96 protein-coding genes and 5 tRNA genes (1 of these 101 running past the window's edge) are annotated in these 115,343 nt (G+C 45.2%); 58 read left to right on the forward strand and 43 right to left on the reverse strand.

The window, feature by feature from the left end:
* Positions 1–138: 138 nt before the first annotated feature.
* The 3 genes from GCU85_RS00005 to GCU85_RS00015 all read right to left on the reverse strand — a co-directional run bounded on the left by GCU85_RS00005 (position 139) and on the right by GCU85_RS00015 (position 1,778).
* Positions 139–369 (reverse strand): hypothetical protein, encoded by a 231-nt coding sequence (locus GCU85_RS00005; protein ID WP_152808069.1) that lies wholly within the window; start codon positions 367–369, stop codon positions 139–141.
* Entirely contained in the window at positions 370–1,248 is an 879-nt protein-coding gene (locus tag GCU85_RS00010; RefSeq protein ID WP_218110433.1) for an SMI1/KNR4 family protein, read from the reverse strand. It abuts the gene before it with no gap.
* A gap of 134 nt (positions 1,249–1,382) precedes the next feature.
* Positions 1,383–1,778: a hypothetical protein gene (locus tag GCU85_RS00015; RefSeq protein WP_152808071.1), complete on the reverse strand. Its 396-nt coding sequence runs from the start codon at positions 1,776–1,778 to the stop codon at positions 1,383–1,385.
* Between the two features lie 178 nt (positions 1,779–1,956).
* Between GCU85_RS00015 and GCU85_RS10210 the strand changes: the two genes are divergently transcribed.
* A complete protein-coding gene (locus tag GCU85_RS10210; RefSeq protein ID WP_268965552.1) occupies positions 1,957–2,088 on the forward strand; it encodes a hypothetical protein in 132 nt (43 codons plus the stop codon).
* On the opposite strand, the gene pssA is transcribed toward GCU85_RS10210, so the two are convergent.
* From pssA to GCU85_RS00035, 4 genes are all read right to left on the reverse strand, one after another.
* The gene (gene pssA, locus GCU85_RS00020) at positions 2,076–2,825 is read right to left on the reverse strand and encodes a CDP-diacylglycerol--serine O-phosphatidyltransferase (protein ID WP_152808073.1); all 750 of its coding nucleotides are present in this window, start codon (positions 2,823–2,825) and stop codon (positions 2,076–2,078) included. The two genes, GCU85_RS10210 and pssA, sit on opposite strands and share 13 nt — an antisense overlap.
* A 1-nt stretch (position 2,826) precedes the next feature.
* Positions 2,827–3,906 (reverse strand): DUF2333 family protein, encoded by a 1,080-nt coding sequence (locus GCU85_RS00025; RefSeq protein ID WP_152808075.1) that lies wholly within the window; start codon positions 3,904–3,906, stop codon positions 2,827–2,829.
* Positions 3,907–3,951: 45 nt separating this feature from the next.
* Positions 3,952–6,753 carry a valine--tRNA ligase gene (locus tag GCU85_RS00030; RefSeq protein ID WP_152808077.1) on the reverse strand — a complete coding sequence of 934 codons (2,802 nt, stop codon included), beginning with the start codon at positions 6,751–6,753 and terminating at the stop codon, positions 3,952–3,954.
* Between the two features lie 63 nt (positions 6,754–6,816).
* Positions 6,817–8,106, reverse strand: coding sequence for a multifunctional CCA addition/repair protein (locus GCU85_RS00035; protein ID WP_152808079.1), 1,290 nt, complete (start codon positions 8,104–8,106; stop codon positions 6,817–6,819).
* 173 nt (positions 8,107–8,279) lie between these two features.
* Here GCU85_RS00035 and GCU85_RS00040 point away from each other — a divergent pair, with 173 nt between their 5' ends.
* From GCU85_RS00040 to GCU85_RS00050, 3 genes are read left to right on the forward strand one after another with little or no spacing between them, the layout of a single operon-like run.
* On the forward strand, positions 8,280–9,248 hold the full coding sequence (locus tag GCU85_RS00040) for an SPFH domain-containing protein (RefSeq protein WP_152808081.1): 969 nt from the start codon (positions 8,280–8,282) through the stop codon (positions 9,246–9,248).
* Between the two features lie 5 nt (positions 9,249–9,253).
* Positions 9,254–9,703 carry an NfeD family protein gene (locus GCU85_RS00045; RefSeq protein WP_152808083.1) on the forward strand — a complete coding sequence of 150 codons (450 nt, stop codon included), beginning with the start codon at positions 9,254–9,256 and terminating at the stop codon, positions 9,701–9,703.
* Positions 9,703–10,665, forward strand: coding sequence for a phosphodiester glycosidase family protein (locus tag GCU85_RS00050; RefSeq protein WP_152808085.1), 963 nt, complete (start codon positions 9,703–9,705; stop codon positions 10,663–10,665). Before GCU85_RS00045 ends, GCU85_RS00050 begins: the two co-directional genes overlap by 1 nt.
* A gap of 188 nt (positions 10,666–10,853) precedes the next feature.
* On the opposite strand, the gene GCU85_RS00055 is transcribed toward GCU85_RS00050, so the two are convergent.
* Complete coding sequence (locus GCU85_RS00055; RefSeq protein WP_152808087.1) at positions 10,854–11,462, reverse strand: YcbK family protein; 609 nt, start codon at positions 11,460–11,462, stop codon at positions 10,854–10,856.
* 247 nt (positions 11,463–11,709) lie between these two features.
* Here GCU85_RS00055 and GCU85_RS00060 point away from each other — a divergent pair, with 247 nt between their 5' ends.
* On the forward strand, positions 11,710–12,633 hold the full coding sequence (locus tag GCU85_RS00060; RefSeq protein WP_152808089.1) for a glutaminase: 924 nt from the start codon (positions 11,710–11,712) through the stop codon (positions 12,631–12,633).
* A 29-nt stretch (positions 12,634–12,662) separates the two neighbouring features.
* Here the strand turns inward: GCU85_RS00060 and GCU85_RS00065 are convergent.
* The 4 genes from GCU85_RS00065 to GCU85_RS00080 form a co-directional block, all read right to left on the reverse strand.
* Positions 12,663–12,738, reverse strand: a tRNA-Glu gene (locus GCU85_RS00065).
* 163 nt (positions 12,739–12,901) lie between these two features.
* Positions 12,902–12,977 (reverse strand) — tRNA-Glu (locus GCU85_RS00070).
* A 28-nt stretch (positions 12,978–13,005) separates the two neighbouring features.
* A tRNA-Ala gene (locus GCU85_RS00075) sits at positions 13,006–13,081 on the reverse strand.
* Positions 13,082–13,205: 124 nt separating this feature from the next.
* Positions 13,206–14,006 (reverse strand): inositol monophosphatase family protein, encoded by an 801-nt coding sequence (locus GCU85_RS00080; protein ID WP_152808091.1) that lies wholly within the window; start codon positions 14,004–14,006, stop codon positions 13,206–13,208.
* 350 nt (positions 14,007–14,356) lie between these two features.
* On the opposite strand from GCU85_RS00080, the gene GCU85_RS00085 reads away from it, so the two are divergent.
* From GCU85_RS00085 to GCU85_RS00130, 10 genes are all read left to right on the forward strand, one after another.
* Complete coding sequence (locus GCU85_RS00085; protein WP_152808092.1) at positions 14,357–15,274, forward strand: AAA family ATPase; 918 nt, start codon at positions 14,357–14,359, stop codon at positions 15,272–15,274.
* Positions 15,275–15,428: 154 nt separating this feature from the next.
* Positions 15,429–16,508: a DUF58 domain-containing protein gene (locus tag GCU85_RS00090; protein ID WP_152808094.1), complete on the forward strand. Its 1,080-nt coding sequence runs from the start codon at positions 15,429–15,431 to the stop codon at positions 16,506–16,508.
* A complete protein-coding gene (locus tag GCU85_RS00095) occupies positions 16,499–18,511 on the forward strand; it encodes a transglutaminase family protein (protein ID WP_152808096.1) in 2,013 nt (670 codons plus the stop codon). Before GCU85_RS00090 ends, GCU85_RS00095 begins: the two co-directional genes overlap by 10 nt.
* A gap of 81 nt (positions 18,512–18,592) precedes the next feature.
* Complete coding sequence (locus GCU85_RS00100) at positions 18,593–19,633, forward strand: ABC transporter permease subunit (protein WP_152808098.1); 1,041 nt, start codon at positions 18,593–18,595, stop codon at positions 19,631–19,633.
* Positions 19,626–21,467, forward strand: a complete 1,842-nt coding sequence (locus tag GCU85_RS00105; RefSeq protein ID WP_152808100.1) for an extracellular solute-binding protein — start codon at positions 19,626–19,628, stop codon at positions 21,465–21,467. The genes GCU85_RS00100 and GCU85_RS00105 overlap by 8 nt, the downstream gene beginning before the upstream one ends.
* A gap of 54 nt (positions 21,468–21,521) precedes the next feature.
* Positions 21,522–22,409, forward strand: coding sequence for an ATP-binding cassette domain-containing protein (locus GCU85_RS00110; protein ID WP_218110434.1), 888 nt, complete (start codon positions 21,522–21,524; stop codon positions 22,407–22,409).
* Between the two features lie 3 nt (positions 22,410–22,412).
* The gene (locus GCU85_RS00115; RefSeq protein WP_152808105.1) at positions 22,413–23,213 is read left to right on the forward strand and encodes an ATP-binding cassette domain-containing protein; all 801 of its coding nucleotides are present in this window, start codon (positions 22,413–22,415) and stop codon (positions 23,211–23,213) included.
* Positions 23,214–23,414: 201 nt separating this feature from the next.
* Positions 23,415–25,526, forward strand: coding sequence for a RelA/SpoT family protein (locus tag GCU85_RS00120; RefSeq protein WP_152808107.1), 2,112 nt, complete (start codon positions 23,415–23,417; stop codon positions 25,524–25,526).
* Positions 25,527–25,689: 163 nt separating this feature from the next.
* Positions 25,690–26,139 carry a hypothetical protein gene (locus tag GCU85_RS00125; RefSeq protein WP_152808109.1) on the forward strand — a complete coding sequence of 150 codons (450 nt, stop codon included), beginning with the start codon at positions 25,690–25,692 and terminating at the stop codon, positions 26,137–26,139.
* Between the two features lie 119 nt (positions 26,140–26,258).
* A complete protein-coding gene (locus GCU85_RS00130; RefSeq protein ID WP_152808652.1) occupies positions 26,259–28,604 on the forward strand; it encodes a YgiQ family radical SAM protein in 2,346 nt (781 codons plus the stop codon).
* 284 nt (positions 28,605–28,888) lie between these two features.
* Here GCU85_RS00130 and GCU85_RS00135 read toward each other — a convergent pair whose 3' ends face one another.
* The 5 genes from GCU85_RS00135 to glmM form a co-directional block, all read right to left on the reverse strand.
* Positions 28,889–29,695, reverse strand: a complete 807-nt coding sequence (locus GCU85_RS00135) for a DUF4852 domain-containing protein (protein WP_152808111.1) — start codon at positions 29,693–29,695, stop codon at positions 28,889–28,891.
* 263 nt (positions 29,696–29,958) lie between these two features.
* A tRNA-Leu gene (locus tag GCU85_RS00140) sits at positions 29,959–30,043 on the reverse strand.
* 85 nt (positions 30,044–30,128) lie between these two features.
* Positions 30,129–30,710 (reverse strand): preprotein translocase subunit SecG, encoded by a 582-nt coding sequence (gene secG, locus GCU85_RS00145; RefSeq protein WP_152808113.1) that lies wholly within the window; start codon positions 30,708–30,710, stop codon positions 30,129–30,131.
* Positions 30,711–30,712: 2 nt separating this feature from the next.
* Complete coding sequence (gene tpiA / locus GCU85_RS00150) at positions 30,713–31,492, reverse strand: triose-phosphate isomerase (protein WP_152808115.1); 780 nt, start codon at positions 31,490–31,492, stop codon at positions 30,713–30,715.
* Positions 31,489–32,841, reverse strand: a complete 1,353-nt coding sequence (glmM, locus tag GCU85_RS00155) for a phosphoglucosamine mutase (RefSeq protein ID WP_152808117.1) — start codon at positions 32,839–32,841, stop codon at positions 31,489–31,491. Before glmM ends, tpiA begins: the two co-directional genes overlap by 4 nt.
* Positions 32,842–33,276: 435 nt before the next feature.
* Here glmM and dapD point away from each other — a divergent pair, with 435 nt between their 5' ends.
* Both dapD and GCU85_RS00165 read left to right on the forward strand, forming a co-directional pair.
* Entirely contained in the window at positions 33,277–34,119 is an 843-nt protein-coding gene (gene dapD / locus GCU85_RS00160) for a 2,3,4,5-tetrahydropyridine-2,6-dicarboxylate N-succinyltransferase (RefSeq protein ID WP_152808119.1), read from the forward strand.
* 104 nt (positions 34,120–34,223) lie between these two features.
* Positions 34,224–34,670: an arsenate reductase family protein gene (locus GCU85_RS00165; protein ID WP_152808121.1), complete on the forward strand. Its 447-nt coding sequence runs from the start codon at positions 34,224–34,226 to the stop codon at positions 34,668–34,670.
* A 12-nt stretch (positions 34,671–34,682) separates the two neighbouring features.
* Here GCU85_RS00165 and leuA read toward each other — a convergent pair whose 3' ends face one another.
* Positions 34,683–36,356, reverse strand: a complete 1,674-nt coding sequence (gene leuA, locus GCU85_RS00170; RefSeq protein WP_152808123.1) for a 2-isopropylmalate synthase — start codon at positions 36,354–36,356, stop codon at positions 34,683–34,685.
* A gap of 211 nt (positions 36,357–36,567) precedes the next feature.
* On the opposite strand from leuA, the gene GCU85_RS00175 reads away from it, so the two are divergent.
* Both GCU85_RS00175 and ppk2 read left to right on the forward strand, forming a co-directional pair.
* Positions 36,568–37,038 (forward strand): Lrp/AsnC family transcriptional regulator, encoded by a 471-nt coding sequence (locus tag GCU85_RS00175; protein WP_152808125.1) that lies wholly within the window; start codon positions 36,568–36,570, stop codon positions 37,036–37,038.
* Between the two features lie 182 nt (positions 37,039–37,220).
* On the forward strand, positions 37,221–38,084 hold the full coding sequence (ppk2, locus tag GCU85_RS00180) for a polyphosphate kinase 2 (RefSeq protein ID WP_152808128.1): 864 nt from the start codon (positions 37,221–37,223) through the stop codon (positions 38,082–38,084).
* Between the two features lie 219 nt (positions 38,085–38,303).
* On the opposite strand, the gene GCU85_RS00185 is transcribed toward ppk2, so the two are convergent.
* From GCU85_RS00185 to GCU85_RS00195, 3 genes are all read right to left on the reverse strand, one after another.
* Positions 38,304–39,668 (reverse strand): S1 family peptidase, encoded by a 1,365-nt coding sequence (locus tag GCU85_RS00185; protein WP_152808129.1) that lies wholly within the window; start codon positions 39,666–39,668, stop codon positions 38,304–38,306.
* Positions 39,669–40,003: 335 nt separating this feature from the next.
* Positions 40,004–41,395 (reverse strand): nicotinate phosphoribosyltransferase, encoded by a 1,392-nt coding sequence (locus GCU85_RS00190; RefSeq protein ID WP_152808131.1) that lies wholly within the window; start codon positions 41,393–41,395, stop codon positions 40,004–40,006.
* Positions 41,392–42,441: a bifunctional nicotinamide-nucleotide adenylyltransferase/Nudix hydroxylase gene (locus tag GCU85_RS00195; RefSeq protein WP_152808133.1), complete on the reverse strand. Its 1,050-nt coding sequence runs from the start codon at positions 42,439–42,441 to the stop codon at positions 41,392–41,394. The genes GCU85_RS00190 and GCU85_RS00195 overlap by 4 nt, the downstream gene beginning before the upstream one ends.
* A 387-nt stretch (positions 42,442–42,828) precedes the next feature.
* Between GCU85_RS00195 and trpD the strand changes: the two genes are divergently transcribed.
* From trpD to trhP, 13 genes are all read left to right on the forward strand, one after another.
* Positions 42,829–43,851, forward strand: coding sequence for an anthranilate phosphoribosyltransferase (gene trpD, locus GCU85_RS00200; protein WP_152808135.1), 1,023 nt, complete (start codon positions 42,829–42,831; stop codon positions 43,849–43,851).
* A 318-nt stretch (positions 43,852–44,169) separates the two neighbouring features.
* Complete coding sequence (gene trpC / locus GCU85_RS00205; protein WP_152808137.1) at positions 44,170–44,997, forward strand: indole-3-glycerol phosphate synthase TrpC; 828 nt, start codon at positions 44,170–44,172, stop codon at positions 44,995–44,997.
* Between the two features lies 1 nt (position 44,998).
* Positions 44,999–45,703, forward strand: a complete 705-nt coding sequence (locus GCU85_RS00210; protein WP_152808139.1) for a hypothetical protein — start codon at positions 44,999–45,001, stop codon at positions 45,701–45,703.
* A 211-nt stretch (positions 45,704–45,914) separates the two neighbouring features.
* Positions 45,915–46,883 carry a glycosyltransferase gene (locus GCU85_RS00215; protein ID WP_152808141.1) on the forward strand — a complete coding sequence of 323 codons (969 nt, stop codon included), beginning with the start codon at positions 45,915–45,917 and terminating at the stop codon, positions 46,881–46,883.
* A gap of 87 nt (positions 46,884–46,970) precedes the next feature.
* The gene (locus tag GCU85_RS00220; RefSeq protein ID WP_152808143.1) at positions 46,971–48,422 is read left to right on the forward strand and encodes a hypothetical protein; all 1,452 of its coding nucleotides are present in this window, start codon (positions 46,971–46,973) and stop codon (positions 48,420–48,422) included.
* A 59-nt stretch (positions 48,423–48,481) separates the two neighbouring features.
* Positions 48,482–50,164, forward strand: coding sequence for an ABC transporter ATP-binding protein (locus GCU85_RS00225; protein WP_218110436.1), 1,683 nt, complete (start codon positions 48,482–48,484; stop codon positions 50,162–50,164).
* A complete protein-coding gene (locus GCU85_RS00230) occupies positions 50,161–51,312 on the forward strand; it encodes an ABC transporter permease (protein WP_218110437.1) in 1,152 nt (383 codons plus the stop codon). Before GCU85_RS00225 ends, GCU85_RS00230 begins: the two co-directional genes overlap by 4 nt.
* 23 nt (positions 51,313–51,335) lie before the next feature.
* On the forward strand, positions 51,336–52,226 hold the full coding sequence (locus tag GCU85_RS00235; protein WP_152808658.1) for an ABC transporter permease: 891 nt from the start codon (positions 51,336–51,338) through the stop codon (positions 52,224–52,226).
* A 44-nt stretch (positions 52,227–52,270) separates the two neighbouring features.
* The gene (locus tag GCU85_RS00240; protein ID WP_152808145.1) at positions 52,271–53,374 is read left to right on the forward strand and encodes a BMP family ABC transporter substrate-binding protein; all 1,104 of its coding nucleotides are present in this window, start codon (positions 52,271–52,273) and stop codon (positions 53,372–53,374) included.
* A gap of 206 nt (positions 53,375–53,580) precedes the next feature.
* A complete protein-coding gene (locus tag GCU85_RS00245) occupies positions 53,581–53,967 on the forward strand; it encodes a DUF6394 family protein (RefSeq protein WP_152808147.1) in 387 nt (128 codons plus the stop codon).
* 54 nt (positions 53,968–54,021) lie between these two features.
* A complete protein-coding gene (locus GCU85_RS00250; RefSeq protein ID WP_152808149.1) occupies positions 54,022–55,773 on the forward strand; it encodes a potassium channel family protein in 1,752 nt (583 codons plus the stop codon).
* A 99-nt stretch (positions 55,774–55,872) separates the two neighbouring features.
* Complete coding sequence (locus tag GCU85_RS00255) at positions 55,873–56,625, forward strand: alpha/beta fold hydrolase (RefSeq protein ID WP_152808151.1); 753 nt, start codon at positions 55,873–55,875, stop codon at positions 56,623–56,625.
* Positions 56,626–56,638: 13 nt separating this feature from the next.
* Positions 56,639–58,048 (forward strand): prephenate-dependent tRNA uridine(34) hydroxylase TrhP, encoded by a 1,410-nt coding sequence (trhP, locus tag GCU85_RS00260; RefSeq protein ID WP_152808153.1) that lies wholly within the window; start codon positions 56,639–56,641, stop codon positions 58,046–58,048.
* Between the two features lie 80 nt (positions 58,049–58,128).
* Here the strand turns inward: trhP and metB are convergent, their stop codons facing one another.
* Positions 58,129–59,304, reverse strand: a complete 1,176-nt coding sequence (gene metB, locus GCU85_RS00265; protein ID WP_152808155.1) for a cystathionine gamma-synthase — start codon at positions 59,302–59,304, stop codon at positions 58,129–58,131.
* Positions 59,305–59,632: 328 nt separating this feature from the next.
* Here metB and GCU85_RS00270 point away from each other — a divergent pair, with 328 nt between their 5' ends.
* The 5 genes from GCU85_RS00270 to lpdA all read left to right on the forward strand — a co-directional run bounded on the left by GCU85_RS00270 (position 59,633) and on the right by lpdA (position 66,450).
* Positions 59,633–60,655 (forward strand): RDD family protein, encoded by a 1,023-nt coding sequence (locus tag GCU85_RS00270; RefSeq protein WP_152808157.1) that lies wholly within the window; start codon positions 59,633–59,635, stop codon positions 60,653–60,655.
* 49 nt (positions 60,656–60,704) lie between these two features.
* Positions 60,705–61,331 carry a DUF4013 domain-containing protein gene (locus tag GCU85_RS00275; protein WP_152808159.1) on the forward strand — a complete coding sequence of 209 codons (627 nt, stop codon included), beginning with the start codon at positions 60,705–60,707 and terminating at the stop codon, positions 61,329–61,331.
* Positions 61,332–61,485: 154 nt separating this feature from the next.
* Positions 61,486–63,612, forward strand: a complete 2,127-nt coding sequence (gene metG, locus GCU85_RS00280; protein ID WP_152808162.1) for a methionine--tRNA ligase — start codon at positions 61,486–61,488, stop codon at positions 63,610–63,612.
* 79 nt (positions 63,613–63,691) lie between these two features.
* A complete protein-coding gene (gene fghA / locus GCU85_RS00285; protein WP_152808164.1) occupies positions 63,692–64,561 on the forward strand; it encodes an S-formylglutathione hydrolase in 870 nt (289 codons plus the stop codon).
* Positions 64,562–64,629: 68 nt separating this feature from the next.
* Complete coding sequence (lpdA, locus tag GCU85_RS00290) at positions 64,630–66,450, forward strand: dihydrolipoyl dehydrogenase (RefSeq protein ID WP_152808166.1); 1,821 nt, start codon at positions 64,630–64,632, stop codon at positions 66,448–66,450.
* 90 nt (positions 66,451–66,540) lie between these two features.
* On the opposite strand, the gene fdx is transcribed toward lpdA, so the two are convergent.
* The 7 genes from fdx to purH all read right to left on the reverse strand — a co-directional run bounded on the left by fdx (position 66,541) and on the right by purH (position 75,254).
* Complete coding sequence (gene fdx, locus GCU85_RS00295; protein WP_152808168.1) at positions 66,541–66,879, reverse strand: ISC system 2Fe-2S type ferredoxin; 339 nt, start codon at positions 66,877–66,879, stop codon at positions 66,541–66,543.
* A 113-nt stretch (positions 66,880–66,992) separates the two neighbouring features.
* Positions 66,993–68,825, reverse strand: coding sequence for a Fe-S protein assembly chaperone HscA (hscA, locus tag GCU85_RS00300; RefSeq protein WP_152808170.1), 1,833 nt, complete (start codon positions 68,823–68,825; stop codon positions 66,993–66,995).
* Positions 68,822–69,433, reverse strand: a complete 612-nt coding sequence (hscB, locus tag GCU85_RS00305; protein WP_152808172.1) for a Fe-S protein assembly co-chaperone HscB — start codon at positions 69,431–69,433, stop codon at positions 68,822–68,824. Before hscB ends, hscA begins: the two co-directional genes overlap by 4 nt.
* 343 nt (positions 69,434–69,776) lie before the next feature.
* Positions 69,777–70,100 (reverse strand): iron-sulfur cluster assembly protein IscA, encoded by a 324-nt coding sequence (iscA, locus tag GCU85_RS00310; RefSeq protein WP_328592775.1) that lies wholly within the window; start codon positions 70,098–70,100, stop codon positions 69,777–69,779.
* Positions 70,101–70,203: 103 nt separating this feature from the next.
* Positions 70,204–71,412 (reverse strand): IscS subfamily cysteine desulfurase, encoded by a 1,209-nt coding sequence (locus GCU85_RS00315; protein WP_152808174.1) that lies wholly within the window; start codon positions 71,410–71,412, stop codon positions 70,204–70,206.
* 149 nt (positions 71,413–71,561) lie between these two features.
* Positions 71,562–73,562: a hydantoinase/oxoprolinase N-terminal domain-containing protein gene (locus GCU85_RS00320; RefSeq protein ID WP_152808175.1), complete on the reverse strand. Its 2,001-nt coding sequence runs from the start codon at positions 73,560–73,562 to the stop codon at positions 71,562–71,564.
* Between the two features lie 105 nt (positions 73,563–73,667).
* Entirely contained in the window at positions 73,668–75,254 is a 1,587-nt protein-coding gene (purH, locus tag GCU85_RS00325) for a bifunctional phosphoribosylaminoimidazolecarboxamide formyltransferase/IMP cyclohydrolase (protein WP_218110439.1), read from the reverse strand.
* Positions 75,255–75,794: 540 nt separating this feature from the next.
* Between purH and GCU85_RS00330 the strand changes: the two genes are divergently transcribed.
* The 12 genes from GCU85_RS00330 to GCU85_RS00385 all read left to right on the forward strand — a co-directional run bounded on the left by GCU85_RS00330 (position 75,795) and on the right by GCU85_RS00385 (position 88,443).
* The gene (locus tag GCU85_RS00330) at positions 75,795–77,996 is read left to right on the forward strand and encodes an LPS-assembly protein LptD (protein WP_218110440.1); all 2,202 of its coding nucleotides are present in this window, start codon (positions 75,795–75,797) and stop codon (positions 77,994–77,996) included.
* Positions 77,997–78,039: 43 nt separating this feature from the next.
* Complete coding sequence (locus GCU85_RS00335) at positions 78,040–79,482, forward strand: peptidylprolyl isomerase (RefSeq protein WP_218110441.1); 1,443 nt, start codon at positions 78,040–78,042, stop codon at positions 79,480–79,482.
* 222 nt (positions 79,483–79,704) lie between these two features.
* On the forward strand, positions 79,705–80,793 hold the full coding sequence (gene pdxA, locus GCU85_RS00340; RefSeq protein ID WP_152808183.1) for a 4-hydroxythreonine-4-phosphate dehydrogenase PdxA: 1,089 nt from the start codon (positions 79,705–79,707) through the stop codon (positions 80,791–80,793).
* Entirely contained in the window at positions 80,793–81,596 is an 804-nt protein-coding gene (gene rsmA, locus GCU85_RS00345; RefSeq protein ID WP_152808186.1) for a 16S rRNA (adenine(1518)-N(6)/adenine(1519)-N(6))-dimethyltransferase RsmA, read from the forward strand. The genes pdxA and rsmA overlap by 1 nt, the downstream gene beginning before the upstream one ends.
* Positions 81,597–81,906: 310 nt before the next feature.
* Positions 81,907–82,398: a TRAP transporter small permease gene (locus GCU85_RS00350; protein ID WP_152808188.1), complete on the forward strand. Its 492-nt coding sequence runs from the start codon at positions 81,907–81,909 to the stop codon at positions 82,396–82,398.
* A complete protein-coding gene (locus GCU85_RS00355) occupies positions 82,391–83,689 on the forward strand; it encodes a TRAP transporter large permease (protein ID WP_152808189.1) in 1,299 nt (432 codons plus the stop codon). The genes GCU85_RS00350 and GCU85_RS00355 overlap by 8 nt, the downstream gene beginning before the upstream one ends.
* A 33-nt stretch (positions 83,690–83,722) precedes the next feature.
* A complete protein-coding gene (gene dctP / locus GCU85_RS00360; protein ID WP_152808191.1) occupies positions 83,723–84,718 on the forward strand; it encodes a TRAP transporter substrate-binding protein DctP in 996 nt (331 codons plus the stop codon).
* A gap of 75 nt (positions 84,719–84,793) precedes the next feature.
* Positions 84,794–85,906 carry an NAD(P)/FAD-dependent oxidoreductase gene (locus GCU85_RS00365; protein ID WP_152808193.1) on the forward strand — a complete coding sequence of 371 codons (1,113 nt, stop codon included), beginning with the start codon at positions 84,794–84,796 and terminating at the stop codon, positions 85,904–85,906.
* Positions 85,872–86,183 (forward strand): (2Fe-2S)-binding protein, encoded by a 312-nt coding sequence (locus GCU85_RS00370; RefSeq protein WP_152808195.1) that lies wholly within the window; start codon positions 85,872–85,874, stop codon positions 86,181–86,183. Before GCU85_RS00365 ends, GCU85_RS00370 begins: the two co-directional genes overlap by 35 nt.
* The gene (locus GCU85_RS00375; RefSeq protein ID WP_152808197.1) at positions 86,180–87,577 is read left to right on the forward strand and encodes an FAD/NAD(P)-dependent oxidoreductase; all 1,398 of its coding nucleotides are present in this window, start codon (positions 86,180–86,182) and stop codon (positions 87,575–87,577) included. Before GCU85_RS00370 ends, GCU85_RS00375 begins: the two co-directional genes overlap by 4 nt.
* A gap of 16 nt (positions 87,578–87,593) precedes the next feature.
* Complete coding sequence (locus GCU85_RS00380) at positions 87,594–87,938, forward strand: RidA family protein (RefSeq protein WP_152808199.1); 345 nt, start codon at positions 87,594–87,596, stop codon at positions 87,936–87,938.
* A 34-nt stretch (positions 87,939–87,972) separates the two neighbouring features.
* Entirely contained in the window at positions 87,973–88,443 is a 471-nt protein-coding gene (locus GCU85_RS00385) for an OsmC family protein (RefSeq protein WP_152808201.1), read from the forward strand.
* A 28-nt stretch (positions 88,444–88,471) separates the two neighbouring features.
* Here the strand turns inward: GCU85_RS00385 and GCU85_RS00390 are convergent, their stop codons facing one another.
* From GCU85_RS00390 to GCU85_RS00410, 5 genes are all read right to left on the reverse strand, one after another.
* Complete coding sequence (locus tag GCU85_RS00390; RefSeq protein ID WP_218110442.1) at positions 88,472–89,635, reverse strand: agmatine deiminase family protein; 1,164 nt, start codon at positions 89,633–89,635, stop codon at positions 88,472–88,474.
* 383 nt (positions 89,636–90,018) lie between these two features.
* Entirely contained in the window at positions 90,019–90,375 is a 357-nt protein-coding gene (locus GCU85_RS00395; protein WP_152808203.1) for a cupin domain-containing protein, read from the reverse strand.
* Between the two features lie 391 nt (positions 90,376–90,766).
* Positions 90,767–91,960 (reverse strand): winged helix-turn-helix domain-containing protein, encoded by a 1,194-nt coding sequence (locus tag GCU85_RS00400; protein WP_152808205.1) that lies wholly within the window; start codon positions 91,958–91,960, stop codon positions 90,767–90,769.
* Positions 91,961–91,965: 5 nt separating this feature from the next.
* Positions 91,966–92,403: a GyrI-like domain-containing protein gene (locus GCU85_RS00405; RefSeq protein WP_152808207.1), complete on the reverse strand. Its 438-nt coding sequence runs from the start codon at positions 92,401–92,403 to the stop codon at positions 91,966–91,968.
* A gap of 386 nt (positions 92,404–92,789) precedes the next feature.
* A complete protein-coding gene (locus tag GCU85_RS00410; protein ID WP_152808208.1) occupies positions 92,790–93,602 on the reverse strand; it encodes a formate/nitrite transporter family protein in 813 nt (270 codons plus the stop codon).
* Positions 93,603–94,121: 519 nt separating this feature from the next.
* Between GCU85_RS00410 and tig the strand changes: the two genes are divergently transcribed.
* From tig to GCU85_RS00440, 6 genes are all read left to right on the forward strand, one after another.
* Positions 94,122–95,432 carry a trigger factor gene (tig, locus tag GCU85_RS00415; protein ID WP_152808210.1) on the forward strand — a complete coding sequence of 437 codons (1,311 nt, stop codon included), beginning with the start codon at positions 94,122–94,124 and terminating at the stop codon, positions 95,430–95,432.
* Positions 95,433–95,631: 199 nt separating this feature from the next.
* The gene (clpP, locus tag GCU85_RS00420) at positions 95,632–96,240 is read left to right on the forward strand and encodes an ATP-dependent Clp endopeptidase proteolytic subunit ClpP (protein WP_152808212.1); all 609 of its coding nucleotides are present in this window, start codon (positions 95,632–95,634) and stop codon (positions 96,238–96,240) included.
* Between the two features lie 182 nt (positions 96,241–96,422).
* Positions 96,423–97,664 (forward strand): ATP-dependent Clp protease ATP-binding subunit ClpX, encoded by a 1,242-nt coding sequence (clpX, locus tag GCU85_RS00425; protein WP_152808214.1) that lies wholly within the window; start codon positions 96,423–96,425, stop codon positions 97,662–97,664.
* A gap of 400 nt (positions 97,665–98,064) precedes the next feature.
* Positions 98,065–100,446, forward strand: coding sequence for an endopeptidase La (lon, locus tag GCU85_RS00430; protein ID WP_152808216.1), 2,382 nt, complete (start codon positions 98,065–98,067; stop codon positions 100,444–100,446).
* Positions 100,447–100,559: 113 nt separating this feature from the next.
* Positions 100,560–100,832 carry an HU family DNA-binding protein gene (locus GCU85_RS00435; protein ID WP_152808218.1) on the forward strand — a complete coding sequence of 91 codons (273 nt, stop codon included), beginning with the start codon at positions 100,560–100,562 and terminating at the stop codon, positions 100,830–100,832.
* 385 nt (positions 100,833–101,217) lie between these two features.
* Positions 101,218–101,294 (forward strand) — tRNA-Asp (locus GCU85_RS00440).
* A 143-nt stretch (positions 101,295–101,437) separates the two neighbouring features.
* On the opposite strand, the gene GCU85_RS00445 is transcribed toward GCU85_RS00440, so the two are convergent.
* Positions 101,438–102,901, reverse strand: a complete 1,464-nt coding sequence (locus tag GCU85_RS00445; protein WP_152808220.1) for an aminotransferase-like domain-containing protein — start codon at positions 102,899–102,901, stop codon at positions 101,438–101,440.
* Positions 102,902–103,089: 188 nt separating this feature from the next.
* Here GCU85_RS00445 and GCU85_RS00450 point away from each other — a divergent pair, with 188 nt between their 5' ends.
* Together GCU85_RS00450 and GCU85_RS00455 are read left to right on the forward strand one after the other, a co-directional pair.
* Positions 103,090–103,650: a LysE family translocator gene (locus tag GCU85_RS00450; protein WP_218110443.1), complete on the forward strand. Its 561-nt coding sequence runs from the start codon at positions 103,090–103,092 to the stop codon at positions 103,648–103,650.
* A 57-nt stretch (positions 103,651–103,707) separates the two neighbouring features.
* On the forward strand, positions 103,708–104,361 hold the full coding sequence (locus GCU85_RS00455; RefSeq protein WP_152808224.1) for a pyridoxamine 5'-phosphate oxidase family protein: 654 nt from the start codon (positions 103,708–103,710) through the stop codon (positions 104,359–104,361).
* Between the two features lie 43 nt (positions 104,362–104,404).
* On the opposite strand, the gene arsB is transcribed toward GCU85_RS00455, so the two are convergent.
* The 8 genes from arsB to GCU85_RS00495 all read right to left on the reverse strand — a co-directional run bounded on the left by arsB (position 104,405) and on the right by GCU85_RS00495 (position 114,281).
* Complete coding sequence (gene arsB / locus GCU85_RS00460) at positions 104,405–105,550, reverse strand: ACR3 family arsenite efflux transporter (protein ID WP_218110468.1); 1,146 nt, start codon at positions 105,548–105,550, stop codon at positions 104,405–104,407.
* Positions 105,551–105,707: 157 nt separating this feature from the next.
* Positions 105,708–106,073, reverse strand: coding sequence for an ArsR/SmtB family transcription factor (locus GCU85_RS00465; protein ID WP_218110444.1), 366 nt, complete (start codon positions 106,071–106,073; stop codon positions 105,708–105,710).
* A 304-nt stretch (positions 106,074–106,377) separates the two neighbouring features.
* The gene (locus tag GCU85_RS00470) at positions 106,378–106,998 is read right to left on the reverse strand and encodes an LPS-assembly lipoprotein LptE (RefSeq protein WP_152808230.1); all 621 of its coding nucleotides are present in this window, start codon (positions 106,996–106,998) and stop codon (positions 106,378–106,380) included.
* Complete coding sequence (gene leuS / locus GCU85_RS00475) at positions 106,995–109,592, reverse strand: leucine--tRNA ligase (protein WP_152808232.1); 2,598 nt, start codon at positions 109,590–109,592, stop codon at positions 106,995–106,997. The genes GCU85_RS00470 and leuS overlap by 4 nt, the downstream gene beginning before the upstream one ends.
* A gap of 104 nt (positions 109,593–109,696) precedes the next feature.
* Positions 109,697–111,310, reverse strand: a complete 1,614-nt coding sequence (gene lnt / locus GCU85_RS00480) for an apolipoprotein N-acyltransferase (protein WP_152808234.1) — start codon at positions 111,308–111,310, stop codon at positions 109,697–109,699.
* The gene (locus GCU85_RS00485; protein WP_152808236.1) at positions 111,289–111,504 is read right to left on the reverse strand and encodes a hypothetical protein; all 216 of its coding nucleotides are present in this window, start codon (positions 111,502–111,504) and stop codon (positions 111,289–111,291) included. Before GCU85_RS00485 ends, lnt begins: the two co-directional genes overlap by 22 nt.
* Positions 111,494–112,390, reverse strand: coding sequence for an HlyC/CorC family transporter (locus GCU85_RS00490; RefSeq protein WP_152808238.1), 897 nt, complete (start codon positions 112,388–112,390; stop codon positions 111,494–111,496). Before GCU85_RS00490 ends, GCU85_RS00485 begins: the two co-directional genes overlap by 11 nt.
* A gap of 100 nt (positions 112,391–112,490) precedes the next feature.
* Positions 112,491–114,281 (reverse strand): chloride channel protein, encoded by a 1,791-nt coding sequence (locus GCU85_RS00495; protein WP_152808240.1) that lies wholly within the window; start codon positions 114,279–114,281, stop codon positions 112,491–112,493.
* 231 nt (positions 114,282–114,512) lie between these two features.
* Between GCU85_RS00495 and GCU85_RS00500 the strand changes: the two genes are divergently transcribed.
* Positions 114,513–115,343: the 5' portion of a DMT family transporter gene (locus tag GCU85_RS00500; RefSeq protein ID WP_152808241.1), read on the forward strand. The gene runs 33 nt beyond the window's last position; only the first 831 of its 864 coding nucleotides appear in the window; its start codon is at positions 114,513–114,515; its stop codon lies off the right edge, out of view.

Consider the following 115,343-nt stretch of genomic DNA (forward strand, 5'->3'; position numbering starts at 1 on the left):
CTTCTAGCTCTTCTTTCATTAAAATAGAAAATCTAACAACATCACTTTAAGTAATAGCAACACATTAAGTAACACAGCATTTAAAATTAAAATTTATATTATTAAATAACAATAGCCTAAATGACAATATCGAATCCCTCACTCTCCGCCATTTTTATGAGGATATAGCATGATAAAATCTATCGTATTTAGCCTTGTAGTCGCCAAAACATTGCCGCTAACGTTTGCCGCTACACGCAGGCGGGGATTTTTAGCACTAAACTTCATTAAATGCACAAAGCTTGAATTAACTACTTCGTTGTTATACAAACAAAAAAACCTTCTTTTCAAGATAGCTGTTACCTGCTGGAATTCTTGTTCGTTTGTCATCTATCGTCCAAATAATTTTGATAAAAGCCCTCTCTTTACTGGCTTTTCAATTCCCCAAATTAATTCGGTTTCGTGTCTTTTTGTTCTGTCAATGTTAGGTCCAAATTTACCCCACGCAAATCCACTTTGATTTGGTTTGTTTCGCAAGCCGGCAACTACAAAATTGTCAGGAAGTGATAATGCAAATTTTTTCAAAGTTGTGTCGTTGGATTGTCTTGCGTTTTCAAGTTCAATAAACCCATTGTCTTTACTCCAAATGTCCATAACCACTTTTTCGTGAATTATGCCAAGGTTTGATTTATTACCGTTTTTTCCAAAGTCATTAACGTGTTCAATAAATTGCGTTAAGTTATCTGAATGTTTTGCAATAACTGCTGGGTCGTGGCAGACATAAAAAACGCCTCCCCAATTTCCGTTTTTGTCAACGTCTAAAATCCAAAAATTTCCAAATCCATCTCCCGCAAGTTCAACTGAATTAGGAAAAAACTCTTCAAATCCAAACGTTCTAACTCCGTCAAATGTTACTTCTTCAAGTCCGAAAAATTTAAAGCCACTTGCAAATGTTAATAATTCTCTTATTTCGGTCGGAACTTGTCCTGTCGGAAGTCTTTTTGCTAATTCGTTTATTTGTTGGTCAGTCAAACCTTCTTTAAGTTCAGCTTTATATTCGTATCCATCTTCGGAAACAAATTTTTCGGTCAAGATAGATTTTAGTTTTTCTGTTGTTGTCATATTTTTTGTTTTGCCGTTAGTCTTGTTGTCTGTCTTGAAGTAGATGGAATGGTTAAGAGTGTCAATGTCTGGATACTTTGTTTTATAATAAGGTTCAGGATTGATATTGTTCCCTTCTTCGTCAGCAAAGTATTTTAGTTCCCCCATAAACAACACCACGAATTGTTTGTCCAACGAATATTTGTCGGCAGTCCTTTTCGTATTTGATATGCTTATTTGATAGTGTCATTTTTTTGTACTTATTATTCTTTTACTGAGCGATTTTTTCATTATTAGAAAATTTAATTTTTTCTCAACTTCTTTTTTACTAAAAATGTAATTACACCTAAAACAATACTTCCTACAAATACAAAAAATCCATAAATAGGGAATGCTATAAATATTAATCCGGTTTCTCTTAATGGGCCATTTACTAAAACTGCAAAACTGATATATAAAAGAGCTAGGATATTACAACTTGAAATTGCAAAAAATGAGAATTTACTTACAAAATCAAAAATATTATTTTTATTAAGCAATAAAGCAAAAATTCCTGAAAAAATTGACCATCCCATAATAAATAAAGGCCCCAAAATAATATCTTTAGAATCTGCTATGTCTAGGTCTTTACTAAGAGATGCCCAGCTTAAAAGTAACTGAACTATTAAAAGTATGATTATCAGTTTTTTTGTTTTCATAAGTATGTTTTATATAATTATTTCCCTGTATTAAAAATCTCTCTGCAAATTATTAAATCGTTTAAAAAAATGATTAGACGCAACATCCGATAAACGAATAGTCGTTTATCGGGGCTATCGGTTATTCGAAAAGGTTCGTTTATTCGTCATCATATATGAGATATGGGTACAAAGCAATATGAGCCGCAATCCTTGTTGTTGGTCAGGGTGCTTGATTGGTGGGGTTGCCATGCACTGCGGTTATGGCGTTGCGGTTATGGCGTTGCGGTTATGGCGTTGCGGTTATGGCGGTAGCGTTTATTTGCGGTAGCGTTTTAGCACACGGTAGCTTTTTCGAATAGGGCCGTGTAGGCTATAAATCAAAAAAATAGAAAACAGTACAGTGGCTGGGTTAATCGAGATTAACGCAAACACTAACACCAGTGCCAAAGCGCCTAAGAAGGGCATTTTGCTTTTTAGGCTAATGTTTTTAAAGCTGTAGTACTTGATTGGTGCGACCATCATGACGGCACAAAATAGGGTGATAATAATGCTCAAAAAGACGACATTACCCCCCAATATTGAAAACTCAGTGCCTAACCAAATAAATCCTGCAACGGTTCCTGCGGCAGATGGGCTAGGTAATCCGATGAAAAAATTGGGGTTAGTCTGGGCAATTTGCGAATTAAAGCGGGCTAAGCGCAGTGCGGTGCAAGCACAGTAAATAAAGGGGATAATCCACGATAGGCGCTCGGGTAACCAGCTGATATGTTCTGTCGTATGCAACGACCACAAATACATGATAATCGCTGGCGCAGCACCAAATGATAGCAAATCAGCTAAGCTATCAAATTGCTCGCCAAAGGCAGATTCTGCACCAATGAGCCGTGCAACCCGACCGTCCAGCCCATCGAGTAACATGGCAACAAAGATACAGATTGCCGCCGTTTCGAACTCGCGATTAATCGCCGATAGAATGCCATAAAACCCTGCCATGAGCGCGGCGGTGGTGATTAGGTTTGGCAGTAAATAGACGCCGTTTTTCTTTTCGCGTGGCGGACGATTCATACTATCCCCGTTCAAGTAGCACGCTCAAGTCAATCATAATCGCATTAGCGCGCGATAAATAAGACGCCATAATCAAGGAATGGTTCGCCATCATGCCAAACCCTTCGCCGTTTAGGATAATCGGGCTCCAGATGGCTTTTTGTGTGCCTTCGAGTTCACGGATAAGCTGTCTGACGAATAACGTGGCGTTTTTATCCTCAAGAACTGATTGAAAATCAATTTCGATGGCTTTTAGTTGGTGGAGTAATGCCCACGCATAACCACGGGCTTCATAAAAGTTATTATCGACTTTAGTCCATGGTGTTTTAGTAAATAGTTGTTCTGGTGTTTGCGTTGACTGTTCGGCATTTTTATCGCCTGCAAGGCTCAAGTCTGAATGCGTCATGCCGACGCTTTCGCTGAGTCGCTGTGAATACGAGCCTAAATTGGGCGCTACCACATTGAAATAACGCGCCAAATTATCAGCGCGGGCATAAAACTGGGCATTGCTGGCGTTGTCGTCGATAATGCGATTTAGATAGCGATTGAGGGCTTGGCTGGCTTTTTTGTATTCTTTTTCGGGGCTGGGGAGCATCCATTTGTCTGAATTAATACTGAGGCGGTTTTCGACTTCGGCTAAATCCTCGTCGAATTTGGTTTGTGTGCCAGAGGTTGAGAAGTTATTCCGATAAATCTTTGATAAATCGCGTAAATTACGCAAAACACCCCATTCCCATTCGGGCATGTTATCCATCAGTAGACCAGGCGGTAAAATATCATTGCTGATATATCCGCCGTTTTTATTGAGTAGCGTATCGATCAAATGAATATTGACCGCTGTCAGCGCCGTGCCAGTTTTTAAGCGAGATTGTCCGTCACCGATGCGTTCTGCGGGCAGATAGCGGGTAAGTGCTTCGTTGGGTGTAATGACATCCGGTTCGCGCGACCAATAAAACATGAGTAGCGCATTAATCAACACATAAGTCCCCACGACTAACGAAATACGCCAGCCCCAGTTTTTTTCTCGCCACGTGCTGGGTTTGTATAGATTGGCGACTTTGTTGGCGCTTTTGGTTGATTTTGAAAATAATTGTTTAAACATGGCGGTTCTCTGTATGGTGGCTCTCTGTATGGCGGTTCTCTGTTGCTATAAAGCTGAAATCTTAGCGTATTGCGTTGTCAGGCTATCGAGTTTGGATTGTTGTTCATCGCGCTGCTGGCGTGTCTGTGTGACGAGTTCGGCGGGTGCGTTAGCGACGTACTTTTCATTGCCAAGCTGCCCATTTAAGCGCGTAATGCTCATGTTGAGCTTATCCATGGCTTTTTGTAGCCGTTCGAGTTCGGCGGTTTTGTCAATGAGTCCAGCGAGTGGAATGTGTAGTTTCATCTCGCCAACCAACGCGATAGCGGATTCTGGCGGTTGGCCTGTCAGCGTTTCAAAGCAGGTAAGCTTGCCCAACGTTTGGATGAGTGGCGCAAAGGTTTGGATAAACTGCTGGTCTGTGGCGCTCGCGTTTTCAATCATCACGGGAATGGATTTGCTGGGCGCAATGTCCATTTCGCTACGAATTTGACGAATACCGATGAGCACTTGTTGCAACCATTCAGTTTTCGTCACTGCTTGCGCATCGGTTGTATCGACTACCGCAGGGTATGCGGTTATCATCAAGCTATCGTCGGTTAAATGCAGCTTGGGTTTGACGGATTGCCAAATTTCTTCGCTGATAAAAGGCATCAGTGGGTGGATTAAGCGTAGCGTTTTCTCAAGCGTGGTCAATAGCGTGAGCTGAGCGCCAGCGATAGCAGCTGAGTCATCGCTGGCTAAAATGGGTTTGGTGAGTTCTAGATACCAATCACAATAATCGTGCCAAATAAATTCATAAATGGTTTTGGCAACGACATCAAATCGGTATTGCTCAAAGGCGGTTTGGATTTTTTGGTTGGCTTGGTTAAACTTGCTATCAATCCATTGGTCAAATACCGAAAACGTGGGGTTAACCGCGTCTAGCTCGAAGGTTTCGGTTTTCATCAAGACAAAGCGTGACGCATTCCACAGTTTATTACAAAAATTACGATAACCCGTTAATCGTTGCATGTCCCAGTTAATATCGCGCCCTGTCGAGGCCAATGCCGCCAGTGTAAAACGTAGCGCATCAGTGCCGTGTGGCGCAATACCATCGGGGAAAGCCTTGCGGGTTGCGTTGTCGATTTTTTCTGCCAACTGCGGCTGCATGAGGTTGTTAGTCCGTTTAGCAGCAAGGCTATCTAAATCAATCCCATCTATCATGTCTAGCGGGTCAAGCACATTGCCTTTAGATTTTGACATTTTATTGCCGTTTTCATCACGGATGAGCCCAGTGACATAGACGGTTTTGAATGGCACTTGGGGTTTACCGTCATCGTCTTTGATAAAGTGCAAGGTCATCATAATCATCCGTGCGACCCAAAAGAAAATAATATCAAAGCCCGTGACTAACGTATTTGTCGGGTGGAATAAGCGTAAATCAGCCGTTTTTTCAGGCCAGCCCATGGTTGAAAATGTCCATAGAGCCGAGCTAAACCACGTGTCGAGTACGTCTTCGTCTTGTTTGAGCGTGATATCTGCGCTTAGGCCGTGTTTGTCACGAACACTGGTCTCGTCACGACCAACATAGACATTGCCTTGGTCATCGTACCATGCCGGTATGCGGTGTCCCCACCAAAGCTGGCGCGAAATACACCAGTCTTGGATATCGCGCATCCAAGCAAAGTACATGTTTTCATACTGCTTGGGCACGAATTGAATCTCACCATTTTCGACTGCTTTGATTGCAGGTTCGGCGAGCGGCGCGGCTTTGACATACCATTGATTGGTTAAATAGGGTTCGATAACGGTACCGCTTCTATCGCCATAGGGGCGCATTAAATCATGGTCTTCGACTTTTTCTAAAAAATCGTTGGCGTCTAAATCGGCGATGATGGCTTTTCGCGCGGTGAAGCGATCCATGCCTTGATAACGCGGTGGTGCATTGTCATTCATGGAGGCGTCATCGTTGAATAAGTTGATGATTTCAATAGACTGGCGTTGCCCAACTTCATAATCATTAAAATCGTGTGCAGGGGTTATTTTGACACACCCTGTGCCAAATTCAGGATCAGGGTAGGGGTCGGTGACAATGGGGATGGTGCGGTCTGTCATGGGGACATGGACGAATTTGCCAATCACCGAAGTGTAGCGTTCATCGTCTGGATGCACCGCTAGGCAGCCATCGGCGAGGATAGTTTCGGGGCGTGTTGTGGCGATATGCATAAAGCCGCCACCAAAGGTTTCGTCTTTATCGACAAACGGATAGCGTACATGGTATAGGTGGCCTTTTTCGGCTTTGTTTTCGACTTCTAAATCTGAAATCGCCGTTTTTAATACGGGATCCCAGTTAACTAGGCGTTTGCCACGGTAGATGAGTCCTTCTTCAAATAGACGGACAAAGACTTCCTGTACGGTATTTGATAGGCCTTCATCCATGGTGAATCGCTCGCGCGTCCAGTCGGCGGATGCACCTAATCGTCTGAGCTGGTTGGATATATTGCCGCCTGATTCGGCTTTCCAGTCCCAAATTTTATCGATAAACGCCTCGCGTCCGAGGTCGTGCTTTGTTTGCCCCGTTTCTTTGTGGAGTTTGCGCTCGACGAGCATTTGTGTGGCAATGCCTGCATGATCCGTGCCAGGTTGCCAGAGCGTATTTTTACCCAACATGCGGTGGTAACGAATCAAACAATCCATGATGGTGTCTTGGAAAGCATGCCCCATGTGCAGGCTGCCGGTTACATTGGGTGGCGGAATGACGATGCTATAATTGTCATCTTTGTGATTATTGCGATTTGCTTCGCTGCGAGGGGAGAAGTAGCCTGCGGCCTCCCATTTGGCGTACCATTTTTGCTCAATGTTTTCAGGTTGGTATGTTTTTTCCATGGATTGTTTGTTTGTGTTGGGTTACAAGTAAAAGGCAATTATAGCATTGCTTGCTTGCCATTGTCATGGCTTACTGGTGTTAGTTTGGTTTTGCGTGCTGGACAAGGCGTGTTTAATAAAGTTGAGTTGCGCTTGGTGAATGCGCTGCCCGATGACGGCGCCACTGAGCGTTGGGTCAACATGCGCGGTGGTATCAAACTGTTGGAATTGATAGGCGAGTTTTAGCGCGGCTTTTTGCTTGGGGTAATCGCTGTCCTCGTAGCCTGATCTGCCGCGAACATCGGCGATGCATGCCTGAATAAATTCTGCAAATTGACGGGTGTCGTGTTGTACGCCAAAGGCTTTGAGCAGGCTTAGTATTGTTTTTGGCGTGAGTTCGTTAAAGCGGTGAATATGCGTGTGGTATTTCGCGGTTTTGACGGCAAGGTCACGAAATTTTTTGGGCACTTTAAGGCGATTGCTCATGGACTTGGCAATGTCTGCACCACGGTCTTCGTGCCCGTGGTGGCGCGGTAATAGGTGGGGGGGCGTGGTTGCTTTGCCCAAGTCATGGCACAGCACGGCATAGCGTGCCAGTACCGATGTGCCACGCTGTGCGGCATCGGCTAAACACAGCATCACGTGTTTGCCCGTGTCAATCTCAGGGTGATATTCGGCACGCTGAGGCACACCAAACAGCGCATCGACCTCGGGGAAGATTGCCGCCAGCGCACCACATTCGCGCAATACCATAAAAAACACGTCAGGGTGGTCGGTGGATAGGGCTTTAAATAGCTCTTTGGTGATGCGTTCTGGGACAAGGTGATGGACCTCGCCTGCGTTTACCATAGACTTCATTAACGCCATTGTTTCATCAGCGACAGTAAAGCCTAGCTCATGAAAACGTGCCGCAAAACGCGCAATACGCAAGATTCTTACTGGGTCTTCAGTAAAGGCGTCGCTGACATGGCGTAGTATTTTTTGTTCAATATCGCGTTGTCCGTTAAATGGATCGATGAGTTGTCCGTGGCTGTCTTCGGCAATCGCATTAATGGTTAAATCACGACGTTGTAAATCCTCGGTTAGGGTGACGTTTTCCGTGTTGACGGCAAAGCCGTGGTAACCTTGGCCTTGTTTGCGCTCAGTCCGTGCTAAGGCGTATTCTTCGTGCGATTCGGGGTGCAGAAATACGGGGAAGTCCTTACCAACGGGCTGAAACCCCGCTGCTAGCATTTGTGCAGGCGTTGCGTTGACAACGACATAATCGTGTTCGGTCAGTGTTGAATCGGTCGTAAGCCCTAGCAGGCGATCTCTGATAGCGCCGCCAACGAGATAGATTTGGGCATGGTCGAGGTCGGGTGAGGCGTGTGGCATAAAAAATCGTATTAGTCAGGCGTTGTTAAAAGATGTTGATAAAAGGCGTTGTTTAAAAGGTGTTGTCAAAAAGGCGTTATTATTCATTTAAATAGGTTCGTTTAAGTATTTGCCGTGTTTGTATTGTATAATGTCATGCGTTATAAACTAAACGATTTAATCAGGAAATGTCAATGCAACAGTTATTTTCTTCGCTGGGTTTAAATGGTGCTGTGGTCTTTAGTGTACTGTTTTTTGTGCTTGTGCTATGGGTAATTAAGCGCGGGGTGTATTTTGTGCCACAAGGATATACCTTTGTTGTGGAACGCTTTGGTAAATATGTACAAACGATGCCACCTGGGCTGCATTTGATTGTCCCGTTTGTCAATCAGGTCAGCGCACGCGTCAATATGAAAGAGCAAGTCCTCGATGTGCCATCACAAGAAATTATCACCAAAGATAACGCCATGGTAACCGTTGATGGTGTCGTATTTTATCAAATAGTCAATTCATCAGAAGCCGTCTACGAAGTCGATAACCTCGAGTATGCCATTCTTAATTTGACTTTGACCAATATTCGTACCGTCATGGGTTCGATGGATTTGGATGAATTGCTATCAAAGCGCGATGAGATTAATGCACGGCTATTGCACGTGGTTGACGAAGCAACCTCGCCGTGGGGTATCAAAGTGACGCGGATAGAAATCAAAGACATCGACCCGCCGACAGATTTAGTCAATGCGATGGCGCGACAAATGAAAGCTGAGCGTGAAAAACGTGCCAATATTCTCGAAGCGCAAGGCCATCGTGAATCAGCGATTTTAAAAGCCTCAGGCGAAAAAGAAGCGGCGATTTTACAAGCAGAGGGCGATAAAGAAGCCGCTTTTAGAGAAGCCGAAGCCAGAGAGCGTCTCGCCGAAGCCGAAGCCAACGCCACGCGAATGCTATCAGAGGCGCTACAAACGGGTAATGACAAAGCGATTAATTACTTTATCGCGCAAAAATATGTCGAGGCGTTGGGGCAATTTGCCAACTCGGAAAATCAAAAGCTGATGGTGCTTCCTATCGAAGTCACGAATTTAATGGGCACGATTGGTGGTATTGCTGAAATTGCCAAACAAGCGACTAACCAAACGCCTTCGTCCGATAAACACACAGGGTAAGCCTTATGGACTGGTTGATTGATCCGTTTTTTTATAATTGGTTAATTTTGGCGATTATTTTGTTGATTGTCGAGGTAGCCACCTTTACTTTGCTCTTTTTATGGCTAGGCATTGCTGCGTTAATAATGGTTGTCATTACGTGGACATTTCCTGATTTATCTATGCCGTTACAACTGCTGTTGTTTGCAATATTGTCGCTATTATCGGTGGTTATGTGGTCTTTGTTATTCAAAAAACGCCAAGCCAAATCGGGTAGCTTAATCATGAATAATCGTGCGCAGCGCTATGTCGGGCGAACCACCGTATTGATAGAACCCATTGACAATGGGCGTGGCAAGGTACAATTAGACGATAGCTATTGGCGAGTTGAGTCGTCTGTGGATTTGCCGATTGATACGAAAATCCGTGTGGTTGGTTGCCGAGGCACAACGTTGTTGGTTGAGGCCGCTGATTAATGCAAAAATCGATATGCAGTGCGCCGCCATCAATAACAGCACGCTGCCTATTTATCGTTTTATCGGTACTGAGTGTTCAATCGGCGTATGCGGCTTGCGAAGTGATCAGTGATGAGGTGGCTAATGGTCAAGTAGTCAATGGTGGAGTCAGCGATAAAAAACAAGTCGCTGGCATGTCATCTGGTGATAATTCGCAGGCGGTTTGTTCGGTTTTTCAGTGGCGCATTAAAGAGAAAGCGAGCAAAGGGGAAGCGGGTAAAGGGGAAGCGGGTAAAGGGGAAACGAGCAAAAATGGCGCGACTGATAATAAAACCAGTGAAAAAAAAACAATAACCGCTGTCAGAGTTAATCCTAAGCACGTCACGCTGCATTGGCAGGACGCATCAAATCAGCCTTATACTCGACTTTCCCCGTTACAATCCGCGCTAGCGTCCGCGGGAAAAACGGTGTTGGTCCTCATGAATGCAGGGATTTATTCGGCAAACCAACAGCCTGCTGGGCTGCATATCGAACAAGGGCAGCAATTAAAATCACTCAATACACAGTCGGGCAAAGGTAATTTTCATTTGATGCCCAATGGCGTTTTTTTGATTAATGAAAAAAACCAACCGAGTATAACTACCACGGCGGCGTATCAGCGCTATCATGCCAGCGGCTCCATTCGTTTGGCGACACAATCAGGACCGATGCTGGTGATTGATGGCAAGGTTAACGCGCAGTTTATCCGAAATAGTCAGTCTCTCTACATGCGTAATGCGGTTTGTATAACATCAGCGCAGCAGTTGTATTTTGTGGCGACTCAGCAACCGATTAATCTGTACGATTTTGCGACGGTGTTGCGGCAAAATGATTGCGACAATGCCTTGTATTTAGACGGTAGTATCTCTAAGCTCTATATTGATGGGGTGAATACACTGTTTCATTTTCATCCGTTTGTGGGTATTTTGGCAGTGACGGTGTGATGAATTAAAGTAATCAATTCATCAACAACCCAATTCGTCAATAACCCACCAATAATGCATCAACAATCAAGCAATCAGTCTATCAAGCATTGTTATTAAAAAACCGCCGATTAAGGCGGTTTTTTTATCTGTCAGTCTGTCTGTCGGTTTAGTGGTAACAGCCTGGCGGCAACAGTCTGGCGGTCAGTCTAGCTGTAAGTCCATGTCCGAACAGGACCAGAGTCAACATGAATGTAATTGGAACCAGGGTAGTAACCGACACCACCTGCTTTGAGTGCAAGCGCAATCTGCCTTAGTTGTTTGGATGAAACGTTTTTGACTTGAAAGTCCATGGCTTTAGCGCGCATATGGTAGCTTTTTTTAGCCACATTTTTTGAACGGCGTGAAAGCATTTGGTTGGTTTTGGGGGAGCGATAGCCACTCATGACCTCTAGTCGTTTGCCTTTGCCGATGTTGAGCATGACCGCATGGACAATGTCCAGCAGTGCAGGGTCAATTGGTTTGACTTGGTTTTGTCTGAAATCACGCATGAATTTGGACACAAGGTCAAGCGACTCGCGGATATAACCGTCAATGGGTGTCCAATAGACGGTGCGGATTTTTTCGCCCGTATGCGGGTTACTCATCATTAACAGGCGGTCACGTTTGCTCGCGGCTTGTGCAAGCTGAGGACCAACCAGTAGCCCTGCGGTGATGACGCTAGTTTTCTGTAAAAAACGGCGTCTATGGCTGTTAACGCAACAGGGGCAATCTGGCCCGTGTGCTTTAACCAACTGAGTTTCTTTTAAAATATACATAAATAGCTTATAATTAGTTTTTTTAGTTTATAGTTTTTAGTGTGCAGACAAACGATGCTAGTGTTAGCTAATTTGAGACAGCATATATGATTTTCTGACTTTTAGCAATTAAATATAATTAATATTTTTTCTGATTATACCACAATTAAGTGTTTATTTAGTGAGGTTTGCAGTGAGGTTTGCACTTTTTTATGGTTGTTGATTGGGTTGTTAATGCATTTTTGTTGGTTTATTTGAGGGGTTACTGATGGTTTATTCGCCTTTGTCTGATGCGGTGATGCAGGCTTATAATACGGTGTTTGAGACGCCTGATTCGGGTTTATTAGCCACCTATATCCCCAAGCTCGCCACCGTCGATCCAAATCAACTGGGTGTAGCGCTAACGGCGGTCGATGGCAGTCAAATGACGGCAGGCGATAGCGATAAATTGTTTTCTATCCAAAGTATCAGCAAGGTCTTATTGCTGTGTTTTGCCTATCGACAGTTAGATGCGAAGACGTGGGAGCGGGTAGGGGTTGAGCCGTCTGGGACGGCGTTTAATTCATTATTACAGCTAGAAAGTGACGCAGGCATTCCACGTAACCCGTTTATTAATGCGGGTGCGCTTGTTGTTTGTGATTTGGTGCTGAGTCTTTATCCGCACGCAGATGCACAATTGCTGGCATTTATCCAATGGCTTGCCGATGATGATACAATCACGTACTCGCCAGAAATTGCCACCTCTGAAAAGCAAGTCGGTCATCGCAATAAAGCATTGTGTTACTTTTTAAAATCGCTAGGCAATCTGCATAATGACCCTGAGGTCGTGTTGGATTTTTATTTTAATCTTTGCTCGATTGAAATGTCATGTAACACGTTGTCACGTACGTTTTTGTTTCTTGCTAATGGTGGTCAACACCCAACGGACAACAAACAAATTTTAACCACAAGCCAAGCCAAACGCATTAATGCCGTGATGCAAACCTGTGGTTTTTATGACGAGTCAGGTGAATTTGCTTTTCGGGTTGGGTTACCTGGGAAAAGTGGCGTGGGTGGCGGCATCGTTGCTGTCTATCCAAAGCGCTATGCCGTGGCAGTTTGGAGCCCTAGGTTGAATGAAAAAGGCAACTCTTATCGTGGAATGCGGTTTTTAGAGACGTTAACCAGTTTGACAGGGCAGTCGGTTTTTTAGCCAACTGTCAGATGAAAATATAGATAAAATGGCGTCCCATAGGGGATTCGAACCCCTGTTGCCGCCGTGAAAGGGCGGTGTCCTAGGCCTCTAGACGAATGGGACATCTAGGTAGTCTGACGATAGTCATAGCGACCTTGCGTCAGGCATCAATCAGTCGACGGTTAATCGATTGCTGTTTAATTGGTTACCGCTTAATTGGTTCTTAATTGGTTGCCGATTAATCGATTGATGCAATGCAGGCTTATTGCAATTGTTCAGCTTTAAATGGCGTCCCATAGGGGATTCGAACCCCTGTTGCCGCCGTGAAAGGGCGGTGTCCTAGGCCTCTAGACGAATGGGACGTCTGTTAATGCTGATACCAAGCAAACTTGGTGGAGCTAAGCGGGATCGAACCGCTGACCTCAACACTGCCAGTGTTGCGCTCTCCCAGCTGAGCTATAGCCCCAGATGCTTGGAAAAGGTATTATAAGAACTGCCCAGCGTTTGTCAAACGAATTCTCGGTTTTTATGTTATCCAAGGAGTGACGAGTGTGCGTGTGGGTAGTAAATTCGGCAGTTGGACGCGAGGCTTAGGCGTGCTGGTGTAGTGTTTTTATTAATTTTTTATAGACTTTGGCGGGGGCTGCAATAATATTACCGCTGTCTAAATAATTAAAGTTACCCTCGATATCACTGACGATGGCGCCTGATTCTTGAGCAATCAGTGCGCCCGCCGCGATATCCCAAGGCGACAACCCGAGTTCAAAATAGCCGTCAACTCGCCCGCTGGCGACATAACAAAGGTCTAATGCGGCTGAGCCTGTGCGCCGAATGTCTGGAAATAGATTAAAAACGGCATTGATATTTTTGATTTGCGGGGCCAGCGCGTCTGGCGTTTTAAAAGGAAGCCCTGTGGCGATGATAGCGTTTTCAGGCGGTGTTTCACTGACGCGGATGCGGTGGCCATTCAGTGTTGCGCCTTGTCCTCGTGCTGCCATAAATAATTCATCGGTAATGGGCTGGTAAACCAGTCCTGCTTCGAGTTTGTTGTTTTTTAGTAGGCCGATAGAAATCGCAAAATGGGGAAAGCCTTTGATGAAGTTGGCTGTTCCGTCGATGGGGTCAATCACCCAGCAGTAAGGTTGTTTGGCGGATGTGGTCGTCGTAATATCGGTGTTTGCAAGGCTTTCTTCTGCCAAAATGGCGTGGTCGGGGAATGATTCACGGATAACGCTGATGATGGCGTGCTCGGCGGCAATATCGACTTCGCTGACAAAGTCGTTGGGCTGTTTGCTGCTAATCTGTATTTTGCCACCTTGGTCGTATTGGCGGGTGATTAATTTGGCGGCTGCGTCGGAGGCGCGTTTGGCAATGGTTAGCATTGGGTGCATAAAGCTCTCCACAAAGGGTTAGGGTTGATTGATGGCGGTCTTGATAAGCGACCAAAGCGTATATTGTAGCGGAATTTTGCGATAGATGTCACGGCAATTGTGCGTTTTGCTTTGTTTTTGAATGCGGTCTAATCTAGCGCACACGCTAAAGCGCAATCATTGCCGTGGCGCATGTTGCAGTAGCGTATGTTGCAGCAGGGGTGCGCTAGGAAATGGATGAAGCAGCGCATGGACGGGGCGCATGGACGGGGCGCAACATGAACAAAAATTTAATTAAAATCCCTCTTAATGTATGGGTTTATCATTTATAATGCGCAACTTGTTGATTAACCATTACAGAGCCATCGTTTATGACAGCGCAATTACGAGAGTTAGAATCTTCCCTGAATCAAATCATCGTGGGTAAACCAGAGCAAGTTCGTTTGGCGTTGGTTTGTTTGCTGGCGCGCGGGCATTTGTTGATAGAGGACTTGCCTGGTGCGGGCAAAACAACGCTAGCCAAAGCATTTGCCGCATTGATGGGGCTGGACAATAACCGCATCCAATTTACGGCGGATTTATTGCCAGCTGATATTACGGGTGCGATGATTTATCAGGTCAATACGCATGAATTCACTTTGCAAAAAGGACCCATTTTTACCAATATCTTATTGGCAGATGAGATCAATCGCGCTTCCCCCAAATGCCAATCGGCATTACTTGAGGCGATGGAAGAGCGACAAATTTCTATCGAAGGACAAACGTTGACGTTAGCGGCCCCATTTTTTGTTATTGCAACCCAAAATCCATCGGATCAATATGGTACGTATCCACTGCCAGAATCACAGTTGGATCGATTTTTGTTTCGCATTTCACTGGGCTATTTGGATGCCAGTGCGGAATTATCCGTGCTGATGGGGCAAGACCGCGCGACGCAATTACAGCAAACGCAACCATTAATGAGCCAATCTGCCTTGTTGGCATTACAAGCACAAGTGGAGACGGTTTTTGTCTCTGAGGCAATTGCCAATTATGTCCGTGCACTGCTGCAAGCCACACGCCACCATGAGCGTTTTTTGCACGGTCTATCAACGCGTGCTGGGCTGGCTTTGATGCGCGCAGCGCAAGCGTATGCGTTTGTTTGTGAGAAAAAATCAGTGTATCCTGAGCATGTGCAGGCGGTTTTTCCTGCGGTGGCTTACCATCGGTTAATTGCTAAAAACAATACGAATTCGGCGCACCATGAACAAGTGATGAAAATCCTCGCAGAGGTCGAGTTGGGGCTTTAGGCTTTGCGTTGATATCGGTTACGTGTTGTATCGGTTCGTGTTGCATCGGCTAACTTTGTGGGTGATTAACGCATCCGCCAAATGCCTGTCAAAACCGTTATTGAAGCGTTATTAAACTACCAGAGAATTTGTTATTTATCGTGAATTATTTATCGTGAATGCATCATTTGTCGTCAAATTAAAGCAATGGATTAATCAGTGGTCAGGGTCGTCTCCAGACAACAAAGCCGCCCAAGGTGATGCCGCTTTGCCCCAGGGAACAACGCCTAACTCCGCAAGCGGCGTGCACAAGCTAGATAAGCACCGTCCTTTTATTAAACGACTCACCACCGTCGTGCCCGCAGGTGAGCGTATCGACCTGTCAATGCGCCGCGCCTATATATTGCCAACACTAAAAGGCGTGTATTTTGCAATAACGGTGGTGATTTTATTTATTTGGTCGACCAACTATGCCTTGTCGCTGGGTTATGCCATTACTTTTTTATTGGCTATTCTGGGCTTAGCGATTGCGGTGCTGACCGTGAAAAATTTAGCAAGCGTTTCATTGAGCGCAATGGGTGATTCGCACTATTTTGCGGGCGAAGCCGCGTTTTTTTATTTACAACTTCATGGTGTGGAAAATACAGGGGCTATCGCCATTAGCGCCCGTCGCAATGGTCTGTTTTCTGCGCCAGTTTGTGTGCAAGCAGGCGAGCAAACTAAACTGGCCGTGCCGTTAGATGATAACACGCGCGGTCGTAAAACGCTGACTCACGTAAGGATTAGTAGTGACTACCCAATCGGAATTTTTTGTAGCTGGGTGTGGCTGCATTTTGATACGCAAATCGTCATCTACCCAAAGCCACAGGGCGGTATTGCGTTAACACAAATACTGCGCCGTGCAGGTGTTGAGGCTGGTGGTCTCAATCGTGATGGTACAGAGGATTTTATGCAGTTAAGCGACTATCAATTGGGCGATAACTTACGGCAGATGGTCTGGAAAAAAGCCGCGTTAGGGGTTTTGCAAATTAAACGATTTCAAGGTGGCAGCGGTGTCGATTGTCTGTTGGATTTTCATGACCCAATACTGGCTGATTTGTCATTAGAAGCCAAACTCTCTCAGTTGTGCCAATGGGCGCTTGATGCTGAAAAACAAGGCGTTCGTTATGGGCTGTTGCTGCCCACGCAAACCATCGCGACTAACCGTGGCGCATCGCATCAACGCCAAGTACTGGAAGCGCTCGCATGTTTTTAAGCCAACTTAAACGTCTAGACATACCGCGTGCCAAAGATTTATCATCATCTCAGTTGTTTCAACTGATGCTCGCTTATGGCTTAATTAGTTTACCGTTAATTCGACTGTTTCCGATGTGGTTGACGGGGGTTGTTTTGCTGACGCTGACGCTAAAAGCCGTATCAATCGCCTTTCGCCTGACGATTAGCAAATGGATTGCATTGGCGATTTTGATTGGCGCGATTGGATTAGTGGTTGTTAATTTTAATCAGTTTGGCAAAGAGTACGCAGGGCTTGCCTTGTTATTTGTGTTTGCGTCGCTAAAACTATTAGAGGCGAAAGAATCCCGCGATGCCTTTTTGCTGATGCTGATTTATTGCTTGTTAATCATGGGTGCGTTAATGGCAAATAAGCATTTTTTTAATTTTATTTATTTAGTGATTTGTCTGCTGTTTGTTGTGCTAATGCAATGGCGGATTGATACACCGCAATCGGCGCGTATGAGCTGGGGTAAACAAAGTGGTGCCTTGTTTAAGCTATTAATCATTAGTTTGCCTTTTGTGGTTGGATTATTTTACTTGTTTCCTCGATTTCAACCGTTGTGGGCGCAGCCCAGCCGACCCACGGCAAACACGGGGCTGTCGGATGAAATGACGCCGAATTCGCTGACACAGTTGGTTCAAGATGGGGGATTGGCTTTTCGTGTGCAATTTGATGGTGATGCCCCGCCTGCTAACCAACAGTATTGGCGCGGGCCTGTGTTGACGCAGTTTGATGGCAAAACGTGGCGGCGTAGCCGTTTTACCAATCAACCGCCACCGACCTTACAAGTCAACCCTGACAGTCAAATACGTTATACGATGGTGCACGACGGAGAAACCAATCGTTGGCTAGTGCCGCTTGATTTGCCAGGTGAGATTCCGTCTGGTGCCGAGATGAATCGTCAATTTGAGATGTTGGCGTCGCGTGATTTAGTGCAGCCTAAACAATTTCCGATGATGTCTTACGCGCGCTATTCACTGACTGATATCAATGCGCGTGAACGCGAATTTCTGACCCAGATTCCGCAAAATATCTACCCCAAAACATTAGCCTTGGCACGCGAATTGCGCCAAGCCAGCGCAACATCAATGGATTTTGTTAACGCAACGTGGCAGTATTTTCGTGATAATGAATTTTATTATGATTTAGAGCCACCGCCAGGCAATGATGATATGGATCGGTTTTTATTTACCAATCGGGTCGGGTATTGCGAACACTATGCGAGCGTTTTTGCCTTTATGATGCGCAGTCAAGGCATTCCCACCCGTGTTGTCACTGGCTATCAAGGTAGTGAATACAATCCGATTGCAAAAGAGTACGAAGTGCGCCAGCTACATGCGCATGCATGGACAGAGGTTTATATCGATGGGCAAGGTTGGATACGCATCGACCCAACCGCAGCCGTTGCCCCCGATCGAATTAGTCGCGCCGATATTGCCAATAGCGTGAGAAATAGCGATGCGTTATCATTTGGCGATCGCTGGCAAAATCAATCGGAAACGGTTAAACGACTGGGGCAATCATTGCGTGCGTTAAATAGTTTTTGGCAAAACTGGGTGATTAACTATGATGAGGACAAGCAAAACTCGTTGTGGCAAAAGCTGGGCTTGGAAAAAATAAAATATGTGGTGTGGTTATTTTTTATTTTGGTGATGCTACCGCTTGTGGGCGGTGTGCTTTTTTGGCTGTCTCGACTGCGTCAACAGCGTCTCAAAGACCCAGTACAAAAAATGTTACAACCCTTTATGCAACGATTGGCAAAGCATGGTATCATCAAGTCGCCGTCTGATTCATTAATGGCTTTGGTGTTAGCGCATGAAGCAGAATTAGGCGATTGTTATTCGGCGGCTTTGGCGGTGGCGTATAGTCATCAGCAGTTACGCTATGAGATGAATATGGGTACTAAATCAGTAGAAAAAGCCAGTTTGGCACGCCTGCAACAACACGTTGATGATTTTATACAAATGAAAATGGCCAAGTAACGAGGTCAAGTAACCAGGTCAAGTGACAGGGCGAAACAACGGGGCGAAACAACGGGGCGAAACAACAGGGTGAATTAACGGATGTCAAGTATTACGGCAGAGCGCATCAAGCGCTTTAAATCGATTAAGCGAGGTTATTATTCGGCATGGGCTTTGTTGGTGTTGTTTTTTTTATCACTCGGTGCCGAGCTGATTGCCAATAACCGTGCGTTACTCGTCAAATACCAAGACCAGTACTATTTTCCGATTTATGGCAAAGTACTCAGTGGCGAGACGTTTGGTTTGCCTTATGCCTATGAAACCAATTACCGTGAGTTGCAACAGCAATTCGCTGAGAACAGCAGCGGCGATTGGGTGCTGATGCCACCGATTCCTTATGGGCCGATTGAGTCGGATTTGCGCCCTGATTTGTTTGTGCCGACCGCCCCTGATTTTGCCGCCAAACACTATTTAGGCACCGATAACGCAGGCCGTGATGTGTTGGCACGTTTGATTTATGGTTTTCGTTTGGCGTTTTTGTTTGCTTTGCTACTCATGGGGTTGCAGTTTTTAATCGGTGTTTTTTTTGGTGCATTGATGGGCTACTGCGGACGTTTGACCGACTTGATTGGCTTGCGGCTGGTTGAAGTCTGGTCAGCGATTCCTTTTTTATATATTATTATGATTATGGCGGCAGTTGTTCCTCAGCGCGGGTTTTGGGTATTGTTAATCATCATGGCATTGTTTAGCTGGATGGGGATGGCAGAGCTTATTCGGACATCGGTTTATCGTGAGAAAAGCCGTGATTATATTCTGGCTGCTCGCGCGATTGGGGCATCGCATGGCCGTATTATTCTCAGTCATATTTTGCCGAATACAATGGCGGTGATTGTGACCCTATTGCCATTTAGCATTGCAGGTGGTATTTCTGCACTAACGGCGTTGGATTATTTGGGGTTTGGTTTGCCGCCGCCTGCGCCTAGCTGGGGCGAGTTGTTACAGCAAGGTGTAGAACGCTTGGATAAACCGTGGATTGTGTTATCGACGGTGTCGGTGCTATCAGTGGTTTTGGTGTTAGTGACATTTGTGGGTGAGGCGATTCGCGAAGCCTTTGACCCGAGGCGGTTTAGTATTTATGAATGATTTGATGCGTCTGATACTGATAGTTTTTCTACTGGGTACGCAGGCCAATGCTCAGACGATTAAAACACGGGCAGAATTACCCAACGATTTGGTTTGGCAAACGAATACAGACACCCCCATTTTTGCCAGTGAAGCGGCCGTTCGCGGCGGTGTTTTTCGCATGATGATGGATGACTTTCCGCCGACTTTTCGCCGTGTCGGGCCTAACGCCAACTCGAGCTTTCGTAGCTATTTAGACCGCAACCAGCTGAGTTTGATTTCGTTGCATCCACAGACACGAGAGATTATTCCTGAGTTAGCGACACATTGGGCCGTGGGTTCGGATAACCAAACGGCGTATTATCGGCTCAATCGCAAAGCGCGTTGGTCAGATGGAGAGCCAGTGACGGCGGATGATTATTTGTTTACGATGACGTTTATGCGTTCACCGCATATTGTGGCGCCTTGGTATAACAACTATTATACAGAGCAAGTTGTTGATGTCAGAAAATACGATGATTATACGATTTCGGTAAAATTTGCTACCGAGCGCCCTATTGAAGACATCCTGTTAAATACGAGTATTTCGCCGACACCCCAGCACTTTCATCAGCTTGACGAAAACTGGGTGCAGTGGGCTAACTGGCGGATTGAGCCCACAACCGGTGCGTATCAGATTGGACATTTTCGCAAAGGGCGATATATTGATTTTGTGCGGGTGAGTGATTGGTGGGGTGATGATGAGCACTATTTCCGTCATCGCTTTAATGTGGATCGTATTCGTCTCAAAGTCGTTAGAAACCTAAACACCGCCTGGATTATGTTTTTAAAAGGTGATTTAGATTCGTTTGGCTTGGTGTTGCCGGAGTATTGGCATGAGCGCGCTAACCATGAAAAATTTGACAACGGCTGGATCCGTCGGTTTTGGTTTTATAATGAAACACCGCAACCATCCATAGGCTTATTTATCAATTTGGCTGATCCCTTGTTTGCTGATAAACGGGTGCGTGATGCCATTGCCTATAGCCTTAATATCGATAAGATGAACCAAACACTGATGCGGGGTGACTATGACCGCTTGCCCAATTTTCACACCGGTTACGGTGAGTATTCAAACCCCGCAATTCAAGCCAAACCGTTTGATTTAGCTACCGCCAGCAAATTACTAGACGCCGCAGGCTGGCAGCAGCGTGGCGATGACGGTATTCGGCTAAAAAACGAGCAACGATTGAGTTTTCGGGTGAGTTACAGTCAAGCAAACCATACTTCACGGTTGGCACTACTCAAAGAAGAAATGAAAAAAGCAGGTATCGATATGCAGTTGCAATTGCTGACGGGGGCATCGGCGTACCGAAATATTATGGAGAAAAAGCACCAAGTGGCTTGGATGGGTTGGGGCGGTGGTTTGCGACCGGCTTATCGGCAGCATTTTCATTCAGACAATGCGCACAAACCACAGACTAACAATATCACCAATACAGACGATGCGCGAATGGATCGGTTGATTGAGGACTATCGTGCCGCAACGACCAAGCCCGAGCGCATCCGTTTAGCCCACGAGATCCAAGAAAAAATCGTTGACATTGGGGCTTATATTCCAACTTATATGGTGCCTTACACAAGAGAAGCGGCGTGGGCCTATGTGCAATTACCCGATTCGATTGCACCGAAAACAGCCGCCACTTTATTTGACCCAATGGGATTGGGCACACTGTGGATAGACGAATCTATTCGCGAAAAAATAAACAACAAGGTCACCTTGCCAGCAGTGACTGTCATTGATGAACGTTATCGGCTGAAAACTGATGACACAATACCTGCAGCGCCAACGAATGACAATAACCGACGACAATAACCGATGACCGCCAGTGATAAAAATGACCAACAATTCAATAACCAGTTTAATCGAATGAATATATTGAGCGTAAAAGGATTAAGCGTTAGCTTTTTAGCCGAAGACACAGGGCAGTATCAGCCAGTTGTGCACGGGATTGATTTTGCGATTGGTCGTGGTGAAGTGCTGGCGCTAGTCGGTGAATCGGGTTCGGGTAAATCAGTCACAGCGATGTCACTGATTCAATTGCTACCTGCAAATAAGGTACGCATTCAGGCCGATGAAATGCACTATGATAGCGGTGATCATAACGATAACAACGATTTCAACGATAATAACGACTTCGACGCGCACGATGTAGCTAACGCGGACAGTAAGGCAGGGATTGCGCTAAATACGTTAACACCTGATGCACTCCGTGCCATTCGTGGGCGTGAAATTGGCGTCATTTTCCAAGACCCCTTGTCGGCGTTAAACCCCGTTCAACGCGTTGGGCATCAAGTCACCGAAGTTTTTGCCTTACATCGCCACGATATTGCGCCCAAAGATTACGAACGTTGCGTCATTGAGCTGTTTGAAAAAGTAGGTATTAAAGATGCCGCTGAAAAAATCAAAGCTTATCCCCATCAATTGTCAGGCGGTATGCGCCAGCGGGTGATGATTGCCATTGCCTTGGCGGCAAGACCGAAACTATTAATTGCAGACGAGCCAACCACGTCGTTGGATGTGACGATTCAGGCCAAAATTTTAGCATTACTACAAGATTTACAAGCAGAGTATGGAATGAGTTTGTTGTTTATTTCGCATGATTTGGCGGTCGTTCGTGCCATATCGCATCGTGTTGCCGTGATGTACCAAGGTCAGATTGTCGAAGTCAATGAGACGGAAAGGCTGATTAATCAGCCGCAACATCCTTATACCCAAAAATTACTGGCCGCTAGCCGTTTAATTCGTGAGGCGTAATCGATGTCGATTTTAAGTTTACAAAACATCAGTAAAAAATACCCCATTCAGCGCGGCATCTTTAAACGGACGGTGGGGTATGCGTCGATACTTCGTGATGTGAGTTTTACGGTAAACGCAGGTGAAATTCTTGCCATTGTGGGTGAATCGGGGTGTGGTAAATCAACGCTAGCACGGCTAATGATGGGGCTTGAAGCGCCTTCGGGCGGGCAAGTGTTTTATGAGGGAAAACGGATTGACAATTTATCGTATCGCCGACAAATGCCGATTAGGCGTGCTATTCAGTTAGTTTTTCAAGACCCTAGTGCGGCATTGAACGAACGATTTTCAGTCGGGAAACTACTACAAGAACCGCTAGATATTCATCGAATTGGCACGAAAGACGAACGCATGGCTGCCGTTCATCACGCACTAACACAGGTTGAATTGCCGCCAGATTTTAGCGAGCGCTACCCACATGAGCTCTCAGGCGGGCAACGCCAGCGGGTGGCGATAGCCCGTTCGATTATTTTACAACCGTCGTTGTTGTTTTTAGACGAGCCTCTGTCGGCACTGGATGTGTCTTTGCAAGGTCAAATGTTAGCGCTTTTTAAAAAGTTGCAGCAAACCATGGAGCTAACCTTGGTGATTATTTCGCATGATTTAGGGTTGGTTGAGCATTTTTCGACCCGTACTTTGGTGTTGCATTACGGAGAAATCGCTGAATTGCGCGATACTGCCGAATTGTTTGCTGCACCAGAACATGACTATACGAAAACCTTGTTGGCCAGTATCCCGAATCAAATGGGTAAAACACGATTTTAGTCGGTGTACTGACGACAACGGGTACTGTTATTTGGTGAATATCGTCTGCCAATAAAGTGCTAATAAAAGTGCCAATAAAGCAGATTTTTATTTACTATTTGATTTACCACGCTACACTTAAGGAAGCGTAGCGTATTCCTTTATGAATGAAGGGCTAGTGCAGGAAAACAAAGGGTGTGATTTTTAAATGAAGCATTTTAAATGAAGCAATTGTTCGATAACGCATTACTCCAGCCATCACCAGATGCACTGTGTCGGGATTTGGCGGTGTTTTATCCAGATGAAGCCTCGCGGCTCTGTGCGGAAGAAACCGCGCAGCTGCTTGCTAATTTGGGAATGGCGGTCGAAGTTATTCGGGTGGGGTATGTCGGTCGATTAAGGCTGCAACCTGAGGGGTTACCAGCCGCTGCGTGGACGGCGTTAAATGCCGTTGAGCAGTCGCTGGTTACAGAGCTAGAAAAGCTTAATTTAATTGATATTCTTCACGAAAATAAAAACCAAGATATTGAGAAGTTGCGTCAAATGCTGATTGCCATGGCAAACGATATTCGCGTGGTGGTGATTAAACTGGCGCTGCAGCTTGTCGCGATGCGACATTTATCGGAATACCCAGAGGCCAAGCGTCTACAGCTTGCGCTACAAACCCGTGACATTCAAGCCCCCTTGGCCAATCGGTTGGGTATCGCAAAAATCAAGTGGGAATTAGAAGATCTCGCGCTAAAAGCACTAGAGCCGACAACGTATCGATTGATTTCTAGCTCATTATCCGAGCAACGCCGTGAGCGCGAAGCGTATGTGGAGTCTGTCATCCAACAACTACAGACCGAATTAGCAGGCGAAGGAATCACACAGGCAAAAATTTACGGGCGCGCCAAGCATATCAATAGCATTTTTTCTAAAATGAAAAAAAAGCATAAACGGCTTGAGGAAATTTATGACCTATTAGCACTGCGTGTTCAAGTCGATAACTTGCGTGATTGTTATACGGTTTTGGGTATCGTGCATAGTCTATGGCAGCATATTCCATCAGAATTTGATGACTATATTGCCAACCCAAAACCCAATGGCTATCAGTCATTGCACACGGCGGTCGTTGGCCCTGAAGGCAAAACCATCGAAATACAAATCAGGACCCATCAAATGCACGAATTTGCAGAACATGGGGTTGCCGCGCACTGGCGCTACAAAGAAAATAACGCAAAATCGACGGTATCAGAGCAACAAATCAACTGGTTACGCTCATTGATTGCCGAGCCCGATGAAGACCTGGTCGAAGAATTTACGGCAGAAATCGCCGAAGACCGCATTTATGTGATTACGCCTCAGGGTAAAGTCATGGATTTGCCGAATGGTGCCACGGCACTGGACTTTGCCTACCACGTGCATACGGATATCGGGCACCGAACCAAAGGCGCGCGTGTCAATGGTCATATTGTGCCGATTTCACAGGCTTTGCAAACGGGTGATACCGTTGAAATTTTGACAGGCCCCAAAAACCAACCTAGCCGAGATTGGCTGAATTCACAGTATTTAAAATCACCCCGTGCTCGCGCAAAAGTCCGTTATTTTTTTAAACAATTAGAGCGTGATAGGGCCATAGAAGAAGGGCGAGATTTGCTCGAAGGACAATTAAGCCGATTGCATTTTTCACCCAAAGCCAGCGTGTTATTAGATGCGGCAAAACGATTTAATTACAAAACCCTAGAAGATTTACATGCTGCGCTAGGATTCGGAGATTTAGGGTTGGTTGCTGTGGTCAATTATATTGAGCAGCAACACACAAATAATAAAATAGATTTTGATGATATCGAAACGCGGTTGTCGCGCATTCCAATCCGTCACCACAAAAAAAAATCAGGTAGTGTGACGATTGCAGGGATTGATGATTTGTTGATTTCGATGGCGACGTGTTGCAACCCTGTACCACCTGAACCAATCACCGGTTATATTACAAAAACCAAAGGTATTCGCATCCATCGCCATGATTGCAAAAATCTACAAGCAATGGCGATAACGCATCCCGACAATACTATTACCGTGGAGTGGGTGCCAGGGTTGTATGGGTTTTCAACATTGTTGCATATCCAAGGACAAGACCGCATTGGCTTGTTGCGTGATATTTCACAGGCCTTGGTCAATGAAGGAGTCACCATTCAAAAAGCAAACTTCGGACGCGATGAGGATTTAAATATTAACTTGCAAATGCAAATTACCGTGCATGACACCGATCATTTGCACCGAGCGCTTGAAAAAATAAAACAAATAAAAAACATACAATCGGCGATTCGTGTCGAAGGTAGCCTGTCTTCGTAGGAGAAAAGTATGCAATGTTATACACATCACGATAATTCAGCCATAGCGATTTGCAAGCATTGTAGCAAAGGGGTTTCTCGTTTTGGCTGGGATTGCGTGGTATCGTCATCGACAGTTAAATTTGTATTGTTAGTGAAATGAATTAGTGAGATGAATTAGTGCGATGAATAAATTTGCCCTTGTTTTTTTGAGTGGTTGGCTGTTACTGACCAGTTTGTTGCTTGCCGCTTGTTCTGACGAACCCGTTTCGCCAGAATCACAATTGCGTGCTTGGTTATTGCAAATGGAGCGTGCCATCGAGGAAAAAGACCTGTCTACCATTCGCCAGCTAGTCAGTGATGACTACCAAGACGATGCGGGTAATACCAAACAGCAAGCGATGCTCAAGCTCATGGCGCTATTTAAGCACTACGAAAACATTGCCATCAGCCCTAGCGTGACAGAAATTGATGTTAAGGAAGGCTTTGCTCGGCTTGTCGTTGATACACAGTTTTCGCAATCTACGGCATTTGCCGAGTTGGGGCTGGCGGGCAATACCTATCAATTTGTTTTGCTCTTTTCGCCCGACGGTGATGATTGGCGGCTAAATCAGTTAAGCTACCAAGCCAAATAGGATAAAGCCCAGTAACGCAAAATCCAGTAACACAGCAAAAGGGAAAATAGGGCAAAAAATAGGGCGGCAAAATACGACAAATTAAGGTATAATAAGTGTTTGCCGTTATTGATGTTATTATGATTAATCCACTTTTTTCACACAAAAAATATTGGGCGCACCGATTCGGGATTGCGCCAACCTTGCCAATGTCACGCGAGGAAATGGATGCGCTAGGGTGGGATAGTTGCGATATTATTCTAATTAATGGTGATGCTTATATTGATCACCCCAGCTTTGGCGTTGGGTTGATTGGTCGGGTTCTAGAAGCACAAGGGTTTCGTGTCGGTGTCATTGCGCAGCCAGACATTAACAACGACGCTGATTTCCAAGCGTTAGGTAAGCCCAATTTGTATTTTGCCATTTCTGCAGGCAATATGGATTCGATGATTAATCACTACACCAGTGATAAGAAAAAACGTCACAACGATGCCTACACCCCCAACGATGCGTATGACAAACGCCCAGATCGTGCGGTCATTAAGTACACCAATGTGGTTAAAAAATGCTACAAAGATGTCCCCGTTATTATTGGTGGCATCGAGGCAAGCCTGAGACGACTGGCACATTATGATTACTGGAGTGACAAAATTCGGCGCTCGGTATTGCTCGATGCAAAGGCAGACTTGCTGGTCTATGGCAGTGCTGAACGCGCAATTGTTGAGATTTCTCACCGTATTGCCAATGGTCAATCGATTAAAGACTTGTTTGATGTTCGGGGTGTGGCATTTGTCCCAACCAAAATTCCAGATGATTTTGCCATTATCGACTCAAGCGATGTCGATAAGCCGGGCACTATTTCAAAGTTACCCAATCCTTACGATACGCCAGAAGCAGCTGATTGTGAAGTGAAAATGGGTGAGCAAGACGCCAGTTTGTCGGATGCGGCAAGCACAGAAATTCCAGTGTTGTTCTCAAAAAAAATAAAACCTAATCAGTTAAATCGACACAAAACTGTGATTAACTTGCCCAGTTACACCGCGGTTGTCAATAATCCGATTTTGTATGCCCACACCAATCGCGTATTTCATTTAGAAACCAATCCAGGCAACGCGCGGCATCTAATGCAACAGCATGACGGCCGGCGGTTGTGGGTGACGCCGCCGCCCATCCCGTTGTCAACGCCTGAAATGGATGCCGTGTTTGGTTTGCCGTATTCTCGTCGGCCACACCCGACCTATGGCGATGCTAAAATCAGCGCCTACGAAATGATTAAAAATTCGGTGATGATTATGCGTGGCTGTTTTGGTGGGTGTACTTTTTGCTCGATTACGGAGCATGAAGGACGCATTATTCAAAGCCGTTCTGAAGAATCAATCCTCGAGGAAATTGAAAATATTCGCGATAAGACCCCAGGTTTTGCGGGTATTATTTCTGATTTGGGTGGACCAACTGCCAATATGTACCGATTAGGGTGTAAATCTCGTGAGATTGAAAAAAACTGTCGCAAATTGTCGTGTGTTTACCCAGGCATTTGTTCTAATTTGGATACTAACCACCAGCCGTTGATTGCACTATACCGCAAAGCACGCCAAATCAAAGGGGTAAAGCGCGTGTTTGTTGCTTCTGGGTTGCGCTATGACTTGGCGGTGGAGTCCCCCGAATATGTGCGTGAATTGGTCGAGCACCATGTCGGTGGCTATCTAAAAATCGCGCCAGAACACACCGAGCGCGGTCCGCTAGATAAAATGATGAAGCCTGGTATGGGGACGTACGACCGATTTAAAAAATTATTCGAAGAAACATCAAAATCCGTTGGTAAAGAGCAATATTTAATTCCGTATTTTATTGCCGCGCACCCAGGTACTCGCGATGAAGATATGCTTAATCTGGCGGTTTGGTTGAAAAGCAATGGCTTTCGTGCCGACCAAGTGCAGGCCTTTTTACCTAGCCCCATGTCGATTGCGACCGCCATGTGGCACACGGGGTTCAATCCGCTCAAAGGCCTACGTCACAAAGACGAAGTGGTTAGCGCCAAAGATGCCCATACGCGAAAGCTACACAAGGCCTTTTTGCGCTACCATGACCCCGACAATTGGCCATTGCTGCGCGACGCGCTCAAGGCCATGGGGCGCGAAGATTTGATTGGCAACGGCAAAAAACACCTAGTGCCAACCCATCAGCCTAAAAATATCGATAAACCATCTGCGATGAATTCGACTGATGCCAACGGCACAAAAAACCGCAACGGCGCAAAAAATCCCAAAGGCCAGAAACATCGAGCAGTAAAAAAATTCACGACTAAAAATGTCTTTGGCGAATCTGTAGCAACTGACACGGTTAAATCCAGAACAATTAAATCGGGCGCGTCGCCCAAAACATCATCCAAAGCGTCGTCCAAAGCGTCATCTAAACCACCAGCTACAAACAAAACACCGTCAGCAAAGGCTAGCCGCGCTAAGCATCGCGTACAGAAAGTTCGCTAATTTGCTAGGGTTGCGCGCTCGGTTAGGCGTAGAGGTTTTACGGTGTTACTGCTTAGGCAGTGTTGGCTATGCGGTTTGAGTTTTATAGTCTAAAAACTGAGAGCTCAGAGCGAGCAAAGCGGCTATAAAATCAGTCATTTTTTCGCTAGCCATCCTGTTGTGAAGGTTTAAAAAACACAGGAGATGCTTGTTTTTTGTCGTTGATATGCCCTCACCAGAGGATTTGATTTTCAGATGATTTAATTTTCTAGTGAGGGATATTGATTTTAACCAATAGGTGATAGTTAAAGGTTTAGCTCAGCAGGTGTTTCTTCTTTGAATATTTTGTTGTCGTTGCCGAGTATTTCAGCGAGTTTCTCGTGATTAATCTTGCGTCCCAGCTCTTTGCCACGGAAATTGCCTCTTCTGCCAAAGGCTCGGCAGGCGACAATTTCATACATGACGACATTGTCGTGGACGTTATATTTTTTGTGCGCTAAGTGAGAAGGAACTGCAAAAACTTCCACGTCAGCGACACGTTCGAGCTCACCTCTGAAGTCTTTTTCTAGGGTATCAAGAAATTCAGTTGCTAGATCGATATCCATAGGAATGTCTTTAATGAAATCATTGTTAACAAACATTCCGAGTACATCATCTTGGAAACCAGGGTCGGATGAGTAAGTGGTTAGGCCTTTTTGGCTGCTGCCAACACCAGTGCGACTATTGAAAGGCTTGAAATCAACAAAGGCATTAAGATCGGTGTCAAATTCTTCAAAGAAGACTCGTGGTTTATAAAATCGCATCACCGTGGTTTTAGGGTTGATTGCATCAACGCGCTGTTTTAGGTGTGCAATAATGTCATCTTTATGCTTTAGAATTTTAAGCTCATTATCTGACCCTAAAACGTCTTTAAAGCTGACGTCATCGGCAAAGTCAAAATAGCGGGTATAATTGACGTAATAATCGTCGTAATCAAAGCCGATGCCTTCGTCTTGCATCATCTTTAATTGGAGTAAATTCATCTGCTGCCAAAGTGGGTTTGGCTCATTAGCTAAAGCATTTGCACTTAGTGTTAGGGAAAGGAATGCAATGCAGGTCTTTAATAATTTCATCGTACCTCCGTTGTGGTCTGTATATGTGGGTTAAATCCAACAGCATCATACCAAAAATTAAACGGACTTACCATCAAAGGATGGCGTTAATCCTATTAAAAAAGATGGGTTGAGGAAAGCTGGATGCCATGATGATATTGAATGATTTCAAGGTCAGTGTCGAGGATTTTGTCGTAATTTTTTAACGGTATTGGCCTAAAATTGCCGTAGACTTAAAAAAAATCCATTTAACCAGCTGTTTTTAAGTTACATTATTCAGTAAGTGGTGCCGTCGGAGGGACTCGAACCCTCACAGCTTTCGCTACTACCCCCTCAAGATAGCGTGTCTACCAATTCCACCACGACGGCATGTTTGTCTAACGTTTTTGTCTAACGTGTTTGTCTAAACTGTTTATTTAAATGGTTTATCTAAATCTAAAGTGTCAATTGACAGTTATGAACCACTGGTACTGGTTGTGTCTGAGGCGCTGTCTTCAGTGGTACTTTCTTCAGTCGTGCTGTCTTCGGCTGAGCTGTCATCTGCCGTATTGGCTTTTGTCTCTTGTGATTCTGGCGCTAATGTGTCGGTGGCTGTATCCACTGGTGCATTTTCTGATGCATCTACTGCTGACTCAATCTCTGATTCAGCCTCTGGGTCAATCCCTGGCTCAACCTCTGGGGTAGGCACAGCTGGTACGGTTTCCTGAGCATCGCCAGCTTCGCCATCGATATCACCGAGTTGCGGTACTTCACTTGCTGCTGGTTGTGTGGTGAGTATGCTACCCGTGATGGCATTATTGCTTCGTGCGACCAAAACGGCAATGGTCAAGGCGAACAGGATGGCAATAATCGCGGTTGTTTTGAAAAAGAAGGTATTGCCCCCTTTGGCACCAAAGACGGTACTTGATGCGCCCGCACCGCCGCCGCCACCGCTAAATGCGCCTAAGCCACCTTCTTTGGGTTGTTGTATCAAAATAATTGAAACCAATGCAATGCCAAGTAGCACCACTAGAATTCGTAAAATGTTTGCATCCATGGTTAATATGCCTTAATAATTTGCTTAAATGAATCGATTTTTAAAGAAGCCCCGCCGACTAGTGCCCCATCAACATTAGGGCATTTAAATATTGCTGACGCATTATCAGGGTTGACGCTTCCACCATATAGTATTCTTAAATCGCGGGCAATTGTATCATTATTTTGGGTGAAAATGCTACGAATCTTTTGATGGATTTTCTCGATGTCGTCGATTGACGGGGTTCGTCCTGTTCCAATCGCCCACACAGGTTCATAAGCGATAATTATTTGCTGTTTTTGATTTTCGCTGAGTTTTTCGATGGCTAAAGCCAATTGCTCGGTCAATACGTCGGTGGTTTTTCCTTGTTGGTTGTCTTGGTCTTGTTCGCCAATGCAAAGAATAGGGGTGATGCCGTGATTGAATGCAGCGGTGATTTTTTCATAAATCACGGCGTTGGTTTCAGCGAAATATTGTCTGCGTTCAGAATGTCCCAAGATGACATGTTGACAGTTCATGTCGCGTAGCATTGCCATCGAAATCTCGCCTGTGTAAGCGCCATTGTCATGTTGACTGGCGTCTTGAGCTGCCAGTGAAAATGGGGTGGCTAAATTGCTGGACTGCTGTGCCAAGTTGGCTTGTGCTAAATCTAAATAGATAGCAGGTGGTGCAAAAACGACTTCTACTGGTTTGGTGCCAGGTGTTTCTGCCGCGAAAGTGGCGAGTGCATTAACAAATTGGGTGACTTCTGTGTGGGTGCCGTTCATTTTCCAGTTGGCTGCGATGATACCTTTGCGCATCATGGGTTCTCCATTCGTTTGATCTGATTGACTAAGACGGCAAGGGTCTCAGTGACGGTTTTTTCTTGGGTAGCCTCGACCATGACGCGAATTTTTTCTTCGGTGCCTGATGCACGAATGAGTACGCGGCCTTCGTTGCCAAGCTGTTGGTTGGTATCGGTAATGGTTTGTTGTAGTGTTTTGTCTGACATAATACGGTGCTTGTCTTTGACGGCGATATTTTCGAGTTTAAGTGGGTAGAGCTGATAATTTGCGAGCAGTTGATTTATCGTTTTTCCTGTGATGAGCAAGGTCTCAAGAACCTGTAGTGCCGCAATAATCCCATCGCCTGTGGTGAGTTTGTCGAGACAGATGATATGTCCTGATGATTCGCCGCCCAGTTGCCAGCCGTTTGCGACCAAGGTTTCCATCACATGACGGTCACCGACATTGGCTCGGGCAAAGGCAATGCCAAGTGCTTTGATGGCATTTTCGGTGCCGATATTGGTCATAACCGTACCCACCACCCCTTCAATGGGTTGTTGTTGGTATTGCCGCCCCACGGCGATAAGGTATAAAATCGCATCACCGTCAAGGAGGTTGCCTTGGCCATCGACCATAATCACGCGATCGCCATCCCCATCAAAAGCAATGCCTACATTTGCTTGATGTTGGCGAACGTGTGCCGATAACTGATTGGGTGATGTCGAGCCGCAGTTTTCATTAATATTAAGCCCATTGGGGTCGACAGACAAAGGGATAACCTGTGCGCCTAATTCACGAAATACACTGGGTGCGACCTGATAAGTTGCGCCATTAGCGCAATCCAGCACAATCGTTAAGTGAGATAAATCAAGTCGAGACGATAGTGTGGATTTGCAAAATTCAATATAACGGCCTTTGGCGTCTTCGACTCGCTTGGCTTTGCCTATGGCGGCTGAATCAACAACGACGATTGGTTTTTCGAGTTGTAATTCGATTTGGGCTTCTAAGTCATCGTCTAATTTACGTCCATGTTCTGAGAAAAACTTAATGCCATTATCGTAATAAGGGTTGTGCGAGGCACTGACCACCACACCCGCGCAAGCATGAAAAGTTCGCGTTAAGTAAGCAATAGCGGGTGTTGGAATAGGGCCGAGTAGCGCCACATCGACACCAGCTGCTGCAAAGCCAGACTCTAGGGCGGATTCAATCAGGTAGCCAGAAATTCGCGTGTCTTTTCCTATGAGCACTTTGGGTTTGGTTGATTTGTTCCAGTGAGATTGAAAGACGCATCCCGCCGCGTAACCGAGTTTGAGGGCGAATTCAGGCGTAATTAGGCTGTCTCCCACTTTTCCACGAATGCCATCAGTACCAAAATAATGTTTGCTCATAAGCTCATAAGGCTAGGTATAGCCGTTTTATCCAAAGGTAGGTTGTTTATGAATTGCGCTTAGTTGACGTGACGACGGCAATGCCGCCAACGTGTGACACTAAGCCAACCAACGACCCATGCATCGAAACTAACAAAAAACTAATAGCGAAACTAATAGCAAAACCAATACACAGGCTAATGTGAGCCGCATTTTACCATAAACGATAAGATTTTTTGATTTTTGTTTTTTGCGAACAGTTTTTGCGAACAACTTTTTGACAACAGCGCTTGGGTGGGGTAAATTGCCTAGAGGATTACCTAAAGATTGCCTAAGCGCTTGCCTAAGCGGTTACTTAAGAAATTACCTAGGCGATCGCTGAGGATATGTCGATACAGGTAATTAATACAGGCAATTAAGTTTAACGTTAATAAGAAAAATCGGTGGATTGATACCATGTTGCAATTAGACAATTTAAAGAATTTAGAAACGACAATCAATGATGCATTTGAGCAGCGTGAAACCATCAGCGCAAACGATACGGCTGTGGTTGAGGCGGTCAATGAAGTCATTGAATTATTGGAGTCAGGGCAGGTCCGTGTCGCATCACCAGCCGCATCACCAGCTGAATCAGGCTGGCAGGTTAATGAGTGGCTTAAAAAAGCGGTTTTGTTATCCTTTCGATTGCAAGACAATCGTTTGATTACAGATGGCTACACCAATTATTATGATAAAGTGGCGTGTAAATATTCGCACTACCGCGAGTCAGACTTTGCGGCCGCTGGTGTGCGCGTTGTGCCACCAGCCAATGCGCGTCGGGGAACCTATATCGCAAAAAATGTCGTCCTCATGCCAAGTTACACCAACATCGGTGCTTACATTGATGAGGGAACTATGGTCGATACTTGGGCAACAGTGGGGTCGTGCGCGCAAATCGGCAAAGGCGTGCATTTGTCAGGTGGTGTCGGCATTGGTGGCGTATTAGAGCCACTACAAGCTGCACCGACGATTATCGAAGACCATTGTTTTATCGGCGCACGATCTGAGATTGTTGAAGGCGTTATTGTTGAAAAAGGCAGTGTCATCTCGATGGGTGTTTATATCGGGCAGTCCACCAAAATTTTTAACCGACAAACGGGCGAGGTCAGCTACGGACGCGTTCCTGCTGGTTCGGTGGTTGTGCCTGGCAGTTTGCCTGCCAAAGACGGCAGCCATAGCCTGTACTGCGCTGTCATTATCAAGCAAGTCGACGAAAAAACGCGTTCCAAAACGGGCATTAACGAATTGTTGCGCGACTAACGCATTGGCTAACGTAATTGCTAATGTATTTATCTGGCGCATTGATACCGCATGTTTGCCCATGCTGGTCTATATTTGCCGCTTATAGGCAGTAGCACGAGATAATGGGTAACCAGCGTCACGAAGAAACGATGCTTTATGGCATTAAAAATTGCGATAGCGTGAAAAAAGCCATCGCATTTTTTGATAGCCATCAAGTCCCCTTTACCTTTATTGATCTGAAATCGACTGCTTTGCCAGCGTCTTTACTGGCTGACTGGCTGCGACAAGCTCCCGATCAACTGATTAATCGGCGCTCGACAACCTATCGGTCGATAAAAGCCGATTGGGCGGCGGCGCTCTTGCATGCTGAGGGAGAGGCGGTGAATAATTCCGCCGATAATGCAGCCGATAATACCGCTGATAACGTTGCCGATAACGCGGCAATTATTGACTTAATCCAAGCAAACCCGACAGTGCTTAAACGACCCATTATTACGCAAGGTAATCGGGTCGTGGCGGTTGGGTTTTCAGCGGTCGAGTATAAGCAACGTTTTCTAGTGCCTAGCTAATAGTTCTAATGCCTAGCTAATAGTCCTAATAGCCGCATTGACGGCTTGTGTCGTTGCTTGTAGCATGGCGGTAACGGTGTCATGATTTTTGGCAGCACCTGCGTGAACGTTGCCGTCAATATTGACTTGAACGTAGGCGATGGCTTCTGCACGTGTCCCTGCAGAGAGTGCGTGTTCGCTGTAATTTAGGATGCGAATGTTTTTATCGGTTAGTGCCTCTAACGCCCGCACATAAGCCGTCAATGTGCCGTTACCTTCACCGTGGATGGTGTGTCGTTTTTCGTTGACGTCAATCGTTGCCTCGATAGCATCGCCGCGATCGGATTGCCGTTTGATATTAAAATCATGTAAGGTATAAGGCTGGTTTTGTTGCATATAGGCTTGTTCAAATAACGCCCAGATTTGCGTGTTGCTGAGCTCGCTTGCGCAATCTTCGGACATTTTTTGTACCGCTTGACTGAAATCAATTTGCATCCAACGGGGTAATTCAATACAGTAGTCGCGCTGCAAAACATAAGCCACGCCGCCCTTGCCAGATTGGCTGTTAATGCGAACGACATCCTGATAGCTGCGCCCAATATCGCGAGGGTCAATCGGCAGGTAGGCGATTTCCCAGCTGTCGGAATGGGTAGCATGGCGTTGGTCTAGGCATTTTTTGATGGCATCTTGGTGAGAGCCTGAAAATGCCGTAAAAACTAACTCACCCGCGTAGGGGTGGCGAGGATGCACGGGTAAATGAGTAAACGCGGTGACAGACTGGACAATTTCAGACATATTTGAAAAATCCAGCGTTGGGTCAATGCCTTGGCTATAAAGGTTCATTGCCATGGTGACAATATCCATATTGCCCGTGCGTTCGCCATTGCCAAATAAGGTGCCTTCGATACGGTCAGCGCCAGCGAGCAGGCCTAATTCAGCTGCGGCGACAGCACAGCCTCTGTCGTTGTGGGTATGTAAACTGACGCTGACGTATTCGCGTGACGGGAATTGATTGCAAAAATATTCGACTTGATCGGCAAATAAATTCGGGGTTGACGCTTCTACGGTGGCGGGCAGATTGATAATGACCGCTTGGCCTGTCTCGGGGCGCCAGACGCGGCACACGGCTTCGCAAACGCTGACAGCATAATCGGTCTCGGTCTGTGAAAAACTCTCTGGAGAATATTGGAAGATCCATTCTGTATCGGGGTATTTTTTGGCGTATTGTTGGACTAGGGTTGCGCCAGCAACGGCGATATCTTGGATTTCTGTTGTGGATTTTTGAAAAACTTTTTCGCGTTGCACGCGAGAAGTTGAGTTATAGACATGCACAATCGCACGTTTTACCCCGACAAGCGATTCAAAAGTTTTTTCAATCAAATGCTCACGCGCCTGTACCAGTACCTGGATGGTAACGTCGTCAGGAATACGGTTTTCTTCGATAAGTTGTCGATGAAAATCAAATTCGGTTTGTGAGGCGGAGGGAAACCCCGTTTCAATTTCCTTAAAACCACAATCAACCAGAATATCAAAATAACGGAGTTTCTGATTGATATTCATGGGGTCAATCAGGGCTTGATTGCCATCGCGTAGGTCAACGCTACACCATGTGGGTGCGGTTTGGATGGCGTTATCGGGCCACTGGCGCGACTGCATAGGTGGTGCAAAGTCAAATGCAGGATATTTGCGAAAATTATAATCAGTCATAGTCGTTTATTGGGTTGTTTCTTGGATTGTTTATTGCGTCGTTAAATTAATGTGTATAGTAAATGTATACTTAAATGTGTATTAGTCTGCCTATTATAATCTAGGTTAGCTGTGTTTTATGACTAAAGTGACAGCTTATTTGTCAATTTATTAGTTTTTTATTATAATAAATCTTATTTAATTAGAATAATTGTTTAATTTTTTAAAACCTATGACCTATTCACTAGATAAGACTGATAAATCCATCCTACGGATTTTGCAAACTCACGGTAAAATCAATACGATTGAACTCGCTGAGCAGGTGGGCTTGTCGGTTACGCCGTGCGCAAGACGATTAAAGCTGCTAGCGTCGAATGGTTATATCGAAACAACTATCGCGGTGTTGAATCCTGAGAAATTGGGGTTAGACCTAACCGTCTATATTGCAATCAGCATGGAGCGACACACGCCAGAGCAGTTTGATGTCTTTGAAGCGGCGGTAAAAACTTTCCCAGAAGTGGTTTCTTGTAGTGTTGTGACGGGGCGCGTTGAGGACTATTTGTTGCGTGTCGTGGTGCGAGATATGAAGCACTATGAAGAGTTTTTATTAGGACGGCTGAATCGTATCAAAGGGGTCGATACCGTTCATTCGAGTTTTGAGCTTCGTCGTGTCATCCGCCATGGGGCGTTGCCGATTTATTAGATTTATTAGCTAGGTCCATAGATAAGCCCATAGATAAGCCCATAGATAAGTTTATAAGTAACGGAATGGATAAACGTATTTGATCGGTTAGTTGGTGGGCAGTAAATGGGTGGCAAATTTGTTAAATATTCCCTATAATGGCATCAATTACACCAAAAAATGAATTGTGATTGAGGTCAATTATGCACGAAAACCACACCGAGTTAGAAACGCTTTTTAATGCCTATACCCAAAAATTAGAACAGCAAGAAAGCCAAGAGCTGCTCAGTGTGAGTGAAAGTCTGGCAATGCTCCATAAAAATGGGCAGTACCCGTACGAAAAGCGATTACCTAAAAAAGCGTACGAAGATGCGTTATTACTATTACAGATTGAGCTGCTCAAGTTGCAGCGCCATATTGTCCAGACAAATCAGCGTGTTGTGGTCGTGTGCGAAGGGCGAGATGCGGCGGGTAAAGGGGGCGCAATTAAACGTTTTACCCAATATTTAAATCCACGCCATGCGCGAGTCGTCGCCCTTGCTAAGCCCAACGAGCAAGAAAGCACACAGTGGTATTTTCAGCGTTATGTCAATCATTTACCTAGCGCAGGTGAAATTATTTTCTTTGACCGCTCTTGGTATAACCGTGCAGGCGTTGAACGCGTGATGGGGTTTTGTACGCAAGCCGAGCTGCAGCAATTTTATCAACAAGCCCCTGAATTCGAATACATGTTGACACAATCGGGGGTTAAATTAATCAAGTATTGGTTTTCCGTATCGCGCTTAGAGCAACTGCGGCGTTTTCACGACCGCATGCGAAATCCACTGAAAAAATGGAAATTAAGCCCAATGGATTTGGAGTCATTAGATAAATGGAATTCCTATACAGAGGCCAAGCAAGCGATGTTTACCCATACGGATCGTCGTGCAACACCGTGGACGGTCGTGCGTTCTAATGACAAAAGACGCGCACGGATTGAGTCGATTCGTTATTTTTTGGCACAGTTTGAATACCCTGGCAAAGATAATGCGTTGATTGCTAAAATTGACCGCCGAGTGATTGATTAACCACAGTTAGCAACAGTAAGTCAGTTAGCAACAGTAAGTCACAGTTAGCCACAGTACGTGATGGACAAAGAAAGGACGCTTGTGAAGGGCGCTTGTGGGGTTAAGTGGTCGTTAAGCCGTGCTTACTTTTTGTCTAAATTTTTTGTCTAAAGAAATGGCCCACCGAAGTGGGCCTATTTTTTTTGGTGCTTTACTGTGTTGAGTAAAGCTTAGTTAAGCCTAGTTAACCTGACACTCGTTGCCAAACTCAAAACCTAATCTCACGAGATTATAAGAGAGTTGACCATCTTCGCCATTGAGTACCGCTGTGGCGCTGTTGCAGCTATTAAATGTGACGGTTGCGTTACCCCAGTCTTGGATGCCTGGTGGGCTGTTAGGTGCTTGGGTGAAGCTTGCACCGTTGCCTGAAAAACCTGTGTACGCTTTGGCGGCATAGGGTTTTGCAACTTGCACGGTGTTGTCGTCCAAATCAATTTCTAGGTAGAACCATTTGGTGTCGCCATTGCCATCAGCAGTGTAGCCATAGTGGTACATAAATAGCTTGTTTGCTGTTGGGCGTGTTGCATTAAAGCCAGATCCGCTGTAATTCGGGTCATACCATAATCCTGAGACGCTAGAAATTCGAGGGCTAGCGCTTTCTTCACCAAGCACAACGGCATTGGGCGCGTGCGTTTTGATAAAGTCGATATACGAACTAACACGGGTGTATCCGCTAGGGTCGCCACCAGCGCAGCCTGCAGCAGAACCAAAGCTGACAATACCCGCTTGTGCATTTTGTCCATTGCGGTTGACATTAAGTGGGCCACCGCTGTCGCCTTGACACGAGTCTTTGCGTGTGCCGTCGCTATAACCTGCGCAAACTAGCGTGTCCCGCCAGAATCCATACACGTTACGGCAGACAGCATCACGTCTAATGGGTAAGTCAACACGCTGTAGACTGTTCGATAAGTCGCCGCCAGTGCTGGTAGTGCCCATGCCAATAACCGTGCCCGTGGTATTGTCTAGGTTAGCCGTGGCGTTGTTGAGTATGGTCTTATTGGCATTGCTAAAGCCTGCAACGGCGGTGTTCAAACGGATAATGGCAATATCGTTGTTGATGAGGTTGGCGTAGCTGGGGTGAACAATCACTGCACTGGCGCTATACGATTCATCGTAAACTAACGCACCATTGTTGCTTCCATTAGGTGAGGTTAACGCAAAGACAATGCCAGCAGGCGCGTTGTCGCCACCGCCGTTAGACACACAGTGTGCAGCAGTGAGGACATGACGAGCATCAAGCAAGGTGCCGCCACAAAGGAATCCGCCGTTTGATGCATTGATAATGACGCTAACAAAATTCGGGGCATCTGATGGGTTGATATTGGTGCCGTTGACAATTTTGGGGATAATGGTGTTGCCGAGTAATTTACGTTGAATCAAATCATCGCTTGAAATTCTACGCACATCGGCCTGTAGGGTAAAGCTTGATGCATCAGCCTCAACATTAGTCTCAGTATTAGTGCCGGTTTCGGCATGGACGCTAAAGGCTGTGCTGAGTGCAATGGCACACAGGGGTAATAGCCCCCATTGGTTTTTGTTTATCATGTTGCTGTCTCCTAGCTAACGGGTTAATGATGTTGTGTAATGTGTATGTAGTGTGTAATTAATATGTACTGATGTAGGTTAATTATAGTTTAATTATCGTGTGATTAGTGAAAAAATCAAGCTGAATAGTCAATAATTAACGGATGTCTATTCATACACCCCTCTGTTTTTTTTTATTATCAGATTGCTATTACTTCATTATTACTTCAGAGGGTAACGTTGCAATTTTTGCATATTTTTTCGGCTATTTGATTCAAATACATGACAACTAATACATGGCAACAAGTAGATGACAGCAAGTAGATGACAGCTAAATAGACGATAGCGTGGTTTGGCTAAAAATCAATGACGCCTTGCGCACGGCGGCGTATCGTTTCCAAAGACCATGCCTTGGTGAGTTGTCCATTCTCGAAAACCACGGTGAGTTCGTCTTGCTGGTCAGGTTTGAGGTCTTCTTGGCGAATGGTGTTGTAGCCAGTTTCGGTTTTGATTAAAGCGAGGCGGCCACGTTTTGAGCGTTTGCCGCTATCGGTCACGGGGTCTTTGAATACATCTCGCCATTGGCCTGCAACGCAGGCATAGCTGGCCTTCATGGCAAATCGCATGGTGTCTCGGTTCATCTTTTGCAGCAACGATCCGCCCATGCCAAAGGCGATGTTTTCTGCAGATATTTTGTTGTTTTTCAAGGTTTTTAAGATATGCCCTAATGATTCAGCGTTAATGCCATCGCCTTGGATAAGGCGGATGTAGTCAGGAAGCTGACGGTAGCCTTTGCTATTGATGTGGTAGCCGAATTTATCCATGAGTCGCTCAATGGCTTCTAATGAGGTGCGTACAGGATCGCCAGAGTCAGGGCGAATGACGATGGTTCCTTGATTATTGGTGACTTTATCGTGCAGTAATTCACCCCAAATATGGTCGATTGCATGCCATAAATCATACGAATCAGAGACAACGGCAACGGCTTTGCCTTTGCCGCCAAAGGTGTCTATCATATTTTCGTAGGCTTCTTTTTCGCGGGATTGCCCCCATGCGGTCATTGTCGAGTGTTCTGCCGCTGGGATGGAGAATCCCGCCATAGATTCGCCGTATATTGATTGCGCCAAAACAAGGGCAGGGACAGTGTCGGTGCCCTTGAAGTTGACCAAATGAGCCAGTCCGCCGATGGCGGCGCTCTCGGTTGAGCTGACACCGCGTGCGCCAAAATCATGGAGCTTGAAGTCAATGCCATCGGTGTTGTCTGCCGTCTCCAGCAGGTATTTGTAAATCACTTGTCGGCAGTGCCAAGAAATCGTGGCAACCGTGGTTGGATACCAGATGGCACGCAATAAAGCCGTCTCGATATAACTGGTTAACCAGCCGCACATTGGATCCGTATTAATGACTTGGCAAAGCACATTCTGCGTTGGGATAATATAGCCTTCGGGGACGGCCTGAATACGTAACGGGAAGTAGCCTTGGTGTTTGTTTAAAATATAGGTCCAGTTTTCGCGACAAAAAGGCAGCCCGTGGGCGGTTAGGATGCTTTCTGCTTCGTCGATGTTTGCTGCTGTAATTGGCTGGCAAAGGTATTGTTTAAGAAATATCTGTAGCCCAAAAAATACGCCATCGGCATATTTCCCACCACGAGATTCTAGGTAACTGGATACATATTCTGTTTGCGGTGGGTATTGCAAATAATGAGAGGCCTTGTAAGAATCAATATTTAAAATAGGGTTGATATTCATGTGGTTGGCTCCGCGGTGTGGGTTCGAGCGAGTAGAAATTGTATAATAAAATAGTGGTCTTCGAAAAACTGGTCGCGCTTTAATGTTGTGATGGGTAGCCAGTGGGTTTCTGCGGCATCGTCATTGGCACAAACGCTGGGTATCGCCTCTAGGTCTGATAAATCAAAATGATAACAGTAGGTAATCGTGCGTCCGCGTACTGAGCGGTTAGGGTCATCGAAAACCGCATGATTTTTTAGGCGTGCGAGTAAGGTTTTTTTATTTAGCGTGATTTGTGTTTCTTCGAAAAGCTCGCGTAAGGCACCGTTAATCAAGGTTTCATCACCATCCAAAAAACCGCCTGGTAAGGCATATAGGCCTTTGCCTGGATGATTTCTGCGGCGGATAAGTAAGGCTTGTCCTTGGTAAGTGACCAGCGCGTCAACGGTGGTGAAAATTACAGGGTAAGGCGTCTGTTGCCATTCGGATTTGAATGCTTGGATAGCATGGTAGGTTGATTGTAGCGATTGGTAGTAGTCTGTTAGGCTAAACTGCTGTAGCCATTGCTGTGTCGTTGCCGAGATAGCTGGGTGGTGAAAGTGTGCGGGGTTTTCACAAGCAAAATAGCGATTTCGCAGGTCGGTGGCGTGGATGTCTTTGAGGTTGCCAACTTCTAAAAAACCCCACTCAGGGAACAGCGCGAGGTAATAGGTGGATTCGTCTTTGTTGTGACCGACCAGTGCCACGTGGTCGGTTGGGTTGGTGCGGGTTTTTATCTGTTGACTGACCGCTTTGGTCCATGCTTTGTCATTATATTTGTAGTCGAGTAATGGCTGAATAATGACACGTTTTGCGAGTTCGGGTGGTAAGCTGTCGTTGATGATTTGTTGGCGCTCTTCAAACGTGAATGGGTTGCGAAGCGAGCGTGCATTGCCCGACGAGCCGACTAAAATAATGAGTTTTTTGGCTTGGCTAAGGGCACGTTGGCAGACAAACGCATGGCCTTGGTGAAACGGCTGAAAACGGCCGATAAAAATAGCATAGTCATAGCGGAAATTTGTCATCATAGGGTTGAATGGCTGGCGACCATTTTGTCAATATGTCTTGTTAGTGGTTTTATTGAGGTGGTTTATGGTTTGTTTTATGGTTTCTTTATGCGTCGTTGTGAATTTTTCGCTATATCGTATCATAAGTTGATAGAAAATAGCGACAGGTGTGCATCAATGTGCATTAATGTGCAAGCCCTAGTGTGCTTAATCCTAATGCGTCTAATTCTAATGCGCCTAATATCCAGATTTAACCATCGAATTAATCCATCGCGTCAATCCAGCGCGTTAGTCGTTAGACACAGTTGGGGCAGTGTTGCGGTAGTGTTGACGTGGCCGTGTTTGTGCTACAATAAATAGTAATCAAATATAAAAAATAAATCATAAAAAACAAACAGGCTGGCGAATATGATACAGAGTCAAATTAGCACATTGGTCAATGGCGATGACCTAACTTATGAAGCAATGCAATCAGTCATGCATGCCATGATGTCAGGGCAGACAAACGACATTGAGAATGCGGCTTTTTTAACGGCGCTGACCATCAAGGGCGAAACCGTGACAGAGATTCAAGCGGGCGCTGAAGTAATGCGTGAGTTTAGTACCAAAGTCCACGTGCGCAGTGACTTGCAAGACTACTTGGTCGACCCCGTAGGCACAGGTGGTACGCACTCAAATGTCTTTAATGTATCGACTGCCTCAAGTATTGTTGCAAGCTGTGCTGGGGTAACGATTGCCAAGCACGGTAATCGTGCAGCCAGCTCAAAGTCAGGTAGTGCTGATTTGCTAGAAGCAGCCGGTGTTAATGTGATGCTGAATCCAGATCAAATGACGCAGTGTATTGAAAAGTTTGGGATTGGGTTTATGTTTGCGCCTCAGTTACACGGCGCTATGAAGCATGTGATTAACACCCGAAAAACGTTAGGGATTCGTACGGTATTCAATTTATTGGGGCCGCTGACTAATCCATCTGGCGCCAAACGCCAAGTGCTAGGTGTGTTTGATGCCGCTTGGTTACAGCCTATGGCTGATGTGTCGAAACGCTTAGGGCAAACACGCGTTATGGTTGTTCACAGCGATGATGGGTTGGATGAAATTTCTATCGCAGCGCCTACGCAAGTAGTTGAACTATCAAACCATTCGATGAATGCCTATCAGATTGACCCCAAAGCGTTAGGCATATCCCACCGTGATATTGATGCCGTGCGAGTGAATAGCCCGCAGCAAAGCCTCGATTTGATTATGGCGGCCTTTTCTGGGCAACCTGGGGCTGCCTATGACATGATTTTATTAAACAGTGCTGCGATTATTCAGGTGGCAGGCTTGTCGGACGACTATCCTAGTGCCATAGAGACGGCACGATCAATTTTGGACGCGGGACAAGCTTTGACAAAGCTAAACGAATATGCGCGGTTTACGCAGGCGGTTTAAATCACAGGCGGTTTAAATTTAATTAGCCGAAACAAACTTGCGAGCGGTCTATCGTATAATAATTTGTCTTGTCCTGCTTGTTGCCTTGTTTGTTGCCCTGCTTGTGCCCTGCTTGTTGTCATGCTTGGCGTGGGTAACCTGCACATTTTGCGGTTATTTGTGGTGATTAATAATACCGCTATTGTGGCGCCGCTGCGGTGACATCGCTGTTGTGGAAAATACGGGCAACTGAATGAATGATAAACAATAATAGCGGACACCGAGGTTTCGTATGCCGTGTGAAATGGCAAGCATTAAAATTAGGAGAATAACATCAACATGAACCAGTCAAACACCGCAGCAGCAATGCCAACCTTGTTGGAAAAAATTGTGGCAGTCAAAAAAGCCGAGGTCGCTGAGCGTTCAGAAAAAATACCGTTGGCGGTTGTTGAGCATATGTTGGCAGAACTAAACGGGCCATCGCGTGGGTTTTATGAGCATTTGCAAAAGCGGGTCGAGCGACATGAAAACGCGGTGATTGCAGAAATAAAAAAAGCCTCCCCCAGCCAAGGTGTGATTCGTGAAAATTTCTCCCCCGTTGAGATTGCACAAAGTTTTGAACGCCACCAAGCGGCTTGTTTATCGGTGTTAACGGACGCGTCATTTTTCCAGGGTAGCGAAGTCTATTTAGAGGAGGCGCGTGAGGCAACGCAACTACCCGTGATTCGTAAAGACTTTATTATCGATGCTTACCAAGTCTATGAATCCAAAGCGATGGGCGCAGACTGTATTCTATTGATTGCCGCGTGTTTGTCGCAAACACAAATGCTGACCTTTACGCGACTAGCGTATGATTTGGGTATGGATGTATTGGTCGAAGTGCATAATTTGGCTGAGTTGGATAAGGTCGCAGGGTTGCCAATCCGTATGGTGGGGATTAATAATCGTGATTTACATACATTTGATGTGAATTTGACGACTACCTTTGAGCTGGCTGCACAAATTCCCAAAGAAATCCTTATTGTCACTGAAAGCGGTATTCATTCACGCGAAGACGTAGAGTTAATGAATACCATGGGTATTTATGCGTTTTTGGTTGGGGAAAGCCTAATGCGCCACGATGATCCAGGTGAAAAATTAGACCAGTTGTTTTTTAATGGGGTTTGATGTGGTTTTTGTAAAAAGCACCATTAAAAAACAAAAGGCTAAAAAATATAAAGCCAAAAAATATTGCTTTGTATTGCCGTTGTTGTTGCTGTCTGCTTGGGCACAGGCGCAGCAATACGATGTGACTGTCAAAGGCGTAAACGCGGGAAAAGCCGCACTGCAGTATGAAATAAATGCGTCGACTTATGCGGTAAGCCTTGCGTTGTACCCTAGCGGGGTGGCAAAGTTATTTGGGGTTGACGATATGCAAGAAAAAGCCGCTGGCGTGATTAAAGCAAACCAGTTTTACCCTGAGTCGTATGGGCGCTACCCATTGTCTAGTGGCGGTGACACAACGGGCGAGCCGCTACTGAGCGTGGCATTTATCGATGATATGCTCGAGGTAAGAGAAGCCGATGGCTATGAACGATTACCATTAATGCAAAGCGGCCAAGATCCCTTGACACAAATATTACAAATTCAACAAGATATAGCGAAAGGACAATTGCGGTCTGAGTATATCTTGGTGACTGATACCAACCAGCGCACTTATGTGGCAACGCTAGACCAGCAAGCCAACACAAACCAAGTCCAGCTAACGCAGGCAGCGGGTGGCGAGCGGGTGATTAAGCTTTGGTTTGATGTGAATAATACGTTATTAAAAATGCAAAAGATTAAACGCGGAAAAATCGATTTTGAAATCATAAAACGAGATGTGTCAGGCTAAAATGAAACGAATGATAGCGATGGTGCGTAATGATGCCTAATGATGCGTGATTCTACGTAATAACGATAAGTGTTGTGGGTAGTAATAAATAGTGATAAGCAGTGATAAGCAGTGATAAGCAGGTAAGTGTTTCGAATGCTATTTGCATTATGCAAAAGTGATTTGTCGAGACGACAGTTAATCAGACGGTTGTAAATTTATATCATAACCAATGAAAACCTTAATTTTAATTAAAGAAGATACCTTTCAGATATACAATGATTTGTATATCGGTTTCCACAAAGCCATCGGTTCGGTGGATATGCGGCGTTTGGATGAACTGGCTGAATCTGATTTGCGCGCTTATTTTGATAGCCATGTAGAGACGGAAAAATATGATCGCATTGTTTTGCATCTTCATTTTGAATATTTGACGTCTCAGTTAAAATTTTTGGCGACCTTGCCAGGGCTTGTTTTTATCGATCGATTAACGTCTTTTGATAGTGTTGAAAGCCATGACCAGCACATGAAATTTTATAAAAAAATTCCTTGGGCGCGTGTTATTTTAACCAGTTATAACTTGATGGAAAAATACCAAGCGCATGGTTTGGACGCGTGGGCGGTCCCCAAAGGCTATAACAGTAGTGTGTTTAATCAAGTGACCCGCAAACGTAAAACTGACATCGGCTTGATTAATAATCGATTTGTTAAAAGCGAAAAATACCCGCATCAGCAGCAACAGGCCCAATTCATCAAAAAATTAATCGCAGATTACCCGAATACCGTCATTGCAGAGGCACTGAGCGAATCAGCGTATGTTAACTTTCTGCATAGCATCCAAATGCTGGTTTGCCCAGACATCGGTGCTGGAGAGTATTTGCATAAAACCTTTGAAGCAATGGCCTGTGGTGTGATGGTCATGGCGTTTGACCAAGGTGAAACGGAGAATGCGGCGATTGGGCTGAGTGATTTAGACAATATTGTGTTATTTAGAGATTACACCGAATTTCAACAAAAACTTGAATTGCTGTCTAACCACAAAGAATTTATTCATAAAATCGCCCAGAATGGTCAGCAGCTCGTACAGACAAAATACCCGTATATTACGGTCGGTGAAAGCATCGCAACACTGGTTGCGGCCGAAATGAGACGCCCTGAAGATTTCCAAACGGGGATTAAAATTTTTGGATTTCGTGTCTAGCCTGTACGAATACCACCAATCGTGCAGATGGTTAAAACGCCCTGCTAAGCCGTTGATGTTTTTCGTTAACGGTTTTTTTGATAGCTAATGCAATATATTCGTCAAACCCTATTGCCAATGATTTACCGCCATCCTATTGCGGTTGGGATGCTGCTGTCTGTCATTTCAGGGGTTTATCTGATTGCTGACTACGGCATCATTAATCGAGCAGCATTATTACCCATGTGGCAGCTGCAACAAATGGAGTTAACGCAACCAGCACAGTCGCCTTATGAAGTATTCGGTATACTGGGTGTTGTTGGTCATTGGTTGCATGATGGCTTGGGGCTGTCTTTAACTGCCTCGGTGTATGGGCTGTTGTTAGTGGTGCATGCAGGAATTATTGGGTTGATTTTATTGATAACACAGCGCCTGCAGTTAGCATTATTGACGCAGTGGATACTGCTTTTTTTGGTGCTTTGCCACCCCAATTACAATGATTTTCGCACCTATCTAATGAATGAACCGATTTATTGGTTAATTTGGTTGGTTGGCGTGTATGTTCTGTTGCGGTTTTATCGCGAGCGTCCTGTGTTCACAGGCATTATCTGGATTGTGCTATTTCTGCTTGCTGGTCAGCTCAGTTTGGCCGCATGGTTTTGGCTGCTGCTCTTTCCATTTGGTGCTTTTTTGATTAAAGACTGGCGCAGTAAAAGTGTCTTTATCGCGTTGGTTTGTTATGCGGCAGTGATGATTTTGTTGATGTTATTTCCGCTTTACCACGGTGAGTCTCCGCTGCACTTTTTTATCGAAATAGCTGGGCAAACCAATCGGTTATCGGATTGGTTGCGGTTAAATAATGCGGCGTGGCTTGACGAAAGTGACCGACTGATTCCTGCGATTTTTGTGTTTTCAGGTGCAACAAGTATTGTGCTTATCCATATGATGATGTCGTTGGGGTTAGTCTGTGGGCTTTTGGCTTTTTATGCTTGGCGAAAAAAACAGTATCAAGTCGTTCATTCTGCGTATTTAAGTTTGCTTATTTATGTATTTATTTTCGACATATTGGTTGCTATTTTATTGTGGGTATTTGCCGCTGAGTATTCAGGGTTGTATTTTTTTGCGAGTGTTTTTTTGATTTTTATTTTGGCAGCATTGGGGCTATCTTATGTGTTTAAAAAACTATTAACGCATCGATATCCAAGGCATTTTTCATTGGTCATTATTTGGTGTTTAGTGGCTTATTTTGCAAGTGGTTATATTATTTTTGGGCCCACAAAAACACATATCAAAGCCGCAGGAAGCTACGCCAAAGCCACATTGACCGACTATCCCATTTATGCAAACGACGAGACTTTTTTATACTACGCGGGGCGTCACCCAGAGCACACCGCTTCGCCAACTTTTGTCACGGAGCTGCAGCAAATCCGCACATTTTATTACGCCTATAATAAAAATAGGAAACGCGCGCTCCCTGAGATACTGGCAAATAAAGAACCCATTTATCAGACAGCCAACTCTCATAATGATATATTATATTTGTATTTATTTTCCAAATAATAGCTAAGGACAGTATTGCTTAGCGCCATAATTAATGCGACGTAAAGTGGCTTTATTCGATGAAAGTTTATGAAATAACTTGCGTGAATATGCGCGAATTTTTGCTATACTATGCGTTGATTTACGGTGAGTTTGATTGCGGTGGATTGATTTCTTTTTTTCTTTTAAACAGACGAATCATTTTGGATAGAACGGATTTATTTGATGGCAAGCAGTTAGTTTCTGCGTCGCTGACCAAGCGATTCGGTTCTTATGTGGCTAATGACGGCGTTGATTTTTCTATACGCCCTGGGGAAATAAAAGCATTGCTCGGTGAGAATGGCGCAGGTAAATCAACCTTTGTCAAAATGTTAAGTGGCGTTATTCGACCAGACAGTGGGCAGCTCTATTGGGATGGAAAGCCCGTCACAATAACCTCGCCGATTGATGCGAAAAAATTAGGCATCGGCATGGTATTTCAGCATTTTTCTTTGTTTGAAGGGATGACCGTGCTAGACAATATTGCGCTAGCGCTAACGCGGCCGTATAATCGTGCGACATTAATTAATGAGATTATTGATATTTCTGGGCATTATAAGTTGCCTGTGCCGCCGCTCGCGTTAGTCTCGTCGGTGTCAGTAGGGGTTAAGCAGCGCATTGAAATTTTACGTTGCCTAATGCAGCGTTCAAAATTATTGATTTTGGATGAGCCCACCTCAGTCTTGACACCACAGGAAGTCGAGAGTTTATTTGTTACCTTGCGTCAGCTAGCCGAAGATGGCTGTGCGATTTTATATATTTCCCATCGGCTCAATGAAGTGCGTGCGCTTTGTCATTCGGCGACGATTATGCGCGCAGGGCGTCACGTTGCCGAAATTAACCCGAGAGAACACAGCAGCCAAGCAATTGCTGAGTTAATGCTCGGTAAAAAAATCTACACCCCATTGCAGGATAACAACCCTAACCAACAACAGCCTGTTTATTCGGTTAATTCGTTAAATTTAGCTGGTCAAGGCACAGCGGTGTCGCTGCGTGATATTAATTTTACGATTAATGCAGGCGAAATTTATGCCATTATTGGGCTGGCAGGCAATGGGCAAAATGAATTAATGTCGGTGTTGTCAGGTGAGATACCGCTACATGACGCTAACACGATTTGTTTTAACGACAAAGGTATCGCGAATTTGCCTATTTCAAGGCGACGAGAAGCAGGCATTGGTATCTCCTATGTGCCAGAAGAGCGTTTGGGTCATGGTGCCGTTTCTGACATGAATTTGGTTGAAAATACGCTACTGACAGCGACGACGACACAGCAACTAGCCAAAGGCGGCTGGCTACTAACGAAAAAAGCAACCACGTTTGCGCACAAAGTCATGGCATCTTATTCGATTAAGGCACAAAGCGAAAAAACACTGGCCAGTGAGTTGTCGGGTGGGAATTTGCAAAAATTTATCGTTGGTCGCGAAATAGAGCAAGCGCCCAAGGTGATTTTAGCCGCGCAACCAACGTGGGGCGTTGATGTAGGGGCGGCATGTCAAATCCAGCAAACCCTAATTGATTTAGCCAAATCGGGGTGTGCCATTTTGGTGATATCGCAAGATTTGGATGAAGTATTTGCGATTGCTAATCGCGTCTCAGTCATATACGATGGGCAGCTTTCACCCAGCTATCCAACCAGTATACTTACCGGTAAGGATATTGGGTTAATGATGCTAGGTAATCCGTTATCTGATGATAAAATTTTAGCGAGTCATATTCAGTGATACAGTTAATTAAGCGCGAACAAAAAAGTCATTTTATCGCCTACTTAGGATCAGTGGTGGCTTCTTTGTTAACGGTGTTGTTTGGCGGCTTGTTATTTTATTTATTAGGGTTGCATCCTGTGAAAACGTTGTTGGTGTTTTTTGTTTCACCGCTTGCGAATTTACAAGGGGTAGCCGAGCTTGCTGTCAAAGCAGCCCCCATTATTTTATGTGCGATTGGGTTGTCTTTTTGCTTTCGCGCCAATCAGTGGAATATCGGCGCTGAGGGCCAATTATTTTGTGGTGCTATGGCAGCAAGTGCTGCGGCACTTTTTTTTAATACAAGCGAAAGCGCTTGGGTGATTTATGTGGTCATTTTGTGCGGGGTGTTTGCTGGTATGCTGTGGGCGGCCATTCCCGCTTTTTTAAAGGTCCATATGCAAACCAACGAAATCTTAACCAGCTTAATGCTGACGTATGTTGCGTATCAATTATTGCAATTTTTAGTCTATGGACCGCTCAAAGATCCGACTGGGTTTGGCTTTCCTGAAAGCGAATTATTCTCTAGTGCAACGACATTACCGCCTTTGATGGCTGGTACTCGGCTGCACTATGGCATGCTTTTAATCCCTGTTATTGTGATACTGGCTAGCTTATTGTTGAATCGACACTTGCTGGGTTACCGCGTGCGCTTGATTGGTATGGCGCCAGCGGCAGTCCGTTATGCAGGCTTTTCTCAGAAAAAAATCATCTGGACTGTTTTCTTAATCTCTGGTGCTTGCGCTGGGTTGGCTGGGGCGTTTGAAGTAACTGGCATTATTGGTCAGCTAGTACCTAGCGTGTCACCGGGTTATGGCTTTACCGCGATTATTGTGGCTTTTTTGGGGCGACTAAACCCTATTGGTATTTTTTTTGCAGGCTTTGCCATCGCTTTGACTTATCTGGGCGGAGAAGTGTTGCAAATTGTTGATACACAGGAATTGGCACTATCCAATAGCGGTGATGACATTGTTATTTCAAGGGCGATTGGTGATGTGTTGCAAGCCAGCGTGCTGTTGTTTTTGTTGATGACAGAAGTGCTAACACGGTATCGGCTTGCTTGGGTGTCAGGTTATCAGAGTAACTCAAGCAACCAAAGTAACCAAAATAATCAGGCGGCGTCATCGTGATACTGGCAGAGTGGCTGACCATTATGAATGCCTCCACGCCTTTGTTATTGGCGGCGCTTGGAGTGTTGGTGGTTGAGCGTGCGGGTGTGTTAAATTTGGGCGTTGAAGGCATGATGCTAATGGGTGCTGTGGTCGGCTTTATACTCGCCCTGTCGGGCACGGCGCCATGGCTTTGTTTTATTGGTGCAGCATTGGCGGGTGTTTCGTTAGCCTTGGTTTTTGCTATTTTTGCGTTGGGATTTAAGGCGAACCAAGTCGCCACGGGATTAGCAGTGGCTATCTTAGGCACAGGGTTAAGCTCACTGATTGGGGCTAAATATGTCGGGCAGCAATTCGATGGGTTTGGTAATTTGGCGATACCTTATCTGTCTGATATCCCCGTGCTCGGTGTCGTTTTATTTAATCAAAATCTGTTGATTTATTTGTCATTTTTGATGCTAGCTTTGGTTGTTTGGTTTTTTTATAAAACAAAATTGGGGCTCATCTTACGTGGCATTGGCGACAATCATTATGCCGCGCACGCTCTGGGGCACCGAGTTATTCTGATTCGATGTTTGGCGATTGCCTTTGGTGGTGCGATGGCAGGATTGGGCGGTGCTTATATGTCATTGATTTCCCCGCATCTATGGACACAAGAATTAACCGCAGGCAGAGGATGGATAGCGATTGCGCTGGTTGTTTTTGCCACGTGGCGCCCCGTTCGTCTGTTGTTTGGCGCGTATCTTTTTGGTAGCATAAGTGTGTTACAATACAATCTGCAAAATAATCAATGGTTTTTTGTGGCGCCGCAGTTGTGGGCAATGCTACCTTATGTGGTGACTATTTTGGTGTTAGTGATTATTTCTAATCCTAAAATCAGTGGGCGATTCCATGCGCCTGCGGATTTGGGAAAAGTGTTTCACCCCACCCGATAGTTAGTTTTTTGTTTTTTTTTATCATACAGAGTCTGAGGAAAATTATGCCATTAAATATGCCATTAAACAGCTTACAAAAAATCTTATTTGCGATGTTATCGAGTATTGCATTAACCTTTGCCAGTGCGACCGAGGAATCGGTAGAGACGCCACTTAAAATTGGGTTTGTTTATGTCGGGCCCGTCGGAGATTTTGGTTGGTCTTACCAGCATGACCAAGGGCGTCAAGCCATCGAAGAGAAATTCGGTGACCGAGTGAAAACGACATTTATCGAGAGCGTCAAAGAAGGTGCAGACGCAGAACGCGTGATTACGCAGTTGGCAAACGATGGGCATGGTTTGATATTCACCACGTCATTTGGCTATATGAACCCGACGGTTAAGGTTGCCAAACGTTTCCCCGACGTAAAATTCGAACACGCGACAGGCTATAAGCGTGAGACAAACTTAGCAACTTATTCTTCGCGATTTTATGAAGGGCGCTATATCGCTGGGATGCTTGCTGGCGCGATGACCGAGAATAATACCATTGGCTATGTTGCATCTTATCCGATTCCTGAGGTTATTCGTGGGATTAATTCGACTTTGTTAGGCGCGCGTCGCGTCAATCCAGCGGTGACAATCAAAGTCGTGTGGGTGAACTCGTGGTATGATCCCGCCAAAGAAACCGAAGCCGCTCAATCATTGGTTAACTCAGGTGTTGACATATTGATGCAGCATGTTGATTCGCCTGCTGTGCCGCAAACGGGTGAAAAAAATGATATTTGGGTCGTGGGTAATGCAACCGATATGCGTGAATTTGCGCCGACCAAACAACTAACGGCGATTATTGATGACTGGGATTCTTATTACATCGAGCGGGTTCAAGCAGCACTGGATGGCACATGGCAAAACACAGATACGTGGCGTGGCTTTGACGCAACGATGGTCGAGCTAGCGTCATTTAATGAGAATATTCCCGCCGATATCGTCGCGCAAGCTGAGGCAGTACGCGCGGAAATTACCGCCAAAAGCTTTCACCCTTTCACTGGACCAATCATCAATCGTGACGGCGAGACAGTCGTCGCTGCTGGTGAAATCCTATCGGATGAGGCGCTATTGAAAATGAATTATTTTATCGACGGCATCGAAGGTGATTTGCCGAAATAATACACTGGCTATAAACAGATACTATAAAGACATAACCCTAAGATGTGAGCTAATTCATCAACTTCGCATATATCTTTAAACATATATATTTAAAATATGAATGTTGGTGCAAGTGGTTGGTGCAAGTGTTTTGGGGTTTGTCTCATGAATTTTTTGACTAATTTCTAACTAATTTTTGACCAATTGGCAATAAACGAGGAGACTCAATGAACACAGAAAGAGCGTGGTTTGGATTTTTTATCGTGTTAGCACTAACCTTGAACTTTGGGTTTGTGATGGGCGAGCTAGACAATCCGTTGCACCACCATAAATGGGAGCTTGGTGCGGCATTTATTGTGAGTTTAATTGCAACGATACTCAAATTTGGTGATCGTTCTGAGCTAGGGTCCATTTTTTTGGCGACTAGCCTCGTGGCGGATTTTCATATGGCGATTGCGATTGCGATATGGACTTGGCATAGTGTTACCGTCGGCGGTCAACCTGATCCATCTACGATGGCAAGTATCGTGTCCATGGCAGGCGGTGCAATGTTAGCGAATTTTGCCTCAGTGGCGTTGTTGTTGTATGAAACTATTAGTATTCGTAGACGTTAAACAATTAGCCAATTGATTTTTAAAATTTGCTTAATTCACGCCTAATTCTCGCCTATGCAAGCCGTTAGACATCCGATTATTTATATCATTCTTAAACGAATGCGTGCGCCACTCATTGTCTTAATTTTGGCGTATGCAATTGCGATTACTGGACTGGCCTTGATTCCTGGTGTGCATGAGGATGGAACCGAATGGCACTTCACGATATTTCGTGCATTTTATTTTTTCAGCTATGTGGCAACCACGATTGGGTTTGGCGAAATACCGTATGATTTTACTGATACGCAACGGCTATGGGTTTCATTTTGCATCTACTTAACGGTGATTTCTTGGCTATTTGCCATCGGTGAGATTATTTCTTTGTTTCAAGATCCTGCGCTTAAGATTGCGTTGGCGAAACACCGTTTTAGTCGGCGTGTTCAACGGATTAACAGTAAATTCTATATCATTTGTGGCTATGGTGAGACTGGTGCTATTTTGTTATCTCAGCTTAATAAACAAGGCTACCAGTGCGTGGTCATCGATCAAGACCAAGCACGAATTAATTTGCTCGAACTAGACGCAAACGCATACAAAACGCCGTTTATCATGGCAGACGCCAGTGCGATTGATACGCTCAAAATGGCTGGCATTGAACACCCGCAATGTCGTGCGGTCATCGCGATTACCAATAACGATGCAGTTAATGTGAAAATTTCAGCCGCTGCTAAATTAATTCGTAGTCATATCAAAGTCATTTGTCGCGTACACAGCAAAGAGTCGATGGCAAATGCGACTTCGTTTGATACCGATTATGTGATTAATCCAGAACGCATTTATGCCGAGGGATTTGGTATGACATTTAGAAAACCCAGCGTTCAGCAGCTAATTAATTCATTGCTCAAACGTCCAGGTAGCCAATTTGCGGCACCGATGCACCCGCCCAAAGGACATTGGGTGATTTGTGGTTTTGGGCGGTTTGGTCAAGAGATGGCAAGGTTTTTAGAATACGAAGGGATAGACTATACCATTGTTACGCCAGAGGAAATCCCGCTACAGCATGTTATCGGCACGGGTACCGAGGCCGTAACCCTCAAAGCCGCAGGCATTCGTGATGCCGTCGGTATTGTGGCAGGTACGGACAATGATACAAATAATTTTTCTATTATCATGACGGCGCGTAACTTAAATCCGAATTTATACCAAATTGCGTTACAGAATCGCGACAGTAACCGTGCAATTTTCCAAAGTGCAGGTATTGATTCTGTGATGGAAGCATCACGCTTGTTGGTTTGGCGTATTTTGCCATTTATTACACAGCCGACTTTGTATCAATTTATTCGATTGGCACGTCACGAAAACGAGGCATGGGCAAACACAGTTAGTCAGCAATTAGCCCAGATTGGACAGACTGTGCCTTATACATATTTGTTACGAATCGACAATGAACACGCACCAGCAATTACACGACACGTTAGCTCGGGTAATATTCTCAGGTTGCAAGATGTTTACCCTGCGCCGCTGTCTGAGCTTGAAAACCCAGCGCCTGAGGTGCTGGCGCTAATGTTGATTCGCGACGGCAAGTTTGAGCTCGTACCCAAAGCCAACACGCCGATGAAAAACGGGGATATTTTTTTATTGGCTTCGGATAAAAGTGTCCGCAATCAAATCGACTATATCGTACGGCATGACCCAGCACTTTACTATCTACTGCACGGTAAAGAGCAACCCGTCAGCATTGTGGTTGCTAAACTAAAGAAGTACTTGCAAGCGTTTAAACAATGGCGTCGCCAACAACGTAAACACAAAAACAATGTGTCGTCTTAGCACGAAATGGTCCCTAATAGGGCATCCATTCGGTTTTAATGTGTAAACTTTGGCGCTTAGCATTTGGCGCTTTATTTGCATTTACAATAGGTAAGTCTGATGTATTATCAAAAACAATTTGAATTGCCAACCAGTGATACGCTCGTGCTTTTACATAGCGGTGGCATGGCTGGCGTTGAATGGCAGCCACAAATTGCGCAGTTGTCCAAAAAATTTAATCTACTCGTTCCTGATTTACCCGGTCATGGTCAATCACCGATTGCAGATGACGAGGTGCTATCGGTTGCGATGATGGGCAATGCGGTTGCTGACATGGTAGTAGCCGAAGGCCTTAGCAAAGTCCATCTTCTCGGTTCGTCAATGGGGGGAGCAGTTGCCTTGTGGTTGGCGATTCATCGCCCTAATTTGGTCGATAAATTGATTGTCTATCGCATCGCGCACCGCAAAAATCATGCAACCCACGCGCAGACCAACCACATGGCAGACCCAGAGTATTGGCGCAAATTTGGGCTACACAATTGGCTAAGTGAATTGCATTTGCCACAAGGCGGTCGTGATGCGTGGCAACGTGTCATTGCCAACGTGTCGAAGGTGCTACACCCAGAAACCACAGACCACAACCATGCGTTAGCGGATTTGGCGCAAATCCAATCCGATACGCTACTTATCTGTGGCGATCGTGATCCATTGGTTCCACTCTCAGTATTGATGGCGATGCACGAAACCATCCCCCGTTGTGCGCTTTGGGTACTGCCAAATGCCACGCATATTACCGCGACGAATACTTGGCGCGCAAAGTCTTTTGCAGACGAGGTCATTCGGTTTATAATGCAACCCTTAATAACCGAGTAAAACACTAAGAAATATGAATAGACAAGTAGAACTCCTGTCGCCTGCGGGCACACTGAAAAGTATGGAATACGCACTAGCTTATGGCGCTGATGCCGTTTATGCTGGCGCACCTCGGTACAGCTTACGGGTAAGGAATAATGATTTTATTGGCGAAAACTTAGAAAAAGGGATTCGCCGTGCGCACGAATTGGGTAAGCGCTTTTTTTTGACGACCAATATTATCCCGCACAATAAAAAGATTAAAACCTTTATGGATGATATTCGCCCGACGATTGAGTTAGGCCCAGATGCCTTGATTATGGCCGACCCTGGATTAATGATGTTGGTTAAAGAGGCTTTCCCTGAGGTTGAAATTCATTTGTCGGTGCAAGCCAATACGATTAACTATGCGGCGGCTAAATTTTGGCAGTCAGCGGGCGTTTCTCGCGTGATTTTGTCACGCGAACTGTCCATTGACGAAATCAAAGAAATCAAAGACTACTGCCCTGATTTAGAAATCGAAGTATTTGTTCATGGGGCGTTATGCATTGCGTATTCTGGTCGCTGTTTGTTGTCGGGGTATTTTAACCACCGTGACCCCAACCAAGGCACTTGTACGAATTCGTGTCGCTGGAAATACAAAACCATCGAAGGCAGTGAAAACACCGAAGGGGTTTATGTGCCTAATAATGAAGCTGAAATGCACGACGCTGCTAGCGCGGCGAACACCCTATCAGCGGAGCAGGTTTTGGTGCCGAATTTATCATCTAGTCGCGATGAAAGTGGCATGCCAGCGCAAGGTAATCGCGATCCACGGGCCGATGGAATTTACTTCCTCGAAGAAGAAAACCGCCCAGGTGAACTAATGGAAATCAGCGAAGATGAGCACGGAACCTACATCATGAATTCCAAAGACTTGCGTGCGATTGAGCATGTGCATGCGCTGGTCGACGCGGGGGTTGATTGTCTAAAAATCGAAGGCCGTACCAAATCGCATTATTATGTCGCGCGGACAGCGCAACTTTATCGCCAAGCGATTGATGATGCGCTAGCTGGTCGTGCGTTTAACGAAACGTTGATTGGTAAGCTCGAAAACCTCGCCAATCGTGGTTATACTGATGGTTTTTTTCAGCGCCATCACACCCAAGACTATCAGAATTATATCGAGAATATTTCACACAATGCGAACCAAAAATTTGTCGGTGAGATTGTCGATTATGACACCAGTACAGGGCTGTCAGAAGTTATCATCAAAAACAAACTGTCGGTGGGTGATAAAGTCGAGTTAATCACGCCATCAGGCACAGCGGATCTGATGATTGACCACATTGAAAATCTCAAAGGCGAAAAAATCGAAGTTGCACCCGGCTCAGGGCATGTCGTTAAAATCCCGTTAGGCGCAGTCAACCCTGAACTCGCTTTATTAGCACGCTATGTCAGTTGACGCTGTGGATTGAAGTTATCAGAATTGATTAAGGCAAAATAAGCCTTGGAATCATCCAAACCGTTTAAATTTAAAACCCGTTAGGGTGCTACGGTCGCCAGTGCGTTGCGTAAATCGTTGATTAGATCATCTGGGTGCTCGATACCAATGGAAAGCCGCCACAGTGCAGGGCTAATGCCAGCAGTGATTTTGGCATCGTCTGGCATGGCGGCATGTGTCATGCTGGCAGGATGATTGATTAAGCTTTCAACACCGCCTAATGACTGGGCGAGGGTGAAAATCTGCAACGCCTCACTAAACCGTTGTCTAGCCGCTTCATCGCCAACTAACTCAAAACTCACCAGCGAGCCAAACCCCAGTTGCTGTGTTTTGGCCAACGCATGTTGCGGATGGGTGGTTAGCCCTGGGTAATACAGCGTTTTGATGGCGGGATGATGGCTTAGGAACTCAACGATTTGTTCGGTGTTTTCTTGGTGACAGCGCAATCGCGCGGGTAGGGTTCGTAAGCTACGCATGACCCAATAACTATCCATCGCAGAGCCAGTAACGCCTAAGCAATTGGCCCACCATGATAGCGTTTCACCGATGGCTTGCTCGCGTACGACTACTGCCCCTGCAACCACATCACTGTGACCGTTGATAAATTTGGTGCACGAATGCACGACGATATCGGCACCCAAGCCCAACGGTTGTTGCAAAATCGGTGATAAAAACGTGTTGTCCACAGCGACTAATGCACCTGCTGCTTTGGCTTGTTTGGCAATGGCGGCAATATCATAAATGCGTAGTAGGGGGTTGCTGGGCGTCTCAATCCAGACGAGTTTGGGGCGGTTCTCTGCGCTAGATAATGCCCTAGATAGTGCGTGGGCATCATTTTGGTCAACAATATCGAGCTGAAATAATCCACGGGCGGCTAAGTGGGTGAATAGACGGTACGTGCCACCATAACAGTCATGTGGGATAACAACCGTATCATCAGGGTTAAGTAGTTGGCAAACAAGTAAAACCGCCGACATGCCCGTGTTCGTGATAATGCCCGTATGCCCATGTTCAAGTTCAGCGATTGCACGGCCTAAGGTATTGCGCGTTGGGTTCGTTGTACGGCTATAATCGTATTCGCCTTTTTGGTTTAAGCCAGGGAGCGCATATGTTGCCGATAAATAAATCGGCGGCACGAGGGCGCGGTGCTGTTTGTCACTGCAAAGCCCGACACGAACGGCTTGTGTTGTTAAATGCGGCGTTTTTTTGTTGGTCATTGTATTTTGCGGTGTTAACTGTTTTGATGATTATTTCTGTATTTATTATTTCTGTGGTTATTATAGCTGCCGTATTGCAATACCGCAGTTTTTTTTATGACCAATAGGGAATAAGCTATAACAAAATCGCCTTAAACTCCAGCGTTTTTTAGGGGGGAGCTGGGGCTTTTGTGGATGGGTTTTGTGTCGGGTTGGAGGTGTTGTATTCGCTGTATTATTAAGTATAATGCCAGCTATATTCAATGGCATTGTTAGTCGAATTAACTGGCCTTGCAAAAGTGAATGTTGATAATTTTTTATGCATTGTGAAATATAATGAGGTCGATAGGTGTCTAGTCAATATCAAAGTTACCCAAATCCTTTTAGTGATGGCTTGGGCGTTTTATTGGTATTTTTCGGCGCTTCTTTGATGCCTTTAATAACCTTGGCTTTCGCTTTACCGAAATATGGTTATTTGAATAGCAGTAATCATCAATGGGTGGAAACCCCAGTGACGTTTGAACGACTGGATGTTTCAAGAGTATCAAATTGGCGAGATCGCGAATGGTCTTTAGATGTTGATTATCAATATGTCTATGACAAAAAAAATTATTTCAACAATCGTCTTGCAGGTGGATTCGTTGCTCTACCGACACAGCAACAAGCTGAAGCATTAGTAAATAAACTTAAAGGGGATGCTATTGTTTGGGTTAACCCAAAAAAACCAAGTCAGTCCGTATTAATTAGACGTAAAGACTACATCGATTTAGGGGTAAACGATCCGGTAGCCAAAGCTTGGGGGTGGATAATAGCATCTTTACCTATCTTGTTCCCACTAGTTTTTATGGTTGATTCAATTTTAGGGGCTAAAAAAAACAAAAAAGATATAGCTAAAGAGAACTGGCTTTCTAAGTATGCACAATTAAACAAGCGGATGTTATCTGTCTGGATTGATTTTGTCATTTTTTCGTCGACCATTGTTGTTATCATTGCTATTAAAGATATTTACTATTTAAGTCATTTCACAGCAAAGCCTTTAGCGCTGAAAATATATATAAATTATGGCTTACCAATCACTATTTTTTCCTGTTGGTTAGTTTTTGGGCGTACCCTAGGTATGTTGATAATGAATTTACGCGTAAGAGATATCGCTACATTAGAGAAACCTACATTTATGCAGTGGATGTTGAGAGTATTAGGCACTTTTATGATATTTGCACTAGCAGGCATTCCTTTGTTAGTCGCTGCTTTTGATAAAAAGAAACAGACGATTGCCGATAAGTTATCGGGCACGGTTGTTATTCAAGGCATAAAAAAAGATCGTTACATGGATACCCGATTTTTAATAAATAATTCTATTGAATTTTTATAAAGCAATCAGCAAACTTGCGCGCTGATGCGGGGCGTTATTTGGAGGTAACTTGCGAATTGATTTGACCACACCACTGACAATGCGTGCTTCGTTTGCGTTTCCACTGCAAAGCAGTGTTTCTCGACGTGAGTTAGTATTGGGAGCCCTTTGGCTACTTGTGCCAGTGATTGGCTGGATTCTAAATATGGGGCATCGAATTATTTTTATTCACAACATGATTCATTCCAAACCTGCATGGCCAGCGTGGTGTGATTATTCATCACTTTTTATTCATGGTTGCGTCACCTTTGCCGGTATGCTGTTCTATTACAGTCCGACGTTTCTTTGTGTTGCAGGCTATTTGTGGCTTGAACATAATATTTTTCTTATTGGTGCTAGTGTTTGTTTTATAGTAGCGACTATTGCTATCCCGGGGTTTATGTCTCACTATTGTGTATATTTTGATAAGTCTGAGATTTTTGACCCCCGAAAGGCGATGGCTCACGTGATTCAAAGCGGAACAGAGTATTGGTATGCATGGCTTATTGTATTGTTGGCACTGGTTTGCTCTTTTGTGGGGTTGCTGGCGTTTGGCGTTGGGTTTCTGTTTACTAGTGTATGGTTCTGGCAGGTTGCTGGGTTCAGCTTTGCCACAGTGATGTCTCAACGTCATGCGTTGACTAAAGTATCTCAATAAAATACGGTAAAAAACCCGAAAAAACCTTGCAAGTAAAGTAAGCAGTTTTTTATTTCAGGTAATGCTTGATTGGCGAGGTTACTGATTTTGTCCTTTGGTCAGGGCTAAAAATCCGTTAAAATACGGGTTGCATCATTTATCTGTAGTGTCATTCATGAATCAAACACGAAAAATATTAGTCACTAGTGCCTTGCCATATGCCAATGGAGACATCCATTTGGGTCATTTAGTCGAATATATTCAGACGGATATATGGGTTAGGTTTATGCGTATGCAAAATCATGACGTGATTTACGTTTGCGCAGACGATGCGCACGGCACACCGATTATGCTACGCGCCGAGCAAGAGGGCATTACACCACAACAGTTAATCGATCGCGTGCATCAGGCGCATAGTCGAGATTTTGCCCAATTTTTAGTCGCGTTTGACAATTTTTATTCAACACATTCGCCTGAGAACGAGCAATTTGCCACGGATATTTATCGCCGTTTAAAAGCCAATGGATACATTACGGAAAAAACGATTACGCAGGCGTATGATGCTGAAAAACAAATGTTTTTGCCCGATCGGTTTGTCAAAGGTAGCTGCCCAAAATGTGGGGCGGCAGACCAGTACGGCGACAATTGTGAGCGCTGTGGTGCGACTTATGATCCGTTGGATTTAATCAACCCTGTTTCGGTGATTTCAGGCCAACCCCCAGTGGAAAAGGACTCGCTGCATTACTTTTTTGATTTGCCTAAGATGACACCTTTTTTGAAAAACTGGCTAGACACCGCCAATATTCAGCCCGAAATTCGCAATAAAATGCAAGAATGGTTTGATGCGGGTTTAAACGCGTGGGATATTTCGCGTGACGCGCCTTATTGGGGCTTTAAAATTCCAGAGACAGCGGATAAGTATTTTTACGTATGGCTGGATGCGCCGATTGGTTATATGGCGAGTTTACAACACTATTGTCACCAACACCAAATTGATTTTGATGCTTACTTTAATGAAAACAGTCGCGCTGAAATGTATCATTTTATCGGGAAAGATATTGCGTATTTTCACACGCTATTTTGGCCTGCAACATTAAAGGGCAGTGGTTATCGCGTGCCGACGGGTGTTTTTTGTCACGGTTTTTTAACCGTCAATGGCGAAAAAATGTCAAAATCACGGGGTACTTTTATTAAAGCCTCAACTTATCTCGACCACTTGCGTCCTGAATATTTGCGCTATTATTTTGCGGCAAAACTATCCGCTAGCGTCGAGGATATTGATTTAAACCTAACTGACTTTAAGCAAAAAAATAACAGTGATATTGTCGGCAAGTTGGTTAATCTCGCCAGTCGCTGCGCGGGCTTTATTAATAAACGTTTTGACCATACTTTGGCTAATGCACTGGATACGCCCGCCTTGTTTAACGAAGCCGCAGAACGCATCGCAAACGACATCGCACAGGATTTTGAGGCGCGTGAATACGCGCGTGCTATGCGCCAGATTATGGCATTGGCGGATAAAGCCAATGAATACATCGACAGTGCAAAACCCTGGGTGTTAATCAAAGACCCGACTCAACACGATAAAGTCCATGCGATTTGTACAACAGGAATTAACTTGTTTTATCAGCTTATTGTTGCGTTAAAGCCTGTAATGCCACAATTGGCAGCCGATACCGAAGCGTTTTTAAATATTCCATCTAGCCAGTGGAAATCGGCGGGTACGGCACTGTTGGGGCATGCCATTAACCCATTCAAGCCACTTGCTGAGCGTATTGATGACAGCGCGATTGACGCAGTGATTGATGGATCCAAAAGCGACCTAGATGCGAATAACCCTAATAACGTGAGTAAGGTGAATGACGTGAGTAATGTGAGTAATGTGAGTAATGTGAGTAATGTGAGTAACGTAAATAACGCGGACACTAAAAAATCAGGTGAGCAAACCGTAGAAACCGTGACACAAGAACAACCCACTATCGACATCCAAGACTTTACCAAACTGGATTTACGTGTGGCACGCGTGGTTAACTGTGAGGCCGTTGAAGGTGCTGATAAATTACTTAAATTTCAGCTTGATGTCGGTGAACTAGGTGAACGTCAAGTTTTTTCAGGCATTAAAGCCTATTACCCAAATCCGTCGGATTTGATTGGGGAACAAGTGGTTTTGGTTGCCAATCTCGCACCACGAAAAATGCGATTTGGGCTTTCTGAAGGGATGATATTATCCTCTGAAAATGCCAGTGGGTTGTGTTTAGTGCCAGCGGGATTATCAGCAACGCCAGGCGACAAAATAAAATAACACGACTGATAATAAACAAGGCACAATTAAATAGATTGCCGATATTTGATATAGTACCAAACGCTCAAGGGACAACACGATGACGACAATAAATAACAGCAACCATCCGTTAACACAAATAGAAGCACACCGCGTCTGCGAGGGCGAGCAACGGGTTTACGAACACCGTGCCACCACGTTAAATTGTACGATGCGTTTTGCGATTTATTTGCCGCAATCATCCATGGCGCCCGTTGAGAAAAAACTACCTGTTTTGTTTTATTTATCGGGGCTGACGTGTAGCGAGCAAAATGTGATTCAAAAAGCAGGGTTTCAGCGTTTTGCCGATCAACACCAAATCATGGTCGTCTGTCCAGACACATCGCCGCGAGGTGATGGGGTGGCCGATGATGAGCGCTATTGGCTAGGCCAAGGCGCAGGCTTTTATGTAAATGCCACGCAAGCCCCGTGGTCAACGCACTATCGCATGTATGACTATATAACAGACGAACTACCTACACTTATCCATCAATATTTCCCAACCACGGGTCAACAAAGTATCACAGGGCACTCGATGGGTGGTTATGGCGCGTTATTGATTGGCTTGAAAAATCCACAGAATTACCAATCAATTTCGGCTTTTTCTCCTATTGTGTCTCCTGCCAATAGCGAATGGGGGCAAGATACACTACCCGCGTATTTTGGGCATGATGAGAATGACTGGCAAGCGGTTGACCCTTGCGCCCTAGTGAAAACGAGCCAAGCGCATCGCCCGATACTGATTGACCAAGGCGATGCTGACAATTTTTTATCAAACAACTTAAAAACGCATTTATTTGAAGCAGCTGTTCGTGATGTGACATCGCCCGTGAGTATTCATTTGCGCCCAGGGTATGATCATAGCTATTATTTTGTACAGTCGTTTATTGATACACATTTTGCTTTCCATGCCAGTTATTTGCATAGTTAAATCAGGTCGTTGTGACAGACAGGTCGTTGTGACAGACCAAAGCCAACCCAATAACATAGGATAAGACGATGAATAAAACGGTTTTAGCGCCAGACTTAGGAAGCGATGAAGGGTTTCCCGTGGTTGAAATATTAGCAAAAGTAGGCGACAAACTCGCAAAAGATGACCCGATTTTACTGCTAGAGTCAGACAAAGCATCGATGGAAATAGGCGCAACCGAGGCAGGAACCCTCACCGAAATTTGCTTGTCCGTTAATGATACGGTGAAATCACACCAATGCGTTGCGAAAATGACGGTAGATGGCGGTACTGATAGCGATGCCAATAAAGATGCGAATAAAAAAACAGCAACGCAGACCAATTCGTCAGCGGCAGATGAACCATCAAAGTCACCATCAAAGCCACAATCAAAGCCACAATCAAAGCCACAATCAAAGCCACAATCAAAGCCACAGACAAGCCCGCAATCAAAAACAAATACAACAGATGCTGATATTCAGTGCGATTTGGTCGTGTTGGGGTCTGGCCCTGGCGGTTATTCGGCGGCTTTTCGGGCAGCAGATTTGGGGCTATCAACTGTGTTGATTGAAAAATACCCTAATCTTGGCGGTGTATGTCTCAATGTTGGTTGTATTCCGTCGAAAGCCTTGCTACATACGGCGCATATTAGCGAAGAGGCCATGGCATTAAGCCAGCACGGTATTCATTTTGAAGCACCGACGATTAAACTGGATGCGATTCGTGCTGACAAAGACAAGGTGGTAAATAAACTAAATCAAGGCATTGCAGGCATGGCTAAAATGCGCAAGGTTCAGGTGGTGCAAGGGGTTGGTACCTTTGTTGATGAAAATTTGCTTGAAGTCATTCACGAGGGCAGCGCCAAGACGGTTGCTTTTGACAAAGCCATCATTGCCTGTGGCTCAGCGCCGATTCAACTGCCATTTATGCCTGATGATCCGAGAATTATTGATTCGACGGGCGCGTTGGAATTACCCTTTATTCCGAAACACATGTTGGTGATTGGCGGTGGCGTGATTGGACTGGAAATGGCGACCGTTTATTCGGCATTGGGCGCGAAAATATCGGTGGTTGAACTGTCTGATAGCCTGATGCCAGGCGCTGACGCTGATCTCACCAAAGTCTGGCTCAAAGCCAACGAATCGCGTTTCGAAGACGTGTTATTAAACACCAAAGTAACTGCTGCAACGGCTAAAAAAGCAGGCATAGAAATTACCTTTAGCGGCGAAACGTCAGGTAAAAAAACCTACGATTTGGTCTTGGTAGCAGTAGGGCGTAGCCCGAATGGCCGTAAAATTGAAGCAGATAATGCAGGCATTACCGTTGATGAGCGTGGGTTTATCCCTGTCGATTCTCAAATGCGCACCAACGTGCCGCATATCTTTGCGATTGGTGATGTCGTTGGTCAGCCGATGTTAGCGCATAAAGCGGTGCATGAAGGGCATGTGGCTGCTGAGGTTGCGGCAGGGCACAAAACCCACTTTGATGCCTGTGTTATTCCTTCGGTTGCCTATACTTTCCCCGAAATTGCCTTTGCTGGCGTGACTGAGACAGAGGCCAACGCCAAAAAATTGGCGTATAAAACCAGCGTATTTCCTTGGCAAGCCTCGGGCAAAGCGATTGCCTGTCATACCGATACTGGCTTTACTAAGCTGCTCTTTGATCCAGAGACTAACCGTATCATTGGTGGTAGTGTGGTTGGGCTGAATGCGGGTGATTTGATTGCTGAAATTTGCCTTGCCATTGAAATGGGTGCCGATGCCAATGATATCGGTAAAACTATCCACCCACACCCCACGCTGTCAGAGTCGGTCGGTATGGCAGCCGAACATTTTCATGGGCACTGTACGGATTTACCACCCAAAAAATAACCCGAACCCAGTTTACAACGCGCGAAAACCCCTTTAAAAGTGCCTTTGCAAGCACGTTTAAAGGAGTTTTAAAGAGAGATATACGTATTTCTAATGATTTTCAGAGACCAAATTAATGGTATATTGCGGGATTTCTACCACGAGATCTGCTTCGCTGACAATGGCTTGGCAAGACAGGCGAGAATCTGGGTCTAGCCCCCAGGCTTTATCTAGGTAATCATCTTCGAGTTCAGTCGCCTCGTCTAATGAATCATACCCTTCGCGAACATGGACATGACAGGTAGTACAGGCGCACGATTTTTCACAAGCATGTTCGATATCGATATCGTGTTTTAGCGCGTTGTCTAAAATGCTTACCCCTATGTCAGCATCGATGGTCATGCCACTGGGACAGAATTCTGGGTGGGGTAAAAAAGTAATTTTTGGCATAGTGGATTCCTTTTTAAATAATAAAGTCAATAAAATAGATTCAATTCAATTCAATTCAATGCAATGCAATAAGCTATGGGTGGTCAATAGACATCAATGGTCAATAGGGCGCCCTAGGACGAAAATTCATCAACATCATGCCCCTTCATCACTTTGGAAATCGCATGATTCATGCGCCTTTCAATAAAGCTATCGGCGGCTTTTTCAACCGCGTTGATGGCGTGTTTAATGGCGCTGGCGTCTTGCCCTGTCATGGCTTTTTCTAGTGCATCGATACTGAGGACGATTGGCTCGGCCTCGATGGGGCTTAATAAGTCACCGTCTGACTTAAGCGCTTCACGAATGGCCTCAAGTACACGTTCTGCTTCGACCTTTTGTTCATTAAGGCGGCGGAAATGTGAATCAGATTCGGCGTGATTCATAGACGCCAGTAGCATATCGGTAATAGCGTCATCGGTCAGACCATAACTCGGTGTGACGTTGATAACAGATTCTGCGCCCGTGGTTTGTTCGGTTGCCGAAACTGTCAGTAGTCCGTCTGCATCCATTGAAAACGTAATGCGTATGCGTGCGGCTCCAGCAGCCATTGGAGGGATGCCTGTTAGCTGAAAATTTGCCAAAGAACGGCATTCGGAGACTTGGTCGCGCTCACCTTGTACGACATGGATGCGCATGGCTGTTTGTCCATTTTTATACGTGGTAAAATCTTGGGCGCGGGTAATGGGAATAGGGGTGTTTCGCGGCACAATGACTTCAACCAACTCGCCTGCGGTTTCAATGCCCAAGGATAGTGGCGTGACATCGAGCAATAAGCTGTCGTTTTTACGGTTGCCAGATAGATTCTCGGCGGCAATACCAGCGCCAATGGCGACGACTTTATCAGGGTCAACATCGGTCAATACGTCAAGGTCAAAGAGTGCTTTGAGTTTTTCTTGGACCAGTTTAATGCGCGTTGAACCACCAACACAGACGACATGGTCAATCGCCTCAATCGTCAGACCAGCATCGCGAATGGCTTGTTGGGTTTGTTGTAGCGTTTGCTGAATCCAAGGCTCAATTAATGCGTCAAACTGTTGGCGGGTTAGCGTGACGGTTTGTTGTGCGAGGGTAATGTCGACTTGGTTGGTTTCGGCGAGTTTTTCTTTGGCGGCTTTGGCTTTGGCTTTTAGTACGGAATACGGTAGTGTCGTGGTGTCCGTTTGGATTAGCCAATCAACGATGGCACGGTCGAAATCATCGCCGCCTAACAAAATATCGCCGAGTGTGGCTTTGACTTCAAAAATCCCTTCGGTGAGACTCAAGACCGAGACATCAAACGTGCCGCCACCCAAGTCATAGACGAGCACGTTACCTCTGGCGGATTTATCCAGCCCATAGGCGAGTGCCGCAGCCGTTGGTTCGTTGATTAAGCGAAGGACATTAAGCCCAGCCAAAGTAGCCGCGTCTTTGGTTGCCTTGCGACGGGTTTCGTCAAAATACGCAGGGACGGTGATGACCGCGCCTTCTACGGTTCGCGCGAATGCTGCTTCTGCTCGTGCTTTGAGTGCGCTTAAAATTTCTGCAGAGACGTCAATCGGGGTGAGCTCGCCACCAATGGTTTTGATAGCGGGGATGGTGGCTGTATCCACGATAGGAAATGTCTGCGCCAAACCTTCGGCGGCGATTTCAGCGCAACTATAGCCAATAATGCGTTTGGCAGAATGGATTTTGTCAAACTGTGCATCGGTTGCCAGTGCTTCATAACCAACCAACCGTTTGCCCGCTTGGTTGATAGCGACAACAGAAGGGAGCATGGCGCGACCATACGCATCGTCTAAGGTTTCAGTCATGCCGCTTCGAGTGGCGGCGACTAAGGAATTCGTCGTGCCTAAGTCAATGCCGATGACCAGCTTTGACTCGTGTGGTTTGGTGGTTTGTCCAGGTTCTGAAATGTTTAATAAACTCATAGGGCTGACTCGTTACGTGGCGGGTTTGCAGCAGATTCGGCGGCGGATTTAGTGGCGGATTTAGCGGTGGATTCGGCTGCAAATTTATTGGGTTGGTTGGATTTTTCGGCAATTTCGGCGAGCAGTTTTTGGTAGTAGCGCATACTGATGACCGTTTGCGCAGCGCGGTCTAGCGCGTGGACCAACAAAGCCTCGTTAAAGGTTTGGCACAAGGTGTCAAACGTACCTTTGAATTCTGCTTGCAAATTGGGTAAGTCTTTTGTCTCGGCTTGGTCGATTTTTTCTCTGAGTGTGAGCTGCGTCATGAGCAGGGTTTTGTCACGGTTGGTGTTATGTTCTAGATCAATTGAATGCCCGTGTATTTCAAGCAGTGCAATGGCGCGTTTAACAGGATCTGATAGCGTTTTGTAAGCATCGATGAGGTTGGCGCTGAATTGGGTAGCGAGCTGGCGCTCTTTGGCGGTTTTGTGCGCAAAATTATCGGGGTGAAACTGTTGTTGCAGCCGTAGATAATGGGCTGATAGTCGCGCTTCATCAATATAAAAAGTCGCGGTTATACCCAGCAAGGTAAAAGGGTTGTCTAATTGGCTAAATGAATGCGTTGTCATAGGTTTTTTATTGTGTTAAGTGCTGTTTATTTAGCGTGTGGCGTGGTTGACCATTTTACGACCATTTTACGCCAAAAAATGTATATTTGATAGCAATGCAATACGATAATAACTCGATACGAACTCGATACGAATTCGATGAGAACACGATGCGGCAATGTGCCCAGTTTTTGTGTTTGATATATCACCACTGATGTATCAACGCCCAATCTATACGCAATTGCCTATCGATACTGCCTATTGATACTGCCCATCGATGCCGCTTATCGACTAGCTATCTATGCTTATGTCAGTTACCATCCGGCGTTTGATGTCATCTAAGCGATAGTAGCGGCTGCTTGGGTTAGATGGTAAAACTCTCGCCGCAACCGCATTCGCCGTTGGCATTTGGATTGATAAACTTAAAGCCTTCATTTAGCCCCTCTTTACGGTAATCGACTGCCACACCGTTTAGGTAAATGAGGGCTTTTTGACTAATCACTATCGTTAAGTCATCGTGAGTTTTTGCGATATCATCGGGGTTAAGCGAATCAACAAATTCAATGACATAAGCCATGCCTGAACAGCCCGCTGTTTGAATCCCCAAACGTACACCAATACCCTTGCCGCGCGCAGCTAAATACGTTTTCATGCGGCTTTTTGCTGCATCGCTTAGGGTTATATTAATCTGCGCGGGAATCTGCGCGGGTTGCTCTGGCTTTGCCGCGACTGCTTCTGTTGCTGTTGTCATCGGGTTGGCGGTATTCATATCACGAGTCACTGCCATTGCCTTAGTGGTGGCTCCACTGCACGCTATTTAAGTCAATCCCATTTTGATGCATTTCCCACAGCGGTGATAATGCACGTAGCTTATCAACAGCTGCACGAATGAGTTCAATGGCACGATCAATGTCTGCTTCTGTTGTCATACGACCAAAACTAAACCGGATAGAGCTAGATGCTAATTCATCGGCGACACCAAGGGCGCGTAAGACGTACGATGGCTCAAGACTGGCTGAGGTACAAGCTGAACCGCTTGAGACTGCTAATTCATTGATTGACATCATCAGTGACTCGCCTTCAATAAAGGAAAAGCTGATATTAAGAATATTATCCAATTTGTTTGCGTCTTGGCCATTTAGGTAGACTTCTGGGATGTCTTTGACACCATCCCATAGACGATTGGCGAGTGTTTTGACATGCGCACGGTCTTTGTCGAGGTCTAGTTTGGCGACACGAAAGGCTTCTCCCATGCCAACAATTTGGTGGGTCGGTAACGTGCCTGAACGAAAACCCCGTTCGTGCCCACCGCCATGCATTTGTGCTTCTAGGCGAATACGTGGTTTGCGACGGACATATAACGCACCGATACCTTTGGGGCCGTAGATTTTGTGTGCGGTCAAACTCATTAAGTCAATATTGCTGGCTTCGACATCGATAGGCATTTTACCCGCAGACTGAGCGCCATCGACGTGAAAAATGATTTTATTCTCACGCGTAAATGCGCCAATAGCATCGATATCGTTGATGGTGCCTGTTTCATTGTTAGCCTGCATGATAGACACAACGGTGGTGTCCTCTCTGACGGCTGCTTTGATTTCATCTAGGGTGATGATGCCTTGTGGATTTGGGTCGATGTAAGTGACTTCAAACCCTTCGCGTTCGAGTTGGCGGCAAGTATCTAATACCGCTTTATGCTCGGTTTTGGCGGTGATAATGTGTTTGCCGCGACGTTGGTTAAAGTGGGCTGCGCCTTTGATGGCGAGGTTATCAGACTCAGTGGCGCCTGATGTCCAGATGATTTCTTTGGGGTTGGCGTTGATTAGGTCTGCCACATTTTTACGGGCTGCCTCGACTGCGTCTTCTGCGCTCCAGCCAAATTGATGCGAGCGTGAAGCAGGATTACCAAAGTTACCATCAATGGTTAGGTATTTTTTCATTTCTTCAGCCACACGCTCGTCAACAGGTGTGGTTGCAGCGTAGTCTAGATAGATGCCCATAGTGTGATTACCCCTTTTATAAAATTGTTTCTTTAATTACTGAGTATTTTAGTAGGTTTTTAGGTTTCATGCAATAGATGTGCCTAAAAATCGTAAATAAAACGCTGAGTGAAATACGTGGGGTGTTGGTTCGTTAGGGTGTTGGTTCGTTAGGCGGGCAGCCCCTCAGCCGTCGCTGTCACAGTTGCTTCAAAAAAGACATCGCCATCGATGCTATTATTGACGCGATTCTCGTCAATGTGATAGGTCGTTGTTAACGAAATAGCGCCAGCGGCTTTAGCAGATGCTTCGGCATTTTGCCCTGCGTGTTGTTGAGCAAAGGTAATGGCTTGTTCATAGTCTTCAAAGTCTTTGATAATGTCGAAGGCATGGACACGATAAACCCCTTGCTGTGCCTCGGTAATCGTAATGCTGACGGTTTGCTTAACATTGGTGGCAACCGCACCAATCGCGTTTGATACCGCGGCATGTTCAGGCATAATCAAACTGCTATGGATGCGTTGTGACACTTGTGGATAAAAGCTCGCGACAGGGCCGCCAACGGCAACCAGATGGTAGTCGCGTGCAAAGTTTAAATCGAATAAGCTCTCGGCTTTGTTTTTGCCCCAAAGCAATTCACCGATTAATTCAGCCAGTGCCTCCGTCGGGAGGTCTTTGATTTGGTATTCGCCCTCATCTAGTGCAACCGTAATTAGTGTGTTGGCAATACAGTCAATCACACGGTCAGTAATGGCTTGGCAAGCGCTTTGAATGTCATCAGCTTCCCAAGTGCCTAGCCCATAAACACGACGCATTTGTTTAATCCAGATTTTTGCGCCAATCTCAGCGCCTTCGACAGACCAGTGTGACATTTTTCCTAATACGTGGGCGGCGTCTGATGGGGTAAAGCCGCTGTAAAGCACCATGCCTTTACGTTGCAAACGCGCGACAGCACGGGCTAAGTGATTATCACTGACGACCAGCGATTCAATTTCTAATGGTCCTTTTTGCAAGGTTTCCCATGCGCGCATTTCTTCATCATCGAGCTGTTCTTGTAATAGCGCGTTGGTATAGAGCGGGACGGCAAAGCGATTACTACGGGTGCTTGGTGCGAGTTTGTTTTGTGCGGTGAGTTGCGCAATGACTTCTGGGTGTTTGTCGCATAGTAAGCTCATTGGCATGACGCGACGGGGGCCAATCGCAATTTTACCGCTGCTACCGCCAAATTTAACTTCGCTATCACCGCCAAGGCCGACAGCATGGACGGCAATGGCATTGACCATGGGTGACCAGTTGCCGACTTTAGCGCCGTGGGCGTTGATTTTAGGTTGGCCGTCACGAATGATGGCAATGTCTGTTGTCGTGCCGCCCATGTCGGCAACGATGAGGTTTTTTTTGCCTGACAATAGCGCGGCACCCATCACGGACGCGGCTGGTCCAGATAATATCGTCTCAACGGGTTTTTTTTGCGCCGTTTTCGCATTAATGAGCGTGCCATCTCCTTTGACAATCATCAGCGGGGCGTTAATGCCAAAATCTATTTTAATCGCCTCGACGGACGTGATGAGCTCTTTGGTAAAGCTAATGAGTCGTGCGTTCAGTACGGAGGTCAGCGCACGTCTAGGCGCATCGAGTGCCCGGGATAACTCATAACCACAAGTAACTGGTTTGTCACAAATCGATTGAATCATTTCTTGCAAGGCTTTTTCGTGTTCGGTGTTGCGTACTGAAAACATCGAAGAAATAGCGATGGCAGACACATGCGCGTGGTTTTTTTCGATGATACGCCGCGCGCTATCTAAATCAAGCGGCGCAGTGGGTTTGCCTGCAGCAGAATGACCGCCTTGGATAATATGGACGTGACTTTGCCCAATGATTTCAGGGATTTTGACGCGTGCTAACTGTTTGTCAGAATAGCCAGCAAACAGCCCCAAAACGGGGTTTCCCTGTTCTTCGACAACGGCATTGGTGGCTAATGTGGTGGATAGAGAGACGAGTTTGATTTCAGTTAAGTACTCGGTAGGTAGTTGTTTGATTGCTTGGCGAATGCCGTCTGCTAAACAGTGCCGTGTGGTTAATGATTTAGCGGTGGCGATAACCTGTTTATCGTCAGAAAGTAAAACGGCATCAGTATAAGTGCCGCCAGTATCAATACCGAGAGAATAAGCCATAGGAGGTGCTCCAAGTGTTGGTTGAGTTGACTATTTTGCGGGTTTAAGTAGAGTATTTAGCTAGGCTGGTTAGATTGGTTAGGTTAATCAAGTTAATCAGGTTAATCAGTGTTTAAAATGTCTCACGCCAGTAAAAATCATCGCGATATCATGGGTGTTTGCTGCCTCGATGACTTCATCATCACGCATGCCACCACCGGGTTGGATGACTGCCGTTGCGCCGTGCTTTGCTGCATTTTCAAGCCCGTCTCGGAAGGGGAAGAATGCATCACTTGCCATGACCGCACCTTGTAGGCTAAGGTTTTGTTCTTGGGCTTTGATGCTCGCAATTAACGAAGAGTGGACGCGACTCGTTTGCCCACAGCCAATACCAACTGTCATTTTATCTTTGGCAAAGACGATGGCGTTTGATTTGACGTGTTTGACCGCTTTCCATGCAAACATAAGGTCATGCAGTTCATTTGGTGTTGGTTCGCGGTTAGTCACGACGCGAAAGTCAACGTCACTTAAGGGTAAGTTATCCGCGCTTTGTATTAATAAACCACCTGAGATGCGATGTAGTAACTGGATGTCTTTCGGTTGTTCATAATGCTCACCTAGCGCTAACACACGAATATTGGGTTTTTCAGATAAAACGTCAAGCGCTTCGCGGCTGACCAAAGGGGCGATGAGGACTTCGACGAACTGGCGTTTGATAATTGTCTTTGCGGTCGTGAGATCCAATGGTCGATTAAACGCAATAATGCCACCAAATGCGGACGTTGGGTCACAGCGATAAGCGCTTTCGTAAGCATCTAATAGCGTGTCGCCTTCGGCGATGCCACACGGATTAGCGTGTTTGACAATCACACAAGTTAACTCATCATACTCATAAGCAGCTGCTACTGCCGCATCGGCATCAGCGAGATTGTTATAAGATAGCGGTTTGCCTTGGAGCAATTGGGCATTGGCAATGCCAGCTTCGTGAGAACCGAGAGGAACATACAGCGAGGCATTTTGATGGGGGTTTTCACCGTAGCGTAGCACTTGTTTTTGCTGAAACGCTTCAATATGTAGGGTCGGTGTGTCTATGTTGTTTTCTGATTTATGATGCGCGTGACTATTTTGTCGGCTTAAATAATTGGCGATTTGGGCATCGTACTGGGCCGTATGCGCGTAAACTTTGCTTGCCAATTGTTTGCGGGTGGTTAATGAAACGCTGTTGTCGTTGGCTTGCATTTCTTGGAGGATAGCGCTGTAGTCCGAAGGATCAGTAATGACAGTGACGCGCTCATGATTTTTGGCGCCAGCACGCAACATGGCAGGGCCGCCAATATCAATATTTTCTACGGCGGTTGCATAATCGCAGTTGGGTTCGGCGATGGTGGCGGCGAAAGGGTATAAGTTAACAACGAGCATATCGGTAGGCAAGATGCCGTGCTGTGCCATGACGGTATCGTCTTGGTTAAGGCGGCCGAGCAAACTGCCGTGGACCTTGGGGTGCAGCGTTTTAACGCGTCCGCCCATGATTTCTGGGAATTGTGTATAGTCTTCGATCGCCGTGACGGGGATTGCATGCGAGGAAAGGAGCTTGGCTGTTCCGCCTGTGGACAATATTTCAACGCCCATCTGCTGTAAAGCCTTGGCAAATTCAACTAAGTTACTTTTGTCAGAAACGCTAAGAATAGCGCGTTTTATTGTGATTTTTTCCATGTTTTGCCCCATGTTTGTCAGTCACTAATTAGCGTTAAATGTGGTCGCATTAAGCGTCGTGTATTCATCTGCTGTGATACCATCTACTGCGATAATAATTGGCTACGGCATTCTACTACGGCATTCTACTACGGTTTTTTCAGTTAGGATGGCGCTTTGGTGCTGGTTAGTGCCTACCGCATTGCTCAGCCGCAGTGCCTGCCGCATTGCCTAGCCCTTGTTGGTTGATATCATACCATGCCTTTTTATCTATATTCCAACGCTATCTGCTAAATTTGTGGATTTATGGCCTTAGCGGTTCTCTTAACAAATCGATATTGTGTTAATTTAACGAATACTTGTTATTATTTTTTATCCGTTTTGTTGAGGATTATCGAGTGCATTTCAAAGCACTAAATAATTAAATGCAGTAATGGATAAAAAAGCACTCAATCGTCAGTCGCTTTTTTGATAAACTATAGCGATGACGATAGGTATGGAAATAAATACGCTTTTTGCCCCGATTTTTTGCATCAGGCCGCCAAGCAATAACCAATGCACATGAAGAAAACTTGGATTTTATGGTTTTTTACCCCCTTGTTTGCCCCTGGGTTTGGCGTGGCTTTAGAGTGCCCGGTGGATACGCTGGCGCCGTATACCTGGGGGAATAATCGTGCTGATGAGCGCATTAATGTATCCGCAGACACCTCAGAAGTCTCGGATATCCTAGCAAGCTTTAGTGGTGATGTGGCGGCCAGCCGTGGCCAAGAAATTTTTCGAGCCAATGAAATTCACTACGATAGACAACATGAGGTTATTCATTCTCCGCAACTCATTTACGGCAATCCTGAGTTTGCCATTTCTGCGGGGGAATCGTCCTACCAAATGGGCAACGAACAAGGCGTTTTTCAGGATTTAGCGTATTACTTGCCCAAACGTCAAGCACTGGGTAGCGCCAAGACACTTAAAGCCGATAGAAAAAAACAAACGGAGGCATTAACCGAAGCGACTTATACGACCTGTCCACGATTATCGCCCAACTGGAGCATCAAAGCCCGAGAGCTTGAGCTCAATCATGTTACGGGTGTTGCAAAGGCGAGGCATGCCACTTTTCGTGTCAAGGACACACCGATTTTTTATTTGCCTTATGTGAGTTTTCCGTTAAATGACGAACGAAAGACTGGCTTTTTAGTGCCAGAAGCCAGTCTTTCTGAAAATAGAGGGGTTGATTTGACACTGCCTTTTTACATTAATATTGCGGCCAACCAAGATGCGACCTTGTTCCCACGATTAATGTCAAAACGTGGCTTTATGTTAGGCGGTGAATATCGTTATTTGCTGGCAAAGCTATCGGGTACTGTTAGCGCAAACTATTTGCCCGATGACCAAAAAACCAATCAAAAACGCTGGTCGTTTAAATCGGCGCATGACTACCGACCCAATGATCGGATTGCCATCAGTGCATTGTTGCAGCGGGTTTCGGATGATACCTATTTAAATGACTTTGAAAACACGTTAGATTTGACTAACGAGAGTTTTCTGGATAGTCGCTTGTCAGGTAGCTATCAGTTTACACCCAATTATCGTTTTTCGGGGCGTGTTGAATCCTATCAGGTGGTTAATAACGCCTACACAACAGCAGACAAGCCGTATGATATATTGCCTAGGTTGCAGGGCAACGGACGTTGGTTTGTTGGTGATGGTTGGATTTTTAATGCAGATACCGAATTAACCAATTTTGATAAGGCGGATACCATATCTGGCGTGCGGGTTGACCAAAGCTTATCTGCGGAGTATTTTTATCAAAATGCCTTTGCGTTTATTAATCCTAAGCTGGGTTACCGATTTACGTATTATAATTTACGCAATGAAAGCGCGGATCAGCCGACACGCATCACCCGTTCTATTCCAACGTTTAGCCTAGACAGTGGTTTGTTTTTTGAGCGTCAAACCAGTTGGTTTGGGCGCAGTGCAACCCAAACACTAGAGCCGCGGTTGTTTTATTTACGCACCCCTTATGTCAACCAATCTGCGATTCCTGATTTTGATACCGCGGCAATAGACATCTCTTATGATGCCTTATTTTTGACGAATCGGTTTAATGGCAAAGACCGAATTGGCGATGCCAATCAATTAACGACAGCCATTAGCACGGCGTATCTTGATAACCAATCGGGTCGAGAGCTGGCACGCTTGTCCGTCGGACAAATTCAATATTTCCAAAACCGAAAAGTTTCGTTATTAGACAGTGTTGCCAGTGCGTCTCGGTCGAGTGTCATTGGCGAAGGCAGTTTGTCGCTTAATTCACGGTTAAAATTACGTGGGTTGATTTATCATAATGTCGATACGGAACAAACCGAAAAATCCATGTTAGGGTTGACTTATGCCTCAGGAGAAGGCAATGTGGTGAGCCTAAGCCACCTCTATGATATTGATAGTTATGAGCAGTTTGACTTTAGCGGCGCGTGGCGTTTGAGCGACCAGTGGCGTGGTTTTTGGCGATGGAATTATTCTTTACAGTATAAAAAACCCATTGATATGTTAGCGGGTATTGAATATGCGGATTGTTGTTGGGCTGTGCGCTTGCTGGCACGGCAACAACGTGATAACTTGGGGCGTGAATTAAGTGACAGTACTTCTGAGGATTTAGAGACCACGATGTATCTTGAGTTTGTGTTACGTGGGCTGGGTAATGTGGGTAATGATACGACGCGATTGCTACAGGATGTGATTCCTGGTTATCGGAAAATTAACTATGAATAAAAAATGTAATGATATGATAAAAAAAAATAAAAAAGCAAACATAATGCGACGACAGGCATGCCTGCAATGGATAACGGCGGTCATGGCAAGCGGGATGCTATCTGTGCTATCTGTACTATTGGCACCAAGCTTTGCTCAGGCGCAGACCTTAGACACCCTAGAGTTTGGTCCGCAAAACGAGTCCAAGGGTGAGCGCTTAGATGAAATTATCGCAGTCGTTGAGCGTGATGTCATTACCGCACGCGAGCTGACACATATTCCCGCCGAACAAAGAGCCAATGCGCTACAACAGCTCATTATCGAAAAACTCTTGTTGCAACAAGCTGCATCTGCCAATATTGCCGTGGGTGATACCGCTATTAATATCGCGATGGAGGAATTGGCGCAGTCTCAGGATAAAACACTGGCGCAGCTGCAGTCATCGTTATCAGCGGTCGAATATGCTGCGCTACGCGATAGTGTCAAAAAAGAACTGATGATTTCACGACTGCAACAACAAGTGGTTAATAGCTTAGTCCAGATATCGGATAGAGAAATTGCCGATGTCATGGAAAATCAACTGCGTACCGTAGGCGACCGGGTTAATTTGGTGGATGTGTTGGTACAAGTCCCCGAATCGGCCGACCCTGCGGTATTGCGTGCTGCCCAAGAAAAAACGGCAGTGATTAGACGCCGCCTAGCAACCGAACCGCCAGAGCAAGTCGCCGCAGATTACGATGATGTGTTTTATAATCCGTTGGGCTGGGTCGAGCTGGGTGTCATTCCACCGAATTTTGCCGAGGTGTTGGTTGACCAGCCGATTGGTGAATTTTCACAACCGATTGTTGATCGCGATGGGATTCATTTGCTAAAAGTGTTGGCAAGAGAAACCGCCAATAACACGACGAATACGCGCCAACGCAATAATGACGGGAATAACGAAGTTAATAACGACCAAGCTGGGACAGCCTCAGGTAATGCCACAACGAGCGATACAGGTAGCGATACAAGTGGCGCTAAAAGTGGCGCTAAAAGTGGCAATAAAGGTGGCAATAAAGGTGATGTCGCAAGGCAAGAAACATTGGTTTCGCATATCCTGATTCGAGATAATAATAACCCCGAGGCAAAATCCCAGATTGACGCCATTTATGAGCGCTTGCAAGCGGGCGAAACATTTGCCGCGCTGGCAAAAACGGCCTCACAAGACGTTGCCTCAGCAGTTAAAGGCGGCGATTTGGGCTGGGTGGCGGCTGGTCAAATGGTGCCTGAATTTGAACGCGCGATGCAGGCGACCGACATCGGTGAAATCACGGCGCCGATTAAAACACCATTTGGCTATCACATTATTCAAGTCAATGACCGCCGCTTGTTAACTGAAAATAATCGCGCGCTACTTGAGCAGCAGGCGAGACAAACAATTTTCCGACGCAAAGCGGCACAAGAGTGGGAGCTATGGCTGTCTCGGCTACGAGATGAGGCGTATGTTGATATTCGCATTGAGCAATAATGTATATTGAGCAATAACTATTCTGCATAACCATGAGCGGCTTTTCGGTATTTGTAGTTACCCTCGATTGTGCTCGATTGTGCGCAATTGAGCGCAATTGCGCGTAGTTTGCTGTGATGCATGCTGTTAGTTTGGATGCGGACTGTGAGATGTGGTCGTTACCGCCGCATAACTTATCAGGGCGCATAACTTATCAGGGAGCATAACTTATCAGGGAGCAATATGACTGAACCTGCCTTTATTTTAACAACGGGTGAGCCCGCAGGGATTGGTCCTGATCTTTGTGTACAATTGGCGTTGGAGCTGGCCAATGACAATATTGTGTTGTGCGGCGACATTGATTTGTTGCGTGAACGGGCGGTGGCGTTGGGCGTTGATGTTGAGTTTTGTCTGTTTGACGATAGCCAACAACGCCGCAAAGTTAGTAACAAAACTAACCAGGCGATTGCAGTCAAGCATATTGCACTGGCGACACCTGTTGTGCCAGGTCAATTAGATTGTCGCAATGCCCACTATGTCCTCGCAATGTTAACGGAGGCGGTCACCGGTTGCCAGCGAGGTGACTATGCAGGCATCATCACCGCACCTATCCACAAAGGCATCATCTGTGACGCAGGTGTTGCGTTTTCTGGGCATACCGAGTTTTTTGCCGAAAAATTACAAGTGCCTTGCCCTGTGATGCTATTGGCGAGCGCGAATTTAAAAGTCGCACTAGTGACGACCCATTTGCCGCTTCGTGATGTGGCGAGTGCAATTACCCCAGCCCGCCTACGACAGACGTTAAAAATTATCGCCGAGGATGGGCAGCGTTACTTGACAAACGGCCGCGCACTGTCGATTGGTGTTTGTGGTCTAAACCCACACGCAGGCGAATCAGGGCATTTGGGAAATGAGGAAATAACGGTGATTAACCCCGTGCTGGCATCGCTTCGCGCCTCAGGAGTTAATGTGTCTGATGCGATGCCTGCTGATACGATTTTTGCGCCGCATCATGTCAGTCAGTTTGATGTGATTGTTGCCATGTATCATGATCAGGGGCTTGCTGTGATTAAATCGCATGATTTCGGTGGTTGTGTCAATATCACGCTGGGGTTGCCCATTATTCGTACATCGGTTGATCATGGCACGGCGCTGGATTTGGCGGGGGCGGGCAAAGCTAACCCCAATAGCCTGCGCTGCGCCATCGCAATGGCGAAACAGATGGTAACAAACGCACAAAAAGATAAGGCAAGAAACACAACAGATAACACAACAACTAACGCCAGTCTCAGTTATCCACCCGACAATCAACCGACAAAAGAGAAAGACTAATGTCTAAACCACGCCGACAAAAAAGCCCCGTTACGGCCAAAAAACAATTAGGGCAGCATTTCTTAACGGATGAATCGATTATTAGGCGAATCGTTCAAGCAATTGCCCCGAATCCCCACGCCGCATTCTTAGAAATTGGTCCAGGTTTGGGGGCAATTACATTGCCCATGTTGTCTGAGTGTAAGCGGCTAACCGTCATTGAGTTGGATACCCGTGTTATTCCCCTATTGCGTGCTAACGCAGCATTGATTGGCACGCTGGAGATTATTGAAGCGGATGTGTTGACCGTTGATTTCAATGCACTGCTAGGCGATAAGCCGTGGCATGTGTTTGGTAACTTGCCTTACAATATTTCTACGCCGATTTTGTTTGCGCTGTGTCCTGTGCAGTCGATTGTGGATATGGTGTTTATGCTGCAAAAAGAAGTCGTTGAACGTATGGATGCGCAAACGGGCGAGCCTGCTTATGGACGGTTATCGGTGATGTTGCAACAGTATTTTGATGTGGCGTATTTGTTTGATGTGCCAGCTACGGCGTTTAGCCCGCCACCTAAAGTCACTTCGGCAATGGTAAGCTTAAAACGCTTGCCGCAGCCGCGCTGGCAAGTAAATGACAATCAGGTATTTTCTGCCGTAGTCAAACAAGCTTTTTCTATGCGCCGAAAAACCCTACGTAATGCGCTAAAACCAATCATGGATGCAGAGACGCTAGCAGCACTCGGGGTGGATGCGGATTTGCGTGCAGAAAAAATTGACGGCGCGATATTTGCGAAAATCGCCAATGCGTTGAGCGTTAAGAGTTAATGCACTAGCGATGTAGACTTTAATAGGAAAATAAGAATGCCTGATTATTTTTTTCTATACTTTTAGTATGTTAATTTAAATCCATGGTAGCTGTTACAGAGTGTCGTTTTTTATCGGAAGTTTTGCTACGTATTGGGATTGACAGGCTGAGAACTGTGTCTTATACTCTGTATGAATAAAATTTATTACGTATCCTTTGTTGCTCTCATTAGCTTCAGTGCCTAGGCTCATATAAATACAAGTCGTTTGCAGCGCAAAGCCTCAATAGCTTTTTAAATAATTAAATTTTAATTTCTTAATTAGAGGATTAATGGACAACTTTTTTCGCTACACTTTGACTGCGTTGATGGGCATAGTGGCTTTAGCGCAATTCAGTCAAGTGATAACGCGCTATGTGTTAGAGGTTCCTGTAATGGGCATGGAAGAGCTCATTATGTATCCGATTCTTTGGCTTTATATGTTAGGTGCGGTTAATGCGTCCAGAGAAAACACACATATTCGCGCTAATGTGCTGGATGTATTTATTAAAAGCCCACGAAAACAAAACATCTTAGCGATTATATCTGATGTAATTAGCATTATTGTGTTGTTATGGCTGATTTATTGGGCATGGGATTTCACTCAATACATTTTACGTATTTGGAAAGAAAGTCCCACACTTTATCTGCCCACTTTTTATGCCGATATATCATTATTACTGTGCTTGTTACTAATGACCCTATTTACATTGCTGCATATCGCTCGAAGTGTTCGTAATATTCGACGTAATGCATCCCCTGAGGAGATAAAGCTATATGATTGAAGTCGCATTAATGTCAATAGGCGTATTAGTGATTCTCCTGACTTTAGGGGTGCCATTACCGTATTGCTTTGGCGCTGCACTAATGGTGATGAGCCTTGTTGGCGGCGTTACCATGAAGGGCAATATGTTATGGGGAATGCAACAGCTAGCTAATCCAGTGTTGTTGGCGATACCACTATTTGTATTGGCGGGAACGATTATGAGTCGCAGTGGGATTGCGGCCAGTTTGCTGAACTTTGTTAATATATTTGTCGGTCATGTGCGTGGAGGCCTAGGCGTCGTAGCAACGGTGAGTTGCGCCATTATTGGCGCTATTTCGGGCTCCGGACTGACTGGAGTCGCTGCGGTTGGACCATTGCTCATTCCTGAAATGGAAAGACAAGGGTATCCTCGGGCATACGCTACTGCATTGATTGCCAATTCTTCGGTATTAGGGCTTTTGATTCCGCCTAGTGTCACGATGATTGTATTTGGTTGGGTAACGGATACTTCTATATTAGCGAGCTTCTTGGCTACTTTAGGGCCGGGGTTAGCAATTATGTTTAGCTTTAGCGTGATAAATCTGATAATGGCGCGAAAATTCGATTTAAAGTTAGATGAAAAACCGAAATTTAAAGTGCTCATGGCAGAAAGTAGTGTGCGTTTTAAACATGCATTGCCAGCTATACTGATGCCAGTGATTATTTTAGGCGGCATATACGGCGGTGTGATGACGCCGACAGAAGCTGCTGCTGTTGCCGTTATTTATTCAATTCCAGTCGGTTTTTGGATTTATAAGGGTCTTACATGGCAAAATCTATTAGAATCGGGCAAAGAATCTAGTACGGCAGTAGGCGCGATTTTAATCATGATTTTGTTTAGTATGATTCTCAGTCAGATGTTAGTATTAGAGAGTATTCCGCAGTCATTGGTTGATGTTATTTTTGGTATAACAGAAAATAAAATACTGTTGCTTTTGTTGATTAATTTGCTGTTATTTTTAGTCGGCATGATTGTCAATGATATTACTGCTATTATCTTAATTGCGCCTTTACTTATGCCCTTAATGAAGGCGTTGGGGATTGATCCCATACATTTTGCTGCAATAATGGGTGTGACTACTGCTATGGGTGGGGTTACACCACCTTATGCGTCTATTCTTTATTTGGGTGCAAGGATTGGCAATGTGCCAGTGACACAAGTGATTCGCCCAGCAATGGTTTTATTGGTTTTTGGCTATATGCCGATAGCTTTATTAACGTCTTTTTGGCCCGATTTGGCGTTATTTTTACCACGTTTGTTTGGTTATTGACTTTGATTTTTTAAAACGATAGAGGAAAACATTATGAAAACTATTAAGTTACCCGTATTAATATTATCTACTAGTATGATTTTTGCTTCATTGGCGCAAGCTGTTGAGTTAAAGATTAGCCACGTACGTCCGCAAGATGCTATTGTGGATCAAGATGCAAAAGCATTAGGTGCAGCACTCAGCGAAGCGACCGCAGGTGATGTTACCTTGAAAATTTTTGCTGCCAGTTCCTTGGGTGATTACACGACGGTACAGGAGCGTATTTCAATTGGTGCCGTTGATATGGCAATTCAACCCGCAGCGACAGCCTCTGATCGACGAATGACTATTAGCTCTTTTCCCTCTTTGGCGGAAAACTGGAATCATGCTAAAGAGATATATGGTCCAGGTGGTATCATTGCCGAGACAATGAAAGAACTTTATGCAGAACAAGGGATTACAATGCTAGCGGTATACCCTGTTTATTTTGGCGGCATTGCTTTGAATCGTGAGGCTGTAAATGCTGGCGACCCAACTGCCGCTAAAGGTATAAAAGTACGCGTTCCAGGCATAAAAAGTTTTCAGATGTTAGCGGATAAAACCGGGTATATTGCTTCACCAATCCCTTTTTCAGAAGCCTTCACAGCAGTACAAACGGGTGTAGTAGATGGCGTGATTGGCTCTGGCGCCGAGGGTTATTACGCATCATTCCGTGACGTCACAAAAACGTATATTCCTGCCAACACGCATTTTGAAGCTTGGTATTTGATCGTAAATACAGAGACTTTTGAAGGATTAGACAAAGAAGACCAAGCAGCTTTCTTGAAAGTGGCTGAGGAATTTAGCGCCAAGCGTTGGGAAAAAGCAGAAAAAGATCAGTCTGAATTTGAACAAAAACTGGTTGCAAACGGTGCCGAGTTAGTCTCGTTAAGTGATGATGAATTAGCCGCTATTGCCAGCAAAGTACGCCAAGACGTATGGCCTGAAATTCTAGAAGATGTAGGTAAAGAGTGGGGTCAGGCTATTTTAGATAAGGTAAGCGCAGAGTAATTTTATTGTCCGTTTATATCCTCTTTCATTTATAGAGTTGAAAGAGGATATTCATTTTATTCTGGGGAGTCTATTATGGACACACAATATGCCATCATCGGTGGAGGTGTTGTCGGTGTCGCCATCGCTTATGGATTGCAACGTCTAGGTTGTCAGACAACGGTGCTAGATGAGGGCGATTGCGCTTTGCGGGCTTCTCGTGGTAATTTTGGACTAGTATGGGTGCAGAGTAAAGGTATTGACGCACCACATTATGCGCGCTGGTCTCAGTATTCTGCGGGTATTTGGTCGCAGTTAGCAACAGACTTAGAAGCGCAAACTGGTATTAATCTCGATTTGCAACAAAATGGCGGTTATGATATCCACCTCACTGAAGAGAGTTTAGAGCAACGGTTAAAATCTTATAATACCTTGCGGGAACAATTAGACGGAGATTATCCATTTGAGGTTCTTGAGCCGGCGCAACTAAGGCAAGAAGAGCCTGAAATTGGTCCTAAGGTAGTAGGAGCAATCCTGCATCACCAAGATGGGCATGTGAACCCTTTAAAGTTACTAAAGGCGTTGCATCTGGCGCATCGTATTCAAGGTGGCAAGCTGTGCAATGATGATAAAGTCAACAAAGTCGTCGCTAAGAATCGTGGCTACGAACTAATCACGCGAAATGGCAACAGTATTCATGCGGATAAGGTGGTGGTTTGTGCGGGTTTAGGCAGTAATCGTTTTGCCGAACAGCTAGGCTTTTTGACTCGTGTTTATCCATTGCGCGGTCAAAATTTGGTGACCGAAAAACAACCATTATTTATTAACCGGCCTAGTATGACCATTCGTCAGACAAATGAAGGGAGTATTCAGTTAGGTGACTCCAAGGAAGATGTAGGTTTTGATGATGGTGAGAGCATGGAAATTATTGCGAAAATCGCTAAAAATGCCGTTGCTACTTATCCGCGTTTGGGTCAGGTCAATATGATACGAAATTGGGGTGCATTGCGTATTATGACGAAAGACGGTCTGCCTGTTTATGCGGAATCTCCGAGTCATTCTGGTTGTTATTTGGTGACTTGCCACAGCGGTATAACGCTAGCAGCCGCACACTCTAAGGCAATACCTTTGTGGCTGGAGGGTCTCGATAATGCCCCAAATTTGGAGAAATTTAATGAGCAACGATTTTCTAGAGCGTCTGAACACTGAGGCGGATAGCAAAAATAAACAGTCGGTTACGATTTATTGGCAAGGGCAGGCAATACCAGCCAAAACAGACGACAGTATTGCTAGTGCCTTATTAGCAGCAGGTATAAATAGTAACCGAAACAGCCCAGTCTCAGGTCAGCCAAGAGGTCCTTTTTGTATGATGGGAAGTTGCTTTGAGTGTTTGGTGTTATTGAATGGGTGTGTAGTGCAGGCCTGTATGATGCCTGTAGCGGATCAAATGGCGGTCAATCCACCCGTTAAGCAGGGTAGCCTATGAATGACATTACTGTTGCTATTATTGGTGGCGGCCCAGCGGGTTTAAGTGCTGCACGAGTATTAGCAGAAAACCAAGTCTCTTGTTTATTACTAGACGAGCAAGCCAGTTTGGGTGGGCAAATATATCGGGGCATCGAACACGTCAGTCAGCAATATGCTGGGCGTGCAGAAAAACTCGGTGCGGACTATTTACACGGCCTTGCGTTAACACAAGGATTGCCTGAGAAGCATTTGCAACGCGTTTTAAATGCTAAAGTCTGGAGTGTAAACACATCTGGCCAAATTGTGTATTCTGTTGGCGCACAATCGTATCAAGTGAAAGCGAAGTATGTGGTATTGGCTACGGGTGCACAGGAAAGACCTTTTGCGTTTCCGGGCTGGACGCTGCCTGGAGTGATGACGGCTGGTGCAGCACAAATTCTTCTTAAGGCACACGGCGTAGCGGTAAAAAATTCAGTTTTAATTGGGAATGGCCCTCTATTATACTTGTTAGCGAGCCAATTATTAGCATTCGGCCACCCTCCGCAAGCGATTGTTGAGACGCAGGCTAAAAATGCTTGGAAAAACGCCTTGCCTCATTTACCCAACGCGATGCTATATGGCAGTTCTTATCTTTGGAAGGGCATTAAAATGCTTGCTTTAATCAAGAAAGCAGGAATCCAGCATTACACCAAGGCTTGTGATATTCATGCGATTGGGGTCGAATCATTGCAGCAGATACGCTTTCAACAAGGCGGTAAAACGCATACCTTAAATACGCAGAATGCTTTGATTCATCAGGGGGTAATTCCTAATACGCAAATAAGTCGCGCTTTGAATTTGCAGCATTTTTGGAGTGAGCAGCAGCAGACTTGGTTGCCTGTTACACATCAAAGCGGTGAAAGTAGTCTAGAGAATATCTATATCGCTGGTGATGGCGCAAGTATTGGTGGAGCGACTGTTGCGCGTTTTTCGGGTGAACAGGTAGCTTTGCAGCTACTTAAAAAAATGGGTGTATTTACGCAAACGCAATATAATTCCAGAGCAAGGCCATTAAACAAACAGTTGCGAGTTGAGCTTGCTGTACGCCCGTTTTTGGATTATCGTTATGCACCTGACAATCGCACTATGTTGAATAATAGTTCGACATTGGTATGTCGATGTGAAGAAGTCAGTGTAGGGCAATTACGCGAGCACGCCCGCCAAGGTTGTTTAGGCTTAAATCAAACTAAGACCTTTAGCCGTTGTGGTATGGGGCCTTGCCAAGGGAGACAGTGTGGTGTAAATGCGGCTTTAGTGTTAGCAGATGAGCGCAAACTGTCGCCCGATAAAATTGATTATTATCGCATACGGCCGGTCATTAAACCTGTAACACTAGCCGAAGTGGCTAGCTTAGCGAAAGAAGAAACAAATTAAAAGGAGCTGAATAAATATGAGTATTGAACGTTTGCATACTGGTCAAAGAATGAGCAAGATTGTCCGCCATAATGGTGTGGTTTACTTGTGTGGTCAGGTCGGTGAAGGTGTGAGTATTACCGAACAAACTGAGAGCTGTTTGGCTCGAGTTGATGCGCTGCTAAAAGAGGCTGGAAGTAGTCGGGAGCATATTTTGCAAGCAATTGTTTGGTTGAGTGATATGCAGTATTTTGCCGAGATGAATAGCGTCTGGGATGCGTGGGTACCATCAGAGCATGCCCCAGCTCGCGCCTGTGGCGAAGCAAAACTAGCGAGACCTGAGCTGTTGGTCGAAGTGATTGTCACAGCAGCGGTTGCTTGATTATCATTGATAATCGTATTTGATGTATTTGAGAATGAAAAAACACCATTATAAGGCGCAAATTGAGTGGACGGGAAACGAGGGCGATGGCACGCTGAATTACCGCGCTTATAATAGAAACCATCAAATCCAAATTGATGGCAAAACCCCCGCAATAGCAGGCTCGGCGGACCCTGCTTTTTTAGGCGATAAATCAAGGTATAACCCAGAGGACTTGTTTTTATCGTCGATATCGGCTTGTCATATGCTATGGTATTTGCACTTATGCTCGGTGCATCATATTGTCGTTACGGAATATGTAGACTACGCCACAGGGGTGATGGCAGAAACAGACGATGGCAGCGGACGATTTACCGAAGTCACGCTACACCCACACGTAGTGATCACAGACGCTAGCCACATACCCAAAGCAAACGAACTGCACGAGACCGCGAATAAAATGTGTTTTATTGCAAATTCGTGTAATTTCAACATAGGGCATGAGCCCAATACGCGGGCACAGTAACGCCGACTTTAATGCGCGTTGGGTTGTTTTAAGCCGGCTGCTGCTGGGTGACGCAGTGTATCATGCCACCGTTTTCGTAGAGGTCTCTAACATCAATGCCAACTACGCTTCTGTTAGGATACAGTGATTGAATGATGTCATTGGCAATGGTGTCATTTGGGTCTTGATAATTAGGTACTAAAACCACCGTGTTGGCGATGTAATAATTGACATATGAGCCTTTATAGCCAAGGTCGCTGCCACTTGATTTTTTTACTGTGTTTTTGGTTAATGGCACAGTAACAAAATTGTATGGCTTTTCCTGTTTATTTTTTGCACCATACAGCGTTTTAATGTCCTTGGCGGTCACATCAAATTCAAGTAAATCATGTTTATTCATGGTGACGATGGTGCTTGCATTGCCAAAACGGGCAAAACCATCAATGTGCTGATCGGTTAAATCCAGACCTGCTTGTCCGTCTAGCCAGATAAAGTGACTTGCGCCTAAATATTCGGTAAAAATGGCCTCAATCTGTGCTTGGCTCATGCCAGGATTTCGGTTGTCGTTGATAATCGAACTTTTACATGCCATTAAGGTGCCATGTCCATCAATTTCAACACTGCCACCTTCGTTAATTAAGGTTTTGTTTAGGTCTATTAACGGTATGCCTTGTGCTTGTGCAATCTTTTTAGGAATGGCATTGCAATTGGTAAAGCCAATTGGCTGATTTGATTCTTCATCGCTTTTTTGTCCCCAGCCATTAAATCCCCAATCTTGAATGACCAAATTGCCATGCATATCGCGGGCATAAATTGGTCCATTATCTCTTACCCAAACATCATCCGTTTTAAAGCGGTAGAAATCGACATGCGTTAAATCAATGTTGTTTTTATTGAGTAAGTCGATAATACGTTTTTCTTCCTTTTCATTGTAAGCAATAATATGCACATTTTCGCTGCCGGCCAATGCCTGAGTCATTGCCACCCAAGTAGCATCTAAGCGATTACGGTAGGGCACACCATATTGGTAGTGGTGCGGCCATTGCAACCAAGTCCCTTCGTGTAATTCACTTTCGTCTGGCATGGTATAGCGAATTTGAGTTTGCATGTTGTTTTTTTTAAGTGTCGTTTGTGAAGCGGCAAATACAGTAGAGATATAACTCATCAAAGGTAGTGCTGCCACTGTGGTTTTAAGTAATTGTCTTTTACGCATGTTTTAACAATCATGTTACGTGGTAAATACCGTTGTCTCATGTTGAGTCAAAACGGTTAGCAGTGCCTTTAAAAAGCGTTAGCAGCACGATGTAATTTTACATCCTAACGACTAACAGTCAAGGCGCGGATGTCCTTTATCATTGCCTTAAGCGTATGCCGAGGACTATCTTCTATTCAAATTCCAAGTGTCACATTTTTCCTTATAATTGGGTATAATTATAATCGGCGCAATCGGTGGGTGTCCGATATTTAGTCACACGACATTTAGTCACAAACTCGAGTAATTTCAACATAGGGCATGAACTCAATACGCGTGCAGAATAGTGGGTGTTATAGCCGGCTGCTGCTGGGTGACGCAGCATTTTATGCCATTAAAATTGATTAGATACGAGTTTTGGGTGCAGCTTCGTGACCTGAATCACCAGAATTAGGTTCTCCTTTTGGCTCAATCAGTAACACTTTCACTTCGTTTTCAGCTCTCGGGCGATGAACAACCCCTTTGGGGACGACGAACAACTCACCAGCCTTGACCGTGTGGGATGGGCCGCCTTCAATATCTATTTGCATCTCACCTTCTAGCACGTAGAAAAAGTCGTCTGTGGTGTCGTGTTTATGAAATGGGTATTCTCCAATAAACTTGACTACCATAACATCATTGTCGTTGTAATCGGAGACCACATGTGGATCCCAGTGTGTCGAGAAACACGCCAATTTTTCCGCGAGATTTATTGATTTCATTGTTGTTATCCTATTGCTATTAAAGTGTACTGTAGAGTTTGTCAAAATTTTAACTGAAATTTTATATAAGAAGTTCTATGTGGAATTATAGGCTGATTTTTAAGCGTATGCCTAGGGCAATATTCTATTCAAATTCCAAGTGTCCTATATTTACGGCAATTGGGTATAATTACAATCGGTGGGTGTCCGATATTTACGGCACGTCTGTCAGTTATTGTCTGTTTTTCGGGTCTCGTGGCATTACCGCTAACGGTTTGCAGCTTGGCGAAATGGCGGAAATCGAAGCACAAAAGTTTAGTTTTGCACAAATATTCAATCGAAGAACTGCCGTTGAATTTAGCACTAAACCCGCTATTTTGTCAAACTGCTGTTGTGCGTTCGGCTTTTTGTTTTAGGTTAATAATTGTCTTATTTTATCTGTCAGTTTTGATGGACTAACTTTTGTCAATTTAATATGTTCACAACCATTAAAAGTCGCAAATGATTTTATAATTTTTACAAATGGTTTTTTCCATAATTCAATGTCAATGTTTGTGTTTTCAATATGCAAATGTATGATTTCAAATTCTTTTTCTTTTCGGTGAGCTTTGCAATCCACTCGTCCGATAAATGTGTCGCCAAATAAGATAGGTAAACAAAAATAGCCGTATTGCCTTTTTTCTTTTGGTGTATAGCATTCAATTTTATAATCAAAGTCAAAAAATTGCTTTACTCGGTCTCGATGAATAATTGAATTGTCAAATGGCGATAAAATACGAATGCTTGAATTGGTTTTGTTTAAGGGTTTTTCAAGTAAATTTTTATTCACAAAAACAGAAGGCATATTTTCAATATTTACTTGTTGTATTGTTCCTTCTTGAAGCATCGATTTTAATACTTTATCAACATTTTTTCGTATTAATTCTCCTGTTTTAAGGTGTGTGATTTGCTTTACGGTTGTAAATCCGTACGCATTTAAATAAGTTTTTACTAAATATTCTGCAAATTCAAGGTCAGTTGGTAAGGTTGTGTTAATTGATTTTGGTAAAACATTTTCAGTGAGGTCGTACGTTTTTTGCATTCCGTTTCTGCTCGAAATCATTAAATCGCCTTGTAGAAAAAGTCTTTCCAGTGCTATTTTTGTAGGTTTCCAGCTCCACCAACTTCCTGCTTTTTTTGTCTCATTTTCAAAATCTCTTGCTTTTTTTGGACCTTCTCCACGAATAGTGTCCAATACATATTTCATCACTTTTGCGTCTGCATTGTAATAATGCGTTTTGCTTTGTTTCACTTCTAACATTTGAGGTAATACAAAACGAAAATTTTTCATTGGAAGATATGATGCAGCGTGAAACCAATATTCAAACACTTTTCGTTCTTCAACTAACTCATCTAAATATTCCGTTGTATAATCGGGAATTCTTGTCCAAAGTGTGTGATGATGGGCTCTTTCAATAATTGACAAAGTATCAATTTGTAAATATCCGAGATGTTCTAATGCTTTAAGAACTGCATCTTTACCTTTTCCAAAAGGATATGGCTTTGTTAATCCTTGACTTTCTAATGTCAAAAAACGAAGTTGTCGTAAAGTCAATTCTTCCGTCATAAATTTTAATCAATAATTGAAATATAGGTTTCAATTTCTGCGTTGTCTCCGTCAAAATACTTTTGTCCGTGAACTGTTACATCTGCACGGTAAGCTCTTTTTAGTTCAGTATCCTGCCAAATTTCTGTCCAAGTTTTCAATATAGCTTCGGGCATTTTTCCTTTTGAAGTGTATTTTACATTTGAACCAATTGAAACGTTTCGTCCCACTAAATCATCTGGAATATTGTCCAATGTTGTTACAGGAAAGCCAATGATTAAGGTATATTTTCCTGTATAATCACTTTCGTAGTCTGTATAAACAGCATAAAATTCGTCACTTACTTTGTTGGGTATTTTGTCAGTGATGTTTTCTCCCCAAAACCTGCCCCAAAGCGTTTCAATGTCAACCATTGATTCGTTTGTCGTTTCAGTTGAGATGCCTATAATTTTGAAATCGTTCATATTTTTTTCGTTGGTTTGTTTTTGCAGAATGTTCGTTTAAGCTGACGCACAACATCCGAATAAACGAACATTCGTTTATCGGGGCTATAGGTTATGCTAAAAATTCGTTTATTCGTCATATTAAATGAGATATGGGCGCAAAGCAATCCTTGTTATTTAGTTTTCGTTAATAGTTGGCGCTGTAAAAATATTGGACAAACAATATAGAATAGACAAAATAGAACACTTGAAATTTAAATAAAATACAGCCCTCGGTATATCGTTCCAAATTAGCATCGAACTTTCCCTGAACGCTTTAATTGAGTTTGTATGTTCTAATTTGGTTGCAATAAATTTTTGGCTATCCAAGATATACGCTATATGCCAGTATGAAAATCAATGCATTATCAGCGAGTAGCGCGTAAGTAAATCACATAATAGACAAAGGCGACAAAGAATCCGCCGCCAACAATATTGCCGGCTGTGACGGGGATGAGGTTTTGTAGCATGTCGTTAAGGCCAATCAGGGGTTCGCTTTGTCCGGTAAAGCGCTGTAGTAACATCGCCATTGGGATGAAAAATAGATTGGCAATACTGTGTTCGAACCCAGCGGCCACAAACGCGGCAATAGGCAGGACGATGGCGGCTATTTTATCAATTACGCTGCGCCCGGCCATTGCCATCCAAATCGCCATGCAGACTAAAACATTACATAAGATACCTTTAAAAAAGGCGCTGCTCATTGATAGATTAATCTTTGCCTGTGCGATGTCAATATAGGTTTTTGCAACCGCGCCACCATTGGCATTGCCTTGCTCGGCGAAAAGTAACAGCAGCGCCAATCCTAACGCGCCAATGCCATTTCCAAGAAATACGATGCCCCAGTTTCGTAGTAATTGGGCCGTGGTGATTTTTTTATCCGCCCACGCCATGACTAATAAATTATTGCCGGTAAATAATTCCGCGCCGGCGATAACCACTAAAATCAAACCGAGCGAAAATACCAAACCGCCAAACCACTGCGTTACGGCAAAGGATAAGCTGGCATCGGCTTTCACCAATACAAAGCTCATCGCACCAAGGCCAATAAACGCGCCTGCTAATAATGCCAGCATGAATAGCGGCAGCCACGCAAGGTTTGCTTTCGTTACGCCAATGGATTCGACGCGCGCGGCTATTTCTTGTGGCGAGTAGGCATTAAAGTCAAATACGCTTTTCATGGTTTGTCGGTTTGCTGCTGGTTTGGTTGATAGTCGTTGGTTTTGATTGTATACGTCACTTTAGCATAAATGACGCCTCAGATACATAGGTTAGGTAGTAGCTTAGGTAATAGGCTAGGTAGTAGGCTAGATATATAGCAAAGCGAATAGGGAGATGAGCGTAGAGATGAACGGGTGTTATGCGATGATATTTGCGATGATTTTCTGGGGTTCGTTGGGTATTGATTGGGCATGTGATAGGGTGTTGATTGGGTGTTGATTGGGTGTTGATTAGGTGTTGATTAGGTGTTCTGTGGATATTCGGTGGGGAATTCGGTGGGAATTCGGTGGGAATTCATTGGCATTTTGCATTGATTAAGATACAATAATTCCCCTCGATTAGCTGGGCGTGGTTAAGCCCTAGGTTAGTGCTAAGTTAGGCGTTTAGGCTAGGTTTTTCGCTCAGTGTTTAATTGATGCCCCGCGAAGGGGTTTTGCGTGGTGTTAATCCACAATGGTATAATCAAATTAGGTAAAAACATGCAAGTTAAAGTCGATATTCTAGAAGGTCTACAACGTAAAATCACGGTGGAAATCCCAGCAGATCAGGTCAATGACCAAGTGATGACTAAGCTGAAAAAAGTACAAAAAACTACCAAGATGGATGGTTTTAGAAAAGGCAAAGTGCCGATGAAAGTCGTTGAACAAAAATACAGCGCTGCCGTGCGCCAAGAAGTCTTGGGCGATCTGATTGAAAAGACTTATGGCGAGGCCATTAAGCAGGAAAAATTAACCCCTGCCGCGCACCCGTCAATTCAACCAATTTCAGGGTTTGCGGCCAATGAGGCGTTTGTTTACGAAGCGCAAATTGAAGTCATTCCTGAGTTTGATGTCAAAGGACTTGATAGCTTGACGGTGAGAAAACCCATTGCCAAAGTCCTTGCCAAAGACGTCAAAGCCATGATTGATACACTACGCAAACAATCAGCAGACTGGCAAACCAGCGACGAACCTGCCGCCGAAGGCGACCGCGTGCTTATCAACTTTACTGGAACGATTGATGGCGAAGCGTTTGATGGTGGCAGTGCCGAAGATGTGCCTGTTGTCTTGGGCGCTAAGCAGATGTTGCCTGAGTTTGAGTCTGCGTTAGCAGGCAAAAAAACAGGGGATGATGTAGAGGCAACCGTCAATTTCCCAGCCGATTATCACGGCGAAGCGGTTGCGGGTAAAACAGCGCAATTTGCCATTCAAATCAAACAAGTTGAAACACCAAAACTACCGCGTGTTGATGAGCAATTTATCCGTCAATTTGGCATCGAAGAGCCAACCAAGGAAAACTTTGAAAACGTAGTCCGCGAAAATATGGAGCGTGAGTTAGAGACGGGCATTCGTCGGCAGATTAATCAGCAGGTCATGCAGCATTTAGTGGATGCGAATGATATTGTGGTGCCTGCTAGCATGATTGAAAATGAAAAGCAACGCATGGTACAAGAGACCAAGCTAGCCGAGCAAGTCAGTGACGAAGCACAGCGCAATAAAATCATAGAAGAGCAATTTGCAGCGCCTTCACGTCGTCGTGTTTTGTTAGGTCTGGTGATGGGGAAACTGTTTGAAGAAAAAGCCATTAGACCCGATGCCGAACGGGTTGAAGCGACTGTTGAGCGGCTGGCGGCAACGTATGAAAACCCGCAGCAGTTCCGCGATTACTTCCATAATAACGCGCAAGCGGCGGAAAAAATTTACGCACAAGTCATGGAAGAGCAGCTCATCGATGAAATTTTGGCCAATGCCGAGATAGTCGAAGAAAAAAAGAGCTTCGATGAAGTGATGAAGGGCGAAAACGCCGCGTAATTGACTGTTTTCAGGTGGTAGCAGTAGGCGATAGATAGGCGATAAGCCACTGATCGCGCTGTCGCCATGTGACTACTATGTTGCTGCTATGTTGGCGCATGAACTGACTTACGACATGGTATGGCACGGCACAGGCTTGGGCGTTATTGCGTATGCTTTTTCTCGTTAATTTTTACCCATGAACAAAACTGAGGGGACAATGAATCTAATGAATACCCAAGCATTTATGCCAATACCGATGGTGGTAGAGCAAACGGGGCGTAGCGAACGCGCTTATGATATTTATTCGCGTTTACTGAAAGAGCGGATTGTTTTTTTGGTCGGGCCTGTCACAGACGAAACGGCTAATTTGGTTGTTGCACAGTTGCTTTTTTTAGAAGCAGAAAACCCAGAAAAAGAAATCGCACTATACATTAATTCACCAGGTGGATCGGTGTCTGCGGGGCTTGCAATCTATGACACCATGCAGTTTATTAAACCCGATGTATCAACGATGGTAATTGGCCAAGCGGCGTCAATGGGGGCATTTTTACTCAATGCAGGCACGCCGGGTAAGCGCTATGCTTTGCCGAATTCTCGTGTCATGATTCATCAGCCCTTAGGCGGATATCAGGGGCAAGCAACCGATATTGATATTCACGCCAAAGAAATACTCAAAATTCGCGATAATCTAAATAAAATCATGGCAAAACATAGTGGTCAATCGATAAAAACCATTGCCAAAGACACCGACCGCGATAATTACATGAACGCAGACGAGGCAAAAAAATATGGCTTGATTGATCGCGTTGTCACCCAGAGAAGTTAGCGTGCCGCTAACTGACGCTGGCACCTGTTGCGGTAAATAAGCAAAACAGTTGAGTAAAACAATTGAGTAAAACAATTGAAATAGTGAGCGGTCAAAACAATCAAAAGCCATTGGCGTCGAGCAGCTAAAACTGTCCGATAACTGTGCAATAACCGTGCGATAAGCATTGATAAAGTAGGTTTATGAGTAAAAAAGAAAAAGAATTAGTCTGTTCATTTTGTGGGCGTAATCGAATAGACGGTGGTGGCTTGTTGACAGGTGACCAAGCGGGTGTGGCTATTTGTCGTATTTGTTTGTCAGAGGGGATGGCGGTATTTTCTGATGCGGAGTTAGATGATGAAATCGAAGCCCAAATGGCAGAGGATTTTGCGTTTGCAGAGGAATCTTTTTTATTGGCCAAGCCACAACAAATCACCGCGCACCTAGACGACTATGTGATTGGTCAGGACGCGGTAAAAAAAATCTTAGCGGTCGCCGTTTATAATCACTATAAACGCTTGCTGCATGGGGATAAAAGCACGGTTGAAATCGGCAAGTCCAATATTTTGTTAGTTGGGCCCACTGGCTCAGGTAAAACTTTGCTGGCGGAAACGCTAGCCAAAACACTGAGAGTGCCGTTTGCCGTGGCTGATGCCACCACCTTAACCGAGGCAGGTTATGTCGGTGAAGATGTTGAAAATATCATTCAGCGATTATTGCAACACGCCGATTACGATGTGGAAAAAGCCCAGCGCGGCATTATCTATATCGATGAGGTTGATAAAATCGCCCGTAAATCTGAAAATATGTCGATTACACGGGATGTGTCGGGTGAGGGTGTGCAGCAAGCGCTACTCAAGATTATTGAAGGCACAGTCGCCTCAGTGCCTCCACAAGGCGGTCGCAAGCATCCTAACCAAGAAATGATTCAGGTCGATACCTCCAATATTTTATTTATTTGTGGTGGTGCGTTTGCAGGCATTGACCGCATTATTCAAGACCGTGTTGAAAAAGGGAGTATTGGTTTTTCGGCCAATATCAAGCGCCCTGACACGACTTTGGATAAGAATACGTTGTTACAATGCGTAGATACCGACGATTTGGTGCGTTTTGGCTTAATCCCTGAGTTTGTGGGGCGATTGCCGATGCGTGCGATTTTAAATCCCCTTGATGAAGCCACGTTGGTCACTATCCTGACAAAACCCAAAAATGCCCTGACTAAGCAGTTTGAATATTTATTTGCGCTGGATGATTGCAAGCTCTCTTTTACAAAAGGCGCGCTCAGGGCAATTGCCAAGCAAGCCATCTTAGAGAATACGGGCGCGCGTGGATTACGATCTATTATTGAAAAAATCTTGCTGGATGTGATGTATGATTTGCCTGTCGATAAGATGGCGCAATTCACCGTTGATGAAAAATTTGTCAAAAAACAATTGTACGGTTAGGTGTCGCCTGTTGGTGTAGCTGCCTTGTCGTAACTTGGTTGCCCTTGTTACCTTCCTTGTTGCCCTCCTTGTTGCCCCTTGGTAGCTGGTTAACTGGTTAGCTGGTTAGCCCCTTGTCGCTACTGCACCACGCTATTGCATGTGCCACGCTACTGAGTCGCACTATTGAGCCGCACTATTGAGCCGCACTATTGAGCCGCACTATTGAGCCACATTAGTGCATTATATTATACTGCTACACTATTGCGCGGCAGGTTGGCTTGTGGATTGCTTTGTGGATTGCTCTGTGGATTGTTTGATTATCTTGTAACGGGCGGTTAAAATGTCAACTCGTCGCCTTGATTTTGTCTAGCCCACCCCAATATACAGATTAACGATTAATATTTAAACAGGTATTCTCATGAAATATAATGTCTTACCCTTGCGCGATGTGGTTATTTACCCAGGCGTGGTTGCGCCGCTTTTTGTGGGGCGAGAAAAATCAATTCAGTCGATAGAGGCGGCTGCTCACGAAAAGATGCAAATCGTGTTGGTGACACAAAAGTCCGCCGAGGTTGAGCAACCCAAGCCAGACGATGTCTATCAGATTGCCACCTTGGCAGATATTATCCAGATCATGAAGCTACCCGATGGCACGGTTAAATTGTTGGTCGAAGGGCGTTCACGCGTTGAAGTCGATGCCTTTTTGGACGATGACTTGATGCAATGTGAAGCCACTGAGTTGGCCGAAAACAACCACATCAGTGAAGCAGAAGCAAAGTCTATTCGAAAAATTTTATTGGGTTTATTTGAGCGCTATATCAAAACCCAGCAAAAAGAATCAAATGAATTGGTGAAATTAATTAATGACATTGATGACACGGGGTTATTTTGCGATGCAATTGCCTCGCATTTGCAAATAAAAGTCAGCGATCGGGTGGATTTGTTGCTTAAAACGGATATTCAGGATCGTGCCGCAACACTGGCGACGCTGATTGAGCAAGAGCTCGGTGTTTGGGCATTGGAAAAATCCATACGCAACCGCGTCAAAGAGCAAATGGACAAAAATCAAAAAGAATACTACCTCAATGAGCAGGCCAAAGCGATTCAAAAAGAGCTAGAAATCTTGGATGAAACCAAAAGCGATTTTGGACAGGTAGAGGCAGACATTCGCGCGGCAAAAATGCCCGAAGTGGTCGAGAAAAAATGCCTAGATGAGCTTGATAAACTAAAACGCATGCCGCCAATGTCCTCAGAAGCCACTGTGTTGCGAAACTATCTAGAAAACATGGTTGACTTCCCGTGGTCAAAATCAACGGCGCTACACGACAATTTGGCGCAAGCGCAAGACATCCTTGATGCGTCGCATTTTGGTTTGACCAAGGTGAAAGAGCGGATTGTGGAGTATCTTGCCGTGCAGCAGCGCAAAAAAAAGCCCTCGGGCAGTATTTTGTGTTTGGTTGGGCCACCAGGCGTGGGTAAAACCTCAATTGGTAAGAGTATCGCTGAGGCGGTCAATCGACAGTATATCCGTGTCGCATTAGGCGGTGTGCGTGACGAGGCTGAGATTCGTGGGCATCGCCGAACCTACATTGGCGCGATGCCAGGCAAAATAGTACAAAATATCACCAAGGCAGGTGTCAATAACCCGTTGTTTTTGCTCGATGAGGTCGATAAGATGGGGATGGATCATCGGGGTGACCCAGCTTCTGCCATGCTAGAAGTGCTGGACCCTGAGCAAAATCATACGTTTAACGATCACTATATGGAAGTTGATATTGATTTATCTAATGTGATGTTTTTGGCCACCGCAAACAGCACCAATATTTCAGGTCCCTTACTCGACCGTATGGAGTTGATTCGTATCCCTGGCTATACCGAGGGTGAGAAATTTTCGATTGCTAAGCAGTATTTGTTACCCAGAAATATTGAGCGTAGTGGTCTAAAAGCAAATGAAATCAGCATGACAGATAAAGCGTTGAGTTTGATTGTTTCGGATTATACGCGTGAAGCAGGCGTGCGTCAGTTAGACCGTGAAATCGCCAAAGTATGCCGCAAAGTGGTGACCAAAATTGCGTTGAGCGATTGTGATAAATGCGCCATCAGCCAGAATAATTTGGCTGACTTTTTAGGGGTGGCGAAATACAAACGCGATACGGCCGCGCAAACGGCGAGTATCGGTCGTATTAGTGGCTTGGCATGGACATCTGTTGGTGGTGAGTTGCTAAATATCGAAGTCGCTGTCCTGCCAGGAAAAGGCAAGGTGGCGCTGACAGGCAAGCTAGGCGAAGTGATGCAAGAGTCCGTACAGGCCGCGATGACGGTTGTTAAATCGCATGTCGCGGATTTGGGTGTGTCGGCTAAGTTTTTCCAAGAGCATGACTTTCATATCCACTTACCTGAGGCGGCTACGCCCAAAGACGGACCAAGCGCTGGCGTGGCGATTGCCACGGCGTTACTATCAGCGGTGATGCAAGTGCCGATTAGTCATACGATTGCGATGACAGGTGAGGTGACTTTGCAAGGCAATGTGCTTGAAATCGGGGGATTAAAAGAAAAATTATTCGCCGCGGCGCGTGAAAATATTGAGCGTGTTTTCATCCCAGAAGCCAATGCGAAGGATTTGGCGGAAATACCCGCTGAAATCCTATCTGCGCTAAATATTAAGCCCGTTAGCAAAATCGAGAGCGTTTTTGCAGAGGTTTTTTCTAATCAGCTGAATAAAAAGAGCAAAAAAGAAAGCCCCATGCCGTTGGTCGAAAAATACATGCAAACAAACCAAGCTTCAGAGTCCACGCATTGACAAATTAACTTAAAAATACATTGACAGATTTTAGGGTTTTAGGTATAAATTTAGCCTGTTATTCCGCACTGGATATAACGTTTCAATAAACAACAATTAAAGGTAGCATAAGGATGAATAAAACAGAATTAGTCGACTCAGTCGCAAAATCAGCAGATATTTCAAAAGCAGCCGCTAACAGAGCCGTGGATGCGGTCGTTGAATCAGTCACTAAAGCCCTTAAAAAAGGGGATAAGGTTACATTGATTGGTTTTGGTACCTTTGAGGTTCGTAAGCGTGCCGCGCGTACTGGTCGTAACCCACGTACGGGTGAAGAGCTCAAAATCAAAGCCTCTAAAGTACCAGCATTCAAAGCAGGTAAACAACTTAAAGACGCTGTTAAGTAATTTTCGCTAAGTAATTTCCGTTAGGTAATTACTTAGTTGTTATGGCAGAGGGTGCTTGCGGTTACTAGCAAGCACCCTTGGTTTATATGGTGGTTTGTATAGTTGGCTTATATGCTTGGCTGATAAGCCACTTACAAGCTGATTACAAGCTAACTGCACGCTAACTGCACACTGATGCTTGTCAGATTGGCGCAGTGAGGCGCCCTGCTTGTTGCTAGGTCTTATTGCATAGGTTTTATTGCATAGGTCTTATTGACTTACTGCCTTAGTGCCTAGCATACGGGTCACCATGATGGCGGATCATATAGTCAGCGATAATAACTGGCTGTAATCGTTTGCCATCAGTTTACCATCAGTTTGCCATAATAGGTGTCTAGCACTTATTGGAGCGGTAGTTCAGCTGGTTAGAATACCTGCCTGTCACGCAGGGGGTCGCGGGTTCGAATCCCGTCCGTTCCGCCAATACCAAAAACCCACATAGTCATTGATGATTATGTGGGTTTTATTTTGCCTGTCTGTTTACTGTGTCTGTTTGCTATATGCGCCTACCAGTTAGGTTTAACGGTCTCGCCTGCCTATTTGACCTAACAGAGTTTACTAAACGACTACGCAGTTAATGTTTTTATTGCATGTATGAATGAGTCAAGTTCTTTGGCATAACTTGCATCATCGAGCAGGGTGTGCCCAAGGAGTAGGTGCTGGCAATCTTGAAAACGATATACGCTTATGCCCAGTTCATGCTGTTTGAAATGCTCACTTAACTGCCTTGAATCTAAATCAGAAAACCGATCATCTAAACGTAAACTGATATTCATGCCGCTGATAGAATCCGTAATTGAGAAGTAACCTTTTGCATAGCGCTGCAAATAATCGCACGCGCGCTTGCGGCGGAAATTGTACACGGCACGGCAATGGGCTAGATGTGTGCTGAGATAACCATACTGCATAAAAAGCCCCAGTTGTTGCTGCTGCAAATAACTGGCTTGCAATCCGAGTGTATTCATTGCCGAAACAATAGGTGAAATGAGTGCAGGCGGTACGACGAGCCAGCCCATTCGAAGCGCCGGCATGAGTAGTTTGCTCATGGTGCCGATATGAATAATATGCGCAGCGCGGGAGGTCGCCAAAATAGACGGCGGTGGGTGATGGTTATAGCTGTATTCGGCGGCATAATCATCTTCAATGAGCCAGCTTTGCCACGCTTGCGTTGCTTGGACGAGCGCCTGCCTTCGCGCTGGTGTCATTGTAATGCCAGTTGGAAATTGAATTGCGGCACTGGTGATGACTATTTTTGGCTGTTGTTTTTTATGTCTTATATTCACAGGTACTTGCATTCCCTGATTATCTAATGGCGAGGTGATTATGTCTAATCCAGCTTGTTTTAGCGCAGAGACTGTTCCAGTCCAGCAAGGTGATTCTACTAGGGCGATATCTCCGCTATTGCAAAGCAACGTGGCAAGCAAGCTTTGTGCGCCTTGGCTGCCAGTTGTGATGATGACTTGCTGCGGTTGCACATTCGTAATGCCGCGGTATTGTGCAAGAAACGTGCATAACTGTTGCTTAAGTAATGGTAAGCCGCCATCACGGTGATACCATTTCGGGCTGCTGTTTAATGCCATCGCTGCGACGCGTTGCCATTGTTTAAGTGGAAATAAACGAAAATCAGGCATGCTCGGTGTCAGTGGAAATTCTCTCGTTTGACTTCGGTTTGGATAGTTGCGGCTGTTCGCGATGCGTTGTCCGCGTGTCGATAACGCTATTTTTGGTGGTGTCGCATGTGATTTTTTCGACTGGTCGGGGGGAGGTGATTGCGTACTTGGTACGCAAACCCGCGTCCCCCCTTTACCAAACCCGGCGACGATGGCGTCAAGTTTTAGCATGTCATAGGCTTCGACCACTACGCCACGGGAAATGTTCAGTGTTGCGGCCAGCTGCCGTGTGGCTGGAAGGCGCTCATGATACGTCAGTTGTCCTTGCATTATTTGTTGATGCAACAATTGATATAGCTGACGCGCTAATGCAATGGTGCCGTTTGGTTGTAGTTGCAGCTGTGCTATGTCGATTGGCATTATGGTCTATTTGTTGTTCGTTTATGGTTCTTTATATTAAACCATAATAAGTTATCATGAGTAAACAAATTGCGTACTTGTAGAGGCGAACTTATTACCTTGCAAGGTCAGCAGTATTTAATCTAACGAGGTGATGTATGACAGCAACGTATTTTGTATCCTGGCTTTTAGTAATGGCGCCGTTAGTGATGAGTCCAGGACCTGCCAACTTGGTATTTGCCGCAAGTGGTGCAAAATTTGGTGTGCGCAACTCTGTTGCTTTACTGGTAGGGGTTGATTTAACTTTTGTGCTGTATTCGATTATTTTTGGATTTGGGCTGGGGTATTTTTTACAAGAAAATGCGTTCATTTACAGCGCGGTTAAAATTATCGGTGTGGGATATTTGTTATACCTAACTTACAAGTTCGTGAAATCACCGATGATTCATCATCAAACGGCAAATGGTGATAAAACACAGGATCGCTATACTTTTATGGATGGTGTGATTGTGAACCTAACGAACCCTAAAGCTTGGGCGATGTTAATAACTATGTTTGCGGTGTTTGTTGACGGCAGCTTTGATGAGACGCTGCAAATCTGGCTTTTAGTTGCCTGGTTATTCGTGTTAAACGTGTTGACGCATTTTTTGTGGATCTACATGGGCAGTCAGCTGGTAAAACTGTTAGGCGATGCGCGATATGAATTTTTAATTAGAGTACTTTTTGGTGTGTGTATGCTGGCGGTGGTCGTTTGGTTATTGCTCGAATAACTGCGCCAAGGGGATTTGTAAAATAGACAAGATAATTATTTATAGCAGGTGAAACAAATGAAAAATTCCAGCATAGCGGTCAGACAAGCAAGACAACGTGCGCACTATGACCAAGAAACACTGTATGACATCATTGATGCGGCGTTGATGGCAGTGGTCAGCGTCACCATTGACGCAAAGCCCATTGCCATACCAATGGTGATTGCGCGCATAGATAATGCGATTTATTTACATGGCTCGAATCAGTCGCGCCTCATGAAGCATTTAGCGTCCGGTGCGCCGGTGTGTATCTGCATCGCGCACCTTGATGGATTGGTAGTGGCGCGCTCTGGTATGCATTGTTCAGCGAATTATCGTTCGGCGGTGATTCATGGCCAAGGCACTGTCATTGCCGATGAAGACAAAGCGCAATTGCTTTATGACATTGTCGAGCGCATTATTCCTAATTCACGCCATGATTTTCGCGAGCATTTAGCGAAAGAGGTAAAAGCGACTACTTTGATTGCCATTGAGCTTGATCAATTTGCCTGCAAAATACGCACGGGCAGACCAAAGGACGATGACGCGGATCTAAATTTGCCCTATTGGGCGGGCGTCATTCCAGTAGAGCAGAACTTTGGAGCGCCAATTGATGCGCCAGATTTGCCAGAGAGCATTGAAACCCCAGCGTATGCCATAAATTATCGGCGCCATACTAGCCATAATGTTTAGTGAACCAATTTAGTCGCCGATTACTGACTTGCCCGTTGAGTGATTAATCAAACCAATGCTGGGTTTTTTTACAGATGGCGACGAGGAGCAGCATCAACGGAACTTCGATTAATACCCCGACGACGGTGGCAAGTGCTGCGCCCGAAGATAACCCGAATAACATGACAGCGGTGGCGATGGCGACCTCAAAGTGGTTTGAGGCGCCAATCATCGCGGCAGGGGCGGCGTCTTGGTATGAAAGTTTGAGCCATTTGGCTAGGGCATAGCCAATGGCAAAAATAACCAGTGTCTGTAGCGTTAGCGGGACGGCAATCCACAGAATAGTCAGCGGGTTTGCTAAAATTTGCTCGCCTTTAAAGCTAAACAATAGCACCAAAGTAATCAATAAGGCAGTAATCGTAATGGGCGTGAGTACGCGTAAAAATCGTTGGTTAAACCACGCTTCGCCACGACTTGCGATGAGCCATTTGCGTGACGCATAGCCTGCCGCGAGGGGCAATGCAACATAGACCATAACCGATAACAATAGGGCTTGCCAAGGAATCGGTAGTTGTCCAACGCCTAATAAAAAACCGCCCAATGTGCCGTAAAGTACCAACATCAGTAGTGAGTTAATGGCGACCATAACCAACGTCAGCGCGTCGTTGCCACGGGCTAAATACCCCCAGACTAAGACCATCGCCGTACACGGCGCAATCCCTAGTAAAATACAGCCAGCAAAATAACTACGCCACAATGGGATTTCTAGCATTTTAACGCCTTCGTGGAGTACAACAGTGCCGACACCGTGCGTTGCCCCCACGGGTAAGTCGAGCCCAAATGGCATTTTTACCAAATCCATCGCCGTATCGCCGATAAAGCCATAAAATAAAAAACCTAAGAAAAATAGGGCAATGCCATACATCGTAAACGGCTTGATGCACCAATTGATGAATAAGGTCAGCAATACGGGGCGGTGGCTTTTCCCTGCTTTGACAACCGCATCAAAATCGATTTTGACCATGATGGGGTACATCATAAAAAACAGGCAAATGGCAATCGGAATAGAAATCACGGGGGCGCCATTGACATGAATCGCCATGCTATCCAATTGGGTTGCTAAATTTGGCGCGATTTTACCGAGTGCAATACCGATGATGATACAGCTACCGACCCAAACGCTTAGGTAGCGTTCAAACAGGCTTTTCATTTGTCGATTGTTGTCTGAGGGATTGTCTGTCGCATGGTTTGTTGCGTTGTTTGGTGCATTGTTTGAGGTGCTGTTTTTGTTCATTTTTATGGCTCTCGTTATCGGCTTTCGTTATTGGTTTTCGTTATTGGTTTTCGTTATTGGTTTTCGTTATTGGCTAATGCGTTGATAATTTACATAGTTTTTGGTCGGCGGCACTGGCGACGATAATCGCTGCCAATCGTGTGGTATCTGCTTGGCAAGTCGCATCGGATTGAAAGGTTTGAATTAGCGTGGGTTGTAGTGCTTGTACCAGGGGATTGTCGGTATTTAAGCGATAATATACCCAGCGCCCCTGTTTGTTCCGCCGCACCCAATCCGCCGCAATTAATAGCGCCATATGGCGGGTTATTGTTGCGTTGGCAAAGCCGAGTAATTCACTGAGATGACAGGCACATAGCTCGTCGTAGGTGCATAATGCTGCGATAATTCGCAAGCGACTGAGGTCGGATAGGGCTTTGAATTGTTGAGACATTTTATTCATGATTTTATTCATGGTTAGTGGTGCGGCTTAGTGTTTTTTGCATTTTAATTTTTTATAGTTTAATAGTTAGCTAATTAACTAACTATTAGTTTACGGTGAGTGTTGCCGCTTGTCAATACAAAGTGTCAATACAAGGCGCCGATACAAGGTGCCGATGCAAGGTGCTGGTTATCGGTATCGGATTATTTGCCTTGAAGTCGTTGCGGGGTAGGCTACTAGGTTAACGTGATTGGGGGCGTGATTGGGGGCCTGATTGGTATAGGGGCTGGATGAAACAGAGGTTGAATGAGGCAGGGCTAGCGATTTAAAAAGCAGTTAAATAGTGCATGATGCGGTAGGCTAAATCGCGCTCAGCGCTGTCTTGGGTGATTTTGGATTGTTCTTCGCCTGCAAGGACTTTGCGGTCGTCTAATTGTACATGGCGTGTCGAGCTGAGTTGACGCTGCCCGAGCTGAACGCCACTTTGCAAATCGGTTACGGTTACCGTGGTGGTATAGATGCGTTCGTACTCTTTGAGGGAGGCATCGCTAGACAAGGCAATTTGTCTAGATTGGGTTGTAACGGGTGTGATGTTGACCGCAATGCTGGCGTCATCGATATTGGCGACGGTTTTGCCGCCATTGACGTTGATTAATCGCTCTAGTTGCCTAGATAATCCGTTGTTTTTCAGTGTGTCAATCGGGTTGACGTAGGTGCTGTCAAATCGCGTTGAAAGCTGTGTGGCGGTTCCTTTGAGCTGAAAGCCACAGCCGAGGTTGCCTAACATCAACAGACACGACAGACACAACAAAATCCATTGCATGTAGCCGCGTGGCTGTGGCTTTGTTAATAAGCTTGGTACCATTTGCGGCTGTCCCATTTGCGGTTGTCTCATTAGCGGTCGTGTCGTTTGCGTCTGTGTCGTTTGCGCCCATTTTTTTATCATGGATTTGCCTTAACGACGATATTGACTAATTTTTTCGGCACGACAATAACCTTGACAATCGTTTGGTCGGCAATAAATTTTTGGACATTTTCATTCGTGATGGCGAGGTCTTCGATGGTTTCGCGGGCGGCATCAACGCTTGCATGGATTTTGCCACGCATTTTCCCGTTAACTTGCACAACGAATTCGATTTCGCTTTGCACTAGGGCGCTGTCATCGACTTGGGGCCAAGGGGTGTCGAGTATGTCGCCGTTAAAACCGAGTGCAGGCCACAAGGCGTGAGCAATATGCGGTGTAATAGGGGCGAGCAAACGCAGCAAAATATGATAAGCCTCGCAACGCAATGTATTAGATTCATTGTCTGTGCCGTCAAGGTCAGAAACCGCGTTGTAAATTTTCATACAGGCTGATACGACTGTATTGAATTGCTGCTTTTCAAAATCGGCGTTGGCTTGTTGCAAGGTTTGATGGATTAAGCGCCGCGCGTTTTGCAGTTTGGTATTGCCATACTGTGCTAAAGGGAAGGCTGACTGCGCGGATTGGATATGGGTTTGGTGCTTTTCGGCGTAATGCCACACTTTTTTTAAAAACTTGTGCGCGCCTTCTACGCCTGAATCAGACCATTCTAGCGACTGCTCTGGCGGTGCGGCAAAGGCAATAAACAAACGCACGGTGTCAGCGCCGTATTGCTCAATGAGTTGTTGTGGGTCGGCACCATTGTTTTTGGATTTTGACATTTTTTCGGTCTTGCCGATGGTGACGGGAAGTCCATCCGTTTTACAGATGGCGGCGGTGGCTTTGCCTTTGCTATCGTGCTGAATGTCTAGATTGTCGGGGTTGAAATAGGTTTTGGAACCATCGCTGTTGTCGCGGTAGTAAGTCGGTGCAACCACCATCCCTTGTGTCAATAGATTTTTAAACGGCTCATCGCTGCTGACTAAGCCCTCGTCACGTAGGAGTTTGTGGAAAAATCGTGCGTATAACAAGTGCAGAATTGCGTGCTCAATCCCACCAATATATTGATCGACAGGCAACCAATAATTGGCGCGTTCATCGAGCATGGCGTGGTGATTGTCTGGGCAAGTGTAGCGGGCATAATACCAAGATGATTCCATAAAAGTATCAAAGGTGTCGGTCTCGCGGGTAACGGCTTCGCCAGTGGCTGAGTTTGTCGTGTGTAAAAACTCAGGCATGTGCTTTAGTGGTGAACCACTGGCGCTGACCGTGACTGACTCAGGTAATCTAACGGGTAAGTCACTGTCAGGCACGGGCTCAGTGTCGCCCGCTTGGTTGAGATAAAATGGAATCGGTGCGCCCCAGTAGCGCTGGCGAGAAACGCCCCAATCGCGTAAACGATAGTTGGTTTTTTTGCTGGCAAGGCCTTTGCTGATGAGTGTATCGGCAATGCGCGCAAACGCCGTGTCAAAATCGAGCCCACTGAATTCGCCTGAGTTAATGGTCGTGCCAACGTGGGTGTAGGCAGATTGCCAGTCAAAATCTGCTGGGGCTTGGATCACTGGATTAATGGGTAATTGGTATTTTTGTGCAAATTCAAAGTCGCGTTGGTCGTGCGCAGGTACCGCCATCACGGCCCCTGTGCCATAAGACATTAAGACAAAGTTGGCGACCATAATGGGGATTTTTTCTTGTGTCAATGGGTGTGTTGCGTATAAACCCGTTGCCATGCCGAGTTTTTCCATGGTCTCCATATCGGCTTCGGCGGTTGAGGTTTGGGATATTTTGCGACAAAACTCAGCCAGCGTTGGGTCTTGTTCGCACTGGGCTTTGGCTAGCGGGTGATTGTATGCAATTGCCATATAAGTCACCCCATACAGGGTGTCGGGTCGGGTGGTGAATACCCGTAGTGTTTCGGTGCGGTCTGCGACGGCAAAATCGACTTCTAACCCAACCGATTGACCAATCCAATTGCGCTGCATGATTTTGACCTTTTCAGGCCACTCAAGGTCGGCATTATCCAAGCTGTGTAATAATTCATCCGCATAATCAGTGATTTTAATAAACCATTGTGGGATTTCTTTTTTCTCAACGAGCGCGCCCGAACGCCAGCCACGGCCGTCGATGACTTGTTCGTTGGCGAGTACCGTTTGATCGACAGGATCCCAGTTTACCTCGGATAATTTTTTGTAAACCAGTCCTTTTTCATACAAGCGGGTAAAAAACCATTGCTCCCAATGATAATAACTGGGGTCGCAGGTGGCTATTTCGCGTGACCAATCATACCCAAAACCCAGTGTTTTGAGTTGTTGTTTCATATACGCGATATTGTCATAAGTCCATTGGGCGGGCGGCATGTTGTTTTTTATTGCGGCGCCTTCGGCAGGCAAACCAAAGGCATCCCAACCCATAGGCTGGAGTACGTTTTTGCCTTGCATTCGTTGATAGCGACTAATAATGTCACCTAGTGTGTAGTTGCGTACGTGGCCAATGTGCAGCTTGCCACTGGGGTAGGGGAACATACACAGGCAGTAGAATTTTTCTTTGTTGGGGTCTTCGGTGACTTTGAAACGGTCATTGTCTGCCCAGTCTTGCTGTGCTTGTTTTTCGATAGTAGCAAAGTGGTAGTTTTTTTCCATAGGGATTATAGGATTATCAATAGGTTATGGTTAGGTAATGAATGGTTTTCTGTGCAAGGTCTATGCTCTGCTCTGGTTATGCATCGGGCTGATTGCGCATCGGGCTAGTTACGCATCGCTCTAGTTACGCAGTGCATGATACCAATTATCATCAGGCTATACAATACTAACCCTAGGCGATCACCAAACCGACTGTATGGCGTAACGGCGTGGCTGGGTGTAAACTCACCAACGACCATGCCGCTGTCAAAGGCAGGTGTAGTCTGGGTGATTTGCCCATCGGCATCAATGATGGCGCTGATGCCATTGTTGGTGGCGCGAAGCATGGGTTTTTGATTTTCGATAGCACGCATACGCGCGATATTGAGGTGTTGTGGTTGTGCTTTTGAACGGCCAAACCAGCCGTCATTGGACAAGTTGACGAGGGCTTGTGCTTGGCGAGCGTTTTGACGGATTTTATCGCCAAAGACAGCCTCAAAGCAAATGCTAGGCGCCAGCTCAATCCCCGCGACAGTAAACGCTGGCTGTACCGTTTCGCCCCGCGAAAAATCAGACATGGGGATGGTGACATAGTCTCTGAAAAAGTCAAAAAAACCGCGCATGGGCAGATATTCACCAAAGGCCAATAAATGGGATTTGTAATAAAATTGATTGGTGTCAGCGATTGACTGTGCTGGTGCTTGAGTCGGTGCGAGTGTCTGAGTTGGTGCGGGTATTTGTTTGGCAGTTTGTGCAAAAATAGCATTATAAATGGTGATAAATTCATCGGTGGTATGCGGAACACCGCTAATAAAGTCAAATTGATAATCGGTTTGCATTAATTGGATGCGTTCACGCACATAGGGCACTTGTTCGTAGAAATACGGAATGGCCGTCTCGGGCCAAACGACTAAATCAATGGCATCCGCGTGTTTTTCTAGTGCCGCTTGGGTCAGTCTGTCGTATTGGATAAGGCTTTGATCCATTGTTTCGGGGTCAAATTTCGTGATAACATCCATATTGCCTTGAATCAAAGCGGCAGTGATTGGCGTTGGTGCTGGCTGGCCGATGACTGAACTAGCTGGTGGACGACTGACTAAGGCGATAGCAACCAGAACTGTCATCAGGTAAATGCCGATGGCAATGGTTTTGAGATTGTTTCTGATTTGTAGTTGGCATAGGGTGACAGTCATTAAAAGTAAAAAACTCACAAAAAATACGCCACCTACGCGCGATAAGTAAGCCAGCGGTGTTTCAATGGTAGTATAGCCTAGCGATAACCACGGAAATCCAATAAAAAAAACACTGCGAACCCATTCTAATCCAGCAAAAACAGGGGCAATTAAGCACAGTCGATGATTGATTGATTTGGCGAGTTTGACGACCAAAAAACTGCCCAGCGCATAGTAGAGTGATAAATACAAAATAACGCAAGCATTGGCAAATACTGCAAAATATAGCGGCGCACCGCCAAAAGCATCCATACTAATATAAATCCAATTTAGCCCATATCCGAATAGCCCTAAGCCAAAACAATAACCAAAAACAAGCGCAGATTTTGGCGATAAACGAACCAATAACCCACTAAAAATAGCCAGCACACTGAGCGCCGTGATTGTTGGCAGCCACGTTAAGGCGATGTCATGCCTTGCATCAAAAGTCAGCGCCAAAATAAACCCCAACAATACGGCGATAACGTAGCGCCATTTGCTGTGGGTTAGCCGTGTGATGCCTTGCATAGCGTTTTGGGGTAAAGTTTGTTGGTGTAAGGCTTGTTGGTGTAAAGTACCAAGGACATGTTGCCCCGTGTCGTTGCCGTTTTTTCCATCGTTTTTGCGATGACCTTTGCCATGGTTTTTGCCGCCATTTTTGCAACGGTTTTTGCGATGGTTTTTGCGAAACCCAATCGGCAGAAAACAGGATTATTTGGCATCAGTGTCTGGGTCGTTCAGTGGCGGGTTGTTCAGTAGTGGATTGTCAGGCGGTGGGTTATCTAGCGGCGGCTTGACAACCAGCGCTAAAATACGCCGTTCATCGGCCTCTTTGACGATAAAGTCAAAACCAGCGAGGCAGATTCGTTCGCCTTGGTTCGGCACATAGCCAAATTGGCTAAGGATTTGTCCGCCAATGGTATCCGTCTGGTCGGCATCGAATTGGCTGGCGAAAAAATCATTGAAATCATCAACCTCGGTGAGTGCGTTGACCCAATAGCTGGTGTTATCCAGTTTTTTAATTTGCTCACCCACACTCAAATCATACTCATCATCAATGTCACCGACAATTTCTTCGAGGACATCTTCGATAGTGACTAAGCCTGAAACATCACCGTATTCATTGGTTACGATGACCATATGCACCCGCTGAAAACGAAATTCACGTAGCAAAATGTCTAGCGGCTTGGACTCTGGGATGAGCTTGACTGGGCGCATAATTTGCTGGATGTCAAATGAAATGCCCTGCTGGTACACGTAATTGAGTAGGTCTTTGGCAAGTAAAATGCCGATGATTTCGTCATTGTGCTCAATAGGAAAGCGTGAGTGTCCACTGACCATCACTGCATCGATGATTTGGTCAAAGGTTAGCTCAGGGGAGACGGTGACCATCTGAGATTTTGGAATCATCACATCGCGTACCCGTTGCTCTGAAACGGATAATACACCTGCCATCATGGCGGCTTCTTCGTGGTCGATGATATTGTTGTCTTGTGCTTCTTGGAGGTATTCTCGCAAGTCCGCTTTGCTGTTTTGTTTCGTCAGCCATTGGCTGAGTTTTTGTAAAAAGTTACGTTGCGTCCTCGACGGAGGCTGGTCATCATTCATTATTGGGTTGCTCAGTTGTTAAACACAGCGATATATTTTAAACGGTTTTTCGCTATTTGCCTATAACATCTCGCACTATTTGCGCAAAAAATATCCATGCTTAGTCGCTTGGCGATTTTTGTGTGGCGTTTTCTTGGTCTCTTAGCATGGTGAGCATGTCAAAATAATAATCAAATAATGCCTGCTGATGCAAGACACCAAGGAGTACGGGGTTGTTCTCGCCGTCTACGATAGGGAGAAAAGGGGCATTGGTTTTTTTCATGGCTTGCAGGGCTTGCCAGACAGAAGTCGTTGGGTACAGATGGTTATCCGCAGGGTTGGTGGCTGCGACGAGATCTGTATCGTCTGGATGGTCTAGCTGGAATAATTTTAAATCCAAAAAATGCAATTCGCCAAGCAGATTATTATCCTCATCAATTACAAAAGCCGTCTCTGCGTTGTTATCCGCCATTTGCGTTTCTGCTTGTTTGAGTGAGGTGGCTTGGTCAATGCTGAGTTGGTCGTGCGAAATCAATGAATAAATGCTGTGGGTTTCTGCATAGCGTTGGTCGCGTCCAGCGTCGACGTCAAATCCTCGTGATTTTAACAGGACATCAAAATAAGAACTAGTCCCCATAAAACGAAACGATACGATATTGGCGATAACGACCGCTATCATCACGACGCTAATGATGTGGAAATTGCCTGTTAATTCGATGGTAATGACGATCATGGTAATGGGGGCACCCAGCACTGAGCTAAGCATCGCTGCCATGGTCGTTAGAATGAGTATTTGTGGGTCTTGAATTTGATAAGGCGAATAAGTGTTAACTAGTGTAACCAACAGCCCACCAAGGGCAAGCCCGATAAAAATCGCACCGCCAAATATACCGCCAGGCACACCAAAACCAATAGCGGCAACGGTTGCGATAAATTTGAGCACAAACAGCACCAATAAAATGCTGACTAAAGTTAGTTCGGCTTGGATGATTTGTTGTTGCGCACTGGTGTTTACCCCGGCAATTTGTGGGTAAAACGCAATAATTAGCGCCGTAATGCTCGCGGCAATCAAGAGCTGCCGGACATGGGAAATCTGTCGTTGGTGACAAAATCGCTGTACGTGCAGAATCGAGCGAATCAGAAAAATGCCAACCAGTGCGGCCACTGCCCCCGCGATGGCGGCGAATAAGTAATGGCTGGGGATAGGGGTAAATGCCGCTCCCATATCAAAAACAATAGTCCGTTCAAAAAAATAGTGACTAATGGTATAAGCCGTTACGGCGGCAATCGTAATGGGTGCAAAAGCACGTACGGAAAAAAAACGAAAAAGGACTTCGTGTACAAATAAAACCGCTGCTAACGGCGCATGAAATAGTGCCGCAATTGCCGCCGCTGCCCCTGCACCCAAGCTAATATGCACAAATTGTGGGTGTATCCATTTGACTTTATGCGCCCAATAACCAATCCCTGCGCCTAATTGCACGCTAGGGACATAGTGCCCAACGGAAAACCCCAGCCCGATAGAGAAAATTGACGCGACTGCACCCAAGACACAGGCCGAGGCATTGATTTTCCCTTGATTGGTGTGAATGCCCGTAATTAAATCGGCTGGATTGTGTTGGCGTTTTTCAGGGATTCGGTTAATCAGTAAATAAATAAACGGAACCGCTAAAAAAGGACCAGTGGCATAAATCAACGATTGATTGATACTAATCCACTGGGGTAGTTGCTGAGATAACTGCTGAGATAGGTGCTCAGTCAACGCCTGCCAATACACGGATAAGTGAATAAAGGCAAATTCGTAGCCTGCCGTGATAATGGCAATCACGGCCCCTAGCAATACCGAAAAAACAATAATGCCTAGGCTGTTTTGCAGCGTAGAAAATGACGGTAAGCGGTTAGTGGTTGACATTGGGTTATTGTATGCTAGATAGGCATTAAGTCAAACCACTCAAGCAAACCACTCAAGCAAACCACTCAAGCAAACCACTCAAGCATAGCCTGGTATGTGTTTTCTATCTGCGATGTCGATACTTGATTATAACGCGTGGATAGTATTGGCGTTTGTCAATTAGGCTGTTACAATTGATTTTGGTCTAAGTTTTTATTATTTCCTTGTTGCACAGCCTGTGAGTGTGAGTGTATGCCGATAAATCAGCCTTTGTTATTGTTAGCGATTGGTGCCGTCTTGTTTGGGTCGGGGGGGCTGTTGGTTGCTTTTATTGATCTCAGCTCATCGGCGATTGCGTTTTATCGTATGGCGGTTGCTGCATTGGTCTTTGCGTTACTCATGCGAATGCGAAACGAATCCTTTGCCATTAATGGGTTTGCGTTGCTGTTTGCGGGGCTTTCGGGCGTTTTTTTGGCGATTGACCTGATTTTGTGGCATGAGAGTATTAAAACCATCGGCCCAGGCATCGCAACGACCTTAAATAGCCTGCAAGTCTTTTTTATGGCGGCTTTTGGTTTGTTGCTCTATCAAGAAAAGCCCTCGATGCGGTTGTTAGTCGCATTGGTGTTGTGCTTTTTGGGGGTGGTGTTGCTGTGTGGTATCGAAATCCAACAAACGGATCAAGGCTTTTATGGCGTAATGGTCGGTGTGTTATCGGCGGTGGCGTTTGCTGTCTCTATGTTATTTCTTAAAACCGTTGCCTTGCATCAAAAGCGTAGCTTGTACAATACGGTTTTTTATGCGTCGATGATGGGCGCGAGCTTTATCGCTGTTTATGGCGCGCTGAGTTTTGATGATTTTCGCATACCTAATGTCAGTACCTTGTTACTGGTTGTCTGTTATGGCGCGATTATTCATGTGATGGGGTGGTTTTTGATGGCAAAATCTATTCCGCAGCTACCGTTGGCTTTGGTTGGGATGGTGATGTGCTTGGAACCTGTGGTTGCTTTTGTTGCCGATGTGGCGTTGTTGCAAAAACATATCGCCGCGATTCAGTACGTAGGTGCTGTGTTGGTTATTTTA

Source organism: Ostreibacterium oceani, assembly GCF_009362845.1.
Taxonomy (GTDB): Bacteria; Pseudomonadota; Gammaproteobacteria; order Cardiobacteriales; family Ostreibacteriaceae; genus Ostreibacterium; species Ostreibacterium oceani.

What these genes read in the sequence shown, in the direction of transcription:
- GCU85_RS10210 (WP_268965552.1), top strand. Translation starts at nt 1,957, where the DNA reads ATGAGCCGCAATCCTTGTTGTTGGTCAGGGTGCTTGATTGGTGGGGTT.
- GCU85_RS00055 (WP_152808087.1), bottom strand. Translation starts at nt 11,462, where the DNA reads ATGTATATTTTAAAAGAAACTCAGTTGGTTAAAGCACACGGGCCAGAT.
- GCU85_RS00215 (WP_152808141.1), top strand. Translation starts at nt 45,915, where the DNA reads ATGAAAACCTTAATTTTAATTAAAGAAGATACCTTTCAGATATACAAT.
- GCU85_RS00115 (WP_152808105.1), top strand. Translation starts at nt 22,413, where the DNA reads ATGTCGATTTTAAGTTTACAAAACATCAGTAAAAAATACCCCATTCAG.
- GCU85_RS00335 (WP_218110441.1), top strand. Translation starts at nt 78,040, where the DNA reads ATGCGACGACAGGCATGCCTGCAATGGATAACGGCGGTCATGGCAAGC.
- GCU85_RS00365 (WP_152808193.1), top strand. Translation starts at nt 84,794, where the DNA reads ATGGACACACAATATGCCATCATCGGTGGAGGTGTTGTCGGTGTCGCC.
- lon (WP_152808216.1), top strand. Translation starts at nt 98,065, where the DNA reads ATGAAATATAATGTCTTACCCTTGCGCGATGTGGTTATTTACCCAGGC.
- secG (WP_152808113.1), bottom strand. Translation starts at nt 30,710, where the DNA reads ATGGATGCAAACATTTTACGAATTCTAGTGGTGCTACTTGGCATTGCA.
- purH (WP_218110439.1), bottom strand. Translation starts at nt 75,254, where the DNA reads ATGGAAAAAATCACAATAAAACGCGCTATTCTTAGCGTTTCTGACAAA.
- dctP (WP_152808191.1), top strand. Translation starts at nt 83,723, where the DNA reads ATGAAAACTATTAAGTTACCCGTATTAATATTATCTACTAGTATGATT.
- GCU85_RS00130 (WP_152808652.1), top strand. Translation starts at nt 26,259, where the DNA reads ATGATTAATCCACTTTTTTCACACAAAAAATATTGGGCGCACCGATTC.
- GCU85_RS00135 (WP_152808111.1), bottom strand. Translation starts at nt 29,695, where the DNA reads ATGAAATTATTAAAGACCTGCATTGCATTCCTTTCCCTAACACTAAGT.
- arsB (WP_218110468.1), bottom strand. Translation starts at nt 105,550, where the DNA reads ATGAAAAGCCTGTTTGAACGCTACCTAAGCGTTTGGGTCGGTAGCTGT.
- GCU85_RS00370 (WP_152808195.1), top strand. Translation starts at nt 85,872, where the DNA reads ATGAGCAACGATTTTCTAGAGCGTCTGAACACTGAGGCGGATAGCAAA.
- GCU85_RS00125 (WP_152808109.1), top strand. Translation starts at nt 25,690, where the DNA reads ATGAATAAATTTGCCCTTGTTTTTTTGAGTGGTTGGCTGTTACTGACC.
- GCU85_RS00120 (WP_152808107.1), top strand. Translation starts at nt 23,415, where the DNA reads ATGAAGCAATTGTTCGATAACGCATTACTCCAGCCATCACCAGATGCA.
- trpC (WP_152808137.1), top strand. Translation starts at nt 44,170, where the DNA reads ATGAACCAGTCAAACACCGCAGCAGCAATGCCAACCTTGTTGGAAAAA.
- GCU85_RS00400 (WP_152808205.1), bottom strand. Translation starts at nt 91,960, where the DNA reads ATGACGGAAGAATTGACTTTACGACAACTTCGTTTTTTGACATTAGAA.
- GCU85_RS00395 (WP_152808203.1), bottom strand. Translation starts at nt 90,375, where the DNA reads ATGAAATCAATAAATCTCGCGGAAAAATTGGCGTGTTTCTCGACACAC.
- GCU85_RS00435 (WP_152808218.1), top strand. Translation starts at nt 100,560, where the DNA reads ATGAATAAAACAGAATTAGTCGACTCAGTCGCAAAATCAGCAGATATT.
- metG (WP_152808162.1), top strand. Translation starts at nt 61,486, where the DNA reads ATGAATCAAACACGAAAAATATTAGTCACTAGTGCCTTGCCATATGCC.
- GCU85_RS00445 (WP_152808220.1), bottom strand. Translation starts at nt 102,901, where the DNA reads ATGCCAATCGACATAGCACAGCTGCAACTACAACCAAACGGCACCATT.
- GCU85_RS00385 (WP_152808201.1), top strand. Translation starts at nt 87,973, where the DNA reads ATGAAAAAACACCATTATAAGGCGCAAATTGAGTGGACGGGAAACGAG.
- ppk2 (WP_152808128.1), top strand. Translation starts at nt 37,221, where the DNA reads ATGCACGAAAACCACACCGAGTTAGAAACGCTTTTTAATGCCTATACC.
- GCU85_RS00040 (WP_152808081.1), top strand. Translation starts at nt 8,280, where the DNA reads ATGCAACAGTTATTTTCTTCGCTGGGTTTAAATGGTGCTGTGGTCTTT.
- GCU85_RS00250 (WP_152808149.1), top strand. Translation starts at nt 54,022, where the DNA reads ATGCAAGCCGTTAGACATCCGATTATTTATATCATTCTTAAACGAATG.
- GCU85_RS00350 (WP_152808188.1), top strand. Translation starts at nt 81,907, where the DNA reads ATGGACAACTTTTTTCGCTACACTTTGACTGCGTTGATGGGCATAGTG.
- GCU85_RS00035 (WP_152808079.1), bottom strand. Translation starts at nt 8,106, where the DNA reads ATGCCACACGCCTCACCCGACCTCGACCATGCCCAAATCTATCTCGTT.
- GCU85_RS00405 (WP_152808207.1), bottom strand. Translation starts at nt 92,403, where the DNA reads ATGAACGATTTCAAAATTATAGGCATCTCAACTGAAACGACAAACGAA.
- lpdA (WP_152808166.1), top strand. Translation starts at nt 64,630, where the DNA reads ATGAATAAAACGGTTTTAGCGCCAGACTTAGGAAGCGATGAAGGGTTT.
- lnt (WP_152808234.1), bottom strand. Translation starts at nt 111,310, where the DNA reads ATGCAAGGCATCACACGGCTAACCCACAGCAAATGGCGCTACGTTATC.
- GCU85_RS00485 (WP_152808236.1), bottom strand. Translation starts at nt 111,504, where the DNA reads ATGCCAAATAATCCTGTTTTCTGCCGATTGGGTTTCGCAAAAACCATC.
- pssA (WP_152808073.1), bottom strand. Translation starts at nt 2,825, where the DNA reads ATGAATCGTCCGCCACGCGAAAAGAAAAACGGCGTCTATTTACTGCCA.
- dapD (WP_152808119.1), top strand. Translation starts at nt 33,277, where the DNA reads ATGTTGCAATTAGACAATTTAAAGAATTTAGAAACGACAATCAATGAT.
- GCU85_RS00195 (WP_152808133.1), bottom strand. Translation starts at nt 42,441, where the DNA reads ATGATGACAAATTTCCGCTATGACTATGCTATTTTTATCGGCCGTTTT.
- leuS (WP_152808232.1), bottom strand. Translation starts at nt 109,592, where the DNA reads ATGGAAAAAAACTACCACTTTGCTACTATCGAAAAACAAGCACAGCAA.
- GCU85_RS00175 (WP_152808125.1), top strand. Translation starts at nt 36,568, where the DNA reads ATGACCTATTCACTAGATAAGACTGATAAATCCATCCTACGGATTTTG.
- GCU85_RS00085 (WP_152808092.1), top strand. Translation starts at nt 14,357, where the DNA reads ATGACAGCGCAATTACGAGAGTTAGAATCTTCCCTGAATCAAATCATC.
- GCU85_RS00235 (WP_152808658.1), top strand. Translation starts at nt 51,336, where the DNA reads ATGAATGCCTCCACGCCTTTGTTATTGGCGGCGCTTGGAGTGTTGGTG.
- trpD (WP_152808135.1), top strand. Translation starts at nt 42,829, where the DNA reads ATGATACAGAGTCAAATTAGCACATTGGTCAATGGCGATGACCTAACT.
- GCU85_RS00005 (WP_152808069.1), bottom strand. Translation starts at nt 369, where the DNA reads ATGACAAACGAACAAGAATTCCAGCAGGTAACAGCTATCTTGAAAAGA.
- GCU85_RS00240 (WP_152808145.1), top strand. Translation starts at nt 52,271, where the DNA reads ATGCCATTAAATATGCCATTAAACAGCTTACAAAAAATCTTATTTGCG.
- glmM (WP_152808117.1), bottom strand. Translation starts at nt 32,841, where the DNA reads ATGAGCAAACATTATTTTGGTACTGATGGCATTCGTGGAAAAGTGGGA.
- GCU85_RS00255 (WP_152808151.1), top strand. Translation starts at nt 55,873, where the DNA reads ATGTATTATCAAAAACAATTTGAATTGCCAACCAGTGATACGCTCGTG.
- hscB (WP_152808172.1), bottom strand. Translation starts at nt 69,433, where the DNA reads ATGACAACGCATTCATTTAGCCAATTAGACAACCCTTTTACCTTGCTG.
- GCU85_RS00380 (WP_152808199.1), top strand. Translation starts at nt 87,594, where the DNA reads ATGAGTATTGAACGTTTGCATACTGGTCAAAGAATGAGCAAGATTGTC.
- GCU85_RS00045 (WP_152808083.1), top strand. Translation starts at nt 9,254, where the DNA reads ATGGACTGGTTGATTGATCCGTTTTTTTATAATTGGTTAATTTTGGCG.
- GCU85_RS00245 (WP_152808147.1), top strand. Translation starts at nt 53,581, where the DNA reads ATGAACACAGAAAGAGCGTGGTTTGGATTTTTTATCGTGTTAGCACTA.
- GCU85_RS00015 (WP_152808071.1), bottom strand. Translation starts at nt 1,778, where the DNA reads ATGAAAACAAAAAAACTGATAATCATACTTTTAATAGTTCAGTTACTT.
- GCU85_RS00050 (WP_152808085.1), top strand. Translation starts at nt 9,703, where the DNA reads ATGCAAAAATCGATATGCAGTGCGCCGCCATCAATAACAGCACGCTGC.
- leuA (WP_152808123.1), bottom strand. Translation starts at nt 36,356, where the DNA reads ATGACTGATTATAATTTTCGCAAATATCCTGCATTTGACTTTGCACCA.
- GCU85_RS00110 (WP_218110434.1), top strand. Translation starts at nt 21,522, where the DNA reads ATGAATATATTGAGCGTAAAAGGATTAAGCGTTAGCTTTTTAGCCGAA.
- hscA (WP_152808170.1), bottom strand. Translation starts at nt 68,825, where the DNA reads ATGAGTTTATTAAACATTTCAGAACCTGGACAAACCACCAAACCACAC.
- GCU85_RS00450 (WP_218110443.1), top strand. Translation starts at nt 103,090, where the DNA reads ATGAGTCCAGGACCTGCCAACTTGGTATTTGCCGCAAGTGGTGCAAAA.
- GCU85_RS00375 (WP_152808197.1), top strand. Translation starts at nt 86,180, where the DNA reads ATGAATGACATTACTGTTGCTATTATTGGTGGCGGCCCAGCGGGTTTA.
- GCU85_RS00220 (WP_152808143.1), top strand. Translation starts at nt 46,971, where the DNA reads ATGCAATATATTCGTCAAACCCTATTGCCAATGATTTACCGCCATCCT.
- GCU85_RS00080 (WP_152808091.1), bottom strand. Translation starts at nt 14,006, where the DNA reads ATGCACCCAATGCTAACCATTGCCAAACGCGCCTCCGACGCAGCCGCC.
- metB (WP_152808155.1), bottom strand. Translation starts at nt 59,304, where the DNA reads ATGACCAACAAAAAAACGCCGCATTTAACAACACAAGCCGTTCGTGTC.
- GCU85_RS00315 (WP_152808174.1), bottom strand. Translation starts at nt 71,412, where the DNA reads ATGGGCATCTATCTAGACTACGCTGCAACCACACCTGTTGACGAGCGT.
- fghA (WP_152808164.1), top strand. Translation starts at nt 63,692, where the DNA reads ATGACGACAATAAATAACAGCAACCATCCGTTAACACAAATAGAAGCA.
- GCU85_RS00455 (WP_152808224.1), top strand. Translation starts at nt 103,708, where the DNA reads ATGAAAAATTCCAGCATAGCGGTCAGACAAGCAAGACAACGTGCGCAC.
- clpP (WP_152808212.1), top strand. Translation starts at nt 95,632, where the DNA reads ATGAATCTAATGAATACCCAAGCATTTATGCCAATACCGATGGTGGTA.
- GCU85_RS00030 (WP_152808077.1), bottom strand. Translation starts at nt 6,753, where the DNA reads ATGGAAAAAACATACCAACCTGAAAACATTGAGCAAAAATGGTACGCC.
- GCU85_RS00105 (WP_152808100.1), top strand. Translation starts at nt 19,626, where the DNA reads ATGAATGATTTGATGCGTCTGATACTGATAGTTTTTCTACTGGGTACG.
- GCU85_RS00470 (WP_152808230.1), bottom strand. Translation starts at nt 106,998, where the DNA reads ATGATAAAAAAATGGGCGCAAACGACACAGACGCAAACGACACGACCG.
- GCU85_RS00355 (WP_152808189.1), top strand. Translation starts at nt 82,391, where the DNA reads ATGATTGAAGTCGCATTAATGTCAATAGGCGTATTAGTGATTCTCCTG.
- pdxA (WP_152808183.1), top strand. Translation starts at nt 79,705, where the DNA reads ATGACTGAACCTGCCTTTATTTTAACAACGGGTGAGCCCGCAGGGATT.
- GCU85_RS00010 (WP_218110433.1), bottom strand. Translation starts at nt 1,248, where the DNA reads ATGGGGGAACTAAAATACTTTGCTGACGAAGAAGGGAACAATATCAAT.
- tpiA (WP_152808115.1), bottom strand. Translation starts at nt 31,492, where the DNA reads ATGATGCGCAAAGGTATCATCGCAGCCAACTGGAAAATGAACGGCACC.
- GCU85_RS00465 (WP_218110444.1), bottom strand. Translation starts at nt 106,073, where the DNA reads ATGAATAAAATGTCTCAACAATTCAAAGCCCTATCCGACCTCAGTCGC.
- GCU85_RS00390 (WP_218110442.1), bottom strand. Translation starts at nt 89,635, where the DNA reads ATGCGTAAAAGACAATTACTTAAAACCACAGTGGCAGCACTACCTTTG.
- GCU85_RS00490 (WP_152808238.1), bottom strand. Translation starts at nt 112,390, where the DNA reads ATGAATGATGACCAGCCTCCGTCGAGGACGCAACGTAACTTTTTACAA.
- GCU85_RS00225 (WP_218110436.1), top strand. Translation starts at nt 48,482, where the DNA reads ATGAAAGTTTATGAAATAACTTGCGTGAATATGCGCGAATTTTTGCTA.
- GCU85_RS00100 (WP_152808098.1), top strand. Translation starts at nt 18,593, where the DNA reads ATGTCAAGTATTACGGCAGAGCGCATCAAGCGCTTTAAATCGATTAAG.
- GCU85_RS00165 (WP_152808121.1), top strand. Translation starts at nt 34,224, where the DNA reads ATGGGTAACCAGCGTCACGAAGAAACGATGCTTTATGGCATTAAAAAT.
- GCU85_RS00060 (WP_152808089.1), top strand. Translation starts at nt 11,710, where the DNA reads ATGGTTTATTCGCCTTTGTCTGATGCGGTGATGCAGGCTTATAATACG.
- GCU85_RS00495 (WP_152808240.1), bottom strand. Translation starts at nt 114,281, where the DNA reads ATGTCAACCACTAACCGCTTACCGTCATTTTCTACGCTGCAAAACAGC.
- GCU85_RS00095 (WP_152808096.1), top strand. Translation starts at nt 16,499, where the DNA reads ATGTTTTTAAGCCAACTTAAACGTCTAGACATACCGCGTGCCAAAGAT.
- GCU85_RS00410 (WP_152808208.1), bottom strand. Translation starts at nt 93,602, where the DNA reads ATGAAAAGCGTATTTGACTTTAATGCCTACTCGCCACAAGAAATAGCC.
- GCU85_RS00330 (WP_218110440.1), top strand. Translation starts at nt 75,795, where the DNA reads ATGAAGAAAACTTGGATTTTATGGTTTTTTACCCCCTTGTTTGCCCCT.
- GCU85_RS00190 (WP_152808131.1), bottom strand. Translation starts at nt 41,395, where the DNA reads ATGAATATCAACCCTATTTTAAATATTGATTCTTACAAGGCCTCTCAT.
- fdx (WP_152808168.1), bottom strand. Translation starts at nt 66,879, where the DNA reads ATGCCAAAAATTACTTTTTTACCCCACCCAGAATTCTGTCCCAGTGGC.
- GCU85_RS00320 (WP_152808175.1), bottom strand. Translation starts at nt 73,562, where the DNA reads ATGGCTTATTCTCTCGGTATTGATACTGGCGGCACTTATACTGATGCC.
- tig (WP_152808210.1), top strand. Translation starts at nt 94,122, where the DNA reads ATGCAAGTTAAAGTCGATATTCTAGAAGGTCTACAACGTAAAATCACG.
- rsmA (WP_152808186.1), top strand. Translation starts at nt 80,793, where the DNA reads ATGTCTAAACCACGCCGACAAAAAAGCCCCGTTACGGCCAAAAAACAA.
- trhP (WP_152808153.1), top strand. Translation starts at nt 56,639, where the DNA reads ATGAATAGACAAGTAGAACTCCTGTCGCCTGCGGGCACACTGAAAAGT.
- clpX (WP_152808214.1), top strand. Translation starts at nt 96,423, where the DNA reads ATGAGTAAAAAAGAAAAAGAATTAGTCTGTTCATTTTGTGGGCGTAAT.
- GCU85_RS00025 (WP_152808075.1), bottom strand. Translation starts at nt 3,906, where the DNA reads ATGTTTAAACAATTATTTTCAAAATCAACCAAAAGCGCCAACAAAGTC.
- GCU85_RS00185 (WP_152808129.1), bottom strand. Translation starts at nt 39,668, where the DNA reads ATGATAAACAAAAACCAATGGGGGCTATTACCCCTGTGTGCCATTGCA.